Origin of the sequence: Proteus sp. CD3 (genome assembly GCF_008808075.1) — a bacterium.
Lineage (GTDB): Bacteria > Pseudomonadota > Gammaproteobacteria > Enterobacterales > Enterobacteriaceae > Proteus > Proteus appendicitidis.
Map to the genome: position 1 here is coordinate 3397501 of NZ_CP019686.1, position 115343 is coordinate 3512843.

A 115343-nucleotide genomic window follows, 5' to 3' on the forward strand; every position below is an offset into this window, starting at 1 on the left:
CGCTCGACTTGCATGTGTTAGGCCTGCCGCCAGCGTTCAATCTGAGCCATGATCAAACTCTTCAATTAAAAGTGTTTGATGCTCAAAGAAATCGAAAACTTAGCTATTCATAAATGAATTTACTTTTGTTGTTCACTCTTCAAGACTTGATACATCTAATATTTTAGAAGATATCGTCTCTGCGAGTGCCCACACAGATTGTCTGATAATTTGTTAAAGAGCAGTGCAACATTCGCTGCCGTTTCCGGTCTTCTGCGTTGTTGCGAGGAGGTGCATTCTACATCTTCCTCATTCAGTGTCAAGCGTTTATTTTCAAGGCTTTTCACTTTTTTTCTTCGTTCTCTCGGCTAACTCACTTAGCGTGGTTTGCCGTGACAACGAGGACGCATTATAGGGAGTTTTCTGAGGCTGGCAATAGTTTTTTTAAGAAAAAAAATCGTTTGCTTAATTCCACAGCAAAACGCCCACTTATACGCACTTATCAACAATTTTATCCACAGACTGCCTTTTTACATAAAATTAGCATGTCAAACGCAAACGTTTGCGCTATTATGACGGTCGATTAAGTAAGATTGATTTTGTGTCCATCTTCTGAAATGTTAGTTAAGCAAGCACAATTTCACTGTATTAATGTGATTTAACTCTACCATTACTACCGTTATACCAAACCCAAGGGATAAAACTCATGCAACATCTTCGTCCTATCCGCCGTGCACTTTTAAGTGTGTCTGATAAAGCAGGTATTTTAGAATTTGCTAAAGCACTTGTTGAAAGAGAAGTAGAACTCTTATCGACAGGCGGAACCGCACGTCTATTAGCAGAAGCTGGCTTACCGGTTATTGAAGTCTCCGATTACACAGGTTTCCCAGAAATGATGGATGGCAGAGTGAAAACGCTGCACCCTAAAGTACATGGTGGAATTTTAGGTCGTCGTGGGCAAGACGATGCAATTATGGAAGAACATGAAATTCGTCCTATCGATATGGTCGTCGTAAATCTTTATCCTTTCGCTAAAACAGTCGCTCGCCCAGATTGCTCATTAGCAGATGCTGTGGAGAATATCGATATTGGTGGACCAACCATGGTTCGCTCTGCCGCGAAGAATCATAAAGATGTAACGATTGTAGTAAATAGTAATGACTATGAAAGAGTGATTGAAGAAATGGATAATCACGAGAATAGCCTTACTTTAGATACACGCTTTGATTTGGCGATTAAAGCTTTTGAACATACAGCGGCTTACGACGGAATGATTGCTAACTACTTTGGTCAAAAGGTTGCACCTTATTATGGTGATACTTCACAACCATCAGGCACTTTCCCTCGTACCTTAAATCTGAACTATATAAAGAAACAAGATATGCGTTACGGTGAGAATGCTCATCAGCAAGCCGCTTTCTATATAGAAGAGAATATAGAAGAAGCGTCTATTGCCACTGCAAACCAATTACAAGGCAAAGCGCTTTCTTATAATAACATTGCAGATACTGATGCAGCGTTAGAATGTGTGAAATCATTCTCCGAGCCTGCTTGTGTTATTGTGAAACATGCAAACCCGTGTGGCGTTGCAATTGCGAACACACTCACACAAGCATATGACAACGCATTTAAAACCGATCCAACTTCTGCATTTGGTGGCATTATCGCATTTAATCGTCCATTAGATGCAAAAACAGCAAGTGCAATCATTGAACGTCAGTTTGTTGAAGTGATCATCGCTCCTTCTATTAATGAAGATGCACTACCAATTTTAGAAACAAAACCAAATGTTCGTGTATTGGCTTGCGGTCAATGGCAAGAAGCTAAACCAGCGTTAGATTTCAAACGTGTTAATGGTGGGCTGTTAGTTCAAGATCGTGACTTGGGTATGGTAAAAGAAGAAAACTTAAGAGTGGTTACTCAGCGTCAACCAAGTGAACGTGAACTTAAAGATGCACTGTTTTGCTGGAAAGTCGCAAAATTTGTAAAATCAAATGCCATTGTTTACGCTAAAAACGATATGACCGTCGGTATTGGTGCAGGACAAATGAGCCGTGTGTATTCTGCAAAAATTGCGGGTATTAAAGCCGCTGATGAAGGTTTAGAAGTTGCAGGTTGTGCAATGGCATCAGATGCATTCTTCCCATTTAGAGATGGTATTGATGCAGCCGCACTTGCTGGTGTGACTTGTGTTATTCAACCTGGTGGCTCAATTCGTGATGATGAAGTGATTGCAGCTGCAAATGAACATAACATCGCAATGATATTCACCAATATGCGCCACTTCCGTCATTAATAGGGTATTGATATGAAGATTTTGATTATTGGTAATGGCGGTCGTGAACATGCTTTAGCTTGGAAAGCGGTTCAATCACCGCTTACTACACAAGTCTTTGTTGCACCGGGTAATGCTGGAACAGCGTTAGAGCAAGGCGTACAAAATGTTGCAATCAGTGCAACGGATATTCCTGCATTAGTTGCCTTTGCGCTAGAAAATAATATTGATTTAACGATTGTTGGCCCTGAAGCCCCACTTGTTATTGGTGTTGTTGATGCCTTTAAAGCAGCGGGGCTGACCATTTTTGGCCCAACAAAAGGTGCCGCTCAATTAGAGGGGTCGAAAGCCTTCACAAAAGATTTTTTAGCTCGTCATAAAATTCCAACTGCGGATTATCAAAATTTTACAGAAATAGCACCTGCACTTGAGTACCTCAATAAAGTGGGCGCACCCATTGTTATCAAAGCAGACGGTTTAGCAGCAGGTAAAGGCGTTATTGTTGCAATGACACAAGCTGAGGCTGAAGCTGCAATTAAAGATATGCTGGCTGGCAATGTTTTTGGTGATGCAGGGCATCGTATTGTTATCGAAGAATATCTTGATGGCGAAGAAGCTAGCTTTATTGTCATCGTTGATGGTGAACACGTTATTCCAATGGCAACAAGCCAAGATCATAAGCGTGTCGGCGATGGCGATACAGGTCCTAATACTGGGGGAATGGGTGCATATTCGCCAGCACCTGTTGTTACACCAGAAATCCACCAGCAAGTAATGGAAAGGATCATTTATCCAACAGTAAAAGGAATGGCTTCTGAAGGACATCGCTACCAAGGTTTCCTTTATGCTGGGCTGATGATTGATAAACAAGGTGTTGCTAAGGTTATTGAGTTTAACTGTCGTTTTGGTGATCCAGAAACTCAACCTATTATGATGCGTATGCAATCTGACTTAGTAGAGCTTTGTTTAGCTGGAGCAAACGGTAATTTAAAAGATAAAAATCCCCATTGGGACCCTCGTCCGGCTTTAGGGATTGTCATTGCAGCTGGCGGCTATCCTGCGGATTATCGTCAAGGTGATGTTATCGAAGGCTTAACACCAACATCGTCAACAACGGCCAAAGTATTTCAAGCTGGAACAACACTCAATGACAAAGGCGAGGTTATCACTGCCGGTGGGCGAGTACTCTGTGCAACTGCATTAGGTGATGATATCGAACAAGCTCAAAAAAATGCTTATGCTTTAGCGAAAGGTATTCATTGGGATGGCAGCTTTTATCGCCATGATATCGGCTATCGAGCGATTGCTCGCTTAAAGAAATAAATTAACAACGGCAAAAGGGAGTGATCACAAACTCTCTTTTGTTGGTTCCCATTTACAAAAATCGTGTTCTGCAACCATAAGTAATTGCTTACCTTCTGGTGAATCAAGCCAAGCAACATAAGAAGGCTTATTTGGATTGCGCGCTCTTGTTTTTAACCAGCGTTGTTCCGGACCTTCAAATGAAACACTTACCTTCTCGCCAGCACATGTTGTCATTGTATTTTGATACCAGACACCCTGTACTAAATTTACTTTCCCGATAGTAAGCGCTTCGCTAATTTCACGCTCTTTACTTGCAGCAAATACCATTCTTAAACGTTCATCTTCTGTTAATGCTCGTTTTTGCTTATGGCTTTCTTGTTGCATGAAAATAACTTCACCTCGTTTATTTAAACGAAGGTGCCAAGATGATGGATCGTTAGGATTGATAACTTCAGAGCGGACTTGCCAAAGCTTATTTTGGCGATACTCATAGAATGTGATGATAGTTTCTGGCTTTTTATAAAAGCTATAAACGCTCATGATCACTTGAGGTTCTGACGCTGTATTATTTAAACGCCATAGTCGCACAACACCTTCATCCGCAATATAACCTGTTGCAGAAAATTCAGGTAGTTGCACAGTAGAGGAGCAGGCGCTGAGCAAAAAAGCAGATCCTATTGCTAACAGCCCCTGTCGTTTCAACAAAAGGGGAGTAAATCCCCCTCTATTGTTCATTCCGTTCAAAGGAATTATTTTACTGCGTCTTTCAGTGCTTTACCGGCAGTAAATGCAGGAACGTTAGCTGCTGCAATTTTAATTTCTTTACCAGTTTGAGGGTTACGACCAGTACGCTCTGCACGGTGATTCACCTTGAATGTACCGAAACCAACTAACTGTACAGAATCGCCTTCTTTCAGAGCGCCTGTTACTGAATCGATAAACGCTTCAATAGCAGCTTTTGCTTGAGTTTTTGTCAGATCCGCTTTTTCAGCAACTGATTCGGTTAATTCAGCTTTGTTCATAAAATAGTCCTTAAAGTATGTTTTATCGTTTGAAAAACATCTGGTGAAAAAACTTAACTTATCTTTTTAAGAGGATAAATTAAGTAAAACACCTGAGCCACTTCTTTTCGTACCCAATGTAGAACATACACGGGGGTGATGTGAAGTCTTTAAACGTCGCTTTTCAAGCACTAAATCACGTTTTTCTGATTTAGTGCGTTAATTCTATACCGATATTGCTCATTCCAGCTTCACGAAGGTCTGCACGTAGACCTTTGATCAGTTCGACATCTCTTTCTTCACATTCTACAAGTAGACGGTAAATTTCCCATTGGATATCGAACTCTTCAATAACAGCAGGTAGAGATCTAAGTTCTTCTTCACTCATTTCTCTTTCTGCTTGTGTCATTTCAAGTGAAGCAACTGTCCCTACTGATAATTTACTCACTTCAATAGCGTGACTTAACGATTCACCGCTTAAACGAGAGTGAACAATTTCACTAAGTGCAACACAGGCGTCAATCGCAGGATAGACACCATAAATCTCGAACTGAGATGCATCAGGAATAGCTTCTTCTAATTTATCTAATTGAGAATCGAAATTAACCTTTGCATCTTTCACCGTTAAAGTTTCCCAAACCAGATCGAGAATACGGCGATAAAGCATTGGATCGGTAAAACCTGTTTCACGACAAAATACCTGATAATTTGGGTACATTCTCTCACACAGGCATGCCATAAACGTCAGGTGTTGCCAAGCTTCTAGCTTTTCTAAACGTAAATGGATTGGGTTCTTCAACATTCGTGATTACTCATTTTCTTAACTTAGGCGCAGTTTACCTGAAAATTAAAAATATCCACATATTTCCCGGTCATTTAGAGCTTATTCTTATTCAACTGCTCAAATAATCGCCTATTTGAAGCAATACCGTCAGCCCAACGCGTTGGTTCTGGCAATCGATACCCCTTCATACACAGCTCAACCCACTGCAAAGCACCTTCCATACTCACTTTATGACCCGGAGAAATATACAGGGGTTTGCATTTTTTCTTACTGCGATAAATCCATCCTATTTGCTCATTCTTATCCATTAACGGCTCCTTGCTTCCCATCTCTTCATTAACGGATTTATCAATGCCACATAAACGACTTTTTGCCACGCCAATAGTCGGTGTATCCACTAATAAACCAAAATGACTTGCAACACCAAGCCTTCTAGGATGAGCAATACCTTGCCCATCGACAAAAATAAGAGAAGGCTTCTGTTTGATTAATTGCCACGCAGCCATGAGCGCTGGGCACTCTCTAAATGAAAGCAAACCTGGGATATAAGGAAGTGTTGTAGGAATTCGCGCGATTTGGTATTCAAGAATGTCAAAAGAAGGGTAATGCATAATCACGATGGCGGCGCGAGTGACCGCGCCACCGTCTTCAAAACCAACATCAGCACCGGCTATATAAGTTGGTGCTGTAAATTGGTCTGTTAAAATAATCTGTTGAGCTTTTTCTGTCTGCTCTTGGCGTAATTGTTGGGTATTAATCATTATCCTGATGATAAGGCTTCGATAAACGGTGAACCGCATCAATGAATGCTCCAGCATGTTCAGGTGGAACATCTTGATGAATACCGTGCCCAAGATTAAAGACATGACCGTTGCCTTTACCAAATCCAGCAAGAATAGTTTCGACTTCTTGTTCTATTCTGGCCGGTGGTGCATACAGCATAGAAGGGTCCATATTACCTTGTAGCGCAACTTTATCTCCAACTCGACGGCGTGCATCTTCAATATCAATAGTCCAATCAAGTCCTAATGCATCGCAACCTGTCGCAGCCATCGCTTCTAACCAGCGGCCACCACCCTTGGTAAATAAAGTGACTGGTACTTTTCTTCCATCATATTCACGGATAAGACCATCAACAATCTTATGCATATAGTGTAATGAGAAGAGTTGGTAATCACGCCCCGTTAGCACACCACCCCATGTATCAAAGATCATGATAGATTGTGCGCCCGCTTTAATTTGAGCATTCAAATAAAGAATAACGCTATCTGCCAGTTTATCCAGTAATAGATGTAGTGCTTGAGGCTCTGAATACATCATTTTTTTAATTTTTGTGAAGGCCTTACTACTTCCACCTTCAACCATATAGGTTGCCAATGTCCAAGGGCTTCCTGAAAAACCAATTAATGGCACACTACCTTGCAATGCATGACGAATAGCGCGTACTGCATTCATCACATATCCCAGTTCATCTTCAGGATCAGGAATAGGCAATTTTTTAATGTCATCAAGACTATTTATGGGTGATTTAAAACGAGGACCTTCACCTGTTTCAAAGTAAAGACCTAGCCCCATTGCATCAGGAATAGTTAAAATATCAGAAAATAAAATAGCGGCATCTAAAGGGAAACGTCTTAAAGGCTGTAATGTCACTTCACATGCTAGTTCTGTATTTTTGCACAATGAGATGAAATCTCCCGCCTGTGCCCGTGTTTCCTTGTATTCAGGAAGATATCTGCCTGCCTGACGCATCATCCAAACAGGGGTGACATCAACAGGTTGGCGCAACAGCGCACGTAAATAGCGGTCGTTTTTCAACTCACTCATGACTAACTCCATTAACAGTAATAGGGCCGCAAAATAGCATGCATTGTAACATGCTAGAAAAATAACTGTTGGCAGACAGCGTCTTTATTTAGTTCTTTTCTTTATCTTGTCTAATATTCGCTATCGTGTCTTCTATCAAGCGTCGAGCAATAGTATCAGGTGGTGGGATCTGAGGTAATTGATCGTAACGATACCAACCCGCACTCATTAATTCAGAAGGATCATGTTGTAGCTCGCCACCATCATAATCAGCTAAAAAGCCCATCATTAAGGAATGAGGAAACGGCCAAGGCTGAGATGATACATAGCGAATATTGCGAATACGAATATTGCTCTCTTCAAACACTTCACGAGCCACGGCTTCTTCTAGTGTTTCACCAACTTCAACAAAACCAGCGAGTACCGTGTAAAGCGGTGAATGTTTATGTCTAACATGATGTGCTAATAAGATTTTATCTTCATGGCGAATACCGACAATAATACAAGGAGCAATTTGTGGATAATAACGTTCATGACAATTATCGCATAAACATGCCCATTCACTCTCACTATGGCGCATTTTAGAACCACAATAACCACAAAAACGGTGAGAACGATAAAATTCAGCCAGTTGGACACCACGACCGACTAATTTAAATAAATTTTCATCTTGTGAAGCGATAAGTCTTGGTGAGCACATGTCGTTATCCATTTTTCCATGAATAAGCCAAACTGTTTCACCTTGCCATTCCCCCACAATTTTAGCGTGCTGACCAATGAGATCCCAATCTTTAGCTAAACCAAACGGCAGTTCACCTTTAGGTAACCATACTCGCCCACCAAGACTGACTGTCCACCAGCCTTTTTCGGAGCCTGTTAATGTATATAAATGCATAACGACCATTTTATCCAAAATAATGATATAGAATAAAGGATACTCTCTTTAGCAAGAAGCACTCAATGAATTATGACTATCTTCTATAATTCATTAACATTCTTAAAATATAAACATAAATTCCATTAATAATAAGAACCCTTAGAATGACAGATAAAACAAAAAACAAGATTGCTATTTTTGATCTAGATGAAACGCTTTTAGCTGGCGACTCTAGTCGCTTATGGACAAACTATTTGTGGGATAAAAAAATAGTCACAGATCCTCATTTTTTAAAACTAGATGAGCAAATGATCGCAGACTATTACGCTGAAAAACTAGATATAAACCAATATCTTTTTCAACATTTAGCTTACTTTAAACATTACGATATAAATAAGATAAATCATTGGGTTAATGACTTCACTAAAACAAAAATTCAGCCTCTGCTTTATCCACAAGGAATATCAATAATTACACAATATCGACAACAAAATATTCCCGTTATGATTATTTCAGCAACAATGTCTTTTTTAGTTCATGTGATTGCAAAGCAACTCAATGCGGATATTTCAATGGGCATTGATATGCAAATTAAGGACAATCATTACACTGGATTGATTGAAGGTATTCCTACATTTCGAGAAGGAAAAGTTGAGCGTTTAAATCAATGGAAAAAAGCCAATAACATAAACAATACTTATATTTATTTCTATACGGATTCATCCAATGATCTCCCTTTATGTTACCAAGCCGATCATGTTATAGCGGTTAATGCCGACCCCAAATTAGTACAAACTGCAGATGAAAAAGCATGGGAACAGCAACACTGGGCGTTAAATAAATAACCCATGTCGGACTTGTAGTTTTTAAAATCTTTCATATACTGGACATCTTCTTGTCGGAGTGCCTAGTGTTTATAAGGCTATTATAAACACAGGCTGAGACCGTTAATTCGGGATCCGCGGAACCTGATCGGGTTAATACCCGCGAAGGGAACAAGAGTGATTCGACCTTTTGATAGCTTCATTGCGTATATTTTTTACACATCTATATACACCTATCTGTCGATACTCCCTGCGACCTCCAGACAAGCATTTTTCTCAATATTCACCCGACAGGCTACCGCCTGCATGATATTTATTAGGAAATGCTATGTCCCAAAATCAAACTATATCCGTTAAAGATATTTCACCAACAAACAATAAACAGCGTCCACGAAAAGAGCAGCGTGATGCAGCTCAAGAGTTTATCAGCACTATTCAAGGCGTAAGTTTCCCAAATTCAAACCGCATTTACCTTGAAGGCTCACGTACTGACATTCAAGTACCAATGCGTGAGATCCAACTTGATAAAACGCTAGTCGGAGGCTCTAAAGACTCCCCTGTTTTTGAAGATAATGAACCTGTACCTGTGTATGACACATCAGGTCCTTATGGCGATCCGGCTTCTCAACTTGACGTTAATCTTGGATTAAAAAAAATACGCCAACCATGGATTGATGAGCGCAATGATACCGAAACGCTTTCACTTTTAAGTTCGGATTTCACCCAACAGCGCCTTTCTGATGCTGGATTAGAACATCTACGTTTCCCCTTAAAACCAAAGCCGAAAAAAGCGTTAAATGGCAAAAGAGTGACACAATTACATTATGCTCGCCAAGGCATTATTACGCCTGAAATGGAGTTTATTGCTATTCGTGAAAATATGGGGCGAGAGAGAATTCGTAGCGAAGTTTTACGCCAACAGCATGCAGGATTTAGCTTTGGCGCTCATCTCCCTGATAATATTACCCCTGAGTTTGTTCGCCAAGAAATTGCAGCGGGTCGCGCAATCATTCCTGCCAATATCAATCACCCAGAATCAGAGCCAATGATTATTGGTCGTAATTTCCTAGTTAAAGTGAATGCCAATATCGGAAACTCATCGGTCACTTCCTCGATTGAAGAAGAAGTTGAAAAGCTAATTTGGTCTACACGCTGGGGAGCGGATACCGTCATGGATCTCTCAACAGGCCGTTATATTCATGAAACACGTGAGTGGATCATTCGCAATAGCCCTGTTCCTATTGGTACAGTTCCAATTTATCAAGCACTGGAGAAAGTTAACGGTATTGCTGAAGATCTCACTTGGGAAATGTTCCGCGATACCTTGCTTGAACAAGCAGAGCAAGGGGTTGATTATTTTACTATTCATGCCGGTGTATTGTTACGTTATGTGCCAATGACAGCAAAACGTCTAACGGGTATTGTGTCTCGAGGCGGTTCTATAATGGCGAAATGGTGTTTATCACATCATAAAGAAAATTTCCTCTACGAACATTTCCGTGAAATCTGCGAAATTTGTGCCGCTTATGATGTTTCCCTCTCATTGGGTGATGGATTAAGACCGGGTTCTATTCAAGATGCCAATGATGAAGCTCAATTTTCTGAATTACATACCTTAGGTGAGCTGACAAAAATTGCTTGGGAATATGATGTTCAGGTGATGATTGAAGGTCCTGGTCATGTGCCAATGCAGATGATCCGCCGCAATATGACCGAAGAATTGGAACATTGTCATGAAGCACCATTTTATACATTAGGTCCGCTCACTACAGATATTGCACCGGGTTATGATCACTTTACCTCAGGTATTGGTGCGGCAATGATTGGCTGGTTTGGTTGTGCGATGCTCTGTTATGTCACCCCTAAAGAACACCTTGGTTTACCTAATAAAGAAGATGTGAAACAAGGTCTTATCACTTATAAAATTGCCGCTCATGCAGCCGATTTAGCCAAAGGGCATCCCGGCGCTCAAATTCGTGATAATGCAATGTCGAAAGCACGCTTTGAGTTTAGATGGGAAGACCAATTTAATTTGGCGCTTGATCCTGAAACCGCACGCCAATATCACGATGAAACGCTCCCTCAGGCTTCAGGAAAAGTCGCTCATTTCTGTTCGATGTGTGGTCCTAAATTCTGCTCAATGAAAATAACGCAAGAAGTGCGTGATTATGCGGCGGGTATGGAACAAATGTCCCAAACCTTTAAAGAGCATGGCAGTGAGTTATACCACAGTGCAGAAATCGCCAGTGTTGAGGTAACTGAAAATGAACAGATCCTCTAACACACCTTTTGCATCAACAGAAAAAAGGCTGGGGCTTTATCCTGTTGTTGATTCTGTTGAATGGATCGAGCTCCTGTTAAAAACAGGCGTTACCACCCTGCAATTACGCATAAAAGATAAACAGCCAGACGACGTTGAACAAGAGATCATCGAAGCGATAAAACTGGGCAGAGAGTATCATGCAAGACTGTTTATCAATGATTATTGGCAACTCGCCATTAAATATCACGCTTACGGTGTTCATCTTGGTCAAGAAGATCTCGATATTGCCGACCTTAATGCCATTAAACAATCAGGATTACGCCTTGGTATTTCCACTCATGACGAAGTTGAATTACAAAGAGCGAAAACATTACGCCCATCTTACATCGCGCTAGGGCATATATTTCCAACCACCACAAAAGATATGCCATCTAAACCTCAAGGTTTAAAGGCACTCAAACATCAAGTAGAGCAGACACCCGATTTTCCAACAGTTGCTATTGGTGGGATCTCCCTAGAAAGAGTACCTGATGTTGTTGCAACCGGTGTGGGGAGCGTTGCCTTGGTCAGTGCAATAACAAAAGCGCCAGATTGGCAACAAGTGACTCGTAAATTATTAGAATTAGTAGAAGGAAAACCATCATGCTAAATGATAATGATTTTATGCGTTATAGCCGACAAGTAATGTTAGAAGATATTGGCTTAGAAGGTCAAAACAAACTTCAACAAGCAAAAGTACTGATTATTGGGCTTGGTGGATTAGGCTCTCCCGCATCACTTTATCTTGCTGGTGCAGGTATTGGTGAGCTTATTTTAGTGGATGATGATGAGTTACATGTCTCTAATCTACAACGTCAAATTCTTTATCGTACTCAAGATATTCCTGATGCAAAATCAGAGGTCGCAAAACAGTCTCTACTTGCACTAAATCCGGATATAAAAATTACCTCTTATAAACAACGTATTGATGATGATTCATTATCTAAATTAGTTAAAAAGGTCGATTTAGTTTTAGATTGCACTGATAACATGCTCACACGCCAAGCGATTAATCGTGCTTGCGTCGCACAGCAAACTCCGCTTATTAGTGGCAGTGCCGTAGGGTTTAGTGGCCAGCTTATGGTGTTTGAACCTCCTTTTACTCACGGTTGCTATCACTGCCTTTATCCTGATGAGACTGAACCACAAAGAAATTGCAGAACAGCCGGAATTCTAGGTCCTGTTGTGGGCGTAATTGGCACACTTCAGGCACTTGAAGCGATTAAATTACTCTCTGGTTTGCCTTGCTCTCTAAGTGGAAAACTCCGCCTTTTCGATGGTAGAAAACAAAATTGGAGTACTTTGCATTTAACACCATCAAAAACATGTCCTGTTTGTCGAGGGGTAGCATGAACATTACCGTAAATGACGAACAATATTCTCTGGATATGCCTGTCACTCTCTGTCAGCTCCTTATTCAGTTAGAGCAACCATCCATTGGTGTAGCACTTGCTATCAATGAAACCATTGTTCCCCGAGAAAATTGGGAAACACATTTTATTAATGATGGCGATACTATTCTTCTCTTCCAAGCAATTGCAGGGGGCTGATATGTTAAAAATTGCTGATACAACATTCGCATCTAGACTTTTTACAGGTACAGGAAAATTTGCAACACCAACGCTAATGACAGAAGCTATTAAAGCTTCGGGTAGCCAATTAGTAACGATGGCAATGAAGCGGGTGGATTTAAAGAATGCTAATGATGATTTAATCGCACCACTTAAATCATTAGGGGTTAAATTATTACCTAATACATCGGGCGCAAAAACAGCACAAGAAGCAGTTTTTGCAGCTCGTTTAGCTAAAGAAGCCTTTGGTACCCATTGGGTAAAATTAGAAATTCATCCTGACACCAAATATTTATTACCCGATCCTATTGAAACACTTAAAGCTGCTGAAACCCTCGTTAAAGAAGGGTTTGTTGTTTTGCCTTATTGCAGTGCTGATCCTGTTTTATGTCGTCGTTTAGAAGAAGTTGGCTGTGCCGCTGTAATGCCTTTAGGTTCCCCTATTGGCTCCAATCAAGGCTTACAAACTCGTGACTTTCTAAGAATTATCATTGAACAAGCCTCAATTCCTGTTGTTGTTGATGCCGGTATTGGCGCACCAAGTCATGCACTCGAAGCTTTAGAGTTAGGTGCTGATGCAGTATTAGTTAATACCGCAATTGCGGTTGCCAAAAATCCTGTTCTAATGGCACAAGCCTTTAAAGCAGCCCTTGATGCTGGTGAACTTGCTCGACAATCAGGGCTTGCTACACCCACTTCAGTTGTGAATATGCAAGCACAAGCCTCTAGCCCATTAACTCAATATTTAGAGGCATTCTAATGGACACTTTTTCTGATTATTGGCAACAACTCGACTGGGATGACATTACATTAAAACTCAATAGTAAAACTAATGCAGATGTTGAAGCCGCATTAAATCGCCATTCCCTTACGCTTGATGATTTTATGGCGCTGATTTCGCCTGCGGGGCGACATTATTTAGAGCCAATGGCACAACGCGCTCAACAACTCACTCGACAACGTTTTGGTAATGTCGTGGGACTGTATGTGCCGCTTTATCTTTCTAATTTATGTGCGAATGACTGTACTTATTGTGGTTTTTCAATGAGTAATGCCATTAAACGTAAAACATTAAATGAAACTGAAATAGTTGCCGAATGTAATAGCATCAGGCAATTAGGTTTTGATAGTTTGTTATTAGTGACTGGAGAACACCAAAGAAAAGTGGGTATGGATTATTTTCGCCAGTACATCCCTCTCATTCGACAGCATTTCAGTTTATTAATGATGGAAGTACAACCTCTTGCAACAGAAGAATATGCAGAATTAAAAACACTAGGCATTGATGGCGTGATGGTTTACCAAGAAACCTATCATGAACCCACTTATCAGCTTCATCACCTAAAAGGCAAAAAACAAGATTTTCACTGGCGGCTGCAAACACCTGATAGATTAGGGCAAGCAGGCATTGATAAGATTGGGTTAGGTGCATTGATTGGTCTTTCAAGCCAGTGGCGTAGTGATTGCTATATGGTGGCAGAACATCTCTTGTTCTTACAAAAACGCTATTGGAAAAGTCGTTATTCTATCTCTTTTCCTCGGTTACGCCCTTGCGCTGGTGGGCTTAGCCCTGCATCGGTAATGAGTGAAGCAGAATTAGTACAACTTATCTGTGCTTTTCGCATTTTAGCACCGGATGTGGAGCTTTCACTTTCAACACGAGAATCACCTTATTTTCGCGATAACACAGTGCCATTAGCCATTAATAACATTAGCGCAGGATCTAAAACTCAACCCGGTGGATATTCTGATAGTCATGAAGAGTTAGAACAGTTTTCACCTAATGATAATCGCCATGTAAATGATGTTATTAACGAATTAAAAGAGCGAGGATTACAACCTGTATGGAAAGATTGGGATAATTATTTGGGTCGTTAATTAAAATTTAAATAATATAAAACCACCTTTAATTTATTTAACTAAAAATAACAAGGGTGGTTTTTATTTAAAGAATTAATAATAAAAAATACTTAATAAAACATAATTAAAAAAGGTAATAACGGTATTACACACTATATATTAATTTTTTTAGAATTTAGCAATTAACTAGAAAAACAAGTTAGAACATCTGTTATTATTTTTATCGAATTCTATTTATTATGCATTGTCATGCTGCGGTCAATTCTTCAATTTCTTGTATACTTAAACCAGATACTCTTTCGATAAATGAAAGATCAAAATTCTCTTTTAATAAATTTTTTGCCAATTCTAACTGCACTGATTTTCTTCCTATTTCAAATCCTTTATCTATACCTAATTTAAACCCTTTATTTTCTAATCTCCACGCTATATTCATAATTGTCTCTCTATGGTTATCTACTTGTTCAGCTATCTTATTTATGATGAATTCAAAATCTGATGCATCCATGATTGAGAATAAATATTGTACAACAGCAACAGTGTCTTCATCTCTGCAGTTTTTCTGATTTATTGCTTTTGATAGCAGCATTGCAATCTGATTAATATCTTTACAACTATTAACGTGTTTCATCGCAATTTCCATTACTGCCGCTTTTTTATGTGTCAGCAAAATATCATCATCAATTGAGGTCAAATCAATTAAAGAGAAGTCATTAGAATAAAGTTGATTAGCAAGTGAAGAAAGTGGAAAACATTTTATCCAATTAACAGGAAAAGGATAAGGTTTCTTCTTTCCATGATAAAACAAGATTGGAACAACGAGAGGCAAAGACTTATAACCTTGCTGTAAATGCTGATTCATGGTGCAAAATGCATAGTGCATCATACGCCAAGCTATCATTTTATCAGGTCTAGATTGATGTTCTACAAGTAAATAAATAGGAACATCGCCCTCTTTGGTTTTCACCAAATATAAAATATCAGACATACGAGAACGTAATTTTATATCAATAAAAGAAGAATTCTGTAATTGCAAAGTCGAAAAATCACACTGGCTTTTTAATTCTTCAGATAAGTGGATAAAGAAAAAGTCTTTCGCATTACTGACATTCATCATAAAACGTTTGAATGCAGAATCATGAGTAGAAATTGATATGGATTTATTCATAGCTGACTCCATGCCGAATTTGGACTGCCAGCTTACAGAAAAAAATGTATTTCCCTTACTAAAAAATCATCATAATTATCTGAAAAATATAAGTTATTTATTGATCTTACCTGAATAAGTTAGAGGAGAATAAAAAATACCTTCAATAAATATCAAAGGTATTTTTTAAGATTATAAATTTTATTTTTAATTATTTATCAACAACGATATTTTTATTAACGACTTCATATTCATCATTACCCACCATTCTGGCAAATTTCTCAATAGGATCTGTACTCAAAGCATAGAGCCGTTTTAGCGCAAAAGGAGGATCACCTAAACGAACTTTTCCTTGCTGAGTCGTCACCGCCAATGTCATACCAGACGCTTTGACTGCCGTAATTGCCCTTTGATTATATCCACCGAAAGGGTATGCAAAGGCATATTGATGTGGGTTTAATAATCGCAATACACGTTGTGAGCGTTGTAAATCTAATATAATCGTGTGGGACTGACGGCTAAAAATGATAGGTTTTTTATTATTATCTAAACGATGTAAAAAATGGGAGTGCGATTGGATATCAAAAACATCACGGCTCGATTTAAGTGACTGCCAACTCATAAATTGTAATGAATTAGGCGCCCACTTAGGTGTTTTGGATTTTATTCGTGATGAGATAACAAATAGTGTTGCTCGTTGACCATTTTCTTTTAAAAGGGGATAAGCATAGCGATAAACGGATTGCAGACCATCATCAAATGTTAATGCAACCGCTTTGCCTGGCAAATTAACACTCTTATTTAAATAGCCAGCCACTTGATTGAGCGAAAGCGTTTCGTATCCAGCTTCTTTTAAATAATTCATCTGCTCTGTAAAGGCAGTTAATGATGTTGTTGTTGATGTATGGCGAAAATTATGGTTTTCCGTTGCTTTAAGAATATGGTGATAAGTAAGTACCGGTATTCCTAAATCAGGTTTTACATCCCTTGATGAAATATAACCTAAGCGATCACCTAAAAAGATTTCAAACCAATTGATTTTACTTTCATTAGTATCTTCTTTTATTGTGCGAGATAACACGGGATAACGTAAATTGGGTAAGAGTGTCGCTATTTGTGGGCTAGCAATATCTTTATCACTATAGATGGGCGTATTTTTTGTCGTAATTAAATATTCGTAGATAGGATAATCGGTTTTCTTCGTGCTATCTGATAAGAAACGTGTTTTTTTATCCGGTTTCATTGAGGCAATATCTTCAAAATAGCCATCTTCTAGATAGCCCGCTTCAAGATAACCTTGGGCATTTCCAAATTGTATTTTGTGGTAATCCCCCTTCGCAACTGATGCATAAAAACCTTGATTAGGGCAAAGCTCTGCAACAGGCCGCAATTTATCCCCCACAAACGCATATAGCGTTTTTTGTTGACGTAGTTGCATCAGTGTTGTGATGGGGGTTTTTAAATCCCATTGAGCTTCTGTTGGAATGCCTCGTTCATAAGGTACTGCTGAAGCAAATCCAGTAAAAATAAAACATAGAATAATCAAACTATTCGCTATTACTCTCATCATTTCGCCTACTTATGTAGAACAGAAACAAAAAATGCCCTCACAATGGAGGGCATTTCAATCTAACCTAGATTAGATTTTAGTCTTTTAATCCGCCGAAACCAGCATTCAGTAATTCTGCTAAGTTTGCAGATGCTTCATCAGCACTGATTGTTGTTTCAGTTTCATCTGTCGGCAATTGTGATTGACGACGCTTCATACGATCTTGGTGATACGCATATCCAGTACCAGCTGGGATCAAGCGACCAACAATAACGTTTTCTTTCAAGCCACGTAATTCATCACGTTTACCCGCTACCGCAGCTTCCGTCAGAACACGAGTTGTTTCTTGGAACGATGCAGCAGAGATGAAGGATTCTGTTGCCAGAGACGCTTTCGTGATACCTAACAGGTCACGAGCATACGTTGCTGGTACTTTGCCATCATCTTCCAGAACACGGTTTGATACTTTAACGCGAGCGTATTCAACCTGTTCACCTTCGAGGAACTCAGAGCTTCCTGCGTTCTCAATGGTAACTTTACGTAGCATTTGACGAACGATAACTTCGATGTGTTTATCGTTAATCTTAACGCCTTGTAAACGGTAAACTTCCTGTACTTCGTTAGTGATATAGCGAGTAACCGCATGAACACCACGTAAGCGCAGAATGTCGTGTGGTGATTCTGGACCATCGGAAATAACATCACCGCGTTCCACAACCTCACCCTCGAATACGTTGAGCTGACGCCATTTAGGGATCATCTCTTCGTATGCATCGCTACCGTCTAATGGAGAAATAACTAGACGACGTTTACCTTTAGTCTCTTTACCGAACGAAACAATACCGCTGATTTCAGCAAGGATTGCAGGCTCTTTCGGACGACGAGCTTCAAACAGGTCAGCAACGCGTGGCAGACCACCGGTGATATCTTTAGTACCGCCAGATTCTTGTGGAATACGCGCTAAAGTGTCACCTGCGTTAATTGCAATGCCATCGTCTAACTGAACAATCGCTTTACCTGGCAGGAAGTACTGTGCTGGCATATCAGTGTTCGGGATTAATACGTCATTGCCTTGTGCATCAGTGATGCGTAATGCTGGACGTAAATCTTTACCGCTACCTGTACGCTCTGCTGAATCCAGAACAACCAGTGAAGAAAGACCTGTTAATTCATCTGTTTGACGTGTGATAGTTTGACCATCAACCATGTCTGCAAAACGGATGATACCAGATACTTCACTCACAACTGGCATTGTATGTGGATCCCAGTTAGCAACAGTTTCGCCACCGTTAACTGCTTCGCCATCACCTTTCGCTAATTGAGCACCGTAAGGCACTTTGTAGCTCTCTTTCGTACGACCGAATTCGTCAATTAAACGTAATTCTGTGTTACGAGAGGTGATAACTAATTTACCCGCAGTATTAGTAATGAACTTCGCATTGAACAGCTTCAGAGTACCTTTGTTACGTACTTGAATGCTAGATTCTGCTGCCGCACGAGATGCCGCACCACCGATGTGGAACGTACGCATCGTTAACTGTGTACCTGGTTCACCGATTGACTGTGCTGCGATAACACCGATAGCTTCACCTTTGTTAATGATATGACCACGAGCAAGGTCACGACCATAACAATTCGCACACACACCGAAGTCTGTGTTACAGGTTACAACTGAACGTACTTTTACGCTGTCAACAGAGTTTTCTTCTAACAAGTCACACAGTTTTTCGTTCAACAGGGTGTTACGTGGAACAAGAATATCGGCAGTACCTGGTTTCAGAATATCTTCTGCAGCCACACGACCTAATACACGTTCACGCAGTGGTTCTTTAACATCACCACCTTCGATAACCGGAGTCATCATAACACCTTCGGTTGTACCACAGTCGTCTTCTGTAACGACTAAGTCTTGTGCAACGTCAACTAAACGACGAGTCAAGTAACCGGAGTTTGCTGTTTTCAGTGCGGTATCCGCAAGACCTTTACGAGCACCGTGGGTTGAGATGAAGTACTGGAGTACGTTCAGACCTTCACGGAAGTTCGCTGTGATTGGTGTTTCGATGATTGAGCCATCTGGCTTAGCCATCAGACCACGCATACCTGCTAACTGACGGATCTGAGCTGCAGAACCACGAGCACCGGAGTCAGCCATCATAAAGATGCTGTTGAAAGATACTTGTTGTTCTTCTTCACCATTACGGTTAATAACGGTTTCAGTAGACAGGTTTTCCATCATCGCTTTCGCTACGCGCTCATTCGCCGCAGCCCAAATATCGATAACTTTGTTGTAACGTTCGCCCGCTGTTACCAGACCGGATTGGAACTGTTCCTGAATTTCTGCAACTTCTGCTTCTGCTTCTGCAATGATCTCTGCTTTTTTCGCAGGGATAACCATGTCATCGATACCTACTGAAGCACCTGAACGTGCAGCGTAAGCAAAACCGGTATACATGATTTGGTCAGCAAAAATAACAGTTGGCTTCAAGCCCAATACGCGATAACAGGTATTCAGCATTTTAGAAATTGCTTTTTTACCTAATGGTTGGTTAACCAGCGCGTAAGGTAGGCCTTTTGGTACGATCATCCATAAAATAGCTCGGCCGACAGTTGTGTCTTTTAAGCTAGTTTCAGTGGTGATGTTACCTTCGCCATCTTTGATCTCTTCAGTGATACGTACTTTAACGCGTGCGTGTAAAGAGGCTAAACCTGCGCGATAAACGCGTTCAGCTTCTTTAGGACCACTTAACACCATGCCTTCACCTTTGGCATTGATGCAGTCACGAGTCATGTAGTACAGACCTAATACAACGTCCTGTGAAGGAACGATGATTGGGTCACCACTTGCTGGAGACAGAATGTTGTTTGTTGACATCATCAGCGCACGAGCTTCTAACTGTGCTTCTAATGTCAGTGGTACGTGAACCGCCATTTGGTCACCATCGAAGTCGGCGTTATATGCCGCACAAACGAGTGGGTGTAACTGAATAGCTTTACCTTCGATAAGGATTGGTTCAAATGCCTGAATACCTAAACGGTGAAGTGTTGGTGCACGGTTTAGCATTACTGGGTGTTCGCGGATAACTTCATCTAAGATATCCCAAACAACCGCTTCTTCGCGCTCAACCATTTTTTTAGCGGCTTTGATTGTTGTCGCTAAACCACGGGTTTCCAGTTTTCCGTAAATAAATGGTTTGAATAATTCAAGAGCCATTTTCTTCGGCAGACCACACTGATGCAGACGCAGGTATGGACCAACGGTGATTACAGAACGACCAGAATAGTCAACACGTTTACCTAACAGGTTTTGACGGAAACGACCTTGTTTACCTTTGATCATATCAGCCAAAGATTTCAGAGGACGTTTGTTAGAACCTGTGATCGCACGACCACGACGACCGTTATCTAATAACGCATCCACAGACTCTTGTAACATACGTTTTTCGTTACGTACGATAATGTCTGGTGCTGCTAAATCAAGCAGGCGTTTTAAACGGTTGTTACGGTTGATCACACGACGATATAAATCGTTCAGGTCTGAAGTCGCAAAACGACCACCATCAAGTGGAACCAGTGGACGTAAGTCTGGTGGTAACACAGGCAGTACAGTTAAGATCATCCACTCAGGTTTATTGCCTGATTGCATGAATGCTTCAAGTAACTTGATACGTTTAGTCAGTTTCTTACGTTTAGTTTCAGAGTTAGTTTCATTTAACTCTTCACGCAGCGTTTCACACTCTTGTTCCAGATCCATGCTCTGTAACAAGTTCTGAACAGCTTCTGCACCCATCTTCGCGTCAAATTCGTCACCGAATTCTTCTAATGCGTCGAGGTATTGCTCTTCTGTTAAGATTTGACCGCGTTCAAGGCTGGTCATACCGCCTTCAACAACAACGTAAGATTCGAAATACAGTACACGTTCAATATCGCGCAGAGGCATATCCAGCAGCAGACCGATACGGGACGGCAGTGATTTCAAGAACCAAATGTGAGCAACTGGAGAAGCTAATTCGATGTGACCCATACGTTCACGACGAACTTTAGTTTGTGTAACTTCAACGCCACACTTCTCACAGATAACACCACGGTGTTTTAAACGTTTGTATTTACCACACAAACATTCGTAATCTTTTACTGGTCCGAAAATACGGGCGCAGAAAAGACCGTCACGTTCTGGTTTGAACGTACGGTAGTTAATTGTTTCTGGCTTTTTAACTTCACCAAATGACCATGAACGGATCATATCAGGTGATGCCAGAGCAATTTTGATCGCATCAAACTCTTCGGTCTTGGTTTGCGCTTTCAGAAACTTTAATAAGTCTTTCACGAAATGGCTCCTGTCGGAGTTAGACCTGCCAGGCAAATGACCCCTGTCATTCACCCCTTTAAACCAGTGTAGTCACTGTTTGACAGACTGCCATTTCTAGCAGTCTGTCTATATGGAATCCGTTATTCGTCTTCCAATTCGATGTTGATACCCAGTGAACGGATCTCTTTCAACAATACGTTGAACGACTCTGGCATACCTGGTTCCATCTGATGGTTACCATCAACGATGTTTTTGTACATTTTGGTACGACCGTTAACGTCATCTGACTTAACAGTAAGCATTTCTTGAAGAGTATAAGCTGCACCGTATGCTTCCAGTGCCCACACTTCCATCTCCCCGAAACGCTGTCCACCAAACTGTGCTTTACCACCAAGAGGTTGCTGAGTAACCAAGCTGTACGAGCCAGTAGAACGGGCGTGCATCTTGTCATCAACTAAGTGGTTCAGTTTCAGCATGTACATGTAACCAACGGTTACTGGGCGCTCAAATTGCTCACCTGTACGACCATCGAAAAGTGTAATCTGACCAGAAGTTGGAAGATCAGCTAATTTCAGCATCTCTTTAATTTCCATTTCTTCTGCACCATCGAACACTGGTGTTGCGGTTGGCATACCTTTTTTCAGGTTTTCAGCCAGACGTAACACTTCTTCATCGCTGAAGGTGTCCAGATCAACTTTCTGACGAGGTGCCATACCCAGATCGTAAGCTTTCTGGATAAATTCACGTAATTTAGCAACTTCTTGTTGCTGTTTCAGCATCGCGTTGATCTTATCACCGATACCTTTAGCAGCCATACCCAAGTGAGTTTCAAGGATCTGACCGATGTTCATACGTGATGGTACGCCCAGCGGGTTCAGTACGAGGTCTACTGGATTACCGTTTTCATCGTATGGCATGTCTTCAATTGGGTTAATCTTAGAGATAACACCCTTGTTACCATGACGACCCGCCATCTTATCACCAGGTTGGATCTGACGTTTAACAGCCAGGTAAACCTTAACGATTTTCAGCACGCCTGGTGCTAAATCATCGCCTTGAGTGATTTTACGGCGTTTAGCTTCCAGTTTCTTCGCGAACTCAGCTTTCAGTTCATCATACTGTTCTGCTAATTGTTCTAACTGGTTTTGCTTCTCTTCATCCGCAATGCCCAGCTCTAACCAACGTTCACGAGGTAATTTATCTAATTTCTCAGCTTCAATACCGCCAGCAATCAGAACACCACGGATACGAGCGAATAGACCAGCTTCAAAGATACGCAGTTCTTCAGTTAAGTCTTTCTTAACTTCACGTAACTGTGATTCTTCGATTTCTAATGCACGTTTATCTTTTTCTACGCCATCACGGGTGAAGACTTGTACGTCGATAACAGTACCAGACACACCATTAGGAACACGCAGAGAAGAATCTTTAACATCAGACGCTTTTTCACCGAAGATAGCACGCAGCAGTTTCTCTTCTGGAGTCAGTTGAGTTTCACCTTTAGGTGTTACTTTACCAACCAGAATGTCACCGCCTTTCACTTCAGCACCGATATAAACGATACCTGATTCATCCAGTTTAGATAACGCAGCTTCACCGACGTTCGGGATATCAGCGGTGATCTCTTCAGGCCCTAACTTGGTATCACGAGAAACACAAGCGAGTTCTTGAATGTGGATAGTAGTGAAACGATCTTCTTGAACAACACGTTCAGATACAAGGATGGAGTCCTCGTAGTTATAACCATTCCATGGCATAAATGCCACGCGCATGTTTTGACCTAATGCTAACTCACCAAGGTCTGTTGAAGGACCATCGGCTAACACGTCACCACGATCAACAGGTTCACCTAAAGATACGCAAGGAGTTTGGTTAATACATGTGTTCTGGTTAGAACGAGTGTATTTAGTCAAGCTGTAGATATCGATGCCCGCTTCACCAGCGTAAGTCTCTTCTTCGTTAACTTTGATAACGATACGAGAAGCATCAACATACTGAACAACACCACCACGTTTAGCAACCGCAGTAACACCGGAGTCAACCGCTACCGCACGTTCCATACCTGTACCTACCAGTGGTTTATCACCACGAAGTGTAGGAACAGCCTGACGTTGCATGTTCGCACCCATCAATGCACGGTTGGCGTCATCGTGTTCAAGGAATGGGATCAGTGAAGCACCGACAGAAACAACCTGTTGGGTTGAAACGTCCATGTACTGAACTTGGTCACGACTAAATAAGCTTGACTCACCTTTATGACGGCAAGTAACTAATTCTTCAACGAAGTGATTATCATCGTCTAATACGGAGTTAGCCTGAGCAATGATGAAGTTACCTTCTTCGATTGCAGACAGATAATGAATTTCATCTGTTACAGCATTGTTTTCAACAACACGGTAAGGCGTTTCTAGGAAACCGTACTCGTTAGTCTGTGCGTAAACAGATAATGAGTTGATAAGACCGATGTTTGGACCTTCAGGTGTTTCGATTGGGCACACACGACCGTAATGAGTTGGGTGTACGTCTCGAACTTCGAAGCCTGCACGTTCACGGGTCAAACCACCTGGGCCTAATGCAGAAATACGACGTTTGTGCGTAATTTCTGATAGCGGGTTATTCTGATCCATAAACTGTGATAACTGGCTAGAACCAAAGAATTCTTTGACAGCAGCAGAAATCGGTTTTGCGTTGATCATATCTTGTGGCATTAATGCATCAAGATCGCCTAAAGACAGACGTTCTTTAACTGCACGTTCAACACGCACCAGACCAACACGGAATTGGTTTTCAGCCATTTCGCCAACAGAACGAATACGACGGTTACCTAAGTGGTCGATATCATCCACTTCACCTTTACCATTACGGATATCAATCAGTTTTTTCATTACTTCAATGATATCTTCTTGGCTCAGGATGCCAGAACCTTCAACTTCGTCACGGCTTAACGAACGGTTGAACTTCATACGACCAACAGCAGAAAGATCGTAACGATCTTCAGAGAAGAATAAGTTCTCAAATAAGTTTTCAGCTGCTTCGCGTGTAGGTGGTTCACCAGGACGCATCATGCGATAGATTTCAACTAATGCGCTTAAACGATCGTTTGTAGGATCGACGCGAACAGTTTCTGAAATATAAGCACCATGATCTAAGTCATTGGTAAACAGGGTTTCAATCGTTTTATGACCAGCTTGACTTAAGCGGGCTAACACATCTAAAGAGATTTCCATGTTAGCAGCACAAATCAGTTCACCTGTCGCTTCATCAATATAGTCACGAGCAACCACTTTACCTGCAATGTATTCAACAGGTACTTCAATGCGGTCAACTTGTTCTTTTTCTAATTGACGAATATGGCGAGCGGTAATACGACGGCCTTTTTCGACATACACTTTGCCGTTTGCTTCAATATCAAATGAAGCAGTTTCACCACGCAGACGTTCAGGCACTAATGTCATCATCAGCTTGTTGTTGCTGATTTCAAACAATGTTTTTTCGAAGAATAAACCTAAGATTTCTTCGGTGCTGTAGTTCATTGCGCGTAAAATGATAGTCGCAGGTAATTTACGGCGACGGTCAATACGAACAAAAAGGTTATCTTTAGGGTCGAATTCGAAGTCTAACCATGAGCCACGATAAGGGATAATACGTGCGTTATACAGTACCTTACCTGAAGAGTGTGTTTTACCTTTGTCACTATCAAAGAACACACCAGGGCTACGGTGTAACTGGGAAACGATAACACGCTCTGTACCATTGATAACAAAGGTACCATTATCGGTCATTAATGGGATTTCACCCATATAGACTTCTTGTTCTTTGATGTCTTTAACGGTGCCTTCTGGGGCTTCACGTTCATAAATGACCAGACGCAGTTTTACACGCAAAGGTGCTGAGTAAGTTACACCGCGGATCTGACATTCTTTAACATCAAAAACAGGCTCGCCTAAGCGGTAGCTGACATATTGTAATTCAGCGTTACCACTGTAGCTTTGGATAGGAAATACGGAGCGGAAAGCTGCTTCCAGACCGTTTTGACCATCAGGATCTTGCTCGATAAACTTCTGGAACGAGTCAAGTTGGATAGAAAGGAGATAGGGAACATCCAGAACTTGTGGACGTTTACCAAAATCCTTACGAATACGTTTTTTCTCGGTATAGGAGTAAACCATAGGGTTCCTCAGCTCGCTGAAAAGTGACCCACTCTGCCTGTCCTTAACTTTAAGGATGGCTCGACATTCTGCAAACACTGTTTTTTTGTAGGTAGGAAAACAACTATTTTCCGAATATTCATTGCTATTACTCTTAAATCATTTCATTGTGCCAAGATCACTACCGAGCTTTCGAGAACGTGGATCGTAGTGGCTAACACAGTATATTAAGTCGTCAATAGCAAAAAATATTGAAGTAATGAGACACCAAAAAAGTGTGAAAAAGTGACTCTTACCTTACAGCGCAAAAAGGCTGGTGACCAAAAAATCACCAGCCATCAGCCGTTAGGCTGCACTCTGGGAAGTTAAATTATTTAACTTCAACCTCAGCGCCTGCTTCTTCCAGAGCTTTCTTCAGAGCTTCAGCATCATCTTTGCTTACGCCTTCTTTAAGAGCTGCTGGTGCAGATTCTACTAAGTCTTTAGCTTCTTTCAGGCCAAGACCGGTAGCGCCACGTACTGCTTTGATTACTGCTACTTTGTTACCGCCGATAGCTTTCAGGATAACGTCAAATTCAGTTTTCTCTTCAGCAGCTTCTGCTGGACCCGCAGCAACAGCAACAGCTGCAGCAGCAGATACACCGAATTTTTCTTCCATCATAGAGATCAGTTCAACAACGTCCATTACAGACATTTCAGCAACTGCGTTTAAGATATCGTCTTTAGAAATAGACATAACAAGTGTTCCTAAAATTCAGAAAAAGTTTATACGTAAATAAAGCAACGAAGAAATTGGCTATTAAGCAGCTTCTTTCTGATCGCGCAGAGCAGCCAGAGTGCGAACCAATTTGCCTGCAGAGGCTTCTTTCATGGTTGCCATCAGGCGTGCGATTGCTTCATCGTAAGTTGGGAGTGTAGCCAGACGATCGATGTTCGAACCTGGGATAAACTCACCTTCAAAGGCAGCCGCTTTAATCTCGAATGCTGGGTTCGCTTTCGCGAAATCTTTGAACAGACGAGCAGCAGCGCCCGGATGTTCAGCAGAAAATGCAATCAAGGTTGGACCAACAAATGCATCTTTCAGTACTTCATAAGAAGTACCTTCAACAGCACGACGCAGAAGAGTGTTACGTACTACACGTACAGTAACGCCAGCTTCACGACATGCTTTACGCAGTTCGGTCATTTTAGCTACAGTAACGCCACGGGAATCCGCAACAACTGCAGAAAGCGCACCTTTGGCAACTTCGCTGACTTCAGCAACAATCGCTTGTTTGTCTTGAAGATTTAGTGCCATTAGCTTCTTGCTCCTGGATTAACCGAGTACAAACTCGGGACTCACATCACTTATTACCACAATGGTATAAGCGCTAAAACACGGTGAGTAGAATCCAGAATATATAATTCTTTATTGGCTCTCTCACCGTCTACGCAGGAAAATTAAGTAATTACTTACACCTGCGGTCTTGGACGGGGTCTGGATAGGCCAGACTCCAACCGAAATTCAGAGAATTTAGTTATGTTGACTTGAATAAAATACAACATAGCTAAACTCAAGGCGTCAAATTCTATACAAATTTGACGCCAAGGTAAAGTCTTTTATGACTTTAGTCTAATCTACGATTAAACTGTCGCGTTTAAGCTAGCTTGATCAATCGCAACACCTGCACCCATAGTGGTAGACAGGCTTACTTTCTTGATATAAACGCCTTTCGCTGCTGATGGTTTTGCTTTTTTCAGAGCAACCAGCAGAGCTTCTAAGTTTTCTTTCAACTGAGCTTCGTTGAAGTCAACTTTACCGATAGTGGTATGGATAATACCATTTTTGTCGTTACGGTAACGAACCTGACCAGCTTTAGCATTTTTAACTGCTTCAGCAACGTTAGGTGTTACAGTACCCACTTTCGGGTTTGGCATTAAGCCGCGTGGACCAAGGATTTGACCTAATTGACCTACAACGCGCATTGCATCTGGAGATGCGATAACAACGTCAAAGTCCATTTCGCCAGCTTTAACTTTAGCAGCTAAGTCGTCCATACCGACTAATTCAGCGCCTGCTTCTTTAGCAGCTTCTGCATTTGCACCTTGTGCGAATACAGCAACGCGAACTGAACGGCCAGTACCGTGTGGAAGTACAGTTGCACCACGAACGTTTTGATCTGATTTACGTGCATCGATGCCAAGGTTAACAGCAACGTCAACACTCTCAACGAATTTAGCAGTAGCCAGTTCTTTCAGTAAAGCAACAGCTTCAGCAATTTCGTACTGTTTAGTTACTTCAACTTTCTCACGGATATTGCGCATGCGCTTGGTTAGTTTAGCCATCAGATTAATCCTCCACTACCAGGCCCATGGAACGAGCAGTACCAGCAATTGAACGCATCATAGCTTCAACGTCAGCACCAGTCAGGTCCGCAGCTTTAGTTTCTGCGATTTCACGAACTTGAGCAGAAGTAATTTTACCTACTTTCTCTTTGTTCGGTTTGCCAGAACCTGATTTCACGCCCGCAGCTTTCTTCAGCAGAACTGCTGCTGGAGGAGTTTTGGTAACGAAAGTGAAAGAACGGTCAGCGTAAACTGTAATAACAACAGGAATTGGTAAACCTTTTTCTACGCTTTCAGTTTTAGCGTTGAATGCTTTACAGAATTCCATGATGTTAACACCTTGTTGACCCAGAGCTGGACCAACTGGTGGACTTGGATTAGCCATACCTGCAGAAACTTGCAGTTTGATATAGGCTTGGACTTTCTTAGCCATTAATTAATTCCTCAATTTGGGTATATCGCCCGGCTAGGGCTCCCCGATTTTACTTTGTTCTGTCTTATGACAAAACAACTCAAAACGAAAGGTGGAAAATTGTAGATAACTTTTCCACCTTTTGCAAGAAAGCAGCGTAAAAAGGTTTAACCTTTTTCAACCTGACTAAAGTCTAATTCAACTGGTGTTGCACGACCAAAGATTGATACAGAGACTTTTAAGCGGCTTTTTTCGTAATCAACTTCTTCAACAACACCATTAAAGTCAGCGAATGGACCATCGCTAACACGAACCATTTCACCAGGTTCAAACAGTGTTTTAGGACGCGGTTTATCACCAACTTGTTGTAAGCGATTCATAATCGCATCAACTTCTTTATCGCTAATTGGTGCAGGTCTGTCTGACGTTCCGCCAATGAATCCCATAACACGAGGTACATTACGTACTAAGTGCCAAGTTGCATCGTTCATGACCATTTGGACAAGAACATAACCTGGGAAAAATTTACGCTCACTTTTGCGACGTTGACCACTACGGATCTCAACCACTTCTTCGGTTGGAACCATAACTTCGCCGAATGAGTCTTCCATTTCGTTTAATTTGATATGTTCACGCAGAGACTGTGCAACACGGCCTTCAAAGCCTGAAAATGCCTGAATGACATACCAGCGTTTTTTTGGAGAATCAGTCATGAACACCTCACAGGCCAGTAATAAATGAAACAAAACGAACCAGAATGCCATCCAGTCCCCAAAGAACTAATGACACAATAGCCGTCACCGCAGCAACAATCAGCGTTGTCTGCAATGTTTCTTGACGTGTTGGCCATACTACTTTACGCATTTCAATACGCGCTTCACGAGCAAATGCTAACGTTGCTTTACCTTGTGTTGTCCACAACGCGATCCCACCTGCTGCTACGAACAAAGCAACAACAGCTAAAGCTCGCAACGCTAGGTTAAATTCACGGTAAAGATAGTTGCCACCCACTGCTACTGCCAGCAATAAAACGGTAATGATCCACTTAGCGATATCACCACCGCGTTTGCTATCTTGAGCTCCGCTATTCGCACTCATAAATTAACCTGTCACTATGATGTAAATAAATAGCCAGCTTGCCTCGCAAGAGCAAAACAAATCAGACTAACCATAAAATCAACTATGATTGCATCTGACACAGTGTCATATCTCTATGACATTCGTATCTGCAAGATACTGGACTCGATTCGTTGTATCAGAGCCTATCTCACCAATAATTTACAACAAACTAGTGATGAGATAGGTTCTTTTTCAAACAACGCATAAAAAGGGCATCAATTGATGCCCTTTTTTAGGAAATTACGCGAGTAATTAACCTAATACTTTAGCAACAACGCCCGCACCTACTGTACGGCCACCTTCACGGATAGCGAAACGTAAACCGTCGTCCATCGCGATTGGGTGAATCAGTTCAACGATCATGTTGATGTTGTCACCTGGCATTACCATTTCTACGCCTTCTGGTAATTCGATAGTACCAGTTACGTCAGTTGTACGGAAGTAGAACTGTGGACGGTAGCCTTTGAAGAATGGAGTGTGACGACCACCTTCATCTTTGCTCAGAATATATACTTCTGATTCGAATTTAGTGTGTGGCTTGATTGAACCTGGTTTTGCCAGTACCTGTCCACGTTCGATTTCTTCACGTTTAGTACCACGCAGAAGAACACCAACGTTCTCACCTGCACGACCTTCGTCAAGTAATTTACGGAACATTTCAACGCCAGTACAAGTTGTTTTAACTGTTGGTTTGATACCAACGATTTCAACTTCTTCACCAACTTTAACAACACCACGCTCTACACGGCCTGTTACTACTGTACCACGACCTGAGATTGAGAATACGTCTTCGATTGGTAACAGGAATGGTTTGTCAATTGCACGCTCTGGTTCTGGGATATAAGAATCCAGTGCTTCTGCTAATTCAACAATTTTTGCTTCCCACTCTGCTTCGCCTTCCAGTGCTTTCAGCGCTGAACCACGGATAACTGGAGTGTCATCGCCTGGGAAATCGTATTGAGACAGAAGTTCACGAACTTCCATTTCTACTAATTCTAACAGCTCTTCATCATCAACCATGTCACATTTGTTCAGGAATACGATGATGTAAGGAACACCAACCTGACGACCTAACAGGATGTGCTCACGAGTTTGTGGCATAGGACCATCAGTTGCAGCAACAACCAGAATAGCACCGTCCATTTGCGCAGCACCGGTGATCATGTTTTTAACATAGTCGGCGTGACCTGGGCAGTCTACGTGTGCGTAGTGACGAGTTGGTGTGTCATATTCTACGTGTGAAGTAGAGATGGTGATACCACGTGCTTTTTCTTCTGGTGCGTTATCGATTTGATCGAATGCACGAGCAGAACCACCGTAAGTTTTAGCTAAAACTGTAGTGATTGCAGCAGTCAGAGTTGTTTTACCGTGGTCAACGTGGCCGATAGTACCAACGTTAACGTGCGGTTTGGAACGTTCAAATTTTTCTTTAGACACGACTATATTCCTTAATATCGCTCCCTCGAGTAGAGGGAGCGTAAACTAAATTGAACTCGAAAGGATCTTATTTCGCTTTACGAGCTTCGATAATAGCCTGAGCGACGTTGCTAGGCGCTTCGTTGTACTTCAAGAACTCCATAGAGTAAGAAGCACGACCCTGAGTTTGTGAACGCAGGTCAGTTGCATAACCGAACATTTCAGCCAGTGGTACTTGAGCACGGATGATCTTACCGGTAGGCAGATCGTCCATACCTTCAACCATACCACGACGACGGTTTAAGTCACCGATAACGTCGCCCATGTAATCTTCTGGCGTTTCAATCTCAACTTTCATGACTGGCTCAAGCAGAATTGGCTTAGCTTTCATGAAGCCGTCTTTAAATGCCATTGATGCGGCAATTTTAAACGCGATTTCTGAGGAGTCAACATCATGGTAAGAACCATAATGTAAACGAGCCTGAATATCCACAACAGGGTAACCTGCTAATGGACCAGATTTCAGCTGTTCTTGAATACCTTTATCAACAGCTGGGATGAATTCTTTAGGAATTACACCACCAACGATATCGTTGATAAATACGTAGTTCTCTTCACCACCTGCTGGTAATGGAGACAGGTCGATAACAACATGACCGTACTGACCACGACCACCAGATTGTTTCGCGTGCTTACCTTCGATATCAGTTACTGTATCACGAATAGTTTCACGGTAAGCAACCTGTGGTTTACCTACGTTCGCTTCAACTTTAAATTCACGACGCATACGGTCAACTAACACGTCTAAGTGCAGCTCACCCATACCAGCAATGATAGTTTGACCAGTTTCTTCGTCGCTTGATACGCGGAAAGATGGATCTTCTTGAGCCAGACGGTTCAGAGCGATACCCATTTTTTCTTGGTCAACTTTAGTCTTAGGTTCGATAGCAACAGAGATTACTGGCTCTGGGAATTCCATACGTTCTAAGATGATTGGTGCATCAATCGCACACAGAGTATCACCTGTAGTTACGTCTTTCAGACCGATAGCAGCAGCGATGTCGCCCGCACGAACTTCTTTAATTTCTTCACGCTTGTTAGCATGCATCTGAACAATACGGCCAAAACGTTCTTTTTTGTCTTTAACCGGGTTCAGAACTGTGTCACCTGAGTTAATCACACCAGAGTACACACGGAAGAATGTTAAGTTACCAACAAATGGGTCAGTTGCGATTTTGAATGCCAGAGATGAGAATGGCTCTTCGTCGCTTGAATGACGTTCTGCTGGAGTATCTTTACCGTCTGGTAAGATACCATTGATTGCAGGTACATCTGTTGGTGCTGGCAGGTATTCAATTACCGCATCCAGCATTGCCTGAACACCTTTGTTCTTAAATGCAGAACCACAGGTAACCAGGATAATTTCGTTATCTAGAACGCGTTTACGCAGAGCAGCTTTAATTTCTGCTTCTGTCAGTTCTTCACCGCCCAGATATTTGTCCATCAGTTCTTCTGATGCTTCAGCAGCAGATTCAACCAGGTTGTTGTGCCATTCTTCAGCTAAATCTTGTAGATCTGCAGGAATGTCTTCGTATTCGAAAGTAACACCTTGGTCTTCTTCATTCCAACGGATTGCTTTCATTTTAATTAAGTCAACAACACCGGTGAAATCTTCTTCAGCACCTACTGGGATTTGCAGTGGAACTGGGTTTGCTGCCAGACGTGTTTTGATTTGCTCAACAACACGCAGGAAGTTTGCACCCATACGGTCCATTTTGTTAACGAACGCGATACGTGGTACATGATATTTGTTAGCCTGGCGCCATACTGTTTCTGACTGAGGCTGAACACCACCAACTGCACAGTAAACCATAACCGCGCCATCAAGAACACGCATAGAACGTTCTACTTCGATTGTGAAGTCAACGTGTCCCGGGGTGTCGATGATGTTTACACGGTGAGGCTCAAACTGTTTAGCCATACCAGACCAGAATGCAGTAGTTGCTGCGGATGTGATAGTAATACCACGTTCCTGCTCCTGCTCCATCCAGTCCATTGTTGCTGAACCTTCGTGAGTTTCACCAATTTTATGGTTTACACCGGTATAAAACAGAATACGTTCACTTGTAGTGGTTTTACCGGCATCGATGTGCGCACTGATACCGATATTACGGTAGCGTGCTATGGGGGTTTGACGAGCCATTTTTTCCTCTCTCGTGGGCGTTCAATTCAGGTAAAGGACAGCAGAGCTGTCCTGAAAAGAGTTGCAATACTCCGTGGATTACCAACGGTAGTGTGCGAACGCCTTGTTTGCATCTGCCATACGGTGAACGTCTTCACGTTTCTTAACAGCAGCGCCTTTGTTTTCAGCCGCATCAGATAATTCATTTGCCAGGCGAAGAGCCATGGATTTATCACCGCGTTTACGAGCAGCTTCAACAATCCAACGCATTGCTAATGCATTACGACGAACTGGGCGTACTTCAACTGGAACTTGGTAAGTTGAACCACCAACACGGCGGGATTTAACTTCCACTGTAGGACGTACGTTATCTAATGCGATTTCGAACGCTTCCAGTTCAGTTTTGCCTGAACGCTGAGCCAGGGTCTCAAGCGCATTATATACGATAGATTCCGCAGTAGATTTTTTACCGTCTACCATCAGAATGTTTACAAATTTAGCCAGCAGTTCTGATCCGAACTTAGGATCTGGCAGAATTTTACGTTGACCAATTACACGACGACGTGGCATGGAAATACTCCGTTTAAAATTCAGGGTTGTCCAAAACTCAATGAGTTTATTTTGACATTATTTGTGAAAAAATGTTTGGCCTTACTTAACGGAGAACCATTAAGCCTTTGGCTTCTTCACACCGTACTTAGAACGAGCTTGTTTACGGTCTTTAACACCAGAACAGTCCAGCGCGCCGCGAACAGTGTGGTAACGCACACCTGGTAAGTCTTTAACACGACCACCACGGATTAAGATTACGGAGTGCTCCTGCAAGTTGTGGCCTTCACCACCGATGTAGGAAGAAACTTCGAAACCGTTAGTCAAACGCACACGGCATACTTTACGCAGTGCTGAGTTTGGTTTTTTTGGAGTGGTAGTATATACACGAGTACATACGCCACGTTTTTGCGGGCAAGCTTCCAGAGCTGGAACGTTGCTTTTAACAACTTTCGAGCTACGAGATTTGCGTACCAGCTGATTAATAGTTGCCATTTAAAAAAAGCTCCTGGTTTTTGCTTCGTAAACACGGATTTGAACTCTGTCTTGTCAACAAGACAAAACATGAGGACGCAGAATTTTATTGCTGACAGGCTCATGTGTCAAGAATTATACAGCAATTCTACGCTCCCCAATGAATTTGTTGGGGGTGTTTTACCGTTAAATCGACAAAATCACCATAATTGATGAGTTTAATATGATGAGATACTTGATCTTTTAAGCCTCTTGCCAAAACATCATCAATTAATGCGTAAACTGAAATTTGCTGTTGAAGGCAATGTTTTAATAAAGGATTGTCTTCAAGGACTGCCAGTACTCCATCTTGTATTAACAAAACATCATCTTCTTTTGTCAATAAAGATAAAAAAGCCTCTAAATCACTTTGATAAATAGAGACGGAATAAGTATACAACATAACCGTTCAACCTTCCTGACTAACTTCTGTATTAAAAGCGCAATACCACATCATATTCACTCAATTTTTGAGCAATATCTTGTTGGGATATCACCTGTGCATCCAACACAAAAGAAGTTTGAGAGGATAATCCACGATGAGCCATGTCCTTCTGTGATATATAGACGTTTGTCACATCATACAAGGGTAGCACTTTAAATGTTGCAGCATGATGACGTGACAGTACCCCTTCAGGCTGTTGATTTTCAACAAGTTGAAATACACCATCAGAGATAAAAAAAACACCAATATCTTCTGTTAATGCAGAGGTTGCGAGTAAAGCATCTAAACCTTCTCGCCCTGCACTATTACCATGAGGTGCTTGAGTAAAAAGGAATGCGATCGAATTCATTTTCTTCATTAAAATTGCACCACACGGGAACAGGTCAACATCGCTTGAGCCAGTGAACCCAAACCACTTAACTCAAATTCAGATGCCATGTTATAGCTATCCACTTCTTGCTCTTTGGCCTGCTGCTCATCGATAATTCCTCTACGTAATGCGGCAGCAACACAAACATGCAAAGGAATTTGATGTTTTTTCGCCAAGGTAATCCACGCTTTAGGAAGATCAAATTCATCATTTGCAGGCGATACCAGTTTATTCGCGTTCACAACACCTTCCCGATAAAAGAAGATTTGTGCAATTTGATGCCCTTTTTCAAGAAGGGCATTGGCAAATAAATAGGCACTTGAAGCTTGTTCAGTTCCGTAATGAGGCCCCGTAACCACTAAACAATATGTCAAGGAACTCATAATGTTGCCTTATTCTCCATTTTTAAATTGGCGAATATAGAGATACACAGTATGTTTTGAGATATTTAAACGGTCTGCAACCTGATTAATGGCATCTTTAATATCAAAAATACCTTTCTCATAAAGGCTTAACACGACTTGTTTATTCTTGGCATTATTCGCGACTTCACGATCATTATTTACTTCTTCAATCGTGAACTCTAATGTTTGAGCCACTAAATCATCAACAGATGAGGCAAAGTTAACATCAGATGCAACTTCATGTGTTTCTTCAGGAATAAAGGTTTTGATTATTTCAGAGAATGGAACATCAAGGTTCATATTAATACACAATAAACCAATGACACGACGTTCACGATTACGAATGGCAATCGTGATTGACTTCATCAATGCACCACTTTTTGCTCTAGTAAAATAAGCCTTTGAAAAACTTGAATCTTCATCTGTGATGTCATGTAACATTTGTAATGCCAAATCGGTAATTGGAGAACCAATCTTACGACCAGTATGTTCTCCATTCGCGATTTTAACCGCTGAACATTTCAAATCTTCCAGAGAGTGCAATACGATTTCGCAATGATTGCCGATGAGCATTGCCAAACCATCCACGGCAGCTTCATAGGACTTTAGTATTTCGTGATCAGTTTGAGTAAAAGGTCGGCTATCTAGTTTTTCAAACTCGCTGCTGTCACCATTAAATAACGGGCTAGACATTTGATTATATAATCCTTAAAGGCTTTAATTATGATAATGACTTGAGGTTCTATTTTTTATAACGATTCGTCATTGCGGATCAATTCAATATTAAAAAAATTTAAATATAAAAACAGAATTAAGAACGATCCTGACGTTAGATCGCCAGAAGATCTACGTCAAGTGACTTAGAATAATAGCTTTGTGATAGGTCACAGCTTTTTTCATTTTTCTTTATATTTTGTACTCATTTCCAGCTTTTATTGTTGCAAACTTCCCTTTTTAGGGGTGGTTATAATAAGAATTGACACTATTGAATAGATTACCTATATTCCAAGTCATTGTTATTTTAACGAGTGATTAATCCTATGAATTTACTGATGATATGCCAATCTCAGCAAACTTCATCAATAATAGGATTAATTTCTGTTGCTTCTATACCTATTGAGATCCTCGCTTCACCACCTCCGCCAGTGAAAGTGGTTGTAGTCAATACAACGGTTGTTGTTGCAACTCACGTTGCTTAGTTAATTCGCTAATAATCATTAAAAATAATCAAGCTCTCTTATTGCTTGTTTTACAGGTATATCATCATGTACTTACGTCAATATTGGGCAAAATTCGGCCCAACGACATTATTCGTTTTATTATGGAGTAGTGGCGCTATCTTTTCTCGCTGGGGTCTAGATAACGGTAGTTCATTTGCTATTTTAACTTGGCGTTTTATTATCGCTTTAGCCTTTCTTTCTATCCTATGTATTCAGCGTCATCGTTTTTTGCCTCCCAAAGGAAGCCGTTTGAAAACCGCATGGGTCGGTTTACTGATTATTGGTGGTTATTCCATCTGTTATCTTTTGGCACTCGCGAATAGTATTACACCGGGAATGTTAGCCACAATCATGGGTGTTCAACCGATTATCACACTATGGATAATCGAGCGGAATTTTACCGCGACACGGCTATTAGGGCTTTTAATCGCCTTAGCTGGATTAGTGTTAGTGGTTGCCCAAAGCCTATTTAATACAGCCCTTTCATTAACGGGAATGATTTATGCGTTAGTCGCACTACTTTGTATGAGCTTCGGTGCAATCTCACAGAAAAAACTGCAATTAGCACCAATGGATGCCCTACCGCTACAATATGTGATTAGCCTTATGTTGTGCTTGTTATTTGTGCCATTCCAGCCTTTTCATGCTTCATTCGATATTGGCTTTGTCATTCCTGTTCTTTGGCTTGCCGTGATCATTTCTGTTGTTGCTCAATTGCTACTATACCGCTTACTCACAACAGGTAACTTAGTTAACGTCACTAGCTTATTTTATTTAGTACCTGGCGTAACAGCATTAATGGATTATATTTTCTTAGGTAATAAGATGTCTTGGCTGAGTTTAGCGGGAATGGGGGCTATCATTGTAGGCTTGCTGTTTGTTTTTAAAAAACCCAAAGCCATTATTGTCGAAGAGGCCGTAGACTAACTCTATATTCACTATGCGCACTATGCATTAATAAATGATGAGCTATACATTAGAAATAAAAATGCTGACATCAATGTCAGCATTTTTTAGCGATATTAGAGATAAGCGAATTACTTATCGCTTTCAACACTCAGTAATTCAACTTCAAAGACTAATGTTGAGTTAGCTGGAATACCACTTGTTGCACGTTGTCCGTAGCCTAATTCTGGTGGAATAACTAACTTGATTTTACCGCCTTCTTTGATGTACTTCATACCTTCAGTCCAGCCAGGAATAACGCTTTTTAGGCTAATAGTCAGAGGTTCGTTGCGATCATAAGAGCTATCAAATTGTTTACCATCAATCAGCATGCCTTTGTAGTTTACAGTCACGCGATCAGCATCTGTTGGTGTTTTACCTTTACCAGGATTTTCAACTAAATATAGTAAGCCTGATTTAGTTTTTACCACACCTTTTTCCGCTGCAAACTCTGTACGGAATTTATCACCCGCAGCTTTGTTCTCAGTCGCTTCTTTTTCCATTTTTACTGTTGCAGCATTACGAACTTGATCTTCAAAAGCCGCTAATGTTAATTCAATTTCAGAGTCTGATAATTTTGATTTACTATTAAATGCATCCTGAACACCTGCTAACAGTTGTTTAGAATCTAAAGTAATACCAATATTTTTTTGTTCTTGTAATGCAGCTTCCATATAGCGACCCATCGACGCGCCTAACGCATAGGCATTTTGCTCATTTTGAGTTTTAAATGCACTATTTAGTGTTGGCACTTTAGCGGCTGCTTCTTCAGCGAATGCATGAGGCGCACTGAATGCGAAAGCTAAACTGGTTGCCAGCAACGTCGTTTTTAATAAAGATTTCATCCCATTCTCCAGTATATGTTAGTGAGTCGCTACGTTTATCAACGATCATCGTAGATCTTCGCTTAAACGTTTTGCATCACGTCTTGCTGTCGTCGCGGTATAGATCTCATCCGCAGGTAGCAATTTCTTATGAATTTAAAAAATTTGCCGACACCCTTAACAGTTAATGTTAGGATTTTTGTCAGCACAGAGTGCTATCACATTAGCAAAATAGTCTTTTATCTCAAACCAGATTTATGTCTTCCTGTGTATATATCAGTAAATAAGATTAAATTTCTCAATATTTGTTAATCATATTCGTCGTAATAGGACATTTTGAAGGAGGAAAAACACAATGGATATTAAGGAAGTAGAGCGATTGCTCATTCAATTAGAAAGCAAAGTTGCTTTCCAAGATGCGACTATTGAAGAATTAAATCAGGTGGTCACACAGCAGCAAATTGAAATTAGCCGTTTTAAAGAAGCCTTAAAAATTGTTTCTGAGCGTCTAAAAAATTCTCAGACCTCAATACTCGCTAGACCTGAGGATGAAACGCCTCCGCCTCACTATTAAGTCATTGTTCGCTGTTAATATCAAAACTGAGAAACAAAAAAGGAGCGCTTAAACGCTCCTTTTGATCTTTTCAAAGAAAGATTAGTGCTGGCAACCACAACCGCCATTGCCGTGACCGTGGCCACCGTGACCATGACCGCCACCACCGCAGCATCCACCTTCTTCATCGTGTGAATGACCATGACCGTGACCACCGCCACAGCATCCGCCTTCTTCACCATGACCGTGGCCACCACAACATTCGTGCTCTTCTTCTTCACCGTGTACGTGACCGTGAGCTAATTCTTCTTCAGTCGCTTCACGAATTGCAACGATTTCAACATGAAACTTCAGGTTTTGACCTGCTAACATGTGGTTACCATCAACGATAACTTCGTCACCTTCAATACCAGTGATTTCTACTGGTACTGGACCTTGGTCGGTATCAGCAAGAAAACGCATGCCAACTTCTAACTCATCAACACCCACAAAAACATCTTTTGGGACGCGTTGAACTAAGTTTTCGTCGTATTGACCATATGCATCATCAGAAGCAACTTCTACGTCGAATTTTTCACCGACTTCGCGACCTGTTAATGCATTTTCTAAACCACTGATTAAAGAACCACGGCCATGCAGATAGTCTAACGGTGCGCTCACCGTGGACTCATCAACTAAAACACCGTCTTCTGATCTTACTTGATAAGCCAGACTAACTACCAAGTCGTTTGCTACTTTCATGACATCTCCTACATACCCGTGGGCAAAATTTTCCCGATTGTAACGAAAAATAAATCTTCTGTATCGGGTTATATCAAAAAAACCTACAATTATTGTGGTGTAAAGATCCCAATGACTTGTTCATTTTCACGAACAAGTGAGTTAACTTCACCCTCTGTTTGCCGTTGCTGATGGCCACATTTCGCACATTCCACAATATCCACTTTATCTTCACGCCACATTTTGAGTGTATCTAGAGCTTGACAGTGTGGACACACGGCTCCTGCGATAAAGCGTTTACGGGTTGCAGACATGGGGTCAGTTCTCCTATTTATCAATAGATTTTTTTTCTTTATGTATTTGAGGAATGTCTTCTGTTAAAGATTCATCCCAAATATCAGGCTGATGGTGCTCTTGACGAATTTCTTCACTAAAAAGCTCCTCAAGTTCTCGTCTCGCTTCTTTTACTCGAGAAACGTTAGAGACTTCTTCAGGCGATTCATCCACCAGCTTTCTCAATAAGTTCATATCCAGACGACGAAAATGCTGTTGCGCCCGATAAGCTTGGTGAGGATGCATGCCTAATTCAATTAACGTTTTACGTCCTAATTCTAAGGCGCTAGAAAATGTTTCGCGGCTAAAATCTGTCACCCCCGCTTTGAGCAACTCATGAGCTTCAACACGCCCTCTTGCCCTCGCAATAATATGCAAATTAGGAAAATGATGTTGGCAAAGATGAACGATTTCCATCGTAGCTTCAGGCTCATTACAGGTGATAACAATAGTTTTAGCATGCTCTGCACCGGCAGCGCGCAATAGATTGAGATCGGTAGCATCACCATAATAAACTTTATAGCCATATTTACGCATGGTGCTTATGCTTCCGACATCATGCTCTAATACCGTGACATTTATCTTATTCGCCATTAACAAACGCCCTACAACCTGTCCCATTCGACCAAATCCGACGAGAATGACCTCTGGGTGGTTATTTTCAACGAAGGGCTGTTCGTCTGTTTTAGCTTCATTATAACGGCGAGCAAACACAGCGTCTGTCATTTGCATCACAAGAGGCGTTGTCATCATAGAAAGTGTGACAACAACCAACAATAACGCCATTTGCTGACTATTTAATATGCCCATTGCCATCGATGTTGAGAAAACAACAAACGCAAATTCCCCGCCTTGGCTTAATACAGCTGAGAATTGTAAACGTGTGGAAAAGCGCAATCTCGCTAGCCAAGCAATACTATAAAGTATCAACGCTTTCACAATAACCAGAACTAAGACGCCTAATAATACTTGTGGAAGATAACGCCATAAAATACCAATATCTAAAGACATACCAACAGAGATAAAAAATAGCCCCAAAAGTAGACCTTTAAAAGGTTCAATGGAGATCTCTAATTCATGTCGATACTCTGAATCTGCCAATAGCACACCCGCAATAAAGGTTCCCATTGCCATTGAAAAACCGAGGGTTTCCATAAAAATAGCAGCACCTAATACAACAAGTAGCGCCGCAGCAGTAAAAACCTCCCTCACTCCAGATTTCACGACTAAACGTAAGAGTGGACGTAATAAATAACGACCACAAATCAGCAGCCCAGCAAAAGCTGCCACTTTTACGCCAATGCGATACCAATCACTGCTTGCCGTTTCTCCGGCTAACAAGGGAATAACAGCAAGGATAGGGATAACTGCCATATCTTGGAAAAGTAAAACAGCAAACCCTAATTGCCCGCCTTCATTATGGTTCATTCCTTTCTCGTTCATAAGTTGCAATGCCATCGCGGTGGAAGACATCGCAATGCCTAATCCACCAATAACAGCAGCCTGCCATGAGAAAGACGTAAAAACGAGAATAAGCCCTGAAAAAATAGAGGCGGTTAATACCACCTGCATTGAACCAACGCCAAAAATGGCACGTCTTAATTCCCATAACTTGGCGGGTTCCAATTCCAAGCCAATAAGGAACATTAAAAAGACCACACCTAGCTCAGCAAAATGTAAGATGTTATCGACATCTTTAAACAACCCTAATCCCCAAGGACCAATGGCAATACCCGCAATTAAATAACCGAGTACCGCACCAATTTTAAGACGTTGTGCAATAGGCACCATAACCACGGCAGCACACAGGAAAAAGAGCACAGCTTTAATCATCCAATTATCTTCCATTAAGCTCGCTCCCCTTCAAATGGCGCACTTAACCAATGGCGATAAGCTTCACCGAGATGAGTCAGTGTTGTTTTAGATTGTTGTCTTGCTGAATACACAATCATTGGTGATAGCCAGCGCATACCACACATTTCTGCCATTAATTCGAGTGGGCGCAATAATTCAGACAGAGTGTAGCGATTCTTTCCATCATGTTGATAAGCTTGCTCAGGCTCTCCCGTTGTAATAACACAACGAAATGACTTACCCTTTAATTGTGCCTTACCTGCTTTGTTAGCAAATGGGCGAGTTAATACTCTGTCTTGCCACTCTTTTAATAACGCAGGGCAACTATATGTTTGCAATGGGAATTGAAAAACGATCACTTGATGTTTACACAGCAAAGATTGTTCATGGTGTATATCAATAAAAAAATCAGGGTAAGTAGCATATAAATCATGAATAGTTATATTCTCTAAATCCCTCACCGCATTTAATAACGCTTTATTGGCGATTGATTGGCGCGGTTCGGGATGAACATACACCAGTAATACATTTGATGCGTTTGACATCATTCCTCCTTACAAAACGTGTCAGAAACCATTTTTTCCGTTACCATGCACGCATTGTGACCAACAGTTACGAACAACTTACTCTATATATTAATTTACATACTCTTAATAGACGATATTTATGATTGTTTTTTCTTCTTTGCAAATTCGCCGTGGTGTCAGAGTGTTACTGGACAATGCCAGTGCAACCATTAACCCAGGGCAAAAAATTGGTCTAGTCGGTAAAAATGGCTGTGGCAAAACCACATTACTTTCTTTATTGAAAGGTGAACTTCAAGCTGAAGCCGGTAATGCCACTTATCCTAGTACATGGTCAATGGCATGGGTTAACCAAGAAACACCAGCACTTGATGTGCCTGCTATTAATTATGTTATTGATGGTGATAGAGAATACCGTCAGTTAGAACAACGATTACAAAAAGCTAACGAGATAAATGATGGTCACGCTATTGCACTGATACACGGACAATTAGATGCCATTAATGCATGGACAATACAATCTCGTGCGGCGACCTTACTAAATGGCTTAGGTTTTAGCCAACAGCAACTTAATGAACCGGTAAAATCATTTTCAGGTGGCTGGAGAATGCGTTTAAACTTAGCACAAGCGCTGATTTGTCGATCTGATTTACTGTTACTCGATGAACCCACCAACCACTTAGATTTAGATGCTGTTATTTGGCTAGAGAAATGGCTAAAAAGCTACACAGGCACACTTATTTTAATTTCCCATGACCGTGATTTTCTTGATCCTATCGTGGATAAAATCTTGCATATTGAGCAAGAAAAGATCTTTGAATATTCGGGTAACTACTCTTCGTTTGAAATGCAACGTGCAACCAAACTCGCACAACAGCAAGCTTTGTTTGAGAACCAACAAGCCAAAATTGCACACTTACAGAGTTTTATAGATAGATTTAAAGCGAAAGCGACAAAAGCAAAACAAGCTCAAAGCCGTGTAAAAATGCTTGAGCGAATGGAACGTGTTGCTCCTGCACATTCAGATAACCCATTCCAATTTAGTTTCCGCCAACCTGAAAGCTTACCTAATCCTCTTTTATCAATGGAGAAAGTCAGCGCGGGTTATGGTGAAAAAGTTATTCTTAATGATATCAAACTCAATTTAGTTCCTGGCTCTCGTATTGGATTATTAGGGCGCAATGGTGCAGGTAAATCGACACTGATTAAATTACTTGCAGGCGAAATTCAGCCGTTACAGGGAAAGTTGGCTCTTTCTAAAGGTATTAAACTGGGTTATTTTGCCCAACATCAATTAGAGTTTTTACGCTCTGATGAATCAGCACTACAGCATTTAACTCGTTTAGCACCCAAAGAGACTGAACAAAAATTACGTGATTATTTAGGTGGTTTCGGTTTCCATGGCGATAAAGTCACGGATGCTTGTGGTCAATTTTCTGGAGGTGAAAAGGCACGTTTAGTCTTATCACTTTTAGTTTGGCAACGTCCTAACTTGCTATTAATGGATGAACCAACAAACCACCTTGATTTAGATATGCGCCAAGCCCTAACCCAAGCGCTAATTAGCTTTGAAGGCGCAATTGTTGTTGTATCGCATGATAGGCATTTATTACGCTCTACCACTGACGATCTCTATCTTGTACACGATGGTCAAGTGGAGCCATTTGATGGCGATCTTGATGATTACCAACAATGGTTAGTTGATCAAAATCGCCAAGAGACACAGGCAAATAAAAGCCAACAAGATAACAACAATACCACGGCAACCGCCAATTTAAGTGCTCAAGATAAAAAAGAGCAAAAACGCAAAGAAGCAGAGTTTAGACAACAAACCCAGCCTTTACGCAAGAAACTCACAACATTAGAAAGCAAGATGGATAAATTAAGCCAAGAGCTTAGTGATATCGAAACGGCTCTTTCTGATAGTGGTATTTATGATACTAGCCGTAAAAATGAGCTTTCTGATTGCTTAAGCCGACAAGGTGTTGCGAAATCTGCACTAGAAGAAGCGGAAATGGAGTGGATGGAGTTACAAGAAACGCTGGAAGAAATGACAAACACATTTGAAGCCCAGTAATACAACCCAATTCATTAAAAAAGGAACTATTTTAAGTAAAATAGTTCCTTTCTTTTTGTCTGTCCATTCATTCTGAAAATTTATACAATTCATTTCACTTACGGTATTTATATCATTTTACAATAGCACGATTTACACAAAACATAATCTTACCCTATCCAACAATAACCCAATAAAAATAATCATCTAACTTTTATTTTCTACCTATTTATATTAAGTAAGGGAAATAAATTCTTTCACGCTAAAGTTTTCAACATTCCAGCCGAATTAATCATTCTGCTAAGTGGACCTCCCACTTACCAACGAAAAGGCAAAGCTAATAGGTAGGGTTATGTTAAAACGAATTAAAATCTCTCAAGGTTTAATGTGTGTCCTGACTCTGTTTTGTATTATTCAGATCATTTCTGGAGTACAAAGCATTCACGATGCCTACCAGACTCAAAATACTCTTAAAAGAATTTCATACAGTTTCGATCAACTACGCACCATGGATAATACCTATGCGGAGTTGAATACATTACGTACTGATATTATTGCACAAGCATTTAGTTATATTTCAAATCCTCAAGCTGAGGATGCAAACATCACCGCATTTATGCAAACAATGCCTGCACGTAAAGCGCAAGTTGATGCATTGATGAATGAGTATGTGGAACTATCCGTGCAAACAGGTTTCGATCAGCAACGTATGGCACAGATCAAACAGCTATATCAAAAGAGCCGAACTGATCTTGATTTACTGGCGCAGTATTTAAGTGAACGTAACACTAACGCGGTTCGTTTAATTTTAAAAAGCCCAGCAAACACTAACTTCACAAATTCATTGTATGAAGCCACAGACTTTATTACCGATGAAGTTGTTAACCCTTCAGTGATTGAAGCAGAAGCTAATTACCACAGCATGTTGTGGATAGCATCACTCTTTATGGGTATCTTCCTCCTCTTTACCACCTTAGTGCTTATTTGGATCCGCAAATACATTATTGCTCGCATTAGCCAAATGATCGCCTATCAAGAAACAATTGCTAAAGGTGATTTAGTCAGTCGCATTGATAGCGATATTTCAGGTAAGACTGAAATCGATCAGCTCATGCTTGGCTTACAGCAAATGCGCGCTCAATTAAAAGAGATGGTAAGTTCTATTCGAAATACGAGTACAACCATTTACACAGGCGTACAAGAGATTGCTGCGGGTAATAATGACTTATCGAGCCGAACTGAAGAGCAAGCCAGCGCATTAGAAGAAACGGCGTCCAGCATGGAGCAAATGACCGCAACTATTCGTAATAACACGGAAAGCGCTCGTGAAGTAACAGAGCTTGTTATGAGCACTGCCGATATTGCCGTTCAAGGTGGCGAGCATAGTAATAAGATGGTCATGACAATGACTGACATTGCCGATCGCTCACAAAAAATTGGTGAAATTACTGCAGTTATTGATGATATTGCTTTCCAAACCAACATTTTAGCCCTTAACGCTGCTGTTGAAGCAGCAAGAGCAGGCGAACAAGGCCGAGGTTTCTCTGTTGTTGCCAGTGAAGTTCGCAACTTAGCACAACGCAGTGCAGAAGCGGCGAAAGAGATCAAAGAACTTATTGAATCGACAATATTACGTGTTAGACAAGGTAATGATCTCGTCGAACAGGTAAGTTTATCAATGGGTGAGATTGTTACATCTGTTAATCATGTTTCAGGTTCGATGAAGGAAATTTTATCTGCATCAGAAGAGCAAACGCGTGGTATTGCACAAATCAGCCTCGCTGTTAATGAGATGGATAAAGCAACCCAGCAAAATGCGGCGATGGTTGAACAATCAACGGCTGCTTCTGCCACATTAAGCGAACAAGCAAGTATGTTGGATACGATTGTGAATACATTTAAAGTGGAGCACGAAAAAGCCGCACCCGCTAAAGCTAAATTGCCCGCATTTTCAGCTAAATCGCAAGACACTGAAACACTTAAAACCCCCACAATCAAAACCAATAATCACGAAGTAGATGATAATTGGGAAAGCTTTTAATTATCTCTTTCACGTAACATCAAGAGAGATGGCGGTGTAAAAAATAGCCCAGAACTATAACAAAACCTCTCCCTACCCTACTCCCAGTCATTTTTCTGGGAGTATTTTTGATCTCACTTCACATAAACACAAAAAACAGACCTTTTTTCATACGAAATAAAAGCGTTTTTTCAGAAATATTAAGAGTATTTATGAAATTGATAATTTTATTTTACTTATTATAAGATAAAAAGATAAATAAAAATAAAATACTGCTTATTATCATTTTAATACTTAATAACTCATTATTAATATTTATATTTTAATAATTAACACAAAATATAAGTAAGTTAATACACTTATAGTCTTTTCTATTAATCATTAGAAAATTTTAGCCATTAGCTGATAATTAAAGCTAAAAAAAGAAATATAAGTCGTTTTTACTATCAAACAGAGTAGAAAAGGTAAAGTTTTTAAATATTAAGCCGAATAAGTTTAATTGATAAATAGTTATCGCTCCTTGCTGTGTGTCCTACAAACCAATTAAATAGGTAAGGCTATGCTGAAACGAATAAAAATATCTAATGGCTTAATGTTTATCTTAATACTGTTTTGCGCTATTCAACTTTTTTCTGGTGCAATGAGTATCCGTGACGCGAGTTTAACAAATAAACGGATCTCACAATTAGCAAATGGCTTTGAACAGATAAAAACGATGGATTATGGTTATGCTGAGTTGAATAAATTACGTGAAGATATGCTCAATATTATGTTTGAAGCTCATCTCACACCCGATATTGCTGAAAATAAAATCTCTGACTTCCTTTCTACTTATCCAAAACGAAAACAAGAAGTTACACGTATTATTACCGCATACTTCACGGCTACCGAAGACGCAGATTTTAATCCCGAAAAAATAGAGAGCATGAAGAAGCTTTTTAATCGAGTGCTTTACGATCTTGACCAACTTGTATCATGTTTAGAGATCCGCGATTACTACGGTTTTCAATCTCTTTATGCACATAATACCAATGAACGCTTCACTCAATCCCTTTATGAAGCAACAGATTATCTTAGTGATAACGTTGTTACTCACGCAATAAAAGCAGCTCAAGGTAATTATGAACGTACCTTAGTTTTATCTTTTGTCTTTATGTTTATTTTTATTCTTTTCACTGTCCTTGTTGTGCTTTGGATACGTCGAAATATTGTTTTACGTATCAATCAAATTGTCGATTATATGTCGGAAATTTCACAAGGAAATTTATTAGAAAATAAAGATGTCACAGCAAAAGGAAATAATGAAATCGACCAATTAATTACCAGTATTCAATATATGCGTACTGAACTGTCATTAATTGTGAATGCGATCCGAGGAACAAGTCATCATATTTATACAGGTGTTCAAGAGTTATCCGCAGGAAATACCGATCTTTCTTGTCGTACCGAAGAACAAGCGAGTGCATTAGAGGAAACGGCATCAAGTATGGAACAACTCACAGCAACAGTGAGAAATAATACAGAAAGCGCTCGTGAAGTTTCACACCTTATCAGTCAGACCTCCAATATTGCCAGCAAAGGGGGCGATGTCACCAATAGAATGGTGAAAACAATGACTGACATTGCTGATAGCTCACAAAAAATTGGCGAGATCACTGCGGTTATCAATAGCATCGCTTTTCAAACCAATATTTTATCATTAAATGCTGCGGTTGAAGCGGCCAGAGCCGGTGAACAAGGTCGTGGTTTCTCCGTAGTTGCAACAGAGGTCAGAGAATTGGCACAACGCAGTGCTGAAGCTGCAAAAGAAATTAAAGAGTTAATTGATGCCTCTATTAGCCGTGTTCGCCATGGTAATGATCTCGTTGAACAAGTTAGCATTTCTATGGGTGAGATACTGACATCCGTAAAACATGTTGAAGATTCAATGACTGAAATTTTATCTGCGTCAGAAGAGCAAACTCGAGGCATTACTCAAGTCTCTCTTGCGGTGACTGAAATGGATAAAGCAACACAGCAAAATGCGGCTATGGTTGAACAATCTTCCGCTGTTGCCAGCTTATTGACTGAAGAAGCCGGTAATCTTGAACAAATCGTTGAACAGTTTAAAACGGCTGAAAGTGAACAGTTCAATAAAAAGGCACAACACAAAGTAATAGAAAAACAGTTCTCATCTGAAAAATCGCTACATACAAAAGATGAAAAGATAAAAAATACAGTCAAAGATGAAGTGAAAGAGAGGAAATCAGCAAAAGGAACAACGACTGTAAATGACGGTGAAGATGATGATTGGACAAGCTTTTAACCCATTAATTTGAACATAATAACAACGTGATTTAGATACACACAAAGACACCTATTTTTAGTAGGTGTCTTTTTCTTTTACTTCTTAAATAATGACAAATTAATGAAATACATTGATTGCACTAACTAAGTAGTTAGTTTGTACTTTCATTTCACCTGAAATCACTGAGGCTTTCGAAACATAATTCGCATTTTCATGCGTAATCGATTCCAATTTTTCGACAGCACGGCCAAGCTCTTTTAAACCCGCACTCTGCTCTGATGATGCAAGACTGATCTCACCAATTAAATCGGTCACATTTTTAACATGCACCACAATATCTTCCATTGTTCCAACTGTTTCATTGACCTGCTTTGAACCCACTTTGATATTGCTACTTGAAGCATTGATCAATGCTTTGATCTCTTTCGCTGCTTCAGCACTGCGTTGTGCCAATTCTCTGACCTCTGTTGCAACTACGGAGAAACCTCGCCCCTGTTCACCGGCTCTAGCCGCTTCTACGGATGCATTAAGTGCAAGGATATTCGTTTGGAAAGCAATGCTATCAATAACACCAATGATATTACTAATACGATCAGAGCTTTTCGCAATATCATTCATGGTAGTAACGATATTATCCATTGCACTACCTCCTTTTATCGCTGCCTCACAAGTGATATTAGAGAGATTATTTGCCTGCCCTGCCGTTTCACTATTACTGCTTACCGCCGTTGTTAATTCATTCATCGTTGAAGCAGTTGCTTCAACATTGCTGGCGGTTTGTTCTGTTCTCACATACAGATCGCGATTACCTGCGGCTAATTGATCACAAGAAATATCGACTTGATGAATTTGATGACTCACATCACTTACCAACCAACGGAACATGCGTCCTAATTGATTGACGGAACGCTGTGTCATGCCGACTTCATCGATGCGATTGATATACGTAACGTTATGTTCATCGCCAGTTGCAACTCGATTCGCTTGCTCATTAAGTAGTCTAATTGGCTTAACAAGCTGAAAATAGAGAATACGTTCATTTGCCATCAGTAATACCAGCAAAATCGCGATATGCATAAAAAGAGCATAACCCGATAAACCAGCAAACCATGCACTTAACAACATAAAAGGCAAAGGTAAGAGGATAAAAAGACGGAGTCGTTTTTTTAATGAAATTGTTTGATTCCATGAGCGCCAACGTTGCCATCCTTTATAAACAAAAGCGCCTTTTAAAAACGTGTGTGAAGGGTATTTACCTTGATTAAAAGCGGCGTAAAGTGCTGAGGCTTGTGCTATTTCCTCTTTTTTTGCCGACGTCCTTACCGACATAAAACTTTGAATTTTACCCTGACGTATAATAGGAGTGACATTCGCTCTTACCCAATAGTGATCCCCATTTTTACGCCGATTCTTCACGATCCCAGTCCAAACCTCGCCTTGCTTTAAGGTTCTCCACATATCCTTAAAAACTTCTGAAGGGATATCTGGGTGTCGGACAATATTGTGGGGATGCCCCACAAGTTCTTCCACTGAAAACCCACTGGCTTCAACAAAGTCCTCATTGGCATAAATAATATTGCCATCAAGATCTGTCGTTGACATCAGTGTTGCGTTTTCAGATACCGGGTATTCTCGCTGTGTCACCGGTTGATTGTTACGCATTAGTTACTCTCCTCGACATTGAAATTAAAACATCTCAACAAAAAAAGACTGCCTAAATAACTATCGTTTCGGCTGTTAGGAGAATAACTTTAGCAATAAGTGTAAATACCTACATTTAAATATTAGTTTTTTGAATCAGTTCAAAATTTTTAATTATCCAAGCTATTAATTAATGCCTGTGAACTCAGCACTAATGTCTTCGCACACTCATCACGTTTCTTTAATAACGCCATAAAAATAAGGTCGGTGATCGTGTTTTGTGCTGTACGTGAAGAAATTGAAGCACTTCGCCACTCACCTTCATCCGCAATTGTTTCTAATATATAATCAGAAATTCTTCCTAATGGAGAGTGTTTTTCTCCAGTAATAGCAATGATTTTCGCTCCCTGTTTTTTAGCCACAGAGGCCGCAACCAACATATCTTTTCTTTTGCCACTATAAGAAACAACTATCTGTAAATCCTTTGAACTTAACATTTGAGCAACAGATATCTGAACATGATGATCTGTTTCAATCAGAGTAGTTATTCCTATTTTCTGTAATTTATAACTTAAGTCTCTTGCGACTAACCCTGACCCCCCAATACCAATAATCTGAACTCGCTGAGCTTCATCAATAAGCTGGATCACCTTTTCAAAATGAAGGTAATTAATTTTGCGAGTGGTATCACTGATAGAATTATTCTTCTCTTGAGCAAGCTTTTGAGCGATTACAACTAAGCTATCTTCAGAGCCAATCTGATTATGTAATATGCTAGGATCTTGCCCAGTATTTGCATTTTTTCGCCCAAGATCTTCACTAATGGCAAGTTTCAAAGAAGGAAAGCCTTTGAAGCCAATTTTTTGGCTAAATTTAACAATAGCGGATTGACTCACCCCCATTGTTTCAGCGAGTTGCTGTGATGAAAGAGTAACCGTTTTTTCTGGGTTCTCTAAAATATAATCCGCTATTTTACGTTGATTTGTCGCCATACCAGGCTTGATCCACGCAATCTTCGTTAATGTTGGCATAATGACAATATCCACTTCGAGTACAATATAGTTATATATGGAATAATTTTGATAAAACGTTTAATACCTAAAGTAATTAGGTTTTTAGAATAAAATCAATTAGAAACAAAATATGAGACACAATATGAGACACAATATGAGACACAATAAATCATAAAAAAAGTAATATTATTATCGAAAGACTTGTTCTTATAATAACGTTATATTGACTTTTTTATTCAATCTCTCACACATTAACCTCTATATTTTATAATACTTAATTTAATTTTTTCCAATTCTAAATAATAATTTATTCTTCTTGGTCAATAATACGATATAAACTGAATATATTTATATTCAGTAAAATTGCGTTGTTAAACATAATCATTAACTAAATAACAATATAAAACACATTTTAAAAACATTAACACAATAAAAAACCTTTAATTACAAACAATAACAAGGAATAAATAATTCCTTTATCGAGGAATTATTTTTATTTTTAATGATGTAAAAATAGATTAAATGGCATATTTTAATAAAAAGGCGGATATTAAAAAAAGTAAAAACCCGAAATTAATAAGCCTTTCATATAATTCATACTGTAACATACATAATAAAGATGACAGATGATCGCAGATCTCTCTTTTGATAGATTAATACTCTTTTTTTAATACACATTCAGAAAGATCATTTCAACCAAACTTAAAAAAACATTATTAAAACTAAAAAAATTAAGTTATCTATTGATTTATAACTATTTTTTAATTCACCCGATCCAAATCAACGGTACACAAAGTGCTGTTAATAATCCCATCGAGATATTAAAAATAAACCAAGACTGTCTGCTTTGTAAAAATAGGCTAATTAATGTGCCACCTAAAATCCAAACAATACCCGCAACGAAATTAACAATGACCATAACAATACTAATCGCAATAACGGAGCTAAAATAAGCATCGCCCGATAAACTGAAGCTTCCTACTGCACCTAAGCCCATCATCCACGCTTTTGGATTTAGAAATTGCAATAATCCACCCTGAAACCAGCTTACTGCTTGGGGTGTTTTTGCTGGAATATCTAAACGCTGATAAGATGATGTTGCCGTTTTCCAAGCAAGCCAAAGTAGATACGCACTCCCGACTATCTTCAATCCAATGTGCAGTGCAGGATAAATTATCAATAATGCGGCAACACCAAATGCGGAACTCAATAAAACGCATTGCATACCCAGCATAATACCAGCCATCAGCTTTAATGAGCTTTTAAAACCTACATTAGCGCCTGATGAAGTCAGCAATAAGTTGTTGGGTCCAGGCGTGATAGCCGCAATAAACAGGAAAATAGCTAACGATGAAATCAGACTAATTGTCATTATAAGTGCTCAAAGATGTGACAGATGTTTTATTTTCACCGAAAATAGCAGTATGTTATTTAGCAAACAAGTGTTAATTCATTTTGATAGACGGAAAATATGTCTCAATACTTTAATCCAATGCGTTGGGCTAAAAATCCACATTTACAAACGCTCTTACCAAGAATTGTACGCAGGACACCACAACTTACGCCATATTGGCAACGACTCAATCTTCCAGACAACGATTTTGTCGATTTAGCGTGGAGTGAAGATCCGACAATGGCACTCAATAAACCACGCTTAGTCATTTTTCATGGCTTAGAAGGTGGATTTAGCAGCCCTTATGCTCACGGCATGTTAGCCGCAGCAAAAGAGAGGGGCTGGCTAAGCGTTGTGATGCACTTTAGAGGATGTAGTGGTGAACCCAATAGACAAAACCGTATTTATCACTCTGGTGAAACGGAAGATGCTCGCTACTTCTTAAATTGGCTGAAAAAAGAATTTGGTGAGCAACCAACAGCCGCCGTTGGTTATTCTCTTGGTGGAAATATGCTTGCCTATTATCTCGCAGAAAGTGGTGAAAATGCGGTTGTCGATGCTGCCGTTATTGTCTCTGCGCCATTAATGCTAGAACCATGCTCAACAAAAATTGAACATGGCTTTTCTCGTTTTTATCAATGGTATCTGTTAAAAGAGCTGAAAAATAACGCAACACGTAAGCTTGTTCGTTATCCTGAATCGTTACCCATTAGTTTGTTAACGATAAAATCCATTAAAAAACTACGTCAATTTGACGATTTAATTACCTCTAAAATCCATGGATTTAAAGATGCGTTAGATTATTATCGCCAATGCAGCGCATTGCCTTTATTAAATAAAATAAAGAAAACAACACTGATTATTCACGCTAAAGATGATCCTTTTATGTCTGCGGATGTTATTCCTGATATCACAACCTTACCAAATAACATTGAATATCAACTCACCGAGTTTGGTGGACATGTCGGTTTTGTCAGTGGAAAACTGTCTAAACCCGTGATGTGGCTTGAAAGTCGAATACCTGACTGGTTATCCGCTTATTTGGAGAAAACCAAATGATAATTCCTTGGAAGGATCTTTCCACAGAGGCACTTGATAATCTTATTGAAAGTTTTGTTTTACGAGAAGGCACTGATTATGGTATCCAAGAGAAAACGCTTGAACAAAAAGTCGCCGACGTAAAAAAACAGCTTAAATCCGGTGAAGCCGTATTGGTTTGGTCAGAACTTCATGAGAGCGTCAATATTATGCCGGCATCGCAGTTTCGCTCTGGTTAGTTATTCAAAGCAAGCGATGTATCGCCATCAATAAGGGTCAACCTTATTTAGCAAAAGGATAACCTATGTCAATCAAGCATCCGATCATCGCAGTAACTGGCTCTAGTGGTGCAGGGACGACCACAACAAGCCAAGCTTTTCGTAAGATATTCCAACAACTCAATGCAAATGCAGCATTGATTGATGGAGATAGCTTCCATCGCTATACCCGTCCTGAAATGGATATGGCGATAAGAAAAGCCAGAGAACAAGGTAGACATATCAGTTATTTTGGTCCTGAAGCAAATGATTTTAGCTTACTGAGTAAGACCTTAAGTCAGTATAGTGATACAGGGCAAGGGCAATCTCGCAAATATCTACACTCTTATGATGAAGCCACTCCCTATAACCAATTACCGGGTACATTTACCCCTTGGGAGCCTTTGCCAAATAATACCGATGTTCTTTTTTATGAAGGGTTACACGGGGGTGTAGTTACCAACGAACATGATGTTGCACAACATGTTGATTTATTAGTGGGCGTTGTACCTATCGTAAACCTTGAGTGGATACAAAAACTCATTCGAGACACCACAGAACGAGGGCATTCACAAGAGGCGGTAAGAGATTCGGTTGTACGCTCAATGGATGATTATATTAGCTATATTATTCCTCAATTCTCACGCACTCACATTAACTTCCAACGCGTTCCGACGGTTGATACTTCAAACCCCTTTTCTGCCAAAGCGATCCCCACTCTCGATGAGAGCTTTATTGTTATTCGTTTTCGAGGCTTAACCGATATTGATTTTCCCTATTTACTTGCGATGTTGCATGGCTCCTTTATGTCAACAATAAATACTATTGTTGTACCGGGCGGGAAATTAGGATTAGCGATGGAATTAATTATGGCGCCATTAGTCAAAAAATTATTAAATGGCGAAAAGATAAGTTAACCAAAATAAAATTTATCTCTATAAAAATAATATCCCATTAATTAAGGGATATTATTTTTCAGATTAAACTTTATTTTAAAATATCAAAATTAGTCAGCATCTTTTATTTCAAATGAATGCGTAATATTGGCTGCTTTTCCTAGCATTAAAGAAACAGAACAATATTTTTCTGCCGATAATTGAACGGCGCGTTCTACGATTTTATCCGTTAACTCTTTACCTGAAACAATAAAATGTAAATTGATATCCGTAAATAAACGAGGGGCTTCTTCGCGTCGCTCTGATGTTAATTTCACTTCACAATCAGTCACTTGGTGACGACCTTTACGTAAAATACTCACGACATCAATCGCACTACATCCACCCGCAGCAATTAATACCATTTCCATTGGGCTTGGGGCTTTATCACCCGAATTCCCATCCATCATAATTTGATGGCCAGATGAAGATTCACCAACAAAAGATAAATCTTCAACCCACTTAACTCTCGCTTCCATTTATTTTCCCCTAAAGATGACAGAAACTAAAAGAGTACATACTCATAATTCAACTGGCAATTAGCAAATAGGTTTATTATGCTGACTGCGTAAAACGAGACTTAATGCACTAATTGTGTTAAAAACAATATCTGCTTGATGATAGTGGTTAAGATCAATGCATTATTTTCTCATTTATTATAATCTACTCCATATTAACTTACCGTGTTCTCAGGAAGTTAATAGGTAAAGATAGGATTTTTAAGCACGCTGTCTCAAAAGGGAACCTATCCGTTTTGAAAGGCTGCATTTAACGTACAGAGGATAACGCGAATGGTTCTCGGCAAGCCGCAAACAGACCCGACTCTTGAATGGTTTTTGTCACACTGCCATATTCACAAATATCCATCCAAGAGCACGCTGATCCACCAAGGTGAGAAAGCGGAAACACTTTATTATATTGTTAAAGGTTCCGTAGCTGTTCTTATTAAAGATGAAGAAGGAAAAGAAATGATCCTCTCCTACCTAAATCAGGGGGATTTCATCGGTGAACTTGGATTATTTGAAGAAGATCAAGAACGTAGTGCATGGGTTAGAGCAAAAACAGCCTGTGAAGTAGCAGAAATTTCCTATAAAAAATTCCGCCAATTAATTCAGGTTAACCCTGATATTCTGATGCGCCTTTCTGCTCAAATGGCGAACAGATTACAAACCACATCAGAAAAAGTAGGTAACCTTGCTTTCCTTGATGTAACAGGTCGTATTGCACAAACCTTATTAAACTTAGCAAAACAACCCGATGCAATGACGCATCCTGATGGCATGCAAATTAAAATTACACGTCAGGAAATTGGTCAAATCGTTGGTTGTTCACGCGAAACTGTAGGCCGTATTCTGAAAATGCTGGAAGATCAAAACTTGATCTCCGCACACGGTAAAACTATCGTCGTTTACGGGACTCGCTAAGTTTCCCCGCTCGAATAAACAATAGCCTATAAAAGGGCTATTGATAGACTTTTATATGTAAACCCCATCCTCGTTGATGGGGTTTTTAGTCGATACTACCCTGCTACAAATTCCGCAATAGCCGCTTTTAATGCCACCATTCCTTCTTGTAGCTCTTCTTGGGTAATAATTAACGATGGTGTAAAACGCATCACATCGGCTCCTGCGTTTAACATCATTAAGCCATGTTTGGCAGCAAGACCGAGTAACTCTTTGGCTTTACCTTCATATTGTGGTGCCAATTGCGCACCAATCAATAAACCTTGCCCACGAATTTGCGAAAAGACATTATAGATTTGATTGATTGCCGTCAGTTCATCCACAATCCATTGATAGCGCTTTTCTACACCCTCCAATACCTCCGGTGTATTAATTAAATCAAATGCGACATTACCCACGGCACAAGCTAATGGATTGCCACCATAAGTTGTACCATGAGTTCCGACACCCATTGCAGAAGCTATCTCATGTGTTGTTAACATTGCACTAAGTGGAAAACCACTTCCTAGTGCTTTTGCGGTTGTAATAATGTCGGGTGTCACATCATAGTTCATATAGGCGAAAAGCTTGCCTGTACGCCCCATACCCGTTTGTACTTCATCAAGAACAAGCAGCGCTTGATGCTTATCGCACAATTCACGTAGCCCTCTCATAAACTCAGGTGTTGCCGCCGTTACGCCACCTTCACCTTGAACTGGCTCTAAAACAACAGCACAAGTGTGATCGTCCATTACCGCTTTAACCGCATCTAAATCATTAAAGGGGACGTGTACGATATCTGCAGGCTTAGGGCCAAAACCATCTGCATATTTAGGTTGCCCACCAACAGAGACTGTAAACAGTGTTCTGCCATGGAATGCATGGTGAAAAGCAATAATTTTAGTTTTATAAGGGCTATGGCGAGTAATGGCATAATGGCGCGCTAATTTAAATGCTGCCTCATTCGCTTCTGCGCCTGAATTGGCAAAAAAGACACGTTCTGCAAATGTGTTATCTATTAATTTTTGAGCTAAGCGCAATGCGGGTTCATTAGTAAAAATATTACTTACATGCCAAAGTTGTTCGCTTTGTTCTTTCAAGGCTTGATTAAGAGCAGGATGGGCATGTCCCAGTGCTAAAACAGCAATACCACCAGCAAAATCAATATACGATTTTCCCTGCTGATCCCAAACACGGCTACCCATCCCTTTGACAGGAATAAATTCTGCGGGTGAATAAATTGGCAACATTACTTGATCGTAAGTTGCCCGGTTGATGCTTTGCTTTTTCATTACCCCACCTGATCGTTATTCATATTTAATATGAAAATATAATCACTAAATATGAATAAAAAATCAAATGTGGTTTTGTATAAAAAGGCATTATTTCGCTATTTAAATGCTATCCATTTAATATTTAAGGAAATTATTTAATAGCTCATGCCCTTGTTCACTTAAAATACTTTCTGGGTGAAATTGAACCCCTTCAATTGGCAGAGTACGATGGCGAATTCCCATAATTTCATCAACATTTCCATCATGTTGGCTCCATGCCGTCACTTCAAAAGGTACAGGTAATGTCGTCGCATCAATCACTAAAGAGTGGTAACGCGTTACATTTAAAGGACGATTAAGCCCCTTAAAAACACCTTGTTGATTATGATGTATTAATGAATTTTTACCATGCATCACTTCTCGCGCTCTGATAACTGATGCACCAAAAGCTTGTCCTATCGCTTGATGTCCAAGACAAACGCCAAGAATAGGAATTTCACCGGCAAACCGCTGTATAGCCTCAAGTGAGATCCCAGCTTCATCAGGAGTGCAAGGTCCTGGCGAGATAACAAGATGTGCTGGCATCATCTTTTCTATCTCTTTAAGTCCGATCTCATCGTTACGCTTAACAACAACCTCAGCACCCAATTCACAGAAATACTGATAGAGGTTGTAGGTAAACGAGTCGTAATTATCAATAAGTAACAGCATATTAGCCTATCCGACTGATTTTCTTATCATTATCTATTTTATTACTATTTTAAAGCGAGTGTAGATTTGCCAAAATAGCTCGTTGTTTAACCGACTTGGGTACAACAAAGCCGATTATCATAGCACAGGTATAAAATATGAATAGTAAGCAAGAAAATCTGCTGATTTATTGCGCAATAACAATAATGGCGGTAATTGATGATGAATAGAGTAATTAATAGCGTGGCGAATACTTATTGCAGGAGATCACACGAAAAAAGGAAGGATAAAAAATATTTTTTCGTGCTAAAAACCCCGGAATGAAAATATTCATTCCGGTTTATATGTATTTCATCTTATTAGAATAAGTAAATACCCTATCCTAATAATGCGTTTATTGTTTTACAACTTCCGCAGATAAAATAGTGACCGTTTTTACTGGCACATTTTGGTAAGGTCCAATATTACGAGTTGGAGCTTGTGAAATTTTATCAACGACATCCATTCCTTTCACAACTTTACCAAATACGGCATAGCCAAAATCACGTTGACCGTGATCTAAAAATGCATTGTCAGCCACATTAATAAAGAATTGGCTGGTTGCGCTGTCTTTATCTGACGTGCGCGCCATGGCAATAGAACCTTTTACATTGCGTAATCCATTGTCTGCTTCATTTTTAATTGGCGCTCTGGTTTGTTTTTGCTGTAAATCAGCAGTAAAACCACCGCCTTGAACCATAAAGCCAGGAATAACACGATGAAAAGTGGTGCCGTTATAGTACCCATCTTCGACATACTGAATAAAATTTTTCGTTGTAATTGGGGCTTTTTTATTATCCAGTGATATTTCAATATTGCCTTCAGAGGTGACTAATTTAACGAAGGTTTCTCCCGTTGCCATTGCAAAAGTCGCTGTTGTTAAAGTGCAAGCGGTAACGAAGGTGACAAGAAAACGTTTTAACATGCAGGGATCCTTTACTTTAATAGTCTACAACTTACTTAATATGCAGCGATTCTAATTCGCTGAGGTAAATAGTGCCAATCATTTACCTTTATTTACGCTCAATATGTCTAATTAGGTTATAACAGGGTAAATTTTAATTTTTAAGCACTGTTATAAGTCATTAAATTGCGCCAAAATAGAGTAAATAAATATTTTAGATATTCATTTTCATGCGAAATTGAAATGAGTATGCATGAAAAGCCGCATTATTTCAGAGAGGTTTATACCATAATGACCCAATTTAATTACCAAAAAGCACATTTCATCATCAGTGCGCCTGATATCCGTCATTTACCACCAGATACAGGAATTGAAATTGCCTTTGCGGGTCGCTCTAATGCCGGTAAATCCAGTGCTTTAAATGCGTTAACCCAACAAAATGGATTAGCCAGAACCAGTAAAACCCCAGGTCGTACGCAATTAATCAACCTTTTTCAAATTGAAGAAGGCTTACGCTTAGTCGATTTACCAGGCTACGGCTATGCCCAAGTTCCTGAAGAAATGAAGCGTAAATGGCAACGCTCTTTAGGTGAATACCTACAAAAAAGAGAGTGCTTAAAAGGTGTGGTTATTTTAATGGATATTCGTCATCCATTAAAAGATCTTGATATGCAAATGATTGACTGGGCTGTAGGCTCAGAGCTTCCTACTCTCGTTTTACTGACTAAAGCCGATAAACTTGCATCAGGCGCACGTAAAAAGCAGCTAATGAGCGTACGTGAAGAATTGGCAAATAAAGTGGGTGATATCCGCGTAGAATATTTTTCATCATTGAAAAAAATTGGCATTGATAAGCTACGTAACACACTTAATGAATGGTTTTCAGGTTCAGAAGAACAACCTACAAATAATGGCAACGCTTAATTATCTTCTTTTTTCTCAACGATAGCGTGCTGATCTTCTATTGATAAAGGGGAAATCTCTTTTCCCTTTCACTTCTTGCACAAACCACTTCAGTGAATTTTAGATAAAAAAATGCCCCAGTTGAAATAAAGTCAACTGGGGCAGCTAATATTCAGCTAAATCCGATTACGTGAAGTAAAAGGTCTGAAAGATAGAACATCTTACCTCTGTACCCTACGAGAGATAATGTACTCTATTTTATTGGTTAATAAAAGCCCTTTTGTAATTTTTTTTCACATGCAGACACGATTCAGCTATGTGTTTATGTATTCAAACCATAAATAAATGTAGTTTAATTACATAATTATGAGACTTTAATCACTTACGTGAATATGATTAAAAATAGAACAAATCACACAAAAGGTGCGGTTTATCCTTAATGATTTTGTGATACGCTTATCGCGAGACCGTAGTAAATATGTAATTAGCGATAAAATGAGGTATCCATGGCTGTATTAACGCTCCTGCGTTTTCCAGATGAGCGTCTGCGCAGAGTCGCAGTACCAGTGGAAAAAGTAGATGACGAAATACGCACATTAATCGATGACATGATTGAAACCATGTATGCAGAACGAGGTATTGGCTTAGCGGCACCTCAGGTTAATGTATCTAAACGCATTGTTGTAATTGATGTTTCTGAAAACCGAGATCAACCAATTGCACTTATCAATCCTGAAATTATCAGCACTGAAGATGAAGTGATGGATATGATGGATGGGTGTCTATCTATTCCAGATTCTTTTGCCCCAACAGAGCGTTACCGCTTCTTAAAGGTTAAGGCATTGGATAGAAATGGTGATGAAATTGAATTTGAAGCCGCTGATTTGTTTGCAGGCTGCATTCAGCATGAGTTAGACCATCTTGATGGTAAACTCTTTATTGACCATTTATCTCCGTTAAAACGCCAACGGATTGAGAAAAAACAGAAGAAATTGAGCAAACTGATCGACTCACAAGTTGCTTAATTATTCACTTATCTTTTTTTCATATTTTGATAAGTTTTGACATAAAAAAGCTCGGTAATTAACCGAGCTTTTTTTTTAAGGATCGTATTTAAAAACTAGTGTGCTTCATCCCAGTTATTACCAACACCCACTTCAACTTTCAACGGAATAGCTAATTCCATGCTACTTTCCATCAATTTATGGATCATGAGATTTGCGTTCTCTAGGTAAGACTCTCGCACTTCAAACACTAATTCATCGTGTACTTGCATAATCATATGCACATCAGCAGGGCATTCATTGCAAATCCAATTATCCACAGCAATCATGGCTTTTTTGATAATATCTGCAGCTGTACCCTGCATTGGAGCATTAATCGCCTCACGCTCTGAAGCTTTACGACGAATTGCATTCTTTGAATTAATTTCTGGTAAATAGAGGCGACGACCATCTAAGGTTTCAACATAGCCTTGTTCAGAAGCTTGTTTACGTGTGCGCTCCATATAGTCCAAGACACCCGGATAACGTTCAAAATAGAGATCCATATAACGCTGAGCTTCTCTTCTCTCAACACCAATCTGTTGTGATAAGCCAAATGCACTCATGCCATAAATAAGACCAAAGTTGATCGCTTTCGCGCTACGACGTTGCTCAGAGGTAACTTCTTCTAAAGGGATACCAAACACTTCAGATGCAGTTGCACGGTGAATATCTTTACCTTGAGCAAAGGCATCTAACAAGCCTTTATCTTGCGATAAATGTGCCATGATCCGTAATTCAATTTGAGAATAGTCGGCAGCAACAATTTTAAAACCTTCACGCGCAATAAATGCTTGGCGAATTCGACGCCCTTCTTCATTTCTCACTGGGATATTTTGAAGATTCGGATCACGAGAAGATAAACGCCCCGTTGCCGTCACCGCTTGATGATATGAAGTATGTACACGCTTCGTCTTACTATTTACCATTAATGGTAATTTATCTGTATAGGTAGATTTTAGTTTCGCAAGGCCACGATGCTCTAAAATTAAACGAGGCAATTCATGGCTATGCGCTAATTCTTCCAATACTTCTTCATTGGTAGATGGCGCACCTTTCGGGGTTTTCTTGATAACTGGCAACTGCAACTTATCAAATAAAATTTCTTGTAACTGCTTAGGTGAAGAGAGATTAAATTCTTGCCCTGCTAACGCAAACGTCTCTTTTTCAATTTCAGCTAAACGCTGTGTAATTTCTTGAGATTGAACAGCTAACACTTGAGCATCAATTAATACCCCTTTACGTTCCATTCTAGAAAGCACAGGGACTAATGGCATTTCGATATCGCGATAAACATGCTTAAGAGGCGCTATGGCTTCTATTTGAGGGTATAGCGCTTGATGGAGTAATAAAGTGATATCAGCATCTTCAGCCGCATATAACGTCGCTTGTTCAACCTCAATTTGGTTAAACGTTAACTGACCTTTACCTTTACCGGCAATTTCTTCAAATGTTGTGGTTTTATGGTTTAAATGCTTTTCAGCCAAAGTATCCATATCATGTCGATTACTCACGCTATTTAATACGTAAGATTCCAACATCGTATCAAAATGGATGCCGTTTAATTCGATACCTTCATTTTCCATAATGCCACGATCAAACTTCAAATTTTGCCCAATTTTTAGAATGTTTTTATCTTCTAAAATAGGTTTTAATGCCGCTAGCACATCATTAATAGGAAGTTGGTCTGGCGCATCTAAATACTCATGACGCAATGGAATATAAGCGGCTTTACTCGGTTCAATAGCAAATGATAATCCTACTAAACGAGCATCAATATTATTTAAGCTGTCCGTTTCTGTATCAAAGGCAAATGCAGGCGCTTTTTTGAGAAGATCAACCCATCGAGCTAAACTTTCATGCGTTAAGATAGCTTCATAATTCTCTTGTGTAATCACAGGGAAATTAGCTGATACAGGCGCATCTTTGGAGTTAACGGCTTCTGAGGTATAAGGGACAACAACTTTTTGTGTACTACGCTGTGCTAACCAGCCACCATTTTGAAGATCACTTATCCAGCGTTTAAACTCATAACGCGTGAACATCTCTAATAATTGATCTAAATTTGGCTCCTTAACCACTAAATCATCAAACGTTTTATCGAGTTCAACATCGGTTTTAATCGTTGCCAGCTTATAAGAAAGTTTTGCCACTTTCTCATGCTCTGCCATTTTAGCACCCAGTGTTTTAGCGCCACGGAAACTCAACGTTGCGATATTATCAAGCTGTTGATAGATATCCTCTAAACTACCAAGCCCTTGTAAAAGACCCAGTGCGGTTTTTTCACCCACTCCCGGAACACCAGGGATGTTATCTGATGAGTCTCCCATTAATGCGAGGAAATCAATAATCAGCTCGGGAGGAACACCGTATTTTTCTTTAACTTCATCAGGACCTAAAATAACGTTGGTCATGGTGTTAATCAGTGTGATCTTTGGCGTCACTAATTGCGCCATATCTTTATCACCAGTACTGATTAGAACATCACGTCCATCAGCCGCTGCTTTTAGTGCCAATGTTCCAATAACGTCATCCGCTTCCACACCTGAAATAGATAACAAGGGTAAACCCATTGCTTGCACCATTTCATGTAAAGGCGCTATTTGTTCACGCAGATCATCCGGCATTGGAGGACGATTAGATTTATATTCCTCATACAACTCATCACGGAATGTTTTACCTTTAGCGTCAAACACAACCGCAACATGGCTTGGCTTATACTGTATTATTAGGCTGCGCAGCATGTTCAACACACCATACATTGCACCAGTTGGCTCACCTTGGCTATTGGTTAGCGGTGGAAAGGCATGATAGGCACGGTAAAGGTATGAAGAGCCATCTACAAGGATAAAGGGGTTTTCTGCTATCTGGACCATAATCTGTTCATCATTGTTCTGAGGTTCGTTGATATGACTAGAATGCCACATCACAGCCCAATAGACGAATTTTACCTGTTCTTAAATGCAGAAATTCGGCTTAAATACTCAATTATTTATTATTAACCGAACTTAACAGAAAGAATAAATATGAGTGATAACTTAATATTAATTAAAGTACTTTTTTATCAGAAGCCATATCCCTTAATCTGATTTCAATTAAAAACAACGACTAACAAGTAAACTTACTGTGTAATTTAGAAAGTATTTAAGATAGAGCCAATTACTCATTATAAATATTAACGTTCATATTAGTGTCATCTTTTTTTATTAAGGATTTATTTTTTAGACAACATCAAAACAACCTGTGGATAACTCTGTGAGTAGTTTTGTAACCCTCTCAATATTAATAAGTTAGCCTCCTTTTAATTTTATTAACATAATTAAAAAATCAATCACTTAGCGAAATCATTAAGATATTATAAATTAGTCTCAATATTTCTTATTAATGTGGATAGTTATATTATGACAAAAATATGAAAGTCAAAAAAATAGCACTCCTATTTCTTGAGTGCTATTTTCATATAAGGATCTATATACTTTTACTTAATCTATATAGGTAAAATTTAAGCCTATATTATTTTTTCAGCAATAATTGATTCACAATATCAGAATATGTTTTTGCATACTCTTCTGGTGATTTTGCACTGATACCATCATTTTTCATTTTATATTTCCCACCAATGATCATCGCAGGCACACCATTGATTTGGAAATCGGCGACAGCATTTTGTTGTTGGCTAACTAAAGAATTCACCACAAAACTATTCATTGCTGCATCATAATCTTCACCTTTAACGCCAGCGTTAATAAAGGCATTACGGATATCGTCAACAGAACGAATAGATTGCGTTTCTTGAATACCTTTAAATAAAACTGGAGAAACTTGATCTTCAACACCTAAAGCCATTGCCACAGCCCAAGAACGTGTTAAGTCTTTACCTAAAGGTCCTAAGAAATCAACGTGGTAGCGGACAATATTAGTCTTTTCTGGTACATTCTTTTCAACAGTACTATTGACTTTATACACTTCAGAAAATTGATAACAATGTGGGCAATAAAAAGAGAAAAACTCAACAACATCAGGCGCTGATGCAACAGGTTTAGAAAGGTTAGTATACTGCTTTCCTTCAGAAATATCCGCAGCAGAAACACTGAATGCTAACACCATACTTGCTAACGCCAGCCAAATCTTTTTCATTTCTCATCGTCTCCTAAGAATTAATACATTGGACTAAGTTGTAAAGGAGGCTCATTTAACTGCTCCACTTGTCCCTTGAATAAGGCTAATTGTTTAAACCAAAAATCTTGCTCTTGAAACCAAATAAAAGCGCGAGGGAAAGCAGGATCATTCCAGCGTTTTAATACCCACGCGAGATAATGCACCATTCTCATTGTTCTTAGTGGTTCAATTAATGACAATTCACGTAAATCAAAATCTTGGTATTCATAATAAGACTCAAGGATAGTATCTAACTGTATAACCTGCTCTTGCCGTGAGCCATTTAATAACATCCAAAAGTCTTGTACCGCAGGTCCCATTCGGGAATCATCAAAATCAACCATTACAACTTCATCACGCCACAATATATTACCGGGATGGCAATCACCATGTAGCCGTAATATTTGCCATGTAGAGTCCTCTATTCTAGGACGCACATCATGAATAAGTTTATCTATAACCTCTATAAATTGAGGTTTGAGGTTATTAGGAATTAACGAACTACTTTCAAATTCTAATTTTGGCGCTATCAGATATTCTGCAATAGAAACTGTCGGTCGATACTCATAATTCTTTTTTCTGCCTATTTGATGAATGCGCCCTAATGTGCGTCCTACTTCTTCTAGCTGAAATAAATTATCAGTTTCATATGCTCTTCCCCCTATACTGGGGAATATTGCAAAATAAAAGCCATTATCAGAAAAATGAACTGTCTCACTATTAATCATTAAAGGCGCCGCAACAGATACCTCAGCCTCCTTTAATGCTAAAACAAATTCATGTTCTTCTTTTATCTGTTCATACGACCAACGTTGAGGACGATAAAATTTCACCACATAACGTTGTCTATGCTCATCCATAAATTGAAAAACACGATTCTCATAGCTATTTAATTCCGTTAGCCCTGACTCAGGATAAAAACCGATTTTAACTAACGCGTCCCAAATGTTATCAGGAGAAAGTCCCTGAAAATTAAATGAGGCAGACATTTCCATTTTCTATCCTGAACTTAGTCTTTAATCACACCACGAGCGCGTAAAATAGCGGTTTTAAAATCTTCTTCGTAATCTTTTTTCAGCCCTGGTATCACATCTGTTGGTGCTGAACCACGCATTTTCAGATGGTAAATCAAAATATCATCAGTCAGATCAGATAATTGACCTTTAAAACCCGCTTCATTAGCCAGTTTCTGCAATAATTGAATTAAGTTTAAATCAGAATTTTCTTCCCAAACTGGGTGCAATAATTCCATAACTTCATTAAGACGGTGACATTTCATACAAAAAATCCTTATTATTAATGACAACAACAAAGTACCAATTATTATCCGATAGAAAAAGGAAACCTCTGTCAATATGCGTAAAGATTACGCTTTTTTGATAAAAATTGCTGTCGCTTTACATGAAATCTCATTAAGTCGATATTTTTTATTAGTATATCGTCTTTCCTTGATAAAAATCGTTCGGAAAATTTAGCCAATTTATTCACAAATATTGAATATGAAAATGAAGAATATTACAGGTGGTATACTTGCGGGTGGCCAAGCAACACGAATGGGAGGGGCTGATAAAGGGCTTCAAATTCTACATGGACAGCCTTTATACCGCCATATTGCCCAAAAACTAGCACCACAAGTTGATAGCATACTGATTAGTGCTAACCGAAATTTAGAACAATATCGCCAAAGCCAATATCCTGTTATTACAGATGAAATAGAAGGGTTTTCAGGGCCTTTAGCTGGCATGCTTACGTTATTAAAACAAGCTTCAACACCTTGGGTTGCCTTTGTGCCTTGCGACGTTCCCTATTTCCCTCTTAATTTAGTTGAAAAACTCTATGAGCAAAGAGGCGATGCATTAGCCGTTTATGTTGATGATGGTGAAAGAGAACATCCTACCTTAGCACTGCTAAATCGTCGTATTATTCCTATGCTAGAAGCTTATTTAGCACAAGGTGATCGAAAATTAATGTTGTTTATGAAGCAGATAAATGCACATCCTGTTTTATTCGCGGATCAAGCAAATGCTTTTATTAATTTAAATACCCCTGACGATATTAAAAAAGCCAACAAATTAAAAAAACAGGACTGAAAAATATGGCACAAGTAGATTTACCCCTTTTAGGGATCACGGCGTGGAGTGGAACTGGTAAAACGACACTACTAAAACAGCTTATTCCACAATTACGCAAAAGAGAAATTCGTGTAGGTATGATCAAACATACTCATCATGATATGGATGTGGATAAACCCGGAAAAGACAGCTACGAGCTTAGAAAAGCAGGAGCAGATCAGACATTAGTCGCAAGCCAACAACGCTGGGCATTAATGACAGAAACTCCAGAACTACCAGAATTAGATTTGTATTACCTCGCATCTCGTTTTGATACGAGTAAACTAGATTTAATCTTAGTCGAAGGATTTAAAGGCGAAACCATTCCTAAAATTGCACTTTATCGCCATATCAACGAGCGTGATTTTAATGATTTACTTGATGAGCACGTTATTGCCGTCGCCAGTGATTGTGATTTAAGCATCGATTTTCCACTACTAGATATCAACGCACCCGAAGCTATTGCAGAATTTATTGCAGATTGGCTTAAAAACAATAAATGATCGTTGTGGGCTATTTTTATAGCCCACATTTAATGACAGTATCTCAAATATTATTCTAATAATTCTAAATCAAATTCGTCACTGATTGTTTTAATAATCGTTACCACAGTTTCTGCAAAACTGTCTTCGCCAAAATCTCTCAGCATTAGCCAAATATTATCATCAACATTCCAATTCTGTGGAATATTGAGGCTTTCTTCTGAATATGCATACCAAGGATAATATTCAGCATTTAGTTGACACTCAACATAATAGTCAGGAAATACTCGTTCAATTTCACTTTGAATTTCAGTGTAGTTCTTTAATTTATTTCTTTTCGGTGCTTCATTTTTTCTTTCAAAGCCCCAATAAAAATTTCTTAAATTTGAACTCTCAAATTTAAACACCAAATAATAAAGGCTATCATCGTTAAAATCGACATAAAATCCAGACTCTTTTTTCCCTTTTCTAAAGTCTTCTTCATCAAAATAAAACTCTATAGATAGCTCATCTGTTTTATTTATGATATGAGTTATAAACTCATTCATTATTGATAACTTAATATTTTCTATGCTTTTAGATATTAAAAGAGCAGAGCTAATTGCATCATTATCTTCTAATATTTTTTCTACTATTTCGTCTTGCAATTCCATATTTAGCTCGTAATTAATCTCTGACTTAATAAATTTTATAATAGATTCAATAAACATTTTTACTTGAATTGACTCTATTTTATAGGTGCACTCTTCTAACCATTTAATAATTTCATAATAAGTAATATGGTGAATATTATCTTTTATCTCTTTATCTGCATCTTTAGATAAAGAATACTCGCTATATTCAGTGTTACTTAAATAAAATAAAATCCATTTTTTTCGACTTCTTCCTGCTCTTTTTTTCAACCAGCAACCATAATCATATAACTGATTTTCTTCATCTTCAGCCCATGGTTTATTCTCAATACCTATCAATAAATCAGAGGTTTCAACAAAAATATCTAAACGACGATAACTATCGTCTTGCTCAACTGCCTGTTCAAGACAGACGGATTTTACAGACTGATATTTATTATTTTTAATAAAATGTTGATAAAACTTTTGAGTAAATAATTTACCCTGAGCATGCGTTTCTGTTGGATCAAGTAGAAATGCTAAGCATTTTGAAATTGTATTTTCATTTATCTTGAATAGAGATAAAGGTGAAAAATCTGGACTTAACTTTTTATAGTAGCGTTTTTTCGCTTTGTCGTAAGATTTTCGTTCTGTCGTAATACGTTGGATTACTTTATGAACAATAGCTGGGGAAATATCCATGTTTCTTCTAGTAATAAAAATAAGGTAATTTAGTTTATGTCTAATGTTGATTTCTAATTTAAACAATATCACCAATAAAATATAGCTAATGGAGAGATTAATAAAAATAGGTTCCAATAAAACTCAGAACCTATCTATTAAAGTAATTATTTTTATTTCAAAATAATTGCTTGATAAGGCTGAAGAATAAGGTTGCCTTGTGCGTTTTCCACTATTGGGCTGTTATGCAAATAAATATCTTTAGCCTTAATGGCCAGTACTTTTTCTTCACCACTAAAATTGCAGTAAATATTGACTGAGTTGCCTTCATACGTACGCTGAAAAGCAATTACATTTTCTGGTGAATCTAATGGCAAAAACTCACCATAAATCAAAATATCACTAATTTCTGAATGTCGTCTTAATGCAATTAATTGTTGGTAATAAGCAAAAAGAGAATGCTTATCTTGCATTTCTTTCTGTGCATTAATCTCGACATAATTAGGGTTAACTTTTAACCATGGTTTACCTGTACTAAACCCCCCATTTATTTCACTACTCCATTGGAAAGGTGTTCTTGAATTATCACGGCTGCGGGCATTAAAATATTCAATCATTTGCTCGTCGCTATAGCCTAATTTATTACCCCATTCATGCAATTTAAAAACATGTAAATCATCATGTTCCTCTAATGTCATAGGGCAATTTGTCATACCAATTTCTTGCCCTTGATAAATAAAAGGTGTTCCTCGTTGAGTTAATAAAAATGTCGCTAACATTTTGGCACTAATAGGATTAATGCCTCCTTTAGGGAGAAATTTATTTAATGAACGCGGTTGATCATGATTTTCTAAATAAGGTGCTCCCCAACCTACTCGTTGAGTATCTAATTGGCTTTTAATAAAGACAGGTTTTAATCTTTCACCAGTGATTGGATTAATGGCGAAGGGCTTTTCATTGCGAATATCTAAATCAGCGATGCTAAAATCAAATACCATAGAGAAATAACCATTCTCACCCACATAAGCACGTAAATCTTTTTCAGGTACATCAATTTCTGCAACCGTCATACTATTTGCAGGCTTAAAAGTATTCTCAGCTAATTCAGTTAAAAACTTATCAATACCCGGTTGATTTAAAACCCAAGGCACTAAAGATGCAGAACCATCATCTTTATCAGGTTCAAATTGATATTCAGATAAGGCTTCAGGAGATTTTTTTAAATTACCAATCGCATCAATGCGAAATCCTGCAACTCCTTTTTTTATCCAGACATTTATCATGTCGATAATATCTTTGCGTAATTGTGGGTTTTCCCAATTTAAGTCCGGCTGTTCGGGGCCAAATGAATTGAAATACCAACGATTAGTTTTTCCAACACGACTCCAAACAGAGCAATCAAAATAAGTGCGTAAATTATTAGGAGGCGTCGATTTATCCCATTGTTTAAAAATATAATAATCGCTATATGGGCTATTCGGATCTTCAATTGCCGCTTTAAACCATGGATGCTCATCAGAAGAGTGATTTAATACTAAATCTAATAGAATTTTAATATCACGTTTTTTAGCTTCGTAAATAAGTTTATCTAACGCGTTATTATCGCCAAAGAGAGGATCGACAACAGAATAATCAGCAATATCATAACCATTGTCTTTCATTGGTGATTTAAAAATTGGACATAACCAAATAACATTTGTACCGAGTGATTGAATATAATCTAATTTCTCCGTGATCCCTGCTAAATCCCCAACACCATCCCCGTTACTATCATAATAGCTCTTGGGATAAATTTGATAGACCACTGCTTCTTTCCACCAAGTATTAGACATATTCACCTCACCAAGGTAATTAACATATATGGAACTGTTCCATAATTTATATAAGATACTATAGGTACTAAAAGAGAGGGTAAGGTAATTAACATACTAAAATGTGAAATAGCTCATACTAAAAAAACACAATTACCTCAATAAAAATGGGTTTGTCATAATCATATTAAGATATATTAGGTCATCAACTAATTAAAAGGAGCAACAGCATATTCAATGGCCGGGATCCGTGATGTCGCAAAAAAAGCCAATGTCGCAGCAAGTACTGTTTCCAGAGCATTAAATAACAGTGGCTATGTGTCTCAAGCGGCACGAGAAAAAATAAAAAAAGCGGTAGAAGAATTAGATTATATTCCAGATACTTGGCTAAGAAACTTATATCAACAAAAAAGTGCGGTTGTTGGTGTCATTATTAACAGCCTTGAATACCCTTATTTTGCGACAGTGACACGTTTTATTGAAAATAAGCTCGCTGAAAATGGCTATAGCATGATGTTATGTGCAACACAAAATAGCAAAGTACGTGAACGTATATTTTTTGATATGCTTAAACGCGGTCAGATTGACGGTATTATTGCAGAATATCTGTTATTGGATGATAGTGAATATCAGCATATTCAAAGACCCGTGGTAACACTAGACCGTCATCTTCGCGATATTCCATTAGTTTGTTCCGATCATCATACGGGTGGCCAATTAGCGGCAGAGCACCTTATTCAAAAAGGGTGCAAAAAAATCCTCTATATTGAAGATAATTCAAGTTATTTATCATCAACCCCTTCATATCAAAGCTGTTTAGCTTTTAAAGAAACGCTTATTCAGGCAGGTATTAAACCTATTTCTTGTAAAGTAAATTGGAAAGAAGAAGAGAAAGACTACTTTCATTCTTTTGCAACAAAAATACTCTCTTTGCATTCAGATATTGATGCGATTTTTGCTGCTGATATTCCCGCCATGGCATTATTTAATGAAGCAACAAGGCGAAATATTGCCATTCCAGAACAATTAAAAATTGTTGCTTACGATGGTAGCCCTTGGTTAAACCAAACACTGCGCCAATTAACCTGTATTGAACAACCCTTTGAAAAACTAGCCGAAAAAAGCGTAGAAGTGATTAGTGCATTAATTGAGAATAAAGCAATCACAGATAACGTCTCTGTTATTCCAGTGAAATTTATTCAAGGTGAAAGTAGTTAATTATTGATTCAATTCTTATGACAGTTTTGTGTTGAGATATCGACATAACATGTCGATATCATAAACATGTCACGCCATTATGTTTATAAAAACGCATTTTATCGACATATCACCATAACATGTCGATACCATAAACATGTCACGCCATTATGTTTATAAAAACGTATTTTATCGACATATCGACATAACATGTCGATACCATAAAAAACGCCAAAGAAAGTTACCCTTCTTTGGCGTTTTATCGCATTATGTTTTACTTCAATATTGAGTAAAGCTTATTGCCTTATTTTGTAGGGCGAACAGCGATAACTTCAATTTCTACACGCCATGCTGGGTTAGCTAATTTAGCAACCTGAAAAGCTGAACGTGCTGGAAGTTTGTTGGTTTTTTCTGCATCAAAGAATTTAGAATAACCTTGCATAAAGCCTTTGAAATCCATAGTCCCATCAGTCTCTTCGCCACCAACTAAGAAGACTTGCATTTTCACGATATCATCCATACCTAAATCAAGTTTGTTTAGGTTAGTTTTAATTTGCTCTAACACGTTGATGGTTTGTTCTTCAGTATTACCATAAGAAGCTAATACACCTTCTGGCGCATCTGCTGATTTCTTAGTTGGAACTTTGCCACTTAAGAAAACAAGATTACCACCTGTAACTTCTACAGATTCTGAAATTGGCATACCATTTAATTTATGATGCACAACACCCTCCGCGTTCGCACTTGCTACACCAAAAATGAAAGGTAGGGCAACAAGTAAACTTTTATAGCGCATGGAAACTCCTTAATATGTTTAATTTACAGTAAAACAAGGGGTTATTTACTTCTTAAAACGATCCATACTAAATGGCGTTGGATCAATAACAGGTTTCTTACCCGTAACGATATCGGCAGTCACTTCACCCGCTGCTGGACTTTCGGTCATACCCCATACTGTCGCTGTATTAATAACTAGACCTGGGTATTCTTTGACCTCAGAAATAATAGGTAATTCATCAAATGTTGGACTCACGACCGCACCCCAACGTTCAACAACTTGTGATTTTTCAAATACTGGGAATTCAGCTTTCATTCTTTGGAATACAGCATCCAAGTGCTCAGTATTTTGCGTTGCTGTTGCAACACGATATTGTTCAAACGGTGTTTTTTCATCTAATTTCCAAGATGTTGCCATCTTGAATGAGTTAAATAAATCTTCACCGATAGAGAATTCTAATGGTAGCTCACCACCACCTAATAGGTGCATGAACTTAGGTCCTAACAAGAAGCTATCTTTTACGATAGAACTTGTGAAAATACGTGGTGCGACAGCATAAGTACCATCGGCTTGCTCACGGAAGTGAATACCGTTTGGTAAATGTACGTTACCACGAGGTGCGCCTGGAACACCTGATACACGTTGTTGTGATAAGTAAACATTCAGCGTTGGAATATCAATGCCCATGTTACCCATAAATAAACGTGACCAAATACCACCAGCTAGAACAACGTGAGATGTTCTAATTGCGCCTTTTTCTGTTACAACATCAGAAATTTTACCACCCGCAGTTTCAATGCCTCTTACCGCGCAGTTGGTATAGATTTTTACGCCAATTTGTTTAGCGTAGCGTGCTAATGCCGGTGTGCCTGTTTCTGGGTCAACAGAGCCTGAGTCTTCTTCAAAAGCGGCAACAGTCCATGGTGTTTGAGCACCAACAAGACGGTTTGATAACTCTTCACCTTTAATAATGCGCGTATTTAATGGTGTATCAAATCCAGCCGTTTCTTTTGCTGTTTTGATCCACGCTTGAGCTTTATCAAGTGCTTTTTCATCAGCAAGGGCTTCTACACGACCTTGTGTACGATAACTGGTATCTGCACCAATTTTCTCGTTCATTCCACGCCATAAGATTTTCCCGTAATGGTGTAATGGGAAAATTTCTGGTGATGTTTGATAACTAATAATTTGGCTGTATGCTCGGCCTGATTGTTCACCGCCAATCTCGCCTTTTTCTAAAATAGTGACACTCATGCCACGTTCTGCAAGGTTGATAGCGGTCATGATACCTTGGATACCACCACCAATAATCACTGCATCAGATTCTTTAGGCAGCGCACCCTCTGTACCTTCGACAAATGATACTCTAGATTTAGCTTCAACGAATTTACCATCACGGCGAACCATTGGAACTAACGCAGCACCACCGGCTAAAACACCCGCAGCACCAACACCTAAAAGCAGCTTTCTCCTTGAAATTTTCATCTTCTACCTCAGTAATGGATTTATCACTTATATTTATAATGTTATTCATTTATTTCTTTAAAACTGAATAATACCATAGTTCATTATATTGTTAATAATTATAATTATTTGTTAACCATTTCTTAGAATAACAATATCCATAGATACAACGTGGTTACTTTAACCATTTTTTTTCATAGAAATTCATCAATTAATAAAGTGAAGATGAAAATTTTTTATTTATTATTCATTGATAAACAAGAAAATAATAAGAAATGGATAAATTTTTAACTGAAAAAGTAATTGTTTAAAAAATTAACATTTCGATACAAATAACAAGGAGGGGATGTAAAATATTGTTTACAAAACAAGCAAAATCTATCGCACAATTGCATAAAATAAAAAGATGATCCTGACCAGGTAATAGCCTTATTTTCACAAAATAAGTAATTTCACTTAATCACTGGTTTATGGGTCAGTAAGTAGACAAATGTACTTTTAGGAAAATACATAGAAAAGAGGATGTATGAGTTAGAAATAACGCTGGAGTCAGTACAAATTTGCAATAAAAAAAGCCAGAGGGTTAACTCTAGCTTTTCACGTAATAATAAAAATAAGCTATATAAATGAAAATAGCTTATCTCATCGTCACAAATTCTTCTGCTGCAGTTGGGTGGATTGCCACAGTATCATCAAAGTCTTTTTTCGTTGCGCCCATTTTCAGTGCCACAGCGAAACCTTGTAGCATTTCATCCATACCAAATCCAATACCATGAATACCCACAATTTTTTCGTCTGCACCAACACAAACCAACTTCATACGACATGGTTGACGATGACGCGTCACAGCACTATACATTGCAGTGAAAGACGATTTGTACACTTTGACTTGGTCTGCACCATATTGCTCAACCGCTTGAGGCTCTGTTAAACCAACAGTACCAATAGCAGGATGGCTAAATACCACCGTTGGGATATTTGAATAGTCTAAGTGTTCGTTAGGTTTGTTGTTAAATAAACGCTCTGACAAACGACGCCCTGCGGCAACAGCAACCGGTGTTAATTCAACAGCCCCAGTATTATCGCCAACAGCATAAATTCCTTTTACATTGGTATTTTGGAATTTATCGACTTTGATATAGCCTTTTTCATTTAACTCAACACCCGTTGCCGCCAGATTCAGGTTATCTGTTGCAGGTTCACGACCAATTGCCCAGATTAAGGTATCAACTGTTTGCTCTGTGCCGTTTTCCAGTTGTAGCGTTAAACTTCCGTCTGCATTCTTAATCACAGCTTTAGGAATAGCGTGTGTATGTAATTTAGGTCCTTCGGTTTCCATCACTTCTAACAGTGTTTCAACGATTAATGGGTCAAAATTACGCAGTGGTGCATGTTTACGAACAAATAGATGTGTTTCGCTACCTAAAGCATTTAACACTCCAGCAAGTTCAACAGCGATATAACCAGCTCCAACAACAGCAACACGTTTTGGTAAAGCTTTTAATTCAAAGAAGCCATCAGAATTAATACCATACTCAGCACCTGGAATATTAGGTTGAACAGGACGACCGCCTGTTGCAATCAGAATATTATCAGCGGTGATCTTTTCACCATTGACTTCAATAGTATTGGCATCAACAAAACGAGCAAACCCTTGGATAACATCAACTTTATTATTACCTAAGACACGGTCATAAGATTGATGAATACGGTCAATATAAGCAGAACGACTACTAATTAGCGTATCCCAATCAAAACGGTTCACTGTGGTATCAAAACCATAATCAGGGCCGTATTGATGAATAGCTTCAGCAATTTGCGCTGCATGCCACATCACTTTTTTAGGTACACAACCCACGTTAACACAAGTGCCACCTAATGCTTTCGCTTCAATTAATGCGCATTTTTGACCATACATTGCCGCTCTATTAATTGATGCGATACCGCCACTACCGCCACCGATGGCGATGTAATCGTAATGTTTGCTCGTCATTTCTCTGATCCATTTATCTGTAGAAAAATAGGTAACTCACAGGCTAAGTCTTTCATATCATGATGTCTATTATGACAAAATTTAAAACATAGCACGTCAGATTTTAGCTTTTACAGTAATAGGCAAAAACAATAATAAAGATGCTTATTCTGGTACAACCCACTCAACTAATGTATGTCCAATCCCCTCAGGAACTAAGGTCTTATGTAACCAAGGGAGTATTGATTTCATTTGTGATTCTAATTTCCAAGGTGGATTAATCACAATCATGCCTGATGCAGTCATCCCTAATTGATCACTATCGGGTTTTACTGCTAATTCAATTTGTAAAATCTTACGGATCCCTGTTGCTTCAAGCTCTTTTAGCATACGTTTGATTTGCTGACGGTGAACAACGGGATACCAAATCGCATAAGTGCCTGTCGCAAAGCGCTTATGACCATCAACAACACCTTTAACAACGGCAGAATAGTCTTGTTTGAGTTCATAAGGTGGATCAATTAATGCGAACCCACGACGGCTTGGCGGAGGTAACTTAGATTTTAATTGGCCAAAACCATCTTCACGAGAAACTCTAGCTCTCTCATCACGAGAGAATTCGGTACGTAATAAAGGAAAATCCGTTGGATGCAATTCTGTTAGCACTAAAGAATCTTGTTCTCTTAGTAATTTGCCCGCTAATAAAGGTGATCCCGGATAATAACGCAGCTCCCCACTTGCGTTTAATTCTCCAACCGCTTCAAGGTAAGGCAAAATAAGCTCAGGCACTTCTTCTTGCTGCCATAAGCGTGCGATCCCTTCTAAATATTCGCCAGTGCGGGTCGCATGGGCATTGGTTAATTGATAACGTCCAGCGCCAGCATGAGTATCAAGATAAAGGAAAGGTTTTTCTTTCTCTTTTAAAGACTCAATGATGAGTGTTTGAACAATATGTTTTAAAACATCGGCGTGGTTGCCAGCATGGAAACTATGGCGATAGCTCAGCATTCTTTATCTTCCATTAGAAATAAGTATAGCTTAGTAATTAATTTACTCAGAAATAGTGATTAAACTCAGTGTATCAGAAAAAGCCGAACTTCTTCATTGAAAGCGAAAGAAACGTTGTGTCTTAATATCCAGCAGTTATGATAAACCTATATTTCACTTAAGTTTAAATAGGATAGAAAGATGAAAAAATTACTTTTGACTGCCATAACCTTAAGCTTACTCGCAAGTAATGCTTATGCCGATAGATCAACCAATGGCTGTGAGATAAAAAAGCAGAATATCCAAAAACAAATGGAATATGCAAAAGCACATGGTAATCAATATCGTATCCAAGGCTTGGAACGAGCATTACAAAATGTTGAACGCTATTGCACACCTGAAAAAGTAGTTGAAAACACGCGCCTTGAATTACGTGAAAAACAACTTGATGTTAAAGAGCGGGAGCTAGAATTAAAAGAAGCACAACTTAAAGGTGATGCAGATAAAATTGCTAAACAAGAAAGAAAACTCGCTGAAGAAAAGGCAGATTTAAAAGCAATTGAAGAAGAATTAAATCTACTGACAAAGTAGTTATCATTAGTCATTAATGTCTACTCCTTATTTGGCTGTGAAATACAGCATAAAACAATAAGTGAGTAGCCATTCTCTTATTAAACTAAACTTAATTTCAGAATTGCTGTATTGGTTTTCTATCCTTTATTAAGTACAAGATTATCTACGCCTTTTGATAGAGCATCATCTACACTTAAGCCAGAACAAACAAATACATCTCCTAAATCAGTGGCTAATTACAATAAGCATAAGGTGTGTAATAGAAATTAAGCTATGATATTTTTGAGTGAAAACTATAGTAGTGACACTCAGTTATTAAAAATGGACAGATCTAATTAAAGAGGATATATGTCAGAAGAGCAGCAACCCAAAACAGAGAATGAAAAAACTCAACTGACTCAGCCGCTTAAAAAAGGGCTGGAAAAAGGGATACATGGTGGAAAAAAGGCCATCGGTATTGGGATAAAAATCAGTAACTTTATTACTAACATCCCTTTTATTGCACATCTTATTCGTGCCGCTGAACGTTTTACTGACAGAATGGGAAATCAGTTTGGTGCCGCTATTACCTACTTTTCATTCTTATCATTAATTCCTGTATTAATGCTTTCCTTTGCTTGTGCGGGTTTCGTTTTAGCCTCAAATCCAGATTTACTCGCTAAATTAATTACAGGTGTCGCAAATAGCATTGACGATCCAACGCTTGCTTCCACAGTTCAACAAAGTATTGATACCGCAGTTCGCCAGCGTACCACCGTGGGTTTAACCGGTTTAGCAATTGCACTTTATTCTGGTGTTAATTGGGTAGGTAATTTACGTCAAGCTATTTTGGCGCAATCACGCTCCGTTTGGGAAAGAAATAAAGAAGAGCAAGAGAAAATCTATTTTCGCTACTTTCGTGACTTTTTAGCATTAATTGGCTTACTTTTTGCGTTAATTGTCACTATTACGCTGACTTCTGTGGCAGGTTCAGCCCAAAGAATGATTGTTCATACATTGGGATTAGACGGTATTGAATGGCTAACACCAGCATGGACAACCATCGGCTTAACTATTTCCATTACTGCAAACTATTTACTCTTTTTATGGATATTGTGGATCTTACCTCGCCATCAACCAAAACGAATTTCGCTTATTAAAGGCACACTTATCGCTGCCATTGGTTTTGAAATATTGAAATCTGTTATGACATGGATGCTACCGAAAATCGCAAGCTCGCCTTCAGGTGCCGCATTTGGTTCAGTGATAGGTTTAATGGCTTTCTTCTACTTTTTTGCCCGATTAACACTCTTTTGTGCGGCGTGGATCGCCACTGATGGCCCAAATATGCGCAAAGAACAGTTGTCTGAAGCGCAATCAACATCTTAACTTTATGATAAAACTATATGGTTAATTCCCTGCATTAACCGCCTATAAATAACGTAATAAGGAAAAACAATGCCATACGTTAATATTAAAATTACACGCGAAGGTGCAACCGCAGAGCAAAAAGAACAACTCATTGCGGGAGCAACACAACTTTTGGTTGATGTATTAGGCAAAAACCCAGCAACTACCGTTGTAGTGATTGATGAAGTTGAAACGGATAACTGGGGAATAGGCGGTAAAACAGTAACAGAATTACGAGCAGCAACAAAAAGTAAATAGAGAATTTCTGCAATATAAATAAAGGGTGCCAAGTACACCCTTTTTGCTGATTTATTTTCCTGACAGATAAGGAAGTAACTATGGTTCAATCAATGACTGATGCTTTTAATGCCTTACCTTCAGCAAGTGCTATCTATATTACAGGTGCAGGTATTCCATACCCTTTTGGTATGGCGCACGGATTTGCCGATGAAAGTACCCAGAAAAAATTAACTGTAGATACGCCTTTTCGAATCGCTAGTAATACAAAAACCTTTCTCGCAGCCGCTTTTTTACGTTTATGGGAACAAGATGCTCTATCCCTTGATGATGATATAACTAAATATTTAAGTGCTAATTATCAACAGACATTATTAGAGCTAGGGTATGATCTTAAAACTATTACATTACGCCATTTATTAAGCCATAGCAGTGGTTTATTCGATCATGCAAATGAAGCTTACCTTGAAGAGGTGATTAAAGATCCCTCTCATAAATGGACACGAGAAGAGCAAATAGCGCGCTATGCTCAACAAGGCTTTCCCATTATTCCTGCTGGAAAACGTTTCATTTATTCGGACACAGGATATATTTTATTAGGTGATATTCTTTCTCAGTTTATGAGAAAAAATATGGCAACCGCCGTTCGTGATTTATTGCATTTTCAAGATTTAGATCTACCACAAACGTGGTGGGAAGATTTAGAACTACAACCTAAGCATCCTAAAGCCCGTGCTAGACAATTTACAGGTGAACACGAAGGTACTCATATTGATGCTTCAATGGATGCTTTTGGCGGTGGCGGGCTTGTGATGACAACCCTTGAGTTAGCTAAATTTACAGCTGACCTCTTCGAAGATAGAGTTTACTTGCATCCATCAACCTTAAAAGAGATGAAATGGCAAGGTTCACATACAGGTGCTGAAAATTATCGTTTAGGTTTAATGGCAGAAGAAACTGACCTAGGCACACTTTACTATCATCTTGGTTATTGGGGTTCGGTAGCTTATTATTTACCTGAAAAACAAATCGCTATTGCTGGCTTTACAACCCAAAAAAATAACCGTGAAGATTTGATAACCATTGTTAAAGAAGCGTTTAAACGCCTTTAAAATCAAAAAGCCAAAAATGTATCAATAACACTTTTGGCTTTTTGTTTATTTTACAGCTGATATATTTTCAATATCAGCCTATCTCTGTTTTATTACGGCTTTTTCGCCGGTGTTGTTGCTACCGCTGGAGTAGTTACTGGATTAGTTACCGCGGGAGTTTCAACGGTTTTATTTGGTGTCGCATTAGTTGCAACAGGTACAGGTGTATTTGCCGTTTCTGGATGAACTTGCTTTTCAAATTGAATACGCAATTCGCCTAAATTTACCGTTGGTGTTTCACCACTTTGCGTTAATACAAAAGTAATATCTTCAGATAAAACTCTTGAAAGCTCCTGATTTAATGTCTCTTTTGTTAAACCAGCTAAAAATGCTTGGCGTAAACGCTGATATTGTTCAGGTGGAATATCAATAATATTGCTTTGTTGTGATAACAGACGCTGGTTAATTAAAATAGCCGTACTGGTTTTTGCATAACGCGCAAACAACTGAGTTAATTGAAGTTGTTTTTCTTGTTGTAGCTCTCGGTATAACTCATCGCTGATACCTTGGTTACGCAAGCGCCCCAATTCTTCTCCCACCCATGATGCCAATGCAGGAATATGCGTTGTGGCAGTATCAATATTTAAAGAACAACTTGCACGCTGGTATTGTACTCGGCAATCAATGTTAACTTGAGTACTGTCGTTTTCCTTACGTTGTTCAAGACTACGACCTAAATGCACAAAAATAACTTCGCGAGCTAAATCACTTAACCAATATTTATTTAACGTGTCAGAGTCTTTTACTGGCGACCAGTCTAAATCCCAAATTAAAGCAATTTGGTCTTTTGCACGCATAGGCTCTTGCACATATAACGTTTCAGGTTTCATATCGGCAAGAACAGGCACTGGAACTGGTGTTACACGCTTTCCTGATAACGGTGAAAAAGCCTGATTAATACTTTCAGTCAACACTCTATTATCAACATTACCTGCAACATAAAGTGTCATCATATCTGGGGTATACCAACGTTGTTGATAATCTGACAGCTCTTTAGTATTTACAGATTGATTAACAGGTTTGCCCGGATTGTGACCTTTTAAATTAGAGCCTTCAAGACGTGAGCGCCAGATAGGATCTTCAATATTAAGAGGAAACGTTGCAATCGGAAGTGGCGATTGAACTGCGTTACGAACCGCATCTTCAGTATATTGTGCTGGTTTAGCAATATCTGCTAATAATGCAAAAGCATCCTTTAACAGCTCAGGCTGGTTATTCGGTAGACTTAGATTATAAACAGTAAAATCGTATGAAACGATCATTGGAGGCAACGGATAGTCAGGATCTAACGCATTTTTCCATAGATTATCGCGTTTCTCTGGCGTTAAACCTGTATTTTCCAAAACGTTGAGTTTGGACACCAAGGATGAAAAACCCGTTTCATTGCTTTTTTCTGATAAAGAGCCAGTATTGACTAATAAACGGATTTGTATTCTATCATTTGGGCGTTGCGGTGTTTGTAAGATTTGCCACTGAAAACCATTTGCTAGTCGCCCTTCTTGCCAAGCCGGATCAGGCTGTAAAGCTTCCGCTTGAGCTTGGCAAATAACAGCGCCGAACATAACGCTTCCCAATAAAATTCGTGTCATTACACCCTGCATGTGAACCTCTGTTGTATTAATCCTTGGTATTAAACCACTTATGAGGTTTAACAATAAGCGCCAAAAGACATGTTAGATGTTGGATGTCTATTTTTTGTATTATCATTCTTTATCACCACAGAAACATGAAATGGAATCACTACAGTGATTAGACTCATTATGGCGTAAGAAGGTTCAGACCTTCGGCAATTTTTGATCAGATTTTTGATGATTATATCCTTTAACCAGCAAACCAATCTCATCATCACAATGTGATTTTGGACAAGATAACGCTGAAACTTGGCTATCTTTATTGAGGGTGACGGCGATTTGGCGCAAAGGTTTTACAACAATACGATTAATACACCAACTAATAGCAACCGTCAGAATAAGCCCCATCAACAGATATGTTGTTAGCATCAAGGCAACAGTATTACTAGCAAAACGATAAAAACGATTTGTGTCAGCCTGTAAAATGAGATGACCACTATAGGACTTATCATCTGTTGAAGTAATACCTAATGGCTGTAAAGGGATAACAGCTTCAACGGGAATACCAAAAAGCCAACTTGAGAATTCAGAGACCTCTTTCTTAGGTGCAAAATCTAAATTCATCACTTGCACATTTTCGGGTTGCATGACAATCGCTTTACCCAAAATACCCGTCGCTTTTAGTGTAACAATCTGTTGTTTAGCATCATTCAAATCTGAACGTAACAATGCATCAGCAAGTGGTTGCTGGATACTGACACCCGCATTAAAAAGCTGATTTTGATAATCTTCACGACGTTGATCTATCAAATAAACAAGTTGAATACTGATAAAAATAGCAATAGTCACCAACGTAACGCCCGCAACAGCGGCCATTTGTTTTATTGTTAATGAATGTTTAAGATGAGGTTTCATCGTTGCTATTTCCAATATACATGTCTGAACAGAGTGATTATACTGTATTTTTGTGATTATGTATCACTCTCAATAAAGAAAATAACGTTATAAAAAGCGCCTATCCATTAAAATGAAAGTAGATAAATATATAATTATTGTTATTTGAGTATAGTTATAAGATAAACATAGTAAAATAAAAATAAAATCTTACTTTCTCTAGGTTATTTACAATAAATCTACTTTATTTTAATGAAAAGATACAATTCACTAAAGAACACTAGAACATATAAAATTAAACGCTATTAAACTCTTAATTTAAAGTTAAAACACAATACCAAGCTCAATATATTTCTTAGTGAAAAATATTATCCCTCTTTAATATTATTGAAGTTTATATTTTAAAAAAACAATATAAATATAATACTCTATATCTATAAAATCATTATTAGATTATTTAGTTAAGATTAATTAAATATTATTAATGAAAAAAATAAGAACAATATAAATCAATATATTGTTCTTATTTTATTAGATAAATTTATTTTATTTAAACTATCGCGTTATCTTGCTCCACCGCAAAACAAGCAATAAGCTGACCATTATACGCTTTTAATGTTGGCTGTAATTGACTACATGGACCAAATGCACGACGGCAACGAGCAGCGAAAGCACAACCCGGTGGCGGATTTAATGGGCTTGGTAATTCTCCCGTTAATTTAATACGCTCTCGTCTTAATTCAGGCGTCAATCTTGGTGTTGCTGATAATAATGCCTGTGTATAAGGATGTTGTGGATTTTCAAAAATTTGAGCTTTTGTTCCTTTTTCTACACAACGCCCCAAATACATTACAATAACTTCATCTGCAATATGCTCAACAACCGAGAGATCATGGGAAATAAAAACATAAGAGAGTCCCATATCTTGTTGTAGATCCATCATCAAATTCAGTACTTGAGCGCGAACTGATACATCCAGCGCAGAAACAGGCTCATCGGCTACCACAATGTCTGGATCAAGCATCAAGCCACGCGCAATAGCAATACGCTGACGTTGACCACCAGAAAACATATGTGGATATCGGCTATAATGTTCTGTTTTCAACCCCACTTTAGCCATCATTGATAATACTTTTTCTTTACGCTCAGTGGCATTCAGTGTCGTATTAATCAATAAAGGCTCTTCTAAAATTTGTCCGACTTTTTTACGCGGGTTCAATGATCCATAAGGATTTTGAAATACAATTTGTATCTTTTGGCGACGTAGCTTCTCAGCCGATTTATCTTTAATTAATAGATTTTGCCCACGATAAGACAGTTCGCCTGAAGTAGGAACCTCAATCATCGTTAATAATCGACCTAATGTGGATTTACCACATCCTGACTCACCAACAACAGCCAAAGTTTTACCACGTTCTAACTCAAAAGAGACACCATCAAGGGCTTTAACTGTTCTCTCTTTTGAAAAAAGCCCGCCTTTTACGCTGTAGTACTTCGCTAAATTAACTGCTTTTAATAAGGGAGTTGATACATTTGGATTAACTTCAGCCATGGGTAGGTCTCCCTGCATTATCTAACGGTGTATGACATTTCACACGATGCGTTCCTAGTTCTCTTAATTCAGGCTCTATCTTATAACATTCATCATGAGCATATGGGCAACGTGGATTGAGTAAGCAACCTGTTGGTCGATCATAGCGTCCTGGTACAACGCCCGGTAACGATGCTAATCGCGCTTTATTACTCGCGAACTCAGGAAGCGCTCTTAATAATGCTTGAGTATAAGGATGGCGAGGCGCTTTAAAAATTTCTGATGCTTTTCCGGATTCCACCACTTGCCCCGCATACATCACAATAATGGTATCTGCGGCTTCTGCCACTAATGCTAGATCATGAGTGATCAACACTAGCGCCATATTTTCTTGTTTTTGTAAATCGAGCAAAAGCTCTATGATCTGAGCCTGAATAGTTACATCCAGTGCAGTGGTTGGTTCATCTGCAATTAATAACTTAGGGCGACAAGCGATCGCCATTGCGATCATCACACGCTGGCTCATTCCTCCTGAAAGCTGGTGTGGATAAACATCTAAGCGAGAAGCTGGATCAGGAATACCCACCAGCGTTAAGAGATCGATAGCACGTTGTTTACGTGTTTTACGACTTCCTCCTTGATGGACTTTTAACGCTTCCATAATTTGATAGCCAACCGTAAAACAAGGATTTAAGCTTGTCATTGGATCTTGGAAAATCATCGCAACATCAGCACCGACTAAATTACGTCGCTCTGATTCAGAGATTTTCATCAGATCTCTACCATCAAAATAAAGCTCTTGTGCGCTTACTCGTCCGGGAAAATCAATAAGCCCCATAATCGCTAATGAGCTGACTGATTTACCTGAACCTGATTCCCCTACGATCCCGACAACTTGCCCTTCTTCAACTTGATAGCTAATTCGGTCTACCGCTTTAAACGGAGTATCTTCATCACCGAAGTGAACAGATAATTGATTTATATTTAGTAATGCCATGTTCTTACTCCGTTACTGCTTTAATTTCGGATCAAGCGCATCTCGTAAACCATCACCCATTAAGTTAAAGGCTAATACGGTAAACAAAATTGCCAAACCAGGAAACGTCACAACCCACCATGCACTTTGTGTAAACTGCAACACATCAGATAACATGGTTCCCCATTCAGGTGTTGGTGGTTGCGCGCCCATACCCAAAAAGCCCAATGCGGCCATATCTAAGATTGCATTAGAAAAGCCTAAAGAGGCTTGAACAATTAAAGGTGCAAGACAGTTAGGTAAGATATTGATAAACATCTGACGCAGTGAACCCGCGCCCGCGACACGAGAGGCAATCACATAATCGCGATTAACTTCAATTAAAACAGCAGCACGAGTCAATCGAACATAATGTGGTAAGGCAACAAAAGTTAACGCAATAGAAGCATTAACAATAGAAGGGCCAAAAATAGCCACCAAGACTAACGCTAATAATAAACTTGGTAATGCCAGCATAATATCAACGACACGCATAATGCCGATATCCACCAGCCCACCAAAATAGCCTGCTGCCAGCCCTAGAATAATTCCTAAGATAAGTGATAACACGACAACAATACATCCCACCAATAATGAAAGGCGAGCGCCAAACATTAAGCGAGAAAGAATATCGCGACCAACATCATCAGTACCTAGAATAAATTGCCAGCTTCCCCCTTCTTGCCAAACAGGAGGTGCTAATAAGAAATCACGAAATTGCTCATTAGGGGCATGAGGTGCAAGAAAACCTGCCAGTAATGCAATAAGCAACATAATTACAATATAGATTAACCCAACAACGGCACCTTTATTTTGTTTAAAGTAATGCCAAAATTCTTGGAAGGGCGTCATGGGAGCCGGTGCACTGATGACCGGTGTTACTTTATTTTCAGTCATTATGCATTCCTTATTTTTTATGGCGAATACGAGGATTCACAATGCCATAAAGAACATCAACCAACAGATTGACAAAGATAATCATCGTTGCAATTAAGAGCACACCACCCTGAACAACGGGATAATCGCGTCGTTGTAAGGCATCAATCAACCAGCGTCCTAATCCCGGCCATGAGAAAATAGTTTCAGTTAAGATTGCACCCGCCAGCATTGTTCCAACTTGTAATCCAATAACGGTGACAACAGGTAACATTGCATTGCGTAATGCGTGGATAAGAATAACGCGAGCACGGCTTAAACCTTTTGCTCTAGCAGTACGAATATAATCTTCGCCTAATACTTCAAGCATCGAAGAACGCGTCATACGCACGATAACAGCTAAAGGAATGGTTCCTAATACAATGGCAGGTAAAATGATGTGATGAACTGCATCTAAGAAATCCCCTTCCTCACCCCAAACAAACGTATCAATAAGCATAAATCCAGTGAGTGGATTACTGTCATCTAAAAAGACACTATCAGCCAGACGCCCTGATACAGGAGTTAAGTCTAATTTCACAGACACTAACATGATAAGCATAATTCCCCACCAGAAGATTGGCATGGAATAGCCCGCTAATGACACACTAATTGCCGTATGATCAAAGATAGAACCACGTTTTACCGCAGCCAAAACGCCAACAGGGATCCCAACCGAAACCGCAAAAATCATGGCGCAAACGCCAAGTTCTAAAGTGGCTTTAAAGCGAGGTAAAAATTCATCCCATACAGGAATGCGGCTTTTTAATGAGATACCTAAATCACCATGTAAAATGCCATTTAGGTAATTGATATATTGTTGCCATAAAGGCTTATCCAGCCCCAACTCAGCCATTAAATAGGCATGTCGCTCTGGAGAGAGTCCACGCTCACCCGCCATAATCATTACCGGATCACCGGGAATAAGATGAACGAAAATAAACGTCAGTAATGTAATTCCGATAAACGTAGGGATCACAAGTCCCAAACGTTGAAGGATAAATTGCAGCATATCCTAATTCTCTTTTCAAACATCAGCTAAAAGATAGCGCTGATAAATCAGGGGAGAAAGTCCCCTGCGCTCACAGTGTACTGAATGTATTCGTTATTATTGAATAACGGTGTCTTTTATAAAAAAGACACCGTACTTAAAGCAACCCAACGATTAGGTATTGCTATTATTTAAGAGAGACATTCTCGAAGTGATGTTTGCCTAATGGATCAACCACATAGTTTTCTACTTTTTTACTCACTGGCTCATAAACAGTCGAGTGAGCAATAATCAGAGCAGGTGCTTGATCATGCATAACAACTTGAGCTTGTTTGTAAAGTTCAACACGCTTTTCATGATCGGCGGCAACTCGTGCAGGCTGGATCAGATCTTCAAATGGCTTATAGCACCATTTTGAATAGTTCGATCCTTGCTCTTTTGCTGCACAACTAAATAGCGTAGCGAAGAAGTTATCTGGGTCCCCGTTATCACCAGTCCAACCCATCATGACTGCTTGGTGTTCGCCAGATTTAGCACGCTTGAGATATTCGCCCCACTCGTAACTTACAATTTTGGTTTTAACGCCAATTTTTTCCCAATCCGCTTGTATCATTTCAGCCATACGGCGGGCATTTGGATTATAAGGACGCTGTACTGGCATTGCCCATAAATCGATAGTAAAACCATCTGCAAGACCAGCTTCTTTTAGCAGTGCTTTCGCTTTTTCAGGATTATATTCATAATCGACGACATCATCGTTATAACCCCACATTGTAGGAGGAATGAGGTTTTTCGCCTTCTGACCTGCACCTTGATAAACCGCTTCAATAATGGCGTCTTTATTTACCGCCATACTTAATGCTTGGCGAACTTTTTGGTTATCCAGTGGTTTTTTCTCAACGTTAAAAGAGATATAACCCACATTTAAGCCTGGTTGTTCTAACAGATTGATATCGCTATTTTGTTTCATCTTCGCAATATCAGCAGGATTAGGGAAAGGCATTGCCTGACACTCACCTTTTTGCAGTTTTGCATATCGTACAGAGGCATCAGGTGTAATAGAGAAGACTAAACGGTCAATATCTGGTTTTTTACCCCAATATTGGTCGTTGGCTTTATAAAGAATACGAGAATCTTTTTGATATTGCTGTAATTGAAAAGGTCCTGTGCCGATAGGATCGAGATCCACTTTCTCAGGTGTACCTGCTTTCATCATATTATCCGCATATTCAGCAGATAATATGGATGCAAAGTCCATTGCCATATCAGCAATAAAAGGTGCTTCTGAGCGAGTTAAAACAAAACGAACAGTATGATCATCAACTTTCTCGATTTTCTCGATCATGTTGTTCATATCCATACCAGAGAAGTATTCATAACTTCCGCCAGAGACTTTATGGTAAGGATGTTTGGGGTCCATCTGACGCATAAACGTATACATCACGTCATCCGCATTAAATTCACGCGTTGGCTTAAAGGTTTTACTGCTATGCCAATTCACGCCTTTACGCAAATGGAAGGTATACACTTTGCCATCATCGCTTACATCCCAGCTTTCAGCTAAGCCCGGAATAATTTCTGTTGTACCCAGTTTAAATTCAACTAAACGGTCATAGATAGGCACTGAACTTGCATCATAAGTTGTTCCAGAGGTAAATAACTGAGGGTTAAATCCTTCAGGTGAACCTTCAGAGCAATACACCAATGTTTTCGCCTGTACACCCGCAGAAACAGCGAGTGCGAGCAATCCAATAGTCGCGGTCAAAATTCCTGTCTGTTTTTTGGAGCTTTTCATCATTACTCTCCGAAATTGTTCTGTTGTGTTTTGGTTTCCTATTTAAAAACGGAATACCTTTTTATTTTGTCATTGTTCAATTAACCAACTGTATTCCCTTACGTCAATAAGGTGTTAGAAGGTAAAAAGAACAAGTTATAAACACAAATGAAACGAATATCGAACAAACACAGAATAAAAAAATAAGTCTCTGACCAAAATCTAGTCAATAAAACCACACATTAAGAAATCATTAAGTGAAATGACTGTTTTAAAAAAAGCCATAATTTGTGATTAACCGCTTAAATATTGAACGAATATTTTGAAATGAAACAAAGAACTTGGTGCTTTATTCTGTTATGGAAGAAAAATAATTACCTTGCTAGAGGATCCTGATTTTAGTTTTAATCAGGCAAATAGAGTGAAAAGTATCAATTTTTAGCTCTTAACAAATCACTTAACTAGATAAGGCGATTAGATTCAGTCTGTTATTAATAATTTTCATGCTTTTATAGTGAAAAATTTATGTTCGTTCAACATTCTCAGACGTTCCATCCTCAATAAAAAGAAAGTTGAACAAAAAACTGAGCGGTTTCTTTAGATTATTAATAAGACTTTTATAAAATCATTTAAGGATAAAACAACTTTATTGAGCAGACTAAATCCAAAGCTATTTCTAGCCAATATTTCTCTTAATTTGGAAAATATTTCCATGGTCCTCTGTTTCTGACCAGAATGGGAATTTGGAATGCAAGATAGAGATGAGATAGAAGTAAGATGATCGAGAGGAAACACCCTTTATGGCGAAATCAAAAAATAAGCACAAGGTGTTTTGGTAACGCTAAAACGACAAAACCCCGCTTTAAAAGCGGGGTTTCTTAATATGGTCGGCGAGAGAGGATTCGAACCTCCGACCCACTGGTCCCAAACCAGTTGCGCTACCAGGCTGCGCTACTCGCCGAAAACGAGGTGCATCTTACTGCCAGAAACCCACTCCGTCAATACTTTTTTAGTATCTCCTGACTGTTCGTATGGTTTTCAATCAAAACGGTTGATTTTTAACTTTTTATCATAAAAAAGAGGTGATTTTTAGCGTTATTGTAACAAGCTCCCCTCTCTTTCTTCGTTTTACTATGGCTTTCTTTACGTTATCCATAAAACATGAAAAAAAATAACAAATTTATTCTTAATTATTATCGTTTAATTAGTGTACTTTTTATATAATTACATTATGTCGAATAAGGTAGGTAGTTTAGAGAATGAAACAATGTTGGTGGGGTGTCGCATTACTTTTATTGTCAATCACACTTCCAGCTCAAGCATCTACAGCTCATGCTTGCCGAGTGTACTTTAAAGAAGCGGATAGATTTATTCATTACATTTCTCAAAGAGAAGATCTAAAACATAATATGCCGGAGATTAAGGCTAACTTCGAGCAAAGCAAAAAGCAGATAATGACAGCGCCTTTGGCAGAACAAAAAGTAATATGTGACAAGGAAATGCAAGAACTTAATAGTTTGAATAAAATGTTTGGCCCTAAAGAAGAAACAGCGCTAAATAAATAAACAGATAATGACTAAATATAATTACTTATTTATTTTTATTATTTAGTCATTAACTTGATATTAATTCTTATTTTCATGATTATTATTCACAGTGGTGCTTTCCAATCTTTTTATACGCTCTTTAGGTGAATTATCACTTTTATCATCACTCTGAGTATAATAATCATAAGGTAATAATAAAGTATCTAATACGGCACTAAAAGGAAGATCAAGAACAACCAATGGTTTCATTGCCCAGCCAGTTTCATCATCTTTTAGCATGGTCATATTATTTTTTGTGCCTGAATAAAGTTCTTTATTCGGACCTGCATGAGTCATAACACTTGAGCAACCGGTCAATAATGTCGTCAAAAATGTGACTAATGTTAAATTTTTACTTGTCGTTCTGAATATCATAAGGCACCTATAAAACGAGATCCGTAGTCAACGCTTTTTATCATATAGTTAAACCTGTTTTCTCTTACAGGACAAGAGAAAGATGATATAAAAAAGCTTAATTTTTCAGTCATTAAATAAATAATTCTAGTGTGCGAAAGTTTCACTTTATCTAATTAAAAAAAACATAATAATATTATTAACTATTATGTTTACATGATATTAAAATTCAACCTTCATTATTTTAAATAAACGCTTTAACGCTATATTTATCTTTCTTGTTTTTTTGATCTCTATATATGTTGAATCTGTGCGATAAGACACAGCGACTTTCATTATTCTTTGCCAAAATAGGTTTATCGTTTTAGCTCAAATTTTCTCATTTTTATTTTTGGGTACAGGATCTTTTTTATGAGTGATATTGCATTAACAATGGTGATGTTGTCATTAGCAGGCGCTCTAGGTCTTTGGATTGGCAATATCAAAATTTATCGAGTCAGCCTAGGAATAGGCGGTGTTCTTTTTGGTGGAATTATTATTGGCCACTTTGCTCAGCACTATAACTTCTCTCTTAATGCACAAACCCTTCATTTTATTCAAGAATTTGGGCTTATTCTTTTCGTTTATACTATTGGTATCCAAGTCGGCCCTGGTTTTTTTTCCTCATTACGTGTTTCGGGCTTAAAGCTAAACGCTTTTGCCATATTAATTATTCTTCTTGGCTCCATCATAACCGCGTCTATTTATCGTCTATTTGATGTTCCTTTGCCGATTATTTTGGGTATTTTCTCAGGTGCTGTTACCAACACTCCTTCTTTAGGTGCAGGACAACAAATACTGACAGATCTGCATGTTGACCCAACATCGGTAGGGCAAATGGGAATGGGCTATGCCATGGCTTATCCTATGGGGATTTGTGGCATTCTGCTAGTAATGTGGCTTATTCGGGTGCTCTTTAAAATCAACATTGATGAAGAAGCAAAAGCTTTTAGCAATCAACAACACAGCACTAAAGATGCACTACATACCATTAATATTGCGATTAAAAACCCCAATTTAGATGGCTTATTAATGCAAGATATTCCTCTGCTCAATGAAGATGCCATCGTCTGCTCCCGTTTAAAGCGCGGAGATAATATTATGGTCCCAATGCCATCAACGATTATTCAGTTGGGAGATTTACTGCATATTGTCGGTTCAAAAGAAGATCTCAATAAAGTACGGCTAGTACTTGGTGAAGAGGTCGATGCTTCACTTTCAACATCAACAAATTTGCTGCAATCAGTGCGGGTCGTTGTCACGAATGATTCTGTACTCAGTAAGCGTTTAAAAGATTTGGATCTGAAAAGAAAATACGATGTTGTAGTGACTCGATTGAATCGCGCAGGTATCGAACTTATTCCAAGCAATAATAGTATGTTGCAATTCGGGGATATTCTTAATGTCGTTGGGCGCCCAGAATCTATTGAAGCCATTACAGTCCTGTTAGGTAATGCTCGTCAGAAATTAGAACAAGTTCAAATGCTCCCTGTGTTTATTGGTATCGGCTTAGGGGTTTTACTTGGCTCTATTCCTATTTTTATTCCCGGTATTCCTGTGGCACTTAAACTGGGGTTGGCAGGTGGTCCCCTTGTGGTTGCCTTAATTTTAGGGCGTATTGGTACCTTGGGTAAACTCTATTGGTTTATGCCTCCAAGTGCGAACTTAGCATTGCGAGAACTGGGTATTGTCATGTTTCTTGCGGTGGTAGGGTTAAACTCTGGCGGTGAATTTGTTGAAACATTAATTAATGGTCAAGGCTTGAGTTGGATTGGCTACGGTATTTTAATTACGTTATTACCGTTATTCATTGTCGGTGTGATAGCTAGAGTCTTCTTTAAACTTAATTATTTAAGCCTCTGCGGAATGTTAGCTGGCTCTATGACCGATCCCCCTGCATTAGCCTTCGCAAACTCAATTCATAGCTCAAGTGGCGCTGCCGCGCTTTCCTATGCCACAGTTTACCCTTTAGCGATGTTTTTACGCATCATAACACCACAATTAATGGCACTTATTATATGGACTTTGTAGTAAAAATAATAAATATATTAAATAGTTGAACCAAATTTGTTATCAAAATCCACATTTGGCTTAGCAGAGGGATAATTAAGGCAATGAATGGCTCCTATTTAAGCCATAGATTTTATAAATATCTGTTTTAATAGTTCTCGTGCTAAGAAATTTAGATTGAGACGGATTGCTAAATTTTTAGTAATCAATTTCTTTCCGTCAAACTTATGCTCAAAAGTCCTCGTTATTGTCTTTGCCCCTTCTTCTCGCTGAAGGGGCATTTTTATTAGATATTCACTGGCTGATAGATATTCTCGATTTCTTCAGCCAGAATTTTTATTCCTTTCTCAATCAATTCAGGCTCCGGTACGTAATTCATTCGCATACATTGATGAGCGTGATCCCATGAATCTTCTAATCCTGGAAAGAAGTAATGTCCCGGCACCATTAATACACCCCGTTTTTTCAAACGACGATAAAGCTCTTCACAAGAAACAGGTAAATCTTTAAACCAAAGCCATAAAAAGATTGCACCTTCAGGCTTATGGATAAGACAACGGTCTTCAGGTAAATAGCGGCGAATAATATGAATAGTTTCAAGTACTCGTTGATGATAGAAAGGTCCTATCACATCTTGAGATAATCGCATTAAATCATCGCGTTTTAGCATTTCTAATGCCATTGCTGGCCCTATTCCACCGGGTGCGAGGCTAATAATGCTGTTAACATTTGTAATGGCTGAAATCAGCTCTTCATTGGCGATAATAATGCCACAACGTGCGCCCGGTAAGCCCAACTTAGATAGGCTCATACAAAGGATTGTGTTGCCATTCCAGCGAGGTGTTGCTTGAGTAAAAATAATCCCCGGAAAAGGAACACCATAAGCATTATCGATAATCAGCGGAATATTGTGCCGTTTAGCTAAAACCTCTAGTTTTTCAACTTCATCATCGGTAATCACATTACCCGTTGGATTTGTTGGTCTTGAAACACAAATAGCTGCAATATCATCACCAATTTCAAGATGAGCAAAATCAACATGGTATTTGAATTGCCCATTTGGCAACATTTCTATAGTTGGCTTATTCGCAACAAAGAGATCTTCTTCTAATCCAGAATCTGTATAACCAATGTATTCAGGGGCAATGGGGAAAAGAATTTTACGTTTTTTGCCATCCTTGGTTGTGCCACCTAATAAATTAAACAGATAGAAAAAGGCGCTTTGGCTGCCATTAGTTAATGCAATATTTTTCGCCGAAATATTCCAGCCTAGCTTTTCTTTTAAACATGCCGCTAACGCTTGTAACATGGCATCTTTACCTTGCGGGCCATCGTAGTTACAAACCGCATCACTTAATGAGCCATTTTCTGTCATCTCTTTAAGTAATTGGCGAAAATAGTTATCCATTTCAGGGATATGGGCAGGATTTCCGCCCCCAAGCATCACAGCGCCATGAGTGCGTAAACCTTCATTTAAATCTTGCATCAAGCGAGCAATGCCTGAATGTTGAGCAAATTTTTGCCCGAATTGTGATAATTGAGTCATCTTTGCAGGTATCTTCTATGTTGCTTTCTCGTTAAGAAATACCATACCGCGAGCTTTAATCTGCATCAATAGTTATAATCGAAATGATAAAATAGTAATATTAATACAGATTTAAATATTGAAATATAAAACTAATAGTTTCTTATTTTAAAGATAACTCAACGCATATTTTACTTTTTATTGGTGTTTTCACTCTCTCCCTGGCGACAAAAGCAAGAGAGAATATGGTCATTTACCATCCCAACCGCTTGCATAAAAGCGTAGCAAGTTGTTGTGCCTACAAATTTAAAGCCTTTTTTCTTTAACATTTTTGCCATTTTATCTGAGATTTCAGTGGATGCAGGTACTTGGGATATATCATTCCACTGATTAACAATGGGTTTATTGCCAACAAATTGCCAAATAAACTGACTAAAATCTTCACCTTGTTCTTCCATTGCCATAAAAATACGTGCGTTATTAATAATGGCGTTAATTTTTCCTTGATGACGAATAATAGCGGGATCTTGTAATAGAGTTTCGACATCTTTCTCTGTCATTTTGGCTATTTTTTCGGGTGAAAAGCCTAAAAAACAGCGGCGATAGCCTTCTCTTTTTTTAAGTACCGTATACCAAGACAGCCCGGCTTGCTGGCCTTCAAGACAGATCATTTCGAAAAGCTTGTATTTATCTCGTTCCGGTTTTCCCCATTCATTATCGTGATATGCCAGATATTCAGGATCATTAGTTACCCAATCGCAACGCTGTTTACTCATTCTCTGATTCCTTGTTATCAATAACTTTCAATAGCACCACTTATATACTGTATAAATATACATGTAAATAGGTGAAAAAAATTCAATCTAATTCTTTGAGCATAGTCATAAACTCAATTGAGGAATTATTTTTTTGATCGAGGGAAATTTGCCCGCATTCCTTGCTGTATATCTTTCGTCTAGAAGGTATACTGAAACCTTTCTTTTTATTCTATGTATCGCCATGCGGATATAACATGCAAAAGTTTGATACCAAAACCTTTCAAGGTCTTATCCTGACACTGCAGGATTACTGGGCTAGCCAGGGCTGTACCATTGTCCAACCATTAGATATGGAAGTGGGTGCAGGCACATCCCACCCAATGACTTGTTTACGAGCATTAGGTCCAGAGCCTATTGCTGCGGCTTATGTACAACCTTCTCGTCGTCCAACAGATGGGCGTTACGGCGAAAACCCTAACCGCTTACAGCACTATTACCAATTCCAAGTTATCATTAAGCCATCACCTGATAATATTCAGGAACTGTATCTTGGCTCCTTAAGAGAATTAGGTTTAGACCCAACAATCCATGACATTCGTTTTGTGGAAGATAACTGGGAAAACCCAACTTTAGGTGCTTGGGGCTTAGGCTGGGAAGTTTGGCTCAACGGCATGGAAGTGACGCAGTTTACCTATTTCCAACAAGTAGGTGGATTAGAGTGTAAACCTGTTACGGGTGAGATCACTTACGGTTTAGAACGTCTTGCCATGTATATTCAAGGTGTTGATAGCGTTTATGACTTAGTTTGGTGTGATGGCCCATTAGGTAAAACCACCTATGGTGATATCTATCATCAAAACGAAGTTGAGCAATCAACCTATAACTTTGAATACGCAGACGTAGACTTCCTGTTCTCTTGCTTTGAGCAATATGAAAAAGAAGCTCGTGAGTTGTTAGAGTTAGAAAAACCTCTGCCTTTACCTGCCTATGAACGTATTTTAAAAGCAGGACACACCTTTAACTTATTGGATGCACGTAAAGCTATCTCTGTGACAGAGCGTCAGCGTTATATTTTACGTATCCGTACTTTAACCAAAGCGGTTGCTGAAGCATATTATGCTTCTCGTGAAGCGCTTGGTTTCCCTATGTGTAAAAAGTAAGAGGCTATCATGACAACTGAGACTTTCCTCGTGGAAATCGGCACAGAAGAATTACCGCCGAAAGCGCTTCGTTCTTTAGCCGAATCTTTTGCTGCTAATTTTACTGCTGAACTGGATAACGCAAACATCACTCATGGTGATGTATCTTGGTTTGCAGCACCCCGCCGTTTAGCGATTAAAGTCGCTAATATGGCAAAATCACAAGCAGATAGAACCATCGAAAAACGGGGTCCTGCGATTGCTCAAGCATTTGACGCTGATGGTAAACCAACCAAAGCAGCTGAAGGTTGGGCAAGAGGTAATGGCATTACTGTTGACCAAGCAGAGCGTTTATCAACAGATAAAGGCGAATGGTTATTTTATCGTGCAGAAGTAAAAGGTGAAGCTGTTAACCAATTACTGATTGGCATGGTAAGCAATGCATTATCAAAATTACCAATTCCAAAATTAATGCGCTGGGGCGATAAAGAAACTCACTTTGTACGCCCAGTTCATACGGTCACCTTATTATTAGGTGATACTGTTATTGATGGTGAAATTTTAGGTATCCAAAGCGATCGCATCATTCGTGGTCACCGCTTTATGGGTGAAGCTGAATTCACTATTGATAATGCAGATCAGTATCCTGAAATTCTTTATGAGCGCGGAAAGGTGATTGCTGATTACGAAACGCGTAAATCAATTATTCTTCATGATGCTCGTCTTGCGGCTGAAAAACTTGGCGGTATCGCAGATTTAAGCGATAGCTTAGTCGAAGAAGTCACTTCATTGGTTGAATGGCCAGTTGTGTTAACAGCAAAATTTGAGGAAAAATTCCTTGAAGTTCCTGCTGAAGCGCTGGTTTATACCATGAAAGGTGACCAAAAATACTTCCCTGTTTATGACAAGCAAGGCAAATTGTTACCTAACTTTATTTTCGTCACTAATATTGAATCTTCTGATCCACAACAGATCATTAGCGGTAACGAAAAAGTGGTACGTCCTCGTTTAGCTGATGCTGAGTTCTTCTTCAAAACTGACCGTAAACAACGTTTAGAAGACAACTTACCACGCCTTGAAACCGTATTATTCCAGAAAGATTTAGGTACACTGCGTGATAAAACTGACCGTATTCAAGCATTAGCTGGCTTTATTGCTGGCAAAATGGGTGCTGATGTTAATAAAGCAACCCGTGCAGGTTTACTGTCAAAATGTGACTTAATGACCAACATGGTGTTCGAATTCACAGATACCCAAGGTGTTATGGGTATGCATTATGCGCGTCATGATGGTGAAGCCGAAGAAGTCGCTGTTGCATTGAAAGAACAATATCAGCCCCGTTTTGCAGGAGATGAATTACCTTCTAATCCTGTTGCTAGCGCCCTCGCTATTGCAGAGAAAATGGATACGCTTGCAGGTATTTTCGGTATTGGTCAACATCCTAAAGGGGATAAAGATCCGTTTGCTCTGCGTCGTGCATCACTGGGTGTTTTACGTATTATCGTTGAGCAAGATTTACCGTTAGATATTGAAGAGCTGACACAAGAAGCGGTTCGCCTTTACGGTGACAAACTGACTAATAAAAATGTCGTCAGTGATGTGGTTGAATTTATGTTAGGTCGTTTCCGTTCTTGGTATCAAGAATTGGGTTACAGCATTGATACGATTCAAGCTGTATTAGCACGTCGCCCAACACAACCTGCTGACTTCAATGCTCGCGTTAAAGCGGTAACTTATTTCCGTACATTAGAAGAAGCCTCTGCATTAGCAGAAGCTAATAAACGTGTTTCTAATATCTTAGCGAAATCGGCTAACGTAAAACTGAATGACACTGTTTTAGCTTCCGTCTTAAAAGCACCAGAAGAAGTTCAATTAGCGGCTAATCTTTCTGTATTACAAGATAAATTAGCACCATTATTTGCAGAACGTAAATACCAAGAAGCATTAGTTGAACTGGCTTCATTACGTGATGTAGTCAATAACTTCTTTGATAAAGTCATGGTAATGGATGAGGACGAAGCAGTTCGTATCAACCGTTTAACCATGTTAAGTCAATTGCGCGAATTGTTCTTAAAAGTCGCGGATATTTCTGTTTTACAATAAGCTGTAAGGCTCAAAATACGTAAACCGGCATTGTGAAAGCAATGCCGGTTTTTTTGTTCATTTCTAATCGTTGTAGTATAAAAAATATTCATTTACACAGAAAATGAGTTAGAATCCTATAAAGATCTGGCAAACGATCTCTTCAGTGCAACTAAAAATAAAATAGATAAGATGATTGCACTTGGCCTTTTAACGGAGGTTAAACATGACTGATAAAATGAAAGAAATGCTGAAATTTGCACAAGAGCTGGAAGTTGCGGGAATAACCGATGGAGAGTCTGCGAAACGAATTGCTGCAAGAATGAAAGCCAAAGAATTAAAAGAAAAATATGCTCACCTGACTCCAATGAGTGGTGAAGATATAAAAAGAATTCGTGAACAAAATAATATTTCACAATCTTCTCTTGCTTTAATACTAAATATGACAAAAGAGAGTGTATCAAAATGGGAGCGAAATGAAATTAAACCCAACGGCGCTGCTCTGAGACTCTTGAATTTAATAGACAATAAAGCAATTTCAATCTGAAGTTATTTCTACCACTATTTATTAACTGATAAACCGGCATGGTAAAAATAATGCCGGTTTTTTTATCAAATCTCATTATTTTTACTTGAGTTATCTTTGAGGGGATGATGAACAAGCTCCATAATTCTTATCGATTCTCTATCAATGATATTCACAATAATATGTAATAAATCATCAATATTTTCTGCATGAAAAGATTCAATTTCAGTTTCTATCTCAATAGGAAAACCATTTATTTTACTAAAACTATAACCAAATAGTATAAATCCAGACTCATCACTTAAATTTACTTTATCGATATAAATAAGCCTTTCACTATTAATAAATTTAGGGCAGTAATGATGATTGTCTTTAAATAATATTTTTATTTTATTATTAGTGATCATTTCTAGTTTTTCGATAACTATACTTATCTTATTTTCTATTTGCTTTTTTATATCAATGATAGAAGATGCTCTATCTAATGAAGCCTTTATCTTTTCAAAAAAATTACTTTCATCGTTCATGTGAAATCCTACAAAATATTGGGTAATGATCAAATTTTTTAAAGAAAATATTATCTAGGCAGTGATTATCATCATTTAGTATCCGATAAAAATCAATCTTTTCGAGATCTAACTTAAAACAATCTTCTTTCCCATATAAAAATGATGAAGAGAAAATCATTTGATCAAACACATACCATCGACTCATTGATGCTGAATTATAATAATATGTACCTAAATTATTTGTTTTCTTATCAGACAAAAGATACCAAAATGGGTTAAATAATAATTCTCTTTTCTTCTTTATTATATGGTAGTCTCTCGTTGCATATAATGTATTAATCATTGCATCAGAATAAGGCTCTGTATTATAATCTCCCATGCAAATAATTTGAGCATCTTTGCCTTTATTCTCAAATAACTTATCAATACTATTCCTCAACTCTTGGGCGGCGATACGCCTAACTTGATCATCAGCACTGAGTACTGATGGCCAGTGTGATAAAAAGAAGGTGATCATTTTTTGATTTTCAATCTCTTTAAATACAACACTCACACCGACTCTTATTGTTCTATTATCAGGTTGAAGCTTAGTTAAATATTTACTTGAGATAAACTCTAATTTACTCATTTTATACATTATAGATATATCAATAAATATACGTCCTATTCTTCCTGATAAATCAACGTATTCCATATCTAATTCGCAAGCTAATTGTTTAAAATCTAGGTTTTCTTTTTTAGAAATCTCACAAAGTGCCACTATATCCAATGTTCTTTTTTCTATCATTCTCCCAAGATATTTTTTTGCTAACCCAATATCTTCTATATTTATTTTCTTACTTGATCTGATTGGTGGAGATAATCCCATATTCCACCAGCATAAATTCAATTCCATTTTTATATATTATTCCATTAATAATAAATTACTTTTAAGTATTGTTCGTTATTATCTTACTAAAGTTTATTAATTTAGCACAACAAATAAAAATAGAAAAAACAATAAAATAAATCAAAACAAATAAATATTTTAATTCATATTTAAATTATTAGTTTTTTATTAAACTAGAAGGTATCTTATTATTTAAGATACCTTCTCAATCTATAGCAACGTTTTACAACCCAGTCTCTACTGTAAATATCTGGCGATAACCCTCAACATCACGCATAAATGCAATATAGTGGTCATCTGGAGAGAATACGACAGCGTCACTACTTGGTGCTTGTGCTGTTTTTTCTGTTAATCGAGTTAACTCACCCGTTTTCACATTACATAACATCACGCTATTATCACAAATAAAGGTGAGATATTGTCCGTTACTATTCCATGTAAAGGCTGACTGAATATCCCAATCTTGCGAGGTGACTTGCTTTATTGCTTTCGTACTTGGCGATACGGTATATAACTGCACAATACCGTTATCATCTTTCATTAAAAAAGCAATCGCATCGCCTTGTGGAGAGCTTCTTAACCAGTGACGAGGCTGATTTAAAACACCTGCATATTTTCTATTTGCTGTATTTGTTAGGCGAACTTGATGAACCCCTTTAGCCACTGCTGGCATTGTTGTATCAGTTCCTGCTAATGGTTTATCACCTTCAATGCTAAAAGCGTGATTATCATCAGGTAAATCCACTAAGAAAATATCAGAAACTTTATCGCCCTTTTCACTCACAGTATCGCCGATAAATGCAATAGCCCAGCGTTGTTGTGAACCATCAGCCTTTGTATAACCTTGGGTACCAATCCAACACTCTTCATAAGCTTTATTAATTTCGTCGCTTCCCTTTTGTGGATGCGCCACAGTTTGACTTATCACGGTACAGAAGTATTCACCATCATATTCACGAGGATGTTTTTTAGTGACATTAACCGCTTTAAGAGGTACAGCAACAGCCACATTACGTTGATCATATTCGCTCCCTAATTCGTGCATAATATGATCATTATAAGTAAAGCTTAAACGAGTACCGTCAGGGCTAAAGACATGAACATGCGTGCCGCCACGTAATGCACCCGCTTGATAAGGTGAAGTCAATGAACACGCATCAATATTAAATGCACGATTGTTTTCTGACTCATCAACAATCACACCACGACGATGATGAAAATCATAATGCCATTCATTATCTGGATTTTCTGGCCCATGAATAAACGCATAACGCACAGGCTCTGTTGGGCTTACGGTCACAACGCCTGCATGTGCCCCTTGTGTTGCTGTGTAAATTATCTGTTGCTGTTTTGTTTTCGCATGAATTTTTTCTATGGTTAGACCTGTAAAAGATCCCCCATTGGGACGTACATCATAGACTAACCACTGGCTATCTGGTGTCCAAACATTTATATTAGTTAGCTGATGATGACGGCTATCAAACGTAATCTGGTGTTCCTGAAAAGACATATTTATCCTTATCGGGAAATAAATTTCCACATTATAAAAACTAATTAATTATACCTGGCACTAAAAAAATTCAGTCGAGACTTTTTCGCAAGGTAATTACTCTATCCTCACTAAATAGTCAGAAAATTAGAAAATCATGTTACTTAGTGTTCTCTATATTATTGGTATTACTGCAGAAGCCATGACGGGTGCGCTTGCTGCTGGCCGTCGTAAAATGGATGTTTTTGGCGTAATTATTATCGCCTCTGCAACAGCTATTGGTGGTGGCTCTGTCAGAGACATTTTACTCGGCCATTACCCGCTAGGTTGGGTCAAACACCCCGAATATATCGTCACTGTTGCATGTGCTGCTGTTATTACTATGTGGGTTGCCCCTATGATGAAGCACCTACAACGACTCTTTCTTATCCTAGATGCCATCGGTCTAATGGTTTTCTCTATTATCGGCGCACAAATCGCACTCGATATGGAATATGGCCCCATTATTGCTGCTATTGCCGCGGTGATTACAGGTGCTTTTGGTGGTGTATTAAGAGATATGCTTTGTAATACCATTCCTCTGGTTTTCCAAAAAGAAATTTATGCCGGTATCGCTTTTGGTGCTGCGTGGCTTTATATGGGATTACTGTTTTATACACCATTACCAAGAGACGTCATTATCATCATTACCCTAATTGCTGGGTTAACCGCTCGACTTCTCGCTATTCGTTATAAATTGGGCTTGCCTGTCTTTAATTACGAGAATCAAGATTAACGAATCGCTGTTTTAACGACAGCGGTTCTTTTTGATTCTGTGGGGTATCTCAAAATATAATCTCTTTTCGCTATCGTGATAAAAGGTAATTCCTATCACTGAGCCTTTAATTGTATGTTAATATTGACATAGTTTAATTTTTCTCTTGTTTCTATATTAAGAAAATAGAATGTAATAAGAAAAAAATAGCCCTGTATTAAACATGGGCACTGTATGTCATTCATTGTATGTGTATACTATATGGGGGATTTGTTCCCTAAACATGTATTTATACTTAATTCTCCAGTCAAATTCAGAAAGTCATCATGATCCAAGGAACACTTTATATTGTTTCCGCTCCAAGCGGTGCGGGTAAATCAAGTCTTATTCAAGCGCTGTTAAAAACACAGCCTTTATATGACACACAGGTTTCTGTCTCTCATACAACCCGCCCAATGCGACCGGGAGAGAACCATGGTGAACATTACTTCTTTGTTACTGAAGAAGAATTTAAAAGCATGATAGACAGTGGGGATTTCCTCGAACATGCTTGTGTTTTTGGTAACTATTACGGAACATCCGGCAAAGTTATCAAAGAAATCTTAGCCAGTGGTGTCGATGTCTTTTTAGATATTGACTGGCAAGGCGCACAGCAAGTGCGCAAAGCGATGCCTGAAGCTCGCAGTATTTTTATTCTGCCTCCGTCAAAAGAAGAGCTTTACCGCCGACTTCGTGGACGTGGGCAAGATAGCGAAGAAGTGATTACAAAACGTATGTCACAAGCTGTATCGGAAATGGAACATTTTAATGAGTATGATTATTTGCTGATTAATGATGATTTCAATACTGCGCTTGCTGATTTACAATCAATTATTCGCTCAGAAAAATTACGCCTTGATCGTCAAACGCTACGACATGGTGATTTAATCAGCAAATTATTGGCAGACTGAGTTAACTTTCAGTATTATGCCCAGTCATTTCGTTAATGGTGGAGTAACACAAATATGGCACGCGTAACCGTTCAAGACGCTGTAGAGAAAATTGGTAACCGTTTTGACCTCGTTCTGGTCGCAGCACGTCGTGCGCGTCAGTTACAAGTTGGCGCTAAAGATCCTTTAGTTCCAGAAGAAAATGATAAAATGACTGTTGTCGCGCTACGTGAAATCGAAGAAGGCCTGATTAACGGTAAAATTCTTGATGCTCGTGAACGTCAAGAGCAGCAAGAGCAAGAAGCAGCAGAGTTACAGGCTGTTTCAGCGATTGCGGAAGGTCGTCGTTAATCGTTTTATAAAATAGGGGTAGGTCTGCCTTGTACCTGTTTGAAAGCCTGAATCAAATCGTTCAAAAATACTTGCCATCGGAGCAAGTCGAACAACTTAAAAAAGCCTTTATCGTCGCCCGAAATGCCCACGAGGGGCAAACTCGTTCAAGTGGTGAGCCTTATATTACTCACCCTGTTGCGGTTGCGTGTATTCTTGCAGATATGCGATTAGATCACCAAACGCTGATGGCGGCGCTGTTGCATGATGTTATCGAAGATACACCTGCAACCTTCCAAGATATCGAAAGCCTCTTTGGTAGTACGGTTGCCGATCTTGTTGAAGGAGTGTCTAAACTTGATAAATTGAAGTTTAGAGACAAAAAAGAGGCTCAGGCTGAAAACTTCCGTAAGATGATTATGGCGATGGTAAAAGATATCCGCGTCATTTTGATCAAGCTGGCAGACCGAACTCACAATATGCGCACACTGGGATCATTACGCCCAGATAAACGTCGCCGTATTGCTCGCGAAACTCTCGAAATTTACAGCCCTCTTGCACACCGTTTAGGTATACACCATATCAAAACAGAGCTTGAAGAGCTGGGTTTCGAGGCGCTACATCCTAATCGCTACCGTGTAATCAAAGAAGTCGTTAAAGCAGCTCGGGGTAACCGTAAAGAGATGATTAATAAAATCCTCTCTGAAATTGAAGGTCGCCTGACAGAAGCGCATATCGAATGCAAAGTGAACGGTCGCGAAAAACACCTTTACTCTATCTATCGGAAAATGTTGTTAAAAGAGCAACGTTTTCACTCGATTATGGATATTTACGCCTTTCGCGTTATCGTGAAAGAAGTCGATACCTGTTATCGCGTTTTAGGTCAAATGCACAGTCTTTATAAGCCTCGCCCCGGTCGAGTTAAAGACTATATTGCAATCCCCAAAGCCAACGGCTATCAATCTCTTCATACCTCACTCATTGGTCCTCATGGAGTGCCCGTTGAAGTACAAATTCGTACTGAAGATATGGATCAAATGGCAGAAATGGGGGTTGCTGCACATTGGGCTTATAAAGAGCAAGGTGAACAACCGGGCACAACGGCACAAGTTAGAGCGCAACGCTGGATGCAAAGTTTACTTGAATTGCAACAAAGCGCGGGTAGCTCATTTGAATTTATTGAGAACGTAAAATCAGATCTCTTTCCTGATGAAATCTACGTTTTCACGCCAGAAGGGCGCATTGTTGAATTACCAACAGGTGCTACCCCTGTCGATTTTGCTTATGCCGTACACACAGATATCGGTCATGCCTGTGTCGGTGCAAGGGTTGATAGACAACCTTACCCACTTTCACAATCGCTACGCACAGGGCAAACCGTTGAGATTATTACTGCTCCGGGTGCAAGACCGAATGCAGCTTGGCTAAACTTTGTCGTCAGTTCAAGAGCGCGCTCTAAAATTCGACAACTGCTGAAAAACCTAAAACGTGAAGACTCTATTAATTTAGGTCGTCGTTTACTCAATCACGCATTAGGTGAGCACAAGCTTGCTGATATTTCAGCTGAAAATATTGAGCGCGAATTGAAGCGTATGAAGCTTCATTCAATCGACGACTTAATGGCTGAAATTGGTTTAGGTAATACAATGAGCGTTGTTGTTGCGCGTAATTTATTGATTGATAGTCAAAATCAAGATGAGAACGCACAAACAGACACAGCTAATGATGAAACACCTAAACTCCCAATTAAAGGTGCTGATGGCGTATTGATCTCCTTCGCCAAATGTTGTCGCCCTATTCCGGGTGATCCTATCATTGCACATATTAGCCCGGGTAAAGGTTTGGTTATTCATCATGAATCTTGTCGTAATATTCGTGGTTACCAAAAAGAGCCTGAAAAATTCATGCCTGTCGAGTGGGATAAAGAGATCAACAGCGATTTCATCACTGAAATTAAAGTTGATATGATTAACCATCAAGGCGCTTTAGCAAACTTAACCGCAGCTATTAATGATGCAAATTCAAGTATTCAAAGTATGAATACAGAAGAGAAAGATGGTCGCGTATATTGTGCTTTTATTCGCTTAACCGCGAAAGACAGAATTCAATTAGCCAATATCATGCGTAAACTTCGCATCATGCCAGACGTTCTGCGCGTTAGCCGTAATAAAAACTAGTCATGAATTCAATTCGATATGCCCGCATCTGCCAAATGATGGCGATGCGGCAGCCTGATCTTACTGTTTGCCTTGAAGAAGTGCATAAATCCCATAATGTTGCTGCAGTTATAAGAACAGCGGATGCTGTCGGTATCCCTAAAATTCATGCGATTTGGCCTGAAGAAAAAATGCGGATGTTAGTTTCCCCCGCAGCAGGAAGTAACAGTTGGGTCAATGTAGAGACTCATCCTACTATTACAAATGCCGTTAGCGCCTTTCGCGCCCAAGGTATGCAAGTTCTTGCGACTCATCTCTCAGATAAAGCAGTGGATTTCCGTGAGATTGATTACACACGCCCAACTTGTATTATTATGGGACAAGAAAAAACGGGGATCTCACAAGATGCTATCGCGCTTGCAGATCAAGATATTATTGTGCCGATGATGGGAATGGTACAATCCCTAAATGTTTCTGTCGCCAGTGCGCTAATTTTATATGAAGCACAACGCCAACGTCAGGCTGCGGGTATGTATAATCGAACAGAAAGCACCTTAACGGAAGAAGAACAACAAATTCTTCTCTTTGAAGGTGGATACCCAGTATTGGCAGAAGTTTCTCGTCGAAAAGGACTACCTCGCCCTTATATTAATGGCAGTGGTGAGATTGAAGCACCTGAGTCATGGTGGGCAGAAATGCAAATGACGCAAAAACAACTTAGGAAATTAAAAAAGACGGAGTATTGATCCCATGAAAGGAAAACTGCTTGATGCAATCCCCTTAACCACTCTTCACGGCGTAGGTGCAAGTCAGGCAGACAAGCTGGCAAAAATAGGGCTTGTGACTATTGAGGATTTGTTGCTCCACCTTCCTTTGCGTTATGAAGATCAAACGCACCTCTATGCTATCAGCGATTTGCTTCCCGGCATCCCTGCCACTGTTTCTGGCGAAATATTAAGGACTGAAGTCAGTTTTGGTCGGCGTAAAATGATGACCTGCCAAATTTCTGACGGCTCTGGCATTTTGACACTTCGCTTTTTTAACTTTACAGCCGCAATGAAAAACAACCTTGCTCAAGGTAAACAAGTCACTGCTTATGGCGAAGTTAAACGGGGAAGCCGTGGCCCAGAAATTATTCACCCTGAATACAAAATCAAGGTTGCAGGCTCGGAAGTTAAACTGCAAGAAACGCTTACTCCCATTTATTCAACAACAGAAGGCTTACGCCAAACATCACTACGTAAATTAATAGAGCAAGCGTTAGAATTACTTGATACCTGTGCTATTAACGAATTATTACCCGATCAGTTTATTCACGGTTTGCCCCCACTAGCCACCGCATTACGTACGCTGCATAATCCTCCGCCTGATATCGCTTTTGCAGAGCTTGAAAAAGGGCAGCACCCGGCACAAAAAAGGCTCATTATTGAAGAGTTACTCGCCCACAATCTAGGTATGCTCAATGCAAGAGCTGGCGCACAATCTTATCGTGCAGAGCCATTGTTTATGCCAAATACGTCAACATTACGTCAACAATTTCTCGCATCGCTCCCTTTTACACCCACAAATGCACAGCAACGTGTCGTCAATGAGATAGAAACAGATTTAGAAAAAGAGTATCCGATGATGCGATTGATCCAAGGGGATGTTGGTTCAGGTAAAACTTTAGTGGCAGCGCTAAGTGCGCTGCGTGCCATTGCTAATGGCAAGCAAGTGGCGTTAATGGCACCAACAGAATTGTTAGCAGAGCAACATGCATTAACCTTTAAAAAATGGTTGGAGCCTTTTGGCATCCAAGTGGGTTGGTTAGCAGGAAAACAGAAAGGAAAAGCGCGCGAAACACAGCAAAATGCCATTGCAAATGGTGAAGTATCAATCATTATTGGAACGCATGCTATTTTCCAAGAACAAGTTAAATTTCACTCTCTAGCCTTAGTGATTATTGATGAACAACACCGATTTGGTGTACATCAACGCCTTGCCTTATGGAAAAAGGGTGAAGAGCAAGGCTTTCATCCTCACCAATTGGTGATGACAGCAACACCGATCCCTCGAACATTAGCGATGACAGCCTACGCTGATATGGACACCTCTATCATCGACGAATTACCGCCAGGGCGTACACCTGTTACCACTGTCGCTATCCCTGATACTCGCCGTAATGACATTATTGAACGCATCAGGCTGTCTTGCACAGAAGAAAAGCGACAAGCCTATTGGGTATGTACCTTAATTGAAGATTCTGATGTTCTGGAAGCGCAAGCGGCTGAAGTTATCTATGATGAACTTACAATTGCACTGCCTGAAATCAAAGTGGGATTGGTACACGGGCGAATGAAACCCGCAGAAAAACAGGCAGTAATGGCAGCATTTAAAGAAAATGAGCTTCAACTTTTAGTTGCGACAACAGTGATTGAAGTCGGCGTTGATGTACCTAATGCAAGTTTAATGATCATCGATAACCCAGAACGACTGGGACTCGCACAGTTACACCAATTACGTGGGCGCGTAGGCCGAGGCGCTATCGCCTCTCATTGTGTCTTGTTATATAAAACACCACTTACACAAACAGCACGTTTGCGATTGCAAGTATTAAGAGATAGCAATGACGGTTTTGTGATTGCACAAAAAGATCTCGAAATCCGTGGCCCCGGTGAGCTTTTAGGCACTAAGCAAACGGGTAATGCACAATTTAAAGTCGCAGACTTGTTACGCGACCAAGGACTTATTCCTGAAGTTCAGCGTATCGCTCGTTACCTGCATCAACACTACCCTAAGCATTCTCAAGCCTTAATCGAACGCTGGCTACCCGCTAAGACACAATATAGCCAAGCTTAAGGTTACTGTTTTGTATGGCTTAGCGCGCGTTTAAACTCGCTTTGGGTTGATCTCGAAATATTCGTAAATGAAATACCACATAGAAAAACACCTCAATGCCAATATTCAACATTGAGGTGCTCTTTAACGTTTTTTGAAGCTATTTTAATTTATAGCCACCAAACTACCCTGCAACGATAGGCGTAAAAAACGGTAGCATCAGATACAGTTTAATCACTATTGCATTCACAATATCAATAAAGAATGCACCGACCATAGGTACGACTAAGAACGCAAGATGAGACGGTCCAAAACGGTCTGTTACCGCTTGCATATTCGCAATCGCCGTTGGTGTAGCACCTAAACCAAAACCACAGTGACCTGCGGCTAAAATTGCGGCATCGTAGTTTTTACCCATGACACGGAAAGTCACAAAAATTGCATACAGTGCCATTACACCCGCTTGAACACCAAGGATAACCAACATTGGTATCGCCAGTGACGCCAGCTCCCATAATTTCAAGCTCATTAATGCCATCGCTAAGAATAACGATAAACTCACGTTACCTAAGACGGACACCGCTCTATCAAAAACACGGTAGAATCCAAGCATTGAAAGGCTATTACTTAAAATAACACCAATAAACAGAACACACACAAAGGTCGGTAGTGCGAATGCTGTGCCTTCTAACAGTTGAGAAAGGAACGTACCCGCCATTAAGCAGATAGCGATCATCGCAATAGTTTCTAATAAAACCATTGAAGTGATCATTCGGCCTGTTGTCGGCTTCTCAAATGCGGTTGGCATTTCATGATCATCAGCGCCTAACCCCGGCGTTGGGATATTTTTGATTAAGTAGCGTGCAACTGGGCCACCAATCAATCCACCTAAAACTAAACCAAAAGTAGCACAAGCCATCGCTACTTCAGACGCGCTCATAAAACCGTAACTTTCGACAAAGGTTTTACCCCAAGCAGCCCCTGTACCATGACCACCCGATAATGTAATCGAGCCAGCGAGTAATCCCATTAATGGATCAAGACCTAACATTTCTGCTAATGCAATACCGACTGTGTTTTGTACTAACAACAGCCCAACAACAACAAAGATGAAAATAAAAAGCGCTTTTCCTCCCGCTTTTAAGCTTGCGAGGTTTGCGTTTAAACCAATTGTTGCAAAGAATGCCAGCATTAATGGATCTTTTAATGAGAGATCAAAACTAACTTCCCAATCCATAAAAGATTTGAATGCTAATAGAAGAACAGCAACAAGTAGCCCACCTGCAACGGGTTCTGGGATCGTATACCGTTCTAAAAAAGGAACAGATTTCACTAGCTTACGACCGATCAAAAGAACCAAAGTGGCCGCAACCAGCGTGCCATAAACATCAAGATGATACATTTATGTACCCCGTCTTATTTGTTAATTTTATATAAAAATACTACGACGCTAAGTTCATCCATAAACAACGCCAAAAGCAGGTATCCCCGATTAGAAAAAAAAACGGCGGCAAACACAAGTTAAAACATATAAAAATGTGAGCGCCTCTTATGCATTTTGATAACATCATTTTTACGCAAACGATTGCTTTTGTGGCATAGATCATTAAAATACCGTTTTTGTCGAATAAGAAATTCACACCATGGTTACTTCAGAAAATCAAAATTTGCCTAAAAATAGTGATGTTTCAATTAAAAAAAATAGCGAACTTCTTTTTGCTTTAGAAGAGAAGCCGCCATTACCACAAACACTGTTTGCTGCTTGCCAACATCTTTTAGCCATGTTTGTTGCAGTTATCACGCCTGCGATCCTCATTTGCCAAGCATTAGGATTACCTGCACACGATACTCAACGTATTATCAGCATGTCTTTATTTGCATCAGGCATTGCTTCTCTTATTCAAATTCGGGCATGGGGACCAATAGGTTCAGGATTGTTATCAATCCAAGGAACAAGCTTTAACTTTGTTGCTCCGCTCATTATGGGGGGATTAGCACTTAAAAATGGTGGAGCCGATATTCCAACAATGATGGCAGCCCTTTTTGGCACATTAATGGTTGCCTCATTAACTGAAATCATTCTTTCTCGTGTACTTCACTTAGCAAGACGAATTATTACACCGTTGGTTTCAGGTGTTGTAGTAATGATAATCGGCCTCTCTTTAATTCAAGTTGGATTAACCTCTATTGGTGGCGGTTATGCAGCCATCGAAAATAATACCTTTGGTTCACCACAAAACTTGTTATTAGCTGGCTCTGTTCTTATCGTTATTATCTTACTTAATCGACAAAAAAATCCTTATTTACGTGTTGCTTCCTTGGTCATTGCAATGGCGGTGGGTTATGTTCTTGCTTGGGCTTTAGATATGTTGCCCACGCCGGCAGAACATCAAGAAACACCGTTTATGACTATTCCTGAGCCATTTTATTATGGGCTGTCATTTGATTGGCATTTGCTTATTCCTTTAATGCTGGTGTTTATGATCACCTCACTAGAAACCATCGGGGATATTACAGCAACTTCAGATGTTTCAGAGCAACCCGTCAGCGGCCCTTTATATATGAAACGTATTAAAGGAGGTGTATTGGCTAATGGGATTAACTCCATGGTTTCGGCATTTTTCAATACCTTTCCAAACTCTTGTTTTGGTCAAAATAATGGTGTGATCCAATTAACGGGTGTTGCTAGTCGCTATGTAGGTTATGTTGTTGCCGCAATGCTCGTTATCTTAGGCTTATTTCCGTTCGTTGCAGAATTTGTGCAAAGAATTCCTGAGCCAGTATTAGGCGGAGCCACATTAGTTATGTTTGGTACAATAGCGGCATCTGGTGTACGTATTGTTTCCAAAGAAGCTCTAAACCGCCGAGCTATCATGATCCTTGCGATTTCACTTGCAGTAGGATTGGGCGTTTCACAACAACCTCAAATCTTGCAATTTGCACCGGATTGGCTAAAAACATTGCTCTCATCCGGTATTGCTGCGGGGGGTTTAACCGCCATTATTTTAAACCTGATTTTTCCACCAGAAAAATAATCATTAAGTCGTAACAGAATAATAAAGCGCTATCTTCATAATAAAAAATAGCGCTTTATTTTTACGCTAAAACAGGGTCTTTTTACACAAGCATTCCTCTTCAAATTGCGATAATTAGTATGTTTACTCATGTTATCTACAAAAGAGAGCGACTATGCCAACGCCACTTAATATTGTTAATAATAAAGCACTTCAATATCTTAAAAATCATCCATCAACTGAAAGTTATCATATAAAAACAATAGGACAATTTTTAACTTATTTAAAAGATTCTATTTTATCGTTATTTAATACAAATCATAAGTTTACATATTTAGGAAATAAGTCTATTCCTGAGTTTAACTTAGAACATATTAAAGAAGACTTAGTGACGTTTTTACAAAACCCTTGCCTTAATAATCAGCAGGATAAAGATAAAGAGGGATTTCTAACGTATCAGTTTCAATATTTACCAACGCAAGCGGGTATTCTCCCTAATTTTTACGATACTTATCATTCTGGCAGCCTTGAACCTAATGAACTCATTTCTCAACTTATTAACTATGGCAATAAGTTAATAAAAGAAGAATTAAATGATAGAGAACAACGGGATAAGAATTCTATAAACGATATATTGAGTAATATTGAAACCTATTTAAAAAAGCAAAATACTCAACCCACTATCGAATTGAGAAACAAGATATCCACTATAATAAATACATAAGCAGTTAAATAATCTTGCTTTATATAGTGACGAATACTTGAGCATCGCTTAGTTTTCAGGCATAACTGTATACTGTTTTGATGGAGTATAAAACAGGAGACGGGTTATGCGCTGGCTGATGAAAAGTTTGGTATCTCTGATACTTATCGTTATTTTATTTATTATTATAATTTACGCTTTTATTCAGACTCAGTGGGGCGCGCAAAAAACCAGTGAATGGCTGACACAATACACTGACTATGATATTCGTTTCTCCAGTATTGAACATGATCTTATGCAGCCTGAGCAAGTCATTGTTCATGATCTCCTTGTTAATCCAAAACAAAATAAAGCCACAGTATCGGCAAAATCAGCACAAATCCGGTTTAATTGGCAGTTTTTTACTACCCCTTCTCATCTGCAAAAAATTACATTAGAAAATGGCAATATTGATTTTGCAGACAAAATATCTTCAATACCGTTAAGTGCCGATATCTTACAATTTAAAAACATGGCGCTAAGCAGTCAAAAAACTGATTTTTCTTTTGATGCCAAGAAAGTAACGGGCGGGATCACACCATGGAACCCGACACCAACCGACTTAATTGGCGCGGGTCATTTCCAATTTTCTATTGCTAACGGCATGATAAATAATAATGAATTCAGTAACTTTATTATTTCAGGGCAATATCAGCCAAATAATATTCAAATAGAAAAATTAGGTACTCGCCTACTTAACGGCTCACTATCCTTGAGCGGACAATATCAAGATAATCAATGGAAATTTGATGAAGTTTATATGAATGGCTTGCGCTGGCAATCCTCGCAAACCTTTAACGAATTAATCCAATCTCTTTCTGAATATCCTCGTATTAACATAAGAGCGCTCAATATTGTTGATTTTACTGCTGAAGGAAAACAGTGGGCAATCAGTGGTTTTGATGGGCAATTTTCTCAATTTAGTTGGGATAACGCGCTTTCATTTACAACTGGTGAACTCAATACCAATGACATTGTTTTTCAAGACGAGCACTTCACTGATCTTATTGCAAAACTCAATCAGCAAAACAATCAACTTAATCTAGATAGCCTCAGTCTACGCTATGAAAAAGGCTTAATTAAACTTGCTGGTCATTGGAATAAAGACAATAAAACCATCACTATCCAAGATGCCACACTGTCAGGGCTTTTATATACGCTTCCTGAAAATTGGCTCCATTTTTTAGCTCAACCAATAGATAACAAGAGTAATATTCAAAATATCACTATCGAACAGTTATCTATCAATCAATCTATCTTGATTGATATCACACCCGAGTTCCCATTCCAATTCACCAATTTAACAGGAAAACTGCAAAATTTAGTGGTTGCAAAAGAAGGTGAATGGGGATTATGGCAAGGTTCAGCCGTATTAAATGCTGATAGTGGTACGTTAAATCGTATTGAATTACGTCGCCCTGATTTAAACATTGTCACTCAACAAGATAACGCTATTGTTGAGCAATATTCAGCATTTATTGGTGATGGCATTATTCGAGGTTCAGCCGGTTTAGTGCAATCTAGCCAACAGCGCCAATTTTCACTTATTGCTAATGGACTAAATGTACCTTTATCAACGCCTTATACATTAGGTTTAAAAACAACCTACTCTGATGAAATAGGGCAATTCACACTAAAATTAAAAGGTAATTTACGCTCCAACCCAGTGGCATCAACACTTAATGGCACATTAACGGGAAGCAAAGGTGAGCAACAAATACTCAATTCAGTAATACAAAATGGCGAGATAATTAATCACCTATAATATTGATCTTTCGCAGGAGCACGGATTGCTCCCTTTATAAAAAGCGTTACAATGCGCTAATGCCCTTTTCTTTATTGTGGAGTTTTCATGTCTGACGAAGATTTTTCCCCTGAAAAAATATCTTTAAATGTATTTCAACAATCTCCCTTAACTGCACTTGAAGATAACAGCACACTGCTTGTGTGTGATGACAACAAAACTCCGTTGTTCTATTGCCTTTCTAAAGAAGACTATGATGCATTGATTGAGCGAGTTATGGA

At 39.0% G+C, this 115343-nt stretch carries 103 protein-coding genes, 1 tRNA gene, 1 rRNA gene and 1 riboswitch (2 of these 106 only partly in view); of the genes, 43 read left to right on the forward strand and 62 right to left on the reverse strand.

Annotated features, from left to right (window positions below):
- A 16S ribosomal RNA gene (locus tag BTA34_RS15130) occupies positions 1 to 68 on the reverse strand; it reaches 1475 nt to the left of the window's first position.
- A 617-nt stretch (positions 69 to 685) separates the two neighbouring features.
- Between BTA34_RS15130 and purH the strand changes: the two genes are divergently transcribed.
- Both purH and purD read left to right on the forward strand, forming a co-directional pair.
- Positions 686 to 2275, forward strand: coding sequence for a bifunctional phosphoribosylaminoimidazolecarboxamide formyltransferase/IMP cyclohydrolase (gene purH, locus BTA34_RS15135; RefSeq protein WP_151436270.1), 1590 nt, complete (start codon positions 686 to 688; stop codon positions 2273 to 2275).
- A gap of 12 nt (positions 2276 to 2287) precedes the next feature.
- Positions 2288 to 3577, forward strand: a complete 1290-nt coding sequence (gene purD / locus BTA34_RS15140) for a phosphoribosylamine--glycine ligase (RefSeq protein WP_151436271.1) — start codon at positions 2288 to 2290, stop codon at positions 3575 to 3577.
- A gap of 24 nt (positions 3578 to 3601) precedes the next feature.
- On the opposite strand, the gene BTA34_RS15145 is transcribed toward purD, so the two are convergent.
- The 6 genes from BTA34_RS15145 to nudC all read right to left on the reverse strand — a co-directional run bounded on the left by BTA34_RS15145 (position 3602) and on the right by nudC (position 8045).
- A complete protein-coding gene (locus BTA34_RS15145) occupies positions 3602 to 4264 on the reverse strand; it encodes a DUF1481 domain-containing protein (RefSeq protein WP_265576112.1) in 663 nt (220 codons plus the stop codon).
- Positions 4265 to 4308: 44 nt separating this feature from the next.
- On the reverse strand, positions 4309 to 4581 hold the full coding sequence (locus tag BTA34_RS15150; RefSeq protein WP_004246922.1) for an HU family DNA-binding protein: 273 nt from the start codon (positions 4579 to 4581) through the stop codon (positions 4309 to 4311).
- Positions 4582 to 4771: 190 nt separating this feature from the next.
- A complete protein-coding gene (locus tag BTA34_RS15155; protein WP_151436272.1) occupies positions 4772 to 5362 on the reverse strand; it encodes a YjaG family protein in 591 nt (196 codons plus the stop codon).
- A gap of 74 nt (positions 5363 to 5436) precedes the next feature.
- Positions 5437 to 6105: a deoxyribonuclease V gene (nfi, locus tag BTA34_RS15160; protein WP_151436273.1), complete on the reverse strand. Its 669-nt coding sequence runs from the start codon at positions 6103 to 6105 to the stop codon at positions 5437 to 5439.
- Positions 6098 to 7171, reverse strand: a complete 1074-nt coding sequence (gene hemE / locus BTA34_RS15165) for a uroporphyrinogen decarboxylase (protein WP_098941737.1) — start codon at positions 7169 to 7171, stop codon at positions 6098 to 6100. The genes nfi and hemE overlap by 8 nt, the downstream gene beginning before the upstream one ends.
- 88 nt (positions 7172 to 7259) lie before the next feature.
- Positions 7260 to 8045, reverse strand: a complete 786-nt coding sequence (gene nudC, locus BTA34_RS15170; protein WP_099074922.1) for an NAD(+) diphosphatase — start codon at positions 8043 to 8045, stop codon at positions 7260 to 7262.
- Between the two features lie 146 nt (positions 8046 to 8191).
- Between nudC and BTA34_RS15175 the strand changes: the two genes are divergently transcribed.
- The 7 genes from BTA34_RS15175 (at position 8192) to thiH (ending at position 14602) form a co-directional block, all read left to right on the forward strand.
- The gene (locus BTA34_RS15175) at positions 8192 to 8872 is read left to right on the forward strand and encodes an HAD family hydrolase (RefSeq protein WP_151436274.1); all 681 of its coding nucleotides are present in this window, start codon (positions 8192 to 8194) and stop codon (positions 8870 to 8872) included.
- Between the two features lie 44 nt (positions 8873 to 8916).
- Positions 8917 to 9039, forward strand: a riboswitch (TPP riboswitch).
- Between the two features lie 140 nt (positions 9040 to 9179).
- Positions 9180 to 11132: a phosphomethylpyrimidine synthase ThiC gene (thiC, locus tag BTA34_RS15180; RefSeq protein ID WP_151436275.1), complete on the forward strand. Its 1953-nt coding sequence runs from the start codon at positions 9180 to 9182 to the stop codon at positions 11130 to 11132.
- Positions 11116 to 11763 (forward strand): thiamine phosphate synthase, encoded by a 648-nt coding sequence (thiE, locus tag BTA34_RS15185; protein WP_151436276.1) that lies wholly within the window; start codon positions 11116 to 11118, stop codon positions 11761 to 11763. Before thiC ends, thiE begins: the two co-directional genes overlap by 17 nt.
- A complete protein-coding gene (thiF, locus tag BTA34_RS15190; protein WP_151436277.1) occupies positions 11757 to 12506 on the forward strand; it encodes a thiazole biosynthesis adenylyltransferase ThiF in 750 nt (249 codons plus the stop codon). The genes thiE and thiF overlap by 7 nt, the downstream gene beginning before the upstream one ends.
- The gene (thiS, locus tag BTA34_RS15195) at positions 12503 to 12703 is read left to right on the forward strand and encodes a sulfur carrier protein ThiS (RefSeq protein ID WP_099074912.1); all 201 of its coding nucleotides are present in this window, start codon (positions 12503 to 12505) and stop codon (positions 12701 to 12703) included. The genes thiF and thiS overlap by 4 nt, the downstream gene beginning before the upstream one ends.
- A 1-nt stretch (position 12704) precedes the next feature.
- Entirely contained in the window at positions 12705 to 13484 is a 780-nt protein-coding gene (locus BTA34_RS15200; RefSeq protein WP_151436278.1) for a thiazole synthase, read from the forward strand.
- On the forward strand, positions 13484 to 14602 hold the full coding sequence (gene thiH, locus BTA34_RS15205) for a 2-iminoacetate synthase ThiH (protein WP_151436279.1): 1119 nt from the start codon (positions 13484 to 13486) through the stop codon (positions 14600 to 14602). Before BTA34_RS15200 ends, thiH begins: the two co-directional genes overlap by 1 nt.
- A gap of 229 nt (positions 14603 to 14831) precedes the next feature.
- Here the strand turns inward: thiH and BTA34_RS15210 are convergent, their stop codons facing one another.
- The 18 genes from BTA34_RS15210 to BTA34_RS15295 all read right to left on the reverse strand — a co-directional run bounded on the left by BTA34_RS15210 (position 14832) and on the right by BTA34_RS15295 (position 36162).
- Positions 14832 to 15752, reverse strand: coding sequence for an Rpn family recombination-promoting nuclease/putative transposase (locus BTA34_RS15210; protein ID WP_151436280.1), 921 nt, complete (start codon positions 15750 to 15752; stop codon positions 14832 to 14834).
- A gap of 190 nt (positions 15753 to 15942) precedes the next feature.
- Entirely contained in the window at positions 15943 to 17298 is a 1356-nt protein-coding gene (locus BTA34_RS15215) for a polysaccharide deacetylase family protein (protein ID WP_151436281.1), read from the reverse strand.
- Positions 17299 to 17377: 79 nt separating this feature from the next.
- On the reverse strand, positions 17378 to 21604 hold the full coding sequence (gene rpoC / locus BTA34_RS15220; RefSeq protein WP_151436282.1) for a DNA-directed RNA polymerase subunit beta': 4227 nt from the start codon (positions 21602 to 21604) through the stop codon (positions 17378 to 17380).
- Between the two features lie 122 nt (positions 21605 to 21726).
- Positions 21727 to 25755 carry a DNA-directed RNA polymerase subunit beta gene (gene rpoB, locus BTA34_RS15225; protein WP_072071066.1) on the reverse strand — a complete coding sequence of 1343 codons (4029 nt, stop codon included), beginning with the start codon at positions 25753 to 25755 and terminating at the stop codon, positions 21727 to 21729.
- Positions 25756 to 26104: 349 nt separating this feature from the next.
- A complete protein-coding gene (gene rplL / locus BTA34_RS15230) occupies positions 26105 to 26470 on the reverse strand; it encodes a 50S ribosomal protein L7/L12 (RefSeq protein WP_023583093.1) in 366 nt (121 codons plus the stop codon).
- Positions 26471 to 26533: 63 nt separating this feature from the next.
- Positions 26534 to 27031 carry a 50S ribosomal protein L10 gene (rplJ, locus tag BTA34_RS15235; RefSeq protein ID WP_006534706.1) on the reverse strand — a complete coding sequence of 166 codons (498 nt, stop codon included), beginning with the start codon at positions 27029 to 27031 and terminating at the stop codon, positions 26534 to 26536.
- 326 nt (positions 27032 to 27357) lie between these two features.
- Positions 27358 to 28059: a 50S ribosomal protein L1 gene (rplA, locus tag BTA34_RS15240; protein ID WP_151436283.1), complete on the reverse strand. Its 702-nt coding sequence runs from the start codon at positions 28057 to 28059 to the stop codon at positions 27358 to 27360.
- Positions 28060 to 28063: 4 nt separating this feature from the next.
- Positions 28064 to 28492: a 50S ribosomal protein L11 gene (gene rplK / locus BTA34_RS15245; RefSeq protein ID WP_006534703.1), complete on the reverse strand. Its 429-nt coding sequence runs from the start codon at positions 28490 to 28492 to the stop codon at positions 28064 to 28066.
- A 146-nt stretch (positions 28493 to 28638) separates the two neighbouring features.
- Complete coding sequence (nusG, locus tag BTA34_RS15250) at positions 28639 to 29184, reverse strand: transcription termination/antitermination protein NusG (RefSeq protein ID WP_004246900.1); 546 nt, start codon at positions 29182 to 29184, stop codon at positions 28639 to 28641.
- Between the two features lie 7 nt (positions 29185 to 29191).
- The gene (gene secE, locus BTA34_RS15255) at positions 29192 to 29569 is read right to left on the reverse strand and encodes a preprotein translocase subunit SecE (protein WP_023583091.1); all 378 of its coding nucleotides are present in this window, start codon (positions 29567 to 29569) and stop codon (positions 29192 to 29194) included.
- Positions 29570 to 29842: 273 nt separating this feature from the next.
- The gene (gene tuf / locus BTA34_RS15260; protein ID WP_151436284.1) at positions 29843 to 31027 is read right to left on the reverse strand and encodes an elongation factor Tu; all 1185 of its coding nucleotides are present in this window, start codon (positions 31025 to 31027) and stop codon (positions 29843 to 29845) included.
- Between the two features lie 67 nt (positions 31028 to 31094).
- Positions 31095 to 33209, reverse strand: a complete 2115-nt coding sequence (gene fusA / locus BTA34_RS15265; protein ID WP_151436285.1) for an elongation factor G — start codon at positions 33207 to 33209, stop codon at positions 31095 to 31097.
- 78 nt (positions 33210 to 33287) lie between these two features.
- Complete coding sequence (gene rpsG, locus BTA34_RS15270; protein ID WP_004246897.1) at positions 33288 to 33758, reverse strand: 30S ribosomal protein S7; 471 nt, start codon at positions 33756 to 33758, stop codon at positions 33288 to 33290.
- A 99-nt stretch (positions 33759 to 33857) separates the two neighbouring features.
- The gene (gene rpsL / locus BTA34_RS15275) at positions 33858 to 34232 is read right to left on the reverse strand and encodes a 30S ribosomal protein S12 (protein WP_004236497.1); all 375 of its coding nucleotides are present in this window, start codon (positions 34230 to 34232) and stop codon (positions 33858 to 33860) included.
- A gap of 127 nt (positions 34233 to 34359) precedes the next feature.
- Positions 34360 to 34653, reverse strand: a complete 294-nt coding sequence (gene tusB, locus BTA34_RS15280) for a sulfurtransferase complex subunit TusB (RefSeq protein ID WP_151436286.1) — start codon at positions 34651 to 34653, stop codon at positions 34360 to 34362.
- 31 nt (positions 34654 to 34684) lie between these two features.
- Entirely contained in the window at positions 34685 to 35053 is a 369-nt protein-coding gene (tusC, locus tag BTA34_RS15285; RefSeq protein WP_151436287.1) for a sulfurtransferase complex subunit TusC, read from the reverse strand.
- Complete coding sequence (gene tusD / locus BTA34_RS15290; RefSeq protein WP_151436288.1) at positions 35053 to 35448, reverse strand: sulfurtransferase complex subunit TusD; 396 nt, start codon at positions 35446 to 35448, stop codon at positions 35053 to 35055. Before tusD ends, tusC begins: the two co-directional genes overlap by 1 nt.
- A 9-nt stretch (positions 35449 to 35457) precedes the next feature.
- The gene (locus tag BTA34_RS15295) at positions 35458 to 36162 is read right to left on the reverse strand and encodes a helix-turn-helix transcriptional regulator (protein WP_023583301.1); all 705 of its coding nucleotides are present in this window, start codon (positions 36160 to 36162) and stop codon (positions 35458 to 35460) included.
- 347 nt (positions 36163 to 36509) lie between these two features.
- Between BTA34_RS15295 and BTA34_RS18465 the strand changes: the two genes are divergently transcribed.
- Both BTA34_RS18465 and BTA34_RS15300 read left to right on the forward strand, forming a co-directional pair.
- Positions 36510 to 36668: a hypothetical protein gene (locus BTA34_RS18465; protein WP_160230766.1), complete on the forward strand. Its 159-nt coding sequence runs from the start codon at positions 36510 to 36512 to the stop codon at positions 36666 to 36668.
- 66 nt (positions 36669 to 36734) lie between these two features.
- Positions 36735 to 37616, forward strand: a complete 882-nt coding sequence (locus BTA34_RS15300) for a DMT family transporter (RefSeq protein ID WP_151436289.1) — start codon at positions 36735 to 36737, stop codon at positions 37614 to 37616.
- 110 nt (positions 37617 to 37726) lie between these two features.
- Here BTA34_RS15300 and fkpA read toward each other — a convergent pair whose 3' ends face one another.
- On the reverse strand, positions 37727 to 38479 hold the full coding sequence (gene fkpA, locus BTA34_RS15305; protein WP_151436290.1) for an FKBP-type peptidyl-prolyl cis-trans isomerase: 753 nt from the start codon (positions 38477 to 38479) through the stop codon (positions 37727 to 37729).
- Positions 38480 to 38813: 334 nt separating this feature from the next.
- Here fkpA and BTA34_RS15310 point away from each other — a divergent pair, with 334 nt between their 5' ends.
- A complete protein-coding gene (locus BTA34_RS15310) occupies positions 38814 to 39032 on the forward strand; it encodes a SlyX family protein (RefSeq protein ID WP_023583298.1) in 219 nt (72 codons plus the stop codon).
- An 81-nt stretch (positions 39033 to 39113) separates the two neighbouring features.
- On the opposite strand, the gene slyD is transcribed toward BTA34_RS15310, so the two are convergent.
- The 4 genes from slyD to kefG all read right to left on the reverse strand — a co-directional run bounded on the left by slyD (position 39114) and on the right by kefG (position 42463).
- A complete protein-coding gene (gene slyD / locus BTA34_RS15315) occupies positions 39114 to 39752 on the reverse strand; it encodes a peptidylprolyl isomerase (protein ID WP_151436291.1) in 639 nt (212 codons plus the stop codon).
- Positions 39753 to 39841: 89 nt separating this feature from the next.
- On the reverse strand, positions 39842 to 40045 hold the full coding sequence (locus BTA34_RS15320) for a YheV family putative zinc ribbon protein (RefSeq protein ID WP_151436292.1): 204 nt from the start codon (positions 40043 to 40045) through the stop codon (positions 39842 to 39844).
- A 13-nt stretch (positions 40046 to 40058) separates the two neighbouring features.
- Complete coding sequence (gene kefB / locus BTA34_RS15325) at positions 40059 to 41912, reverse strand: glutathione-regulated potassium-efflux system protein KefB (RefSeq protein ID WP_151436293.1); 1854 nt, start codon at positions 41910 to 41912, stop codon at positions 40059 to 40061.
- A complete protein-coding gene (gene kefG, locus BTA34_RS15330; protein WP_151436294.1) occupies positions 41912 to 42463 on the reverse strand; it encodes a glutathione-regulated potassium-efflux system ancillary protein KefG in 552 nt (183 codons plus the stop codon). Before kefG ends, kefB begins: the two co-directional genes overlap by 1 nt.
- A 121-nt stretch (positions 42464 to 42584) precedes the next feature.
- On the opposite strand from kefG, the gene BTA34_RS15335 reads away from it, so the two are divergent.
- From BTA34_RS15335 to BTA34_RS15345, 3 genes are all read left to right on the forward strand, one after another.
- The gene (locus BTA34_RS15335; protein WP_151436295.1) at positions 42585 to 44519 is read left to right on the forward strand and encodes an ABC transporter ATP-binding protein; all 1935 of its coding nucleotides are present in this window, start codon (positions 42585 to 42587) and stop codon (positions 44517 to 44519) included.
- A 331-nt stretch (positions 44520 to 44850) separates the two neighbouring features.
- On the forward strand, positions 44851 to 46539 hold the full coding sequence (locus BTA34_RS15340) for a methyl-accepting chemotaxis protein (protein ID WP_151436296.1): 1689 nt from the start codon (positions 44851 to 44853) through the stop codon (positions 46537 to 46539).
- Between the two features lie 538 nt (positions 46540 to 47077).
- Entirely contained in the window at positions 47078 to 48823 is a 1746-nt protein-coding gene (locus tag BTA34_RS15345) for a methyl-accepting chemotaxis protein (RefSeq protein ID WP_151436297.1), read from the forward strand.
- A 99-nt stretch (positions 48824 to 48922) separates the two neighbouring features.
- Here the strand turns inward: BTA34_RS15345 and BTA34_RS15350 are convergent, their stop codons facing one another.
- The 3 genes from BTA34_RS15350 to BTA34_RS15360 form a co-directional block, all read right to left on the reverse strand.
- Positions 48923 to 50467 (reverse strand): methyl-accepting chemotaxis protein, encoded by a 1545-nt coding sequence (locus BTA34_RS15350; protein ID WP_151436298.1) that lies wholly within the window; start codon positions 50465 to 50467, stop codon positions 48923 to 48925.
- Between the two features lie 149 nt (positions 50468 to 50616).
- Entirely contained in the window at positions 50617 to 51477 is an 861-nt protein-coding gene (locus tag BTA34_RS15355; protein ID WP_151436299.1) for an SIS domain-containing protein, read from the reverse strand.
- Between the two features lie 748 nt (positions 51478 to 52225).
- The gene (locus tag BTA34_RS15360; protein WP_151436300.1) at positions 52226 to 52831 is read right to left on the reverse strand and encodes a LysE family translocator; all 606 of its coding nucleotides are present in this window, start codon (positions 52829 to 52831) and stop codon (positions 52226 to 52228) included.
- A 99-nt stretch (positions 52832 to 52930) separates the two neighbouring features.
- Between BTA34_RS15360 and BTA34_RS15365 the strand changes: the two genes are divergently transcribed.
- The 3 genes from BTA34_RS15365 (at position 52931) to BTA34_RS15375 (ending at position 55064) form a co-directional block, all read left to right on the forward strand.
- Complete coding sequence (locus BTA34_RS15365) at positions 52931 to 53911, forward strand: hydrolase (protein ID WP_151436301.1); 981 nt, start codon at positions 52931 to 52933, stop codon at positions 53909 to 53911.
- Complete coding sequence (locus BTA34_RS15370; protein WP_151436302.1) at positions 53908 to 54129, forward strand: YheU family protein; 222 nt, start codon at positions 53908 to 53910, stop codon at positions 54127 to 54129. The genes BTA34_RS15365 and BTA34_RS15370 overlap by 4 nt, the downstream gene beginning before the upstream one ends.
- Positions 54130 to 54194: 65 nt before the next feature.
- On the forward strand, positions 54195 to 55064 hold the full coding sequence (locus BTA34_RS15375) for a phosphoribulokinase (RefSeq protein WP_109374239.1): 870 nt from the start codon (positions 54195 to 54197) through the stop codon (positions 55062 to 55064).
- 89 nt (positions 55065 to 55153) lie between these two features.
- Here BTA34_RS15375 and BTA34_RS15380 read toward each other — a convergent pair whose 3' ends face one another.
- Entirely contained in the window at positions 55154 to 55561 is a 408-nt protein-coding gene (locus BTA34_RS15380; protein WP_023583286.1) for an OsmC family protein, read from the reverse strand.
- Positions 55562 to 55873: 312 nt separating this feature from the next.
- Here BTA34_RS15380 and crp point away from each other — a divergent pair, with 312 nt between their 5' ends.
- The gene (gene crp / locus BTA34_RS15385) at positions 55874 to 56506 is read left to right on the forward strand and encodes a cAMP-activated global transcriptional regulator CRP (RefSeq protein ID WP_004246872.1); all 633 of its coding nucleotides are present in this window, start codon (positions 55874 to 55876) and stop codon (positions 56504 to 56506) included.
- Positions 56507 to 56601: 95 nt separating this feature from the next.
- Here the strand turns inward: crp and argD are convergent, their stop codons facing one another.
- From argD to ppiA, 3 genes are all read right to left on the reverse strand, one after another.
- Entirely contained in the window at positions 56602 to 57816 is a 1215-nt protein-coding gene (argD, locus tag BTA34_RS15390) for a bifunctional acetylornithine/succinyldiaminopimelate transaminase (RefSeq protein WP_151436303.1), read from the reverse strand.
- A 117-nt stretch (positions 57817 to 57933) separates the two neighbouring features.
- Complete coding sequence (locus BTA34_RS15395) at positions 57934 to 58509, reverse strand: aminodeoxychorismate synthase component II (RefSeq protein WP_100159719.1); 576 nt, start codon at positions 58507 to 58509, stop codon at positions 57934 to 57936.
- A gap of 373 nt (positions 58510 to 58882) precedes the next feature.
- Positions 58883 to 59452 (reverse strand): peptidylprolyl isomerase A, encoded by a 570-nt coding sequence (gene ppiA / locus BTA34_RS15400; protein WP_069369599.1) that lies wholly within the window; start codon positions 59450 to 59452, stop codon positions 58883 to 58885.
- Between the two features lie 270 nt (positions 59453 to 59722).
- Between ppiA and yihA the strand changes: the two genes are divergently transcribed.
- On the forward strand, positions 59723 to 60355 hold the full coding sequence (yihA, locus tag BTA34_RS15405; RefSeq protein ID WP_151436304.1) for a ribosome biogenesis GTP-binding protein YihA/YsxC: 633 nt from the start codon (positions 59723 to 59725) through the stop codon (positions 60353 to 60355).
- Positions 60356 to 60840: 485 nt separating this feature from the next.
- Positions 60841 to 61359, forward strand: coding sequence for a peptide deformylase (gene def, locus BTA34_RS15410; protein WP_151436305.1), 519 nt, complete (start codon positions 60841 to 60843; stop codon positions 61357 to 61359).
- 95 nt (positions 61360 to 61454) lie between these two features.
- Here the strand turns inward: def and polA are convergent, their stop codons facing one another.
- The 4 genes from polA to BTA34_RS15430 all read right to left on the reverse strand — a co-directional run bounded on the left by polA (position 61455) and on the right by BTA34_RS15430 (position 66814).
- Positions 61455 to 64253, reverse strand: a complete 2799-nt coding sequence (polA, locus tag BTA34_RS15415; protein WP_151436306.1) for a DNA polymerase I — start codon at positions 64251 to 64253, stop codon at positions 61455 to 61457.
- Positions 64254 to 64890: 637 nt separating this feature from the next.
- Positions 64891 to 65514 (reverse strand): thiol:disulfide interchange protein DsbA, encoded by a 624-nt coding sequence (gene dsbA / locus BTA34_RS15420; protein WP_151436307.1) that lies wholly within the window; start codon positions 65512 to 65514, stop codon positions 64891 to 64893.
- Positions 65515 to 65534: 20 nt separating this feature from the next.
- Positions 65535 to 66530, reverse strand: a complete 996-nt coding sequence (locus BTA34_RS15425) for a serine/threonine protein kinase (RefSeq protein WP_151436308.1) — start codon at positions 66528 to 66530, stop codon at positions 65535 to 65537.
- Positions 66531 to 66544: 14 nt separating this feature from the next.
- A complete protein-coding gene (locus tag BTA34_RS15430) occupies positions 66545 to 66814 on the reverse strand; it encodes a YihD family protein (RefSeq protein ID WP_109408934.1) in 270 nt (89 codons plus the stop codon).
- Positions 66815 to 67034: 220 nt separating this feature from the next.
- Here BTA34_RS15430 and mobA point away from each other — a divergent pair, with 220 nt between their 5' ends.
- Both mobA and mobB read left to right on the forward strand, forming a co-directional pair.
- Positions 67035 to 67625, forward strand: a complete 591-nt coding sequence (gene mobA, locus BTA34_RS15435) for a molybdenum cofactor guanylyltransferase MobA (protein WP_151436309.1) — start codon at positions 67035 to 67037, stop codon at positions 67623 to 67625.
- 5 nt (positions 67626 to 67630) lie between these two features.
- Positions 67631 to 68149: a molybdopterin-guanine dinucleotide biosynthesis protein MobB gene (gene mobB, locus BTA34_RS15440; RefSeq protein WP_151436310.1), complete on the forward strand. Its 519-nt coding sequence runs from the start codon at positions 67631 to 67633 to the stop codon at positions 68147 to 68149.
- Positions 68150 to 68199: 50 nt separating this feature from the next.
- Here mobB and BTA34_RS15445 read toward each other — a convergent pair whose 3' ends face one another.
- Both BTA34_RS15445 and BTA34_RS15450 read right to left on the reverse strand, forming a co-directional pair.
- Positions 68200 to 69441 (reverse strand): PD-(D/E)XK nuclease family protein, encoded by a 1242-nt coding sequence (locus BTA34_RS15445; protein WP_151436311.1) that lies wholly within the window; start codon positions 69439 to 69441, stop codon positions 68200 to 68202.
- Positions 69442 to 69593: 152 nt separating this feature from the next.
- Positions 69594 to 71252, reverse strand: coding sequence for an alpha-glucosidase (locus BTA34_RS15450; protein ID WP_151436312.1), 1659 nt, complete (start codon positions 71250 to 71252; stop codon positions 69594 to 69596).
- A 216-nt stretch (positions 71253 to 71468) separates the two neighbouring features.
- On the opposite strand from BTA34_RS15450, the gene BTA34_RS15455 reads away from it, so the two are divergent.
- Positions 71469 to 72449, forward strand: a complete 981-nt coding sequence (locus BTA34_RS15455) for a LacI family DNA-binding transcriptional regulator (RefSeq protein WP_151436313.1) — start codon at positions 71469 to 71471, stop codon at positions 72447 to 72449.
- A gap of 283 nt (positions 72450 to 72732) precedes the next feature.
- Here the strand turns inward: BTA34_RS15455 and BTA34_RS15460 are convergent, their stop codons facing one another.
- From BTA34_RS15460 to BTA34_RS15475, 4 genes are all read right to left on the reverse strand, one after another.
- Positions 72733 to 73224 carry a RidA family protein gene (locus BTA34_RS15460; protein ID WP_151436314.1) on the reverse strand — a complete coding sequence of 164 codons (492 nt, stop codon included), beginning with the start codon at positions 73222 to 73224 and terminating at the stop codon, positions 72733 to 72735.
- A gap of 45 nt (positions 73225 to 73269) precedes the next feature.
- Positions 73270 to 74691: an NAD(P)/FAD-dependent oxidoreductase gene (locus tag BTA34_RS15465; protein ID WP_151436315.1), complete on the reverse strand. Its 1422-nt coding sequence runs from the start codon at positions 74689 to 74691 to the stop codon at positions 73270 to 73272.
- Positions 74692 to 75307: 616 nt separating this feature from the next.
- Positions 75308 to 76663 (reverse strand): glutathione-disulfide reductase, encoded by a 1356-nt coding sequence (gene gorA, locus BTA34_RS15470; protein WP_151436316.1) that lies wholly within the window; start codon positions 76661 to 76663, stop codon positions 75308 to 75310.
- Positions 76664 to 76807: 144 nt separating this feature from the next.
- Positions 76808 to 77650 carry a 23S rRNA (adenine(2030)-N(6))-methyltransferase RlmJ gene (locus BTA34_RS15475; protein ID WP_151436317.1) on the reverse strand — a complete coding sequence of 281 codons (843 nt, stop codon included), beginning with the start codon at positions 77648 to 77650 and terminating at the stop codon, positions 76808 to 76810.
- 180 nt (positions 77651 to 77830) lie between these two features.
- Between BTA34_RS15475 and BTA34_RS15480 the strand changes: the two genes are divergently transcribed.
- From BTA34_RS15480 to BTA34_RS15495, 4 genes are all read left to right on the forward strand, one after another.
- A complete protein-coding gene (locus tag BTA34_RS15480) occupies positions 77831 to 78220 on the forward strand; it encodes a DUF1090 domain-containing protein (RefSeq protein ID WP_151436318.1) in 390 nt (129 codons plus the stop codon).
- 330 nt (positions 78221 to 78550) lie between these two features.
- Entirely contained in the window at positions 78551 to 79570 is a 1020-nt protein-coding gene (gene yhjD / locus BTA34_RS15485; protein ID WP_151436319.1) for an inner membrane protein YhjD, read from the forward strand.
- A gap of 69 nt (positions 79571 to 79639) precedes the next feature.
- On the forward strand, positions 79640 to 79849 hold the full coding sequence (locus tag BTA34_RS15490) for a 2-hydroxymuconate tautomerase family protein (protein ID WP_006534633.1): 210 nt from the start codon (positions 79640 to 79642) through the stop codon (positions 79847 to 79849).
- Between the two features lie 80 nt (positions 79850 to 79929).
- Positions 79930 to 80940: a serine hydrolase domain-containing protein gene (locus BTA34_RS15495; RefSeq protein ID WP_151436320.1), complete on the forward strand. Its 1011-nt coding sequence runs from the start codon at positions 79930 to 79932 to the stop codon at positions 80938 to 80940.
- A gap of 92 nt (positions 80941 to 81032) precedes the next feature.
- Here the strand turns inward: BTA34_RS15495 and BTA34_RS15500 are convergent, their stop codons facing one another.
- The 8 genes from BTA34_RS15500 to BTA34_RS15535 form a co-directional block, all read right to left on the reverse strand.
- On the reverse strand, positions 81033 to 82568 hold the full coding sequence (locus BTA34_RS15500) for a M16 family metallopeptidase (protein ID WP_265576113.1): 1536 nt from the start codon (positions 82566 to 82568) through the stop codon (positions 81033 to 81035).
- Positions 82569 to 82754: 186 nt separating this feature from the next.
- Positions 82755 to 83465 carry a HAMP domain-containing protein gene (locus BTA34_RS15505; RefSeq protein ID WP_151436321.1) on the reverse strand — a complete coding sequence of 237 codons (711 nt, stop codon included), beginning with the start codon at positions 83463 to 83465 and terminating at the stop codon, positions 82755 to 82757.
- Positions 83466 to 83994: 529 nt separating this feature from the next.
- Entirely contained in the window at positions 83995 to 84996 is a 1002-nt protein-coding gene (gene dppF / locus BTA34_RS15510; protein WP_151436322.1) for a dipeptide ABC transporter ATP-binding subunit DppF, read from the reverse strand.
- Entirely contained in the window at positions 84989 to 85972 is a 984-nt protein-coding gene (dppD, locus tag BTA34_RS15515; RefSeq protein ID WP_151436323.1) for a dipeptide ABC transporter ATP-binding protein, read from the reverse strand. Before dppD ends, dppF begins: the two co-directional genes overlap by 8 nt.
- A 12-nt stretch (positions 85973 to 85984) precedes the next feature.
- Complete coding sequence (dppC, locus tag BTA34_RS15520) at positions 85985 to 86887, reverse strand: dipeptide ABC transporter permease DppC (RefSeq protein ID WP_069369576.1); 903 nt, start codon at positions 86885 to 86887, stop codon at positions 85985 to 85987.
- Positions 86888 to 86897: 10 nt separating this feature from the next.
- The gene (dppB, locus tag BTA34_RS15525) at positions 86898 to 87917 is read right to left on the reverse strand and encodes a dipeptide ABC transporter permease DppB (RefSeq protein ID WP_151436324.1); all 1020 of its coding nucleotides are present in this window, start codon (positions 87915 to 87917) and stop codon (positions 86898 to 86900) included.
- 166 nt (positions 87918 to 88083) lie between these two features.
- On the reverse strand, positions 88084 to 89691 hold the full coding sequence (gene dppA / locus BTA34_RS15530; protein WP_151436325.1) for a dipeptide ABC transporter periplasmic-binding protein DppA: 1608 nt from the start codon (positions 89689 to 89691) through the stop codon (positions 88084 to 88086).
- Between the two features lie 863 nt (positions 89692 to 90554).
- Positions 90555 to 90631 (reverse strand) — tRNA-Pro (locus tag BTA34_RS15535).
- A gap of 298 nt (positions 90632 to 90929) precedes the next feature.
- Between BTA34_RS15535 and BTA34_RS15540 the strand changes: the two genes are divergently transcribed.
- Entirely contained in the window at positions 90930 to 91235 is a 306-nt protein-coding gene (locus BTA34_RS15540; RefSeq protein ID WP_151436326.1) for a DUF5339 family protein, read from the forward strand.
- A gap of 60 nt (positions 91236 to 91295) precedes the next feature.
- Here BTA34_RS15540 and BTA34_RS15545 read toward each other — a convergent pair whose 3' ends face one another.
- A complete protein-coding gene (locus BTA34_RS15545; RefSeq protein WP_151436327.1) occupies positions 91296 to 91631 on the reverse strand; it encodes a YceK/YidQ family lipoprotein in 336 nt (111 codons plus the stop codon).
- 390 nt (positions 91632 to 92021) lie between these two features.
- On the opposite strand from BTA34_RS15545, the gene BTA34_RS15550 reads away from it, so the two are divergent.
- Positions 92022 to 93680: a putative transporter gene (locus tag BTA34_RS15550; protein ID WP_151436328.1), complete on the forward strand. Its 1659-nt coding sequence runs from the start codon at positions 92022 to 92024 to the stop codon at positions 93678 to 93680.
- A gap of 265 nt (positions 93681 to 93945) precedes the next feature.
- On the opposite strand, the gene BTA34_RS15555 is transcribed toward BTA34_RS15550, so the two are convergent.
- Both BTA34_RS15555 and BTA34_RS15560 read right to left on the reverse strand, forming a co-directional pair.
- Positions 93946 to 95205 (reverse strand): valine--pyruvate transaminase, encoded by a 1260-nt coding sequence (locus BTA34_RS15555; RefSeq protein WP_151436329.1) that lies wholly within the window; start codon positions 95203 to 95205, stop codon positions 93946 to 93948.
- Positions 95206 to 95375: 170 nt separating this feature from the next.
- The gene (locus tag BTA34_RS15560) at positions 95376 to 95960 is read right to left on the reverse strand and encodes a DNA-3-methyladenine glycosylase I (RefSeq protein WP_151436330.1); all 585 of its coding nucleotides are present in this window, start codon (positions 95958 to 95960) and stop codon (positions 95376 to 95378) included.
- A 236-nt stretch (positions 95961 to 96196) separates the two neighbouring features.
- Between BTA34_RS15560 and glyQ the strand changes: the two genes are divergently transcribed.
- The 3 genes from glyQ (at position 96197) to BTA34_RS15580 (ending at position 99710) form a co-directional block, all read left to right on the forward strand.
- The gene (glyQ, locus tag BTA34_RS15565; RefSeq protein ID WP_151436331.1) at positions 96197 to 97102 is read left to right on the forward strand and encodes a glycine--tRNA ligase subunit alpha; all 906 of its coding nucleotides are present in this window, start codon (positions 96197 to 96199) and stop codon (positions 97100 to 97102) included.
- A gap of 9 nt (positions 97103 to 97111) precedes the next feature.
- Positions 97112 to 99184, forward strand: coding sequence for a glycine--tRNA ligase subunit beta (gene glyS, locus BTA34_RS15570; protein WP_151436332.1), 2073 nt, complete (start codon positions 97112 to 97114; stop codon positions 99182 to 99184).
- A gap of 205 nt (positions 99185 to 99389) precedes the next feature.
- The gene (locus BTA34_RS15580; RefSeq protein ID WP_151436333.1) at positions 99390 to 99710 is read left to right on the forward strand and encodes a helix-turn-helix domain-containing protein; all 321 of its coding nucleotides are present in this window, start codon (positions 99390 to 99392) and stop codon (positions 99708 to 99710) included.
- Between the two features lie 65 nt (positions 99711 to 99775).
- Here the strand turns inward: BTA34_RS15580 and BTA34_RS15585 are convergent, their stop codons facing one another.
- The 3 genes from BTA34_RS15585 to BTA34_RS15595 form a co-directional block, all read right to left on the reverse strand.
- A complete protein-coding gene (locus BTA34_RS15585; protein WP_151436334.1) occupies positions 99776 to 100216 on the reverse strand; it encodes a hypothetical protein in 441 nt (146 codons plus the stop codon).
- Positions 100206 to 101093, reverse strand: coding sequence for an endonuclease/exonuclease/phosphatase family protein (locus tag BTA34_RS15590; protein WP_151436335.1), 888 nt, complete (start codon positions 101091 to 101093; stop codon positions 100206 to 100208). The genes BTA34_RS15585 and BTA34_RS15590 overlap by 11 nt, the downstream gene beginning before the upstream one ends.
- A 217-nt stretch (positions 101094 to 101310) precedes the next feature.
- Positions 101311 to 102597 carry a DUF3748 domain-containing protein gene (locus BTA34_RS15595; protein WP_151436336.1) on the reverse strand — a complete coding sequence of 429 codons (1287 nt, stop codon included), beginning with the start codon at positions 102595 to 102597 and terminating at the stop codon, positions 101311 to 101313.
- Positions 102598 to 102733: 136 nt separating this feature from the next.
- Between BTA34_RS15595 and BTA34_RS15600 the strand changes: the two genes are divergently transcribed.
- From BTA34_RS15600 to recG, 6 genes are all read left to right on the forward strand, one after another.
- Positions 102734 to 103351: a trimeric intracellular cation channel family protein gene (locus BTA34_RS15600; protein ID WP_006534609.1), complete on the forward strand. Its 618-nt coding sequence runs from the start codon at positions 102734 to 102736 to the stop codon at positions 103349 to 103351.
- A gap of 305 nt (positions 103352 to 103656) precedes the next feature.
- Positions 103657 to 104280, forward strand: coding sequence for a guanylate kinase (gmk, locus tag BTA34_RS15605; RefSeq protein WP_023583250.1), 624 nt, complete (start codon positions 103657 to 103659; stop codon positions 104278 to 104280).
- Between the two features lie 54 nt (positions 104281 to 104334).
- Entirely contained in the window at positions 104335 to 104610 is a 276-nt protein-coding gene (rpoZ, locus tag BTA34_RS15610) for a DNA-directed RNA polymerase subunit omega (protein WP_006534607.1), read from the forward strand.
- A 29-nt stretch (positions 104611 to 104639) separates the two neighbouring features.
- Entirely contained in the window at positions 104640 to 106766 is a 2127-nt protein-coding gene (spoT, locus tag BTA34_RS15615) for a bifunctional GTP diphosphokinase/guanosine-3',5'-bis pyrophosphate 3'-pyrophosphohydrolase (protein WP_151436337.1), read from the forward strand.
- 2 nt (positions 106767 to 106768) lie between these two features.
- On the forward strand, positions 106769 to 107491 hold the full coding sequence (trmH, locus tag BTA34_RS15620) for a tRNA (guanosine(18)-2'-O)-methyltransferase TrmH (RefSeq protein WP_099075992.1): 723 nt from the start codon (positions 106769 to 106771) through the stop codon (positions 107489 to 107491).
- A gap of 4 nt (positions 107492 to 107495) precedes the next feature.
- Positions 107496 to 109583, forward strand: a complete 2088-nt coding sequence (recG, locus tag BTA34_RS15625; protein WP_151436338.1) for an ATP-dependent DNA helicase RecG — start codon at positions 107496 to 107498, stop codon at positions 109581 to 109583.
- Positions 109584 to 109746: 163 nt separating this feature from the next.
- Here recG and gltS read toward each other — a convergent pair whose 3' ends face one another.
- The gene (gltS, locus tag BTA34_RS15630; protein WP_151436339.1) at positions 109747 to 110964 is read right to left on the reverse strand and encodes a sodium/glutamate symporter; all 1218 of its coding nucleotides are present in this window, start codon (positions 110962 to 110964) and stop codon (positions 109747 to 109749) included.
- Between the two features lie 241 nt (positions 110965 to 111205).
- Here gltS and BTA34_RS15635 point away from each other — a divergent pair, with 241 nt between their 5' ends.
- The 4 genes from BTA34_RS15635 to BTA34_RS15650 form a co-directional block, all read left to right on the forward strand.
- Positions 111206 to 112597, forward strand: coding sequence for a uracil-xanthine permease family protein (locus tag BTA34_RS15635; RefSeq protein WP_099075995.1), 1392 nt, complete (start codon positions 111206 to 111208; stop codon positions 112595 to 112597).
- A gap of 154 nt (positions 112598 to 112751) precedes the next feature.
- Positions 112752 to 113300 carry a hypothetical protein gene (locus tag BTA34_RS15640; protein WP_151436340.1) on the forward strand — a complete coding sequence of 183 codons (549 nt, stop codon included), beginning with the start codon at positions 112752 to 112754 and terminating at the stop codon, positions 113298 to 113300.
- Positions 113301 to 113406: 106 nt separating this feature from the next.
- Positions 113407 to 115083, forward strand: a complete 1677-nt coding sequence (locus BTA34_RS15645; RefSeq protein ID WP_151436341.1) for an AsmA family protein — start codon at positions 113407 to 113409, stop codon at positions 115081 to 115083.
- A gap of 87 nt (positions 115084 to 115170) precedes the next feature.
- A protein-coding gene (locus BTA34_RS15650) for a hypothetical protein (protein ID WP_151436342.1) crosses the window boundary here: on the forward strand, positions 115171 to 115343 show its 5' portion. Its footprint extends 67 nt past the window's final position; only the first 173 of its 240 coding nucleotides appear in the window; the start codon lies at positions 115171 to 115173; its stop codon lies beyond the right edge, outside the window.

Excerpts from the sequence above, each read along its gene's own strand:
- purH (WP_151436270.1), top strand. The coding sequence starts at position 686 with ATGCAACATCTTCGTCCTATCCGCCGTGCACTTTTAAGTGTGTCTGAT.
- purD (WP_151436271.1), top strand. The coding sequence starts at position 2,288 with ATGAAGATTTTGATTATTGGTAATGGCGGTCGTGAACATGCTTTAGCT.
- BTA34_RS15150 (WP_004246922.1), bottom strand. The coding sequence starts at position 4,581 with ATGAACAAAGCTGAATTAACCGAATCAGTTGCTGAAAAAGCGGATCTG.
- BTA34_RS15155 (WP_151436272.1), bottom strand. The coding sequence starts at position 5,362 with ATGTTGAAGAACCCAATCCATTTACGTTTAGAAAAGCTAGAAGCTTGG.
- nfi (WP_151436273.1), bottom strand. The coding sequence starts at position 6,105 with ATGATTAATACCCAACAATTACGCCAAGAGCAGACAGAAAAAGCTCAA.
- hemE (WP_098941737.1), bottom strand. The coding sequence starts at position 7,171 with ATGAGTGAGTTGAAAAACGACCGCTATTTACGTGCGCTGTTGCGCCAA.
- nudC (WP_099074922.1), bottom strand. The coding sequence starts at position 8,045 with ATGCATTTATATACATTAACAGGCTCCGAAAAAGGCTGGTGGACAGTC.
- BTA34_RS15175 (WP_151436274.1), top strand. The coding sequence starts at position 8,192 with ATGACAGATAAAACAAAAAACAAGATTGCTATTTTTGATCTAGATGAA.
- thiC (WP_151436275.1), top strand. The coding sequence starts at position 9,180 with ATGTCCCAAAATCAAACTATATCCGTTAAAGATATTTCACCAACAAAC.
- thiE (WP_151436276.1), top strand. The coding sequence starts at position 11,116 with ATGAACAGATCCTCTAACACACCTTTTGCATCAACAGAAAAAAGGCTG.
- thiF (WP_151436277.1), top strand. The coding sequence starts at position 11,757 with ATGCTAAATGATAATGATTTTATGCGTTATAGCCGACAAGTAATGTTA.
- thiS (WP_099074912.1), top strand. The coding sequence starts at position 12,503 with ATGAACATTACCGTAAATGACGAACAATATTCTCTGGATATGCCTGTC.
- BTA34_RS15200 (WP_151436278.1), top strand. The coding sequence starts at position 12,705 with ATGTTAAAAATTGCTGATACAACATTCGCATCTAGACTTTTTACAGGT.
- thiH (WP_151436279.1), top strand. The coding sequence starts at position 13,484 with ATGGACACTTTTTCTGATTATTGGCAACAACTCGACTGGGATGACATT.
- BTA34_RS15210 (WP_151436280.1), bottom strand. The coding sequence starts at position 15,752 with ATGAATAAATCCATATCAATTTCTACTCATGATTCTGCATTCAAACGT.
- BTA34_RS15215 (WP_151436281.1), bottom strand. The coding sequence starts at position 17,298 with ATGAGAGTAATAGCGAATAGTTTGATTATTCTATGTTTTATTTTTACT.
- rpoB (WP_072071066.1), bottom strand. The coding sequence starts at position 25,755 with ATGGTTTACTCCTATACCGAGAAAAAACGTATTCGTAAGGATTTTGGT.
- rplL (WP_023583093.1), bottom strand. The coding sequence starts at position 26,470 with ATGTCTATTTCTAAAGACGATATCTTAAACGCAGTTGCTGAAATGTCT.
- rplJ (WP_006534706.1), bottom strand. The coding sequence starts at position 27,031 with ATGGCACTAAATCTTCAAGACAAACAAGCGATTGTTGCTGAAGTCAGC.
- rplA (WP_151436283.1), bottom strand. The coding sequence starts at position 28,059 with ATGGCTAAACTAACCAAGCGCATGCGCAATATCCGTGAGAAAGTTGAA.
- rplK (WP_006534703.1), bottom strand. The coding sequence starts at position 28,492 with ATGGCTAAGAAAGTCCAAGCCTATATCAAACTGCAAGTTTCTGCAGGT.
- nusG (WP_004246900.1), bottom strand. The coding sequence starts at position 29,184 with ATGACTGATTCTCCAAAAAAACGCTGGTATGTCATTCAGGCATTTTCA.
- secE (WP_023583091.1), bottom strand. The coding sequence starts at position 29,569 with ATGAGTGCGAATAGCGGAGCTCAAGATAGCAAACGCGGTGGTGATATC.
- fusA (WP_151436285.1), bottom strand. The coding sequence starts at position 33,209 with ATGGCTCGTCAAACCCCCATAGCACGCTACCGTAATATCGGTATCAGT.
- rpsG (WP_004246897.1), bottom strand. The coding sequence starts at position 33,758 with ATGCCACGTCGTCGTGTAATTGGTCAACGTAAAATTCTGCCAGATCCT.
- rpsL (WP_004236497.1), bottom strand. The coding sequence starts at position 34,232 with ATGGCAACTATTAATCAGCTGGTACGCAAATCTCGTAGCTCGAAAGTT.
- tusB (WP_151436286.1), bottom strand. The coding sequence starts at position 34,653 with ATGTTGTATACTTATTCCGTCTCTATTTATCAAAGTGATTTAGAGGCT.
- tusC (WP_151436287.1), bottom strand. The coding sequence starts at position 35,053 with ATGAAGAAAATGAATTCGATCGCATTCCTTTTTACTCAAGCACCTCAT.
- tusD (WP_151436288.1), bottom strand. The coding sequence starts at position 35,448 with ATGAGTTCCTTGACATATTGTTTAGTGGTTACGGGGCCTCATTACGGA.
- BTA34_RS15295 (WP_023583301.1), bottom strand. The coding sequence starts at position 36,162 with ATGTCTAGCCCGTTATTTAATGGTGACAGCAGCGAGTTTGAAAAACTA.
- BTA34_RS18465 (WP_160230766.1), top strand. The coding sequence starts at position 36,510 with ATGAATTTACTGATGATATGCCAATCTCAGCAAACTTCATCAATAATA.
- BTA34_RS15300 (WP_151436289.1), top strand. The coding sequence starts at position 36,735 with ATGTACTTACGTCAATATTGGGCAAAATTCGGCCCAACGACATTATTC.
- fkpA (WP_151436290.1), bottom strand. The coding sequence starts at position 38,479 with ATGAAATCTTTATTAAAAACGACGTTGCTGGCAACCAGTTTAGCTTTC.
- BTA34_RS15310 (WP_023583298.1), top strand. The coding sequence starts at position 38,814 with ATGGATATTAAGGAAGTAGAGCGATTGCTCATTCAATTAGAAAGCAAA.
- slyD (WP_151436291.1), bottom strand. The coding sequence starts at position 39,752 with ATGAAAGTAGCAAACGACTTGGTAGTTAGTCTGGCTTATCAAGTAAGA.
- BTA34_RS15320 (WP_151436292.1), bottom strand. The coding sequence starts at position 40,045 with ATGTCTGCAACCCGTAAACGCTTTATCGCAGGAGCCGTGTGTCCACAC.
- kefB (WP_151436293.1), bottom strand. The coding sequence starts at position 41,912 with ATGGAAGATAATTGGATGATTAAAGCTGTGCTCTTTTTCCTGTGTGCT.
- kefG (WP_151436294.1), bottom strand. The coding sequence starts at position 42,463 with ATGTCAAACGCATCAAATGTATTACTGGTGTATGTTCATCCCGAACCG.
- BTA34_RS15335 (WP_151436295.1), top strand. The coding sequence starts at position 42,585 with ATGATTGTTTTTTCTTCTTTGCAAATTCGCCGTGGTGTCAGAGTGTTA.
- BTA34_RS15340 (WP_151436296.1), top strand. The coding sequence starts at position 44,851 with ATGTTAAAACGAATTAAAATCTCTCAAGGTTTAATGTGTGTCCTGACT.
- BTA34_RS15345 (WP_151436297.1), top strand. The coding sequence starts at position 47,078 with ATGCTGAAACGAATAAAAATATCTAATGGCTTAATGTTTATCTTAATA.
- BTA34_RS15350 (WP_151436298.1), bottom strand. The coding sequence starts at position 50,467 with ATGCGTAACAATCAACCGGTGACACAGCGAGAATACCCGGTATCTGAA.
- BTA34_RS15355 (WP_151436299.1), bottom strand. The coding sequence starts at position 51,477 with ATGCCAACATTAACGAAGATTGCGTGGATCAAGCCTGGTATGGCGACA.
- BTA34_RS15360 (WP_151436300.1), bottom strand. The coding sequence starts at position 52,831 with ATGACAATTAGTCTGATTTCATCGTTAGCTATTTTCCTGTTTATTGCG.
- BTA34_RS15365 (WP_151436301.1), top strand. The coding sequence starts at position 52,931 with ATGTCTCAATACTTTAATCCAATGCGTTGGGCTAAAAATCCACATTTA.
- BTA34_RS15370 (WP_151436302.1), top strand. The coding sequence starts at position 53,908 with ATGATAATTCCTTGGAAGGATCTTTCCACAGAGGCACTTGATAATCTT.
- BTA34_RS15375 (WP_109374239.1), top strand. The coding sequence starts at position 54,195 with ATGTCAATCAAGCATCCGATCATCGCAGTAACTGGCTCTAGTGGTGCA.
- BTA34_RS15380 (WP_023583286.1), bottom strand. The coding sequence starts at position 55,561 with ATGGAAGCGAGAGTTAAGTGGGTTGAAGATTTATCTTTTGTTGGTGAA.
- crp (WP_004246872.1), top strand. The coding sequence starts at position 55,874 with ATGGTTCTCGGCAAGCCGCAAACAGACCCGACTCTTGAATGGTTTTTG.
- argD (WP_151436303.1), bottom strand. The coding sequence starts at position 57,816 with ATGAAAAAGCAAAGCATCAACCGGGCAACTTACGATCAAGTAATGTTG.
- BTA34_RS15395 (WP_100159719.1), bottom strand. The coding sequence starts at position 58,509 with ATGCTGTTACTTATTGATAATTACGACTCGTTTACCTACAACCTCTAT.
- ppiA (WP_069369599.1), bottom strand. The coding sequence starts at position 59,452 with ATGTTAAAACGTTTTCTTGTCACCTTCGTTACCGCTTGCACTTTAACA.
- yihA (WP_151436304.1), top strand. The coding sequence starts at position 59,723 with ATGACCCAATTTAATTACCAAAAAGCACATTTCATCATCAGTGCGCCT.
- def (WP_151436305.1), top strand. The coding sequence starts at position 60,841 with ATGGCTGTATTAACGCTCCTGCGTTTTCCAGATGAGCGTCTGCGCAGA.
- polA (WP_151436306.1), bottom strand. The coding sequence starts at position 64,253 with ATGGTCCAGATAGCAGAAAACCCCTTTATCCTTGTAGATGGCTCTTCA.
- dsbA (WP_151436307.1), bottom strand. The coding sequence starts at position 65,514 with ATGAAAAAGATTTGGCTGGCGTTAGCAAGTATGGTGTTAGCATTCAGT.
- BTA34_RS15425 (WP_151436308.1), bottom strand. The coding sequence starts at position 66,530 with ATGGAAATGTCTGCCTCATTTAATTTTCAGGGACTTTCTCCTGATAAC.
- BTA34_RS15430 (WP_109408934.1), bottom strand. The coding sequence starts at position 66,814 with ATGAAATGTCACCGTCTTAATGAAGTTATGGAATTATTGCACCCAGTT.
- mobA (WP_151436309.1), top strand. The coding sequence starts at position 67,035 with ATGAAAATGAAGAATATTACAGGTGGTATACTTGCGGGTGGCCAAGCA.
- mobB (WP_151436310.1), top strand. The coding sequence starts at position 67,631 with ATGGCACAAGTAGATTTACCCCTTTTAGGGATCACGGCGTGGAGTGGA.
- BTA34_RS15445 (WP_151436311.1), bottom strand. The coding sequence starts at position 69,441 with ATGGATATTTCCCCAGCTATTGTTCATAAAGTAATCCAACGTATTACG.
- BTA34_RS15450 (WP_151436312.1), bottom strand. The coding sequence starts at position 71,252 with ATGTCTAATACTTGGTGGAAAGAAGCAGTGGTCTATCAAATTTATCCC.
- BTA34_RS15455 (WP_151436313.1), top strand. The coding sequence starts at position 71,469 with ATGGCCGGGATCCGTGATGTCGCAAAAAAAGCCAATGTCGCAGCAAGT.
- BTA34_RS15460 (WP_151436314.1), bottom strand. The coding sequence starts at position 73,224 with ATGCGCTATAAAAGTTTACTTGTTGCCCTACCTTTCATTTTTGGTGTA.
- BTA34_RS15465 (WP_151436315.1), bottom strand. The coding sequence starts at position 74,691 with ATGAAAATTTCAAGGAGAAAGCTGCTTTTAGGTGTTGGTGCTGCGGGT.
- gorA (WP_151436316.1), bottom strand. The coding sequence starts at position 76,663 with ATGACGAGCAAACATTACGATTACATCGCCATCGGTGGCGGTAGTGGC.
- BTA34_RS15475 (WP_151436317.1), bottom strand. The coding sequence starts at position 77,650 with ATGCTGAGCTATCGCCATAGTTTCCATGCTGGCAACCACGCCGATGTT.
- BTA34_RS15480 (WP_151436318.1), top strand. The coding sequence starts at position 77,831 with ATGAAAAAATTACTTTTGACTGCCATAACCTTAAGCTTACTCGCAAGT.
- yhjD (WP_151436319.1), top strand. The coding sequence starts at position 78,551 with ATGTCAGAAGAGCAGCAACCCAAAACAGAGAATGAAAAAACTCAACTG.
- BTA34_RS15490 (WP_006534633.1), top strand. The coding sequence starts at position 79,640 with ATGCCATACGTTAATATTAAAATTACACGCGAAGGTGCAACCGCAGAG.
- BTA34_RS15495 (WP_151436320.1), top strand. The coding sequence starts at position 79,930 with ATGGTTCAATCAATGACTGATGCTTTTAATGCCTTACCTTCAGCAAGT.
- BTA34_RS15500 (WP_265576113.1), bottom strand. The coding sequence starts at position 82,568 with ATGACACGAATTTTATTGGGAAGCGTTATGTTCGGCGCTGTTATTTGC.
- BTA34_RS15505 (WP_151436321.1), bottom strand. The coding sequence starts at position 83,465 with ATGAAACCTCATCTTAAACATTCATTAACAATAAAACAAATGGCCGCT.
- dppF (WP_151436322.1), bottom strand. The coding sequence starts at position 84,996 with ATGGCTGAAGTTAATCCAAATGTATCAACTCCCTTATTAAAAGCAGTT.
- dppD (WP_151436323.1), bottom strand. The coding sequence starts at position 85,972 with ATGGCATTACTAAATATAAATCAATTATCTGTTCACTTCGGTGATGAA.
- dppC (WP_069369576.1), bottom strand. The coding sequence starts at position 86,887 with ATGACTGAAAATAAAGTAACACCGGTCATCAGTGCACCGGCTCCCATG.
- dppB (WP_151436324.1), bottom strand. The coding sequence starts at position 87,917 with ATGCTGCAATTTATCCTTCAACGTTTGGGACTTGTGATCCCTACGTTT.
- dppA (WP_151436325.1), bottom strand. The coding sequence starts at position 89,691 with ATGAAAAGCTCCAAAAAACAGACAGGAATTTTGACCGCGACTATTGGA.
- BTA34_RS15540 (WP_151436326.1), top strand. The coding sequence starts at position 90,930 with ATGAAACAATGTTGGTGGGGTGTCGCATTACTTTTATTGTCAATCACA.
- BTA34_RS15545 (WP_151436327.1), bottom strand. The coding sequence starts at position 91,631 with ATGATATTCAGAACGACAAGTAAAAATTTAACATTAGTCACATTTTTG.
- BTA34_RS15550 (WP_151436328.1), top strand. The coding sequence starts at position 92,022 with ATGAGTGATATTGCATTAACAATGGTGATGTTGTCATTAGCAGGCGCT.
- BTA34_RS15555 (WP_151436329.1), bottom strand. The coding sequence starts at position 95,205 with ATGACTCAATTATCACAATTCGGGCAAAAATTTGCTCAACATTCAGGC.
- BTA34_RS15560 (WP_151436330.1), bottom strand. The coding sequence starts at position 95,960 with ATGAGTAAACAGCGTTGCGATTGGGTAACTAATGATCCTGAATATCTG.
- glyQ (WP_151436331.1), top strand. The coding sequence starts at position 96,197 with ATGCAAAAGTTTGATACCAAAACCTTTCAAGGTCTTATCCTGACACTG.
- glyS (WP_151436332.1), top strand. The coding sequence starts at position 97,112 with ATGACAACTGAGACTTTCCTCGTGGAAATCGGCACAGAAGAATTACCG.
- BTA34_RS15580 (WP_151436333.1), top strand. The coding sequence starts at position 99,390 with ATGACTGATAAAATGAAAGAAATGCTGAAATTTGCACAAGAGCTGGAA.
- BTA34_RS15585 (WP_151436334.1), bottom strand. The coding sequence starts at position 100,216 with ATGAACGATGAAAGTAATTTTTTTGAAAAGATAAAGGCTTCATTAGAT.
- BTA34_RS15590 (WP_151436335.1), bottom strand. The coding sequence starts at position 101,093 with ATGGAATTGAATTTATGCTGGTGGAATATGGGATTATCTCCACCAATC.
- BTA34_RS15595 (WP_151436336.1), bottom strand. The coding sequence starts at position 102,597 with ATGTCTTTTCAGGAACACCAGATTACGTTTGATAGCCGTCATCATCAG.
- BTA34_RS15600 (WP_006534609.1), top strand. The coding sequence starts at position 102,734 with ATGTTACTTAGTGTTCTCTATATTATTGGTATTACTGCAGAAGCCATG.
- gmk (WP_023583250.1), top strand. The coding sequence starts at position 103,657 with ATGATCCAAGGAACACTTTATATTGTTTCCGCTCCAAGCGGTGCGGGT.
- rpoZ (WP_006534607.1), top strand. The coding sequence starts at position 104,335 with ATGGCACGCGTAACCGTTCAAGACGCTGTAGAGAAAATTGGTAACCGT.
- trmH (WP_099075992.1), top strand. The coding sequence starts at position 106,769 with ATGAATTCAATTCGATATGCCCGCATCTGCCAAATGATGGCGATGCGG.
- recG (WP_151436338.1), top strand. The coding sequence starts at position 107,496 with ATGAAAGGAAAACTGCTTGATGCAATCCCCTTAACCACTCTTCACGGC.
- gltS (WP_151436339.1), bottom strand. The coding sequence starts at position 110,964 with ATGTATCATCTTGATGTTTATGGCACGCTGGTTGCGGCCACTTTGGTT.
- BTA34_RS15635 (WP_099075995.1), top strand. The coding sequence starts at position 111,206 with ATGGTTACTTCAGAAAATCAAAATTTGCCTAAAAATAGTGATGTTTCA.
- BTA34_RS15640 (WP_151436340.1), top strand. The coding sequence starts at position 112,752 with ATGCCAACGCCACTTAATATTGTTAATAATAAAGCACTTCAATATCTT.
- BTA34_RS15645 (WP_151436341.1), top strand. The coding sequence starts at position 113,407 with ATGCGCTGGCTGATGAAAAGTTTGGTATCTCTGATACTTATCGTTATT.